The 107,644-nt window shown below is 57.9% G+C and carries 86 protein-coding genes and 1 pseudogene (1 of these 87 only partly in view); 47 read left to right on the top strand and 40 right to left on the bottom strand.

The features are described from left to right. Positions 1 to 451 precede the first annotated feature (451 nt). Positions 452 to 664, top strand: coding sequence for a transcription antiterminator/RNA stability regulator CspE (gene cspE, locus DW56_RS18005; protein WP_024555278.1), 213 nt, complete (start codon positions 452 to 454; stop codon positions 662 to 664). Between the two features lie 271 nt (positions 665 to 935). Further along, entirely contained in the window at positions 936 to 1,091 is a 156-nt protein-coding gene (locus tag DW56_RS22640) for a hypothetical protein (RefSeq protein ID WP_159102109.1), read from the top strand. Positions 1,092 to 1,127: 36 nt separating this feature from the next. On the opposite strand, the gene DW56_RS17995 is transcribed toward DW56_RS22640, so the two are convergent. From DW56_RS17995 to DW56_RS17980, 4 genes are all read right to left on the bottom strand, one after another. After that, positions 1,128 to 2,522, bottom strand: coding sequence for a glycoside hydrolase family 1 protein (locus tag DW56_RS17995; RefSeq protein ID WP_024555279.1), 1,395 nt, complete (start codon positions 2,520 to 2,522; stop codon positions 1,128 to 1,130). A gap of 17 nt (positions 2,523 to 2,539) precedes the next feature. After that, complete coding sequence (gene bglF / locus DW56_RS17990) at positions 2,540 to 4,393, bottom strand: PTS beta-glucoside transporter subunit IIABC (RefSeq protein WP_024562333.1); 1,854 nt, start codon at positions 4,391 to 4,393, stop codon at positions 2,540 to 2,542. A gap of 143 nt (positions 4,394 to 4,536) precedes the next feature. Continuing rightward, positions 4,537 to 5,382, bottom strand: coding sequence for a BglG family transcription antiterminator LicT (licT, locus tag DW56_RS17985; RefSeq protein WP_024555293.1), 846 nt, complete (start codon positions 5,380 to 5,382; stop codon positions 4,537 to 4,539). A gap of 158 nt (positions 5,383 to 5,540) precedes the next feature. Further along, positions 5,541 to 6,503 carry a chemotaxis protein gene (locus DW56_RS17980; RefSeq protein ID WP_024555294.1) on the bottom strand — a complete coding sequence of 321 codons (963 nt, stop codon included), beginning with the start codon at positions 6,501 to 6,503 and terminating at the stop codon, positions 5,541 to 5,543. A gap of 276 nt (positions 6,504 to 6,779) precedes the next feature. Between DW56_RS17980 and DW56_RS22635 the strand changes: the two genes are divergently transcribed. The 8 genes from DW56_RS22635 to DW56_RS17940 all read left to right on the top strand — a co-directional run bounded on the left by DW56_RS22635 (position 6,780) and on the right by DW56_RS17940 (position 17,413). Further along, on the top strand, positions 6,780 to 6,935 hold the full coding sequence (locus DW56_RS22635; protein ID WP_159102110.1) for a hypothetical protein: 156 nt from the start codon (positions 6,780 to 6,782) through the stop codon (positions 6,933 to 6,935). A gap of 192 nt (positions 6,936 to 7,127) precedes the next feature. After that, on the top strand, positions 7,128 to 10,175 hold the full coding sequence (gene fdnG / locus DW56_RS17970; protein ID WP_152525483.1) for a formate dehydrogenase-N subunit alpha: 3,048 nt from the start codon (positions 7,128 to 7,130) through the stop codon (positions 10,173 to 10,175). A gap of 11 nt (positions 10,176 to 10,186) precedes the next feature. Then, positions 10,187 to 11,068, top strand: a complete 882-nt coding sequence (gene fdxH, locus DW56_RS17965) for a formate dehydrogenase subunit beta (RefSeq protein WP_024553682.1) — start codon at positions 10,187 to 10,189, stop codon at positions 11,066 to 11,068. Continuing rightward, positions 11,061 to 11,708, top strand: a complete 648-nt coding sequence (gene fdnI, locus DW56_RS17960) for a formate dehydrogenase-N subunit gamma (protein ID WP_024553683.1) — start codon at positions 11,061 to 11,063, stop codon at positions 11,706 to 11,708. Before fdxH ends, fdnI begins: the two co-directional genes overlap by 8 nt. A gap of 688 nt (positions 11,709 to 12,396) precedes the next feature. Further along, positions 12,397 to 14,568: a TonB-dependent siderophore receptor gene (locus tag DW56_RS17955; protein ID WP_024553684.1), complete on the top strand. Its 2,172-nt coding sequence runs from the start codon at positions 12,397 to 12,399 to the stop codon at positions 14,566 to 14,568. Between the two features lie 11 nt (positions 14,569 to 14,579). Next, positions 14,580 to 15,569 (top strand): ABC transporter substrate-binding protein, encoded by a 990-nt coding sequence (locus DW56_RS17950; protein WP_024553685.1) that lies wholly within the window; start codon positions 14,580 to 14,582, stop codon positions 15,567 to 15,569. Positions 15,570 to 15,572: 3 nt separating this feature from the next. Continuing rightward, positions 15,573 to 16,631, top strand: coding sequence for a FecCD family ABC transporter permease (locus tag DW56_RS17945; protein WP_024562331.1), 1,059 nt, complete (start codon positions 15,573 to 15,575; stop codon positions 16,629 to 16,631). Further along, positions 16,628 to 17,413, top strand: a complete 786-nt coding sequence (locus tag DW56_RS17940) for an ABC transporter ATP-binding protein (protein ID WP_024562330.1) — start codon at positions 16,628 to 16,630, stop codon at positions 17,411 to 17,413. Before DW56_RS17945 ends, DW56_RS17940 begins: the two co-directional genes overlap by 4 nt. 101 nt (positions 17,414 to 17,514) lie before the next feature. Here DW56_RS17940 and DW56_RS17935 read toward each other — a convergent pair whose 3' ends face one another. The 7 genes from DW56_RS17935 to DW56_RS17905 form a co-directional block, all read right to left on the bottom strand. After that, positions 17,515 to 17,679, bottom strand: coding sequence for a type I toxin-antitoxin system Hok family toxin (locus DW56_RS17935; protein ID WP_075207060.1), 165 nt, complete (start codon positions 17,677 to 17,679; stop codon positions 17,515 to 17,517). Between the two features lie 606 nt (positions 17,680 to 18,285). Continuing rightward, a complete protein-coding gene (locus tag DW56_RS17930) occupies positions 18,286 to 18,450 on the bottom strand; it encodes a type I toxin-antitoxin system Hok family toxin (RefSeq protein WP_075207060.1) in 165 nt (54 codons plus the stop codon). Between the two features lie 309 nt (positions 18,451 to 18,759). Next, the gene (gene fhuE / locus DW56_RS17925) at positions 18,760 to 20,952 is read right to left on the bottom strand and encodes a ferric-rhodotorulic acid/ferric-coprogen receptor FhuE (protein ID WP_024555114.1); all 2,193 of its coding nucleotides are present in this window, start codon (positions 20,950 to 20,952) and stop codon (positions 18,760 to 18,762) included. Positions 20,953 to 21,206: 254 nt separating this feature from the next. Continuing rightward, positions 21,207 to 21,614 (bottom strand): DUF2000 domain-containing protein, encoded by a 408-nt coding sequence (locus DW56_RS17920; protein WP_024555115.1) that lies wholly within the window; start codon positions 21,612 to 21,614, stop codon positions 21,207 to 21,209. A 60-nt stretch (positions 21,615 to 21,674) separates the two neighbouring features. Continuing rightward, entirely contained in the window at positions 21,675 to 22,541 is an 867-nt protein-coding gene (locus tag DW56_RS17915) for an AraC family transcriptional regulator (protein WP_024555116.1), read from the bottom strand. 120 nt (positions 22,542 to 22,661) lie between these two features. Next, positions 22,662 to 23,897 (bottom strand): bifunctional glucose-1-phosphatase/inositol phosphatase, encoded by a 1,236-nt coding sequence (gene agp, locus DW56_RS17910; RefSeq protein ID WP_024555117.1) that lies wholly within the window; start codon positions 23,895 to 23,897, stop codon positions 22,662 to 22,664. Positions 23,898 to 24,001: 104 nt separating this feature from the next. After that, complete coding sequence (locus tag DW56_RS17905) at positions 24,002 to 24,604, bottom strand: helix-turn-helix domain-containing protein (RefSeq protein WP_024555118.1); 603 nt, start codon at positions 24,602 to 24,604, stop codon at positions 24,002 to 24,004. 43 nt (positions 24,605 to 24,647) lie between these two features. Between DW56_RS17905 and DW56_RS17900 the strand changes: the two genes are divergently transcribed. Next, complete coding sequence (locus DW56_RS17900; RefSeq protein WP_024562197.1) at positions 24,648 to 25,334, top strand: B3/B4 domain-containing protein; 687 nt, start codon at positions 24,648 to 24,650, stop codon at positions 25,332 to 25,334. A gap of 78 nt (positions 25,335 to 25,412) precedes the next feature. Then, a complete protein-coding gene (gene bla, locus DW56_RS17895; RefSeq protein WP_024553175.1) occupies positions 25,413 to 26,276 on the top strand; it encodes a class A beta-lactamase in 864 nt (287 codons plus the stop codon). Positions 26,277 to 26,373: 97 nt separating this feature from the next. Here bla and DW56_RS17890 read toward each other — a convergent pair whose 3' ends face one another. Genes DW56_RS17890 through opgC form a run of 5 tightly spaced genes read right to left on the bottom strand, consistent with a single transcriptional unit; the run spans position 26,374 to position 30,481 of the window. Beyond that, positions 26,374 to 26,793, bottom strand: coding sequence for an ATP-binding protein (locus tag DW56_RS17890; protein WP_024553174.1), 420 nt, complete (start codon positions 26,791 to 26,793; stop codon positions 26,374 to 26,376). A gap of 3 nt (positions 26,794 to 26,796) precedes the next feature. Further along, the gene (locus DW56_RS17885) at positions 26,797 to 27,135 is read right to left on the bottom strand and encodes an STAS domain-containing protein (protein WP_024553173.1); all 339 of its coding nucleotides are present in this window, start codon (positions 27,133 to 27,135) and stop codon (positions 26,797 to 26,799) included. Then, positions 27,132 to 28,337 (bottom strand): PP2C family protein-serine/threonine phosphatase, encoded by a 1,206-nt coding sequence (locus DW56_RS17880; protein ID WP_024553172.1) that lies wholly within the window; start codon positions 28,335 to 28,337, stop codon positions 27,132 to 27,134. Before DW56_RS17880 ends, DW56_RS17885 begins: the two co-directional genes overlap by 4 nt. Before the next feature lie 9 nt (positions 28,338 to 28,346). Next, positions 28,347 to 29,252 carry a hypothetical protein gene (locus DW56_RS17875; RefSeq protein WP_024553171.1) on the bottom strand — a complete coding sequence of 302 codons (906 nt, stop codon included), beginning with the start codon at positions 29,250 to 29,252 and terminating at the stop codon, positions 28,347 to 28,349. Positions 29,253 to 29,263: 11 nt separating this feature from the next. Beyond that, positions 29,264 to 30,481, bottom strand: a complete 1,218-nt coding sequence (gene opgC / locus DW56_RS17870) for an OpgC domain-containing protein (protein ID WP_024553170.1) — start codon at positions 30,479 to 30,481, stop codon at positions 29,264 to 29,266. 282 nt (positions 30,482 to 30,763) lie between these two features. Between opgC and DW56_RS17865 the strand changes: the two genes are divergently transcribed. Genes DW56_RS17865 through DW56_RS17835 form a run of 7 tightly spaced genes read left to right on the top strand, consistent with a single transcriptional unit; the run spans position 30,764 to position 42,151 of the window. Further along, positions 30,764 to 32,578: a glycosyltransferase gene (locus DW56_RS17865; RefSeq protein ID WP_024553169.1), complete on the top strand. Its 1,815-nt coding sequence runs from the start codon at positions 30,764 to 30,766 to the stop codon at positions 32,576 to 32,578. Continuing rightward, complete coding sequence (locus DW56_RS17860; RefSeq protein WP_024562196.1) at positions 32,575 to 33,906, top strand: DUF3131 domain-containing protein; 1,332 nt, start codon at positions 32,575 to 32,577, stop codon at positions 33,904 to 33,906. The genes DW56_RS17865 and DW56_RS17860 overlap by 4 nt, the downstream gene beginning before the upstream one ends. Further along, positions 33,903 to 35,450 carry a DUF3131 domain-containing protein gene (locus tag DW56_RS17855; RefSeq protein WP_024553120.1) on the top strand — a complete coding sequence of 516 codons (1,548 nt, stop codon included), beginning with the start codon at positions 33,903 to 33,905 and terminating at the stop codon, positions 35,448 to 35,450. The genes DW56_RS17860 and DW56_RS17855 overlap by 4 nt, the downstream gene beginning before the upstream one ends. After that, positions 35,435 to 36,829, top strand: coding sequence for a DUF3131 domain-containing protein (locus DW56_RS17850; protein WP_024553121.1), 1,395 nt, complete (start codon positions 35,435 to 35,437; stop codon positions 36,827 to 36,829). The genes DW56_RS17855 and DW56_RS17850 overlap by 16 nt, the downstream gene beginning before the upstream one ends. After that, positions 36,826 to 37,263 (top strand): globin, encoded by a 438-nt coding sequence (locus tag DW56_RS17845; RefSeq protein WP_024553122.1) that lies wholly within the window; start codon positions 36,826 to 36,828, stop codon positions 37,261 to 37,263. The genes DW56_RS17850 and DW56_RS17845 overlap by 4 nt, the downstream gene beginning before the upstream one ends. Continuing rightward, positions 37,260 to 39,962, top strand: coding sequence for a hybrid sensor histidine kinase/response regulator (locus DW56_RS17840; protein ID WP_024553123.1), 2,703 nt, complete (start codon positions 37,260 to 37,262; stop codon positions 39,960 to 39,962). The genes DW56_RS17845 and DW56_RS17840 overlap by 4 nt, the downstream gene beginning before the upstream one ends. Beyond that, positions 39,959 to 42,151, top strand: coding sequence for a glycoside hydrolase family 2 protein (locus tag DW56_RS17835; RefSeq protein ID WP_024562223.1), 2,193 nt, complete (start codon positions 39,959 to 39,961; stop codon positions 42,149 to 42,151). The genes DW56_RS17840 and DW56_RS17835 overlap by 4 nt, the downstream gene beginning before the upstream one ends. A gap of 57 nt (positions 42,152 to 42,208) precedes the next feature. Here the strand turns inward: DW56_RS17835 and DW56_RS17830 are convergent, their stop codons facing one another. From DW56_RS17830 to DW56_RS17820, 3 genes are all read right to left on the bottom strand, one after another. Beyond that, a complete protein-coding gene (locus tag DW56_RS17830; protein ID WP_234409229.1) occupies positions 42,209 to 43,483 on the bottom strand; it encodes a globin domain-containing protein in 1,275 nt (424 codons plus the stop codon). 144 nt (positions 43,484 to 43,627) lie between these two features. After that, entirely contained in the window at positions 43,628 to 44,590 is a 963-nt protein-coding gene (locus tag DW56_RS17825) for a UV damage endonuclease UvsE (protein WP_024554396.1), read from the bottom strand. 108 nt (positions 44,591 to 44,698) lie between these two features. Further along, positions 44,699 to 46,678 (bottom strand): ligand-gated channel protein, encoded by a 1,980-nt coding sequence (locus tag DW56_RS17820; protein ID WP_024554395.1) that lies wholly within the window; start codon positions 46,676 to 46,678, stop codon positions 44,699 to 44,701. Positions 46,679 to 47,166: 488 nt separating this feature from the next. Here DW56_RS17820 and DW56_RS17815 point away from each other — a divergent pair, with 488 nt between their 5' ends. Both DW56_RS17815 and DW56_RS17810 read left to right on the top strand, forming a co-directional pair. Next, complete coding sequence (locus DW56_RS17815) at positions 47,167 to 47,787, top strand: response regulator transcription factor (RefSeq protein ID WP_024554394.1); 621 nt, start codon at positions 47,167 to 47,169, stop codon at positions 47,785 to 47,787. A gap of 55 nt (positions 47,788 to 47,842) precedes the next feature. Next, positions 47,843 to 48,244 (top strand): hypothetical protein, encoded by a 402-nt coding sequence (locus DW56_RS17810; protein WP_024554393.1) that lies wholly within the window; start codon positions 47,843 to 47,845, stop codon positions 48,242 to 48,244. Between the two features lie 34 nt (positions 48,245 to 48,278). Here the strand turns inward: DW56_RS17810 and DW56_RS17805 are convergent, their stop codons facing one another. Genes DW56_RS17805 through DW56_RS17785 form a run of 5 tightly spaced genes read right to left on the bottom strand, consistent with a single transcriptional unit; the run spans position 48,279 to position 55,519 of the window. Continuing rightward, positions 48,279 to 53,864: a trifunctional serine/threonine-protein kinase/ATP-binding protein/sensor histidine kinase gene (locus DW56_RS17805; protein ID WP_029590112.1), complete on the bottom strand. Its 5,586-nt coding sequence runs from the start codon at positions 53,862 to 53,864 to the stop codon at positions 48,279 to 48,281. A gap of 9 nt (positions 53,865 to 53,873) precedes the next feature. Further along, positions 53,874 to 54,245 carry a response regulator transcription factor gene (locus DW56_RS17800; protein WP_024555321.1) on the bottom strand — a complete coding sequence of 124 codons (372 nt, stop codon included), beginning with the start codon at positions 54,243 to 54,245 and terminating at the stop codon, positions 53,874 to 53,876. Between the two features lie 46 nt (positions 54,246 to 54,291). After that, positions 54,292 to 54,546 (bottom strand): XapX domain-containing protein, encoded by a 255-nt coding sequence (locus DW56_RS17795; protein WP_024555322.1) that lies wholly within the window; start codon positions 54,544 to 54,546, stop codon positions 54,292 to 54,294. Between the two features lie 2 nt (positions 54,547 to 54,548). Further along, a complete protein-coding gene (locus DW56_RS17790; RefSeq protein ID WP_024555323.1) occupies positions 54,549 to 54,779 on the bottom strand; it encodes a DUF1427 family protein in 231 nt (76 codons plus the stop codon). A gap of 50 nt (positions 54,780 to 54,829) precedes the next feature. Then, positions 54,830 to 55,519 carry a hydrolase gene (locus DW56_RS17785; RefSeq protein ID WP_024555324.1) on the bottom strand — a complete coding sequence of 230 codons (690 nt, stop codon included), beginning with the start codon at positions 55,517 to 55,519 and terminating at the stop codon, positions 54,830 to 54,832. A gap of 337 nt (positions 55,520 to 55,856) precedes the next feature. Here DW56_RS17785 and DW56_RS17780 point away from each other — a divergent pair, with 337 nt between their 5' ends. Genes DW56_RS17780 through DW56_RS17765 form a run of 4 tightly spaced genes read left to right on the top strand, consistent with a single transcriptional unit; the run spans position 55,857 to position 60,618 of the window. Further along, positions 55,857 to 57,728 carry an amidohydrolase gene (locus DW56_RS17780; protein WP_024562225.1) on the top strand — a complete coding sequence of 624 codons (1,872 nt, stop codon included), beginning with the start codon at positions 55,857 to 55,859 and terminating at the stop codon, positions 57,726 to 57,728. Between the two features lie 5 nt (positions 57,729 to 57,733). Beyond that, a complete protein-coding gene (locus tag DW56_RS17775; RefSeq protein WP_024554455.1) occupies positions 57,734 to 58,159 on the top strand; it encodes a DoxX family protein in 426 nt (141 codons plus the stop codon). After that, positions 58,143 to 59,756, top strand: coding sequence for an MFS transporter (locus DW56_RS17770; protein ID WP_024554456.1), 1,614 nt, complete (start codon positions 58,143 to 58,145; stop codon positions 59,754 to 59,756). The genes DW56_RS17775 and DW56_RS17770 overlap by 17 nt, the downstream gene beginning before the upstream one ends. 40 nt (positions 59,757 to 59,796) lie before the next feature. Further along, complete coding sequence (locus DW56_RS17765; RefSeq protein ID WP_024554457.1) at positions 59,797 to 60,618, top strand: alpha/beta fold hydrolase; 822 nt, start codon at positions 59,797 to 59,799, stop codon at positions 60,616 to 60,618. A gap of 150 nt (positions 60,619 to 60,768) precedes the next feature. Here the strand turns inward: DW56_RS17765 and DW56_RS17760 are convergent, their stop codons facing one another. Beyond that, positions 60,769 to 61,281: a GNAT family N-acetyltransferase gene (locus DW56_RS17760; protein WP_024554458.1), complete on the bottom strand. Its 513-nt coding sequence runs from the start codon at positions 61,279 to 61,281 to the stop codon at positions 60,769 to 60,771. A gap of 157 nt (positions 61,282 to 61,438) precedes the next feature. Between DW56_RS17760 and DW56_RS17755 the strand changes: the two genes are divergently transcribed. Further along, positions 61,439 to 61,855, top strand: coding sequence for a CopD family protein (locus tag DW56_RS17755; protein ID WP_024554459.1), 417 nt, complete (start codon positions 61,439 to 61,441; stop codon positions 61,853 to 61,855). A 51-nt stretch (positions 61,856 to 61,906) separates the two neighbouring features. Here the strand turns inward: DW56_RS17755 and eitC are convergent, their stop codons facing one another. Genes eitC through eitA form a run of 3 tightly spaced genes read right to left on the bottom strand, consistent with a single transcriptional unit; the run spans position 61,907 to position 64,703 of the window. Further along, positions 61,907 to 62,665 (bottom strand): siderophore ABC transporter ATP-binding protein EitC, encoded by a 759-nt coding sequence (eitC, locus tag DW56_RS17750; protein WP_024554460.1) that lies wholly within the window; start codon positions 62,663 to 62,665, stop codon positions 61,907 to 61,909. Beyond that, positions 62,662 to 63,657 (bottom strand): FecCD family ABC transporter permease, encoded by a 996-nt coding sequence (locus DW56_RS17745; RefSeq protein ID WP_234409231.1) that lies wholly within the window; start codon positions 63,655 to 63,657, stop codon positions 62,662 to 62,664. The genes eitC and DW56_RS17745 overlap by 4 nt, the downstream gene beginning before the upstream one ends. A gap of 44 nt (positions 63,658 to 63,701) precedes the next feature. Beyond that, complete coding sequence (gene eitA, locus DW56_RS17740) at positions 63,702 to 64,703, bottom strand: siderophore ABC transporter substrate-binding protein EitA (protein ID WP_035890235.1); 1,002 nt, start codon at positions 64,701 to 64,703, stop codon at positions 63,702 to 63,704. Between the two features lie 315 nt (positions 64,704 to 65,018). Between eitA and DW56_RS17735 the strand changes: the two genes are divergently transcribed. Next, complete coding sequence (locus DW56_RS17735; protein WP_024562227.1) at positions 65,019 to 66,278, top strand: MDR family MFS transporter; 1,260 nt, start codon at positions 65,019 to 65,021, stop codon at positions 66,276 to 66,278. Here DW56_RS17735 and DW56_RS17730 read toward each other — a convergent pair. Next, positions 66,247 to 67,134 (bottom strand): LysR family transcriptional regulator, encoded by an 888-nt coding sequence (locus DW56_RS17730; RefSeq protein ID WP_029590110.1) that lies wholly within the window; start codon positions 67,132 to 67,134, stop codon positions 66,247 to 66,249. The genes DW56_RS17735 and DW56_RS17730 overlap by 32 nt on opposite strands. 106 nt (positions 67,135 to 67,240) lie before the next feature. On the opposite strand from DW56_RS17730, the gene DW56_RS17725 reads away from it, so the two are divergent. The 4 genes from DW56_RS17725 to DW56_RS17710 all read left to right on the top strand — a co-directional run bounded on the left by DW56_RS17725 (position 67,241) and on the right by DW56_RS17710 (position 70,583). Further along, on the top strand, positions 67,241 to 68,623 hold the full coding sequence (locus DW56_RS17725) for an MFS transporter (protein WP_024562229.1): 1,383 nt from the start codon (positions 67,241 to 67,243) through the stop codon (positions 68,621 to 68,623). Next, positions 68,620 to 68,997 (top strand): hypothetical protein, encoded by a 378-nt coding sequence (locus DW56_RS17720; protein ID WP_024552637.1) that lies wholly within the window; start codon positions 68,620 to 68,622, stop codon positions 68,995 to 68,997. Before DW56_RS17725 ends, DW56_RS17720 begins: the two co-directional genes overlap by 4 nt. Positions 68,998 to 69,077: 80 nt before the next feature. Next, positions 69,078 to 69,815, top strand: coding sequence for an SDR family oxidoreductase (locus tag DW56_RS17715; protein ID WP_029697495.1), 738 nt, complete (start codon positions 69,078 to 69,080; stop codon positions 69,813 to 69,815). Between the two features lie 39 nt (positions 69,816 to 69,854). Beyond that, positions 69,855 to 70,583, top strand: coding sequence for a metallophosphoesterase (locus tag DW56_RS17710; RefSeq protein WP_024552635.1), 729 nt, complete (start codon positions 69,855 to 69,857; stop codon positions 70,581 to 70,583). 19 nt (positions 70,584 to 70,602) lie between these two features. Here DW56_RS17710 and DW56_RS17705 read toward each other — a convergent pair whose 3' ends face one another. Continuing rightward, entirely contained in the window at positions 70,603 to 71,499 is an 897-nt protein-coding gene (locus DW56_RS17705; RefSeq protein WP_024552634.1) for a LysR substrate-binding domain-containing protein, read from the bottom strand. A gap of 117 nt (positions 71,500 to 71,616) precedes the next feature. On the opposite strand from DW56_RS17705, the gene DW56_RS17700 reads away from it, so the two are divergent. Together DW56_RS17700 and DW56_RS17695 are read left to right on the top strand one after the other, a co-directional pair. Further along, entirely contained in the window at positions 71,617 to 73,113 is a 1,497-nt protein-coding gene (locus tag DW56_RS17700; RefSeq protein WP_024552633.1) for a UbiD family decarboxylase, read from the top strand. Positions 73,114 to 73,193: 80 nt separating this feature from the next. Further along, complete coding sequence (locus tag DW56_RS17695) at positions 73,194 to 73,580, top strand: acyl-CoA thioesterase (RefSeq protein WP_024562230.1); 387 nt, start codon at positions 73,194 to 73,196, stop codon at positions 73,578 to 73,580. A 51-nt stretch (positions 73,581 to 73,631) separates the two neighbouring features. Here the strand turns inward: DW56_RS17695 and DW56_RS17690 are convergent, their stop codons facing one another. Next, positions 73,632 to 75,227 carry an ABC transporter substrate-binding protein gene (locus DW56_RS17690; RefSeq protein ID WP_029590108.1) on the bottom strand — a complete coding sequence of 532 codons (1,596 nt, stop codon included), beginning with the start codon at positions 75,225 to 75,227 and terminating at the stop codon, positions 73,632 to 73,634. Positions 75,228 to 75,344: 117 nt separating this feature from the next. On the opposite strand from DW56_RS17690, the gene pepT reads away from it, so the two are divergent. Continuing rightward, positions 75,345 to 76,574, top strand: coding sequence for a peptidase T (pepT, locus tag DW56_RS17685; RefSeq protein WP_024554005.1), 1,230 nt, complete (start codon positions 75,345 to 75,347; stop codon positions 76,572 to 76,574). A 71-nt stretch (positions 76,575 to 76,645) separates the two neighbouring features. On the opposite strand, the gene DW56_RS17680 is transcribed toward pepT, so the two are convergent. Next, entirely contained in the window at positions 76,646 to 78,010 is a 1,365-nt protein-coding gene (locus tag DW56_RS17680; protein ID WP_024554004.1) for an MFS transporter, read from the bottom strand. A 485-nt stretch (positions 78,011 to 78,495) separates the two neighbouring features. Between DW56_RS17680 and DW56_RS17675 the strand changes: the two genes are divergently transcribed. From DW56_RS17675 to DW56_RS17645, 7 genes are all read left to right on the top strand, one after another. Beyond that, positions 78,496 to 80,100, top strand: coding sequence for an FGGY-family carbohydrate kinase (locus DW56_RS17675; RefSeq protein WP_029590105.1), 1,605 nt, complete (start codon positions 78,496 to 78,498; stop codon positions 80,098 to 80,100). A gap of 30 nt (positions 80,101 to 80,130) precedes the next feature. Next, the gene (locus tag DW56_RS17670) at positions 80,131 to 81,780 is read left to right on the top strand and encodes a signal transduction protein (RefSeq protein ID WP_024562093.1); all 1,650 of its coding nucleotides are present in this window, start codon (positions 80,131 to 80,133) and stop codon (positions 81,778 to 81,780) included. Positions 81,781 to 81,931: 151 nt separating this feature from the next. Next, entirely contained in the window at positions 81,932 to 83,389 is a 1,458-nt protein-coding gene (locus DW56_RS17665) for an MFS transporter (protein WP_024553872.1), read from the top strand. Positions 83,390 to 83,444: 55 nt separating this feature from the next. Then, complete coding sequence (locus tag DW56_RS17660) at positions 83,445 to 84,548, top strand: mandelate racemase/muconate lactonizing enzyme family protein (protein WP_024553873.1); 1,104 nt, start codon at positions 83,445 to 83,447, stop codon at positions 84,546 to 84,548. Between the two features lie 24 nt (positions 84,549 to 84,572). Beyond that, complete coding sequence (locus DW56_RS17655; RefSeq protein WP_024553874.1) at positions 84,573 to 85,400, top strand: SDR family oxidoreductase; 828 nt, start codon at positions 84,573 to 84,575, stop codon at positions 85,398 to 85,400. Then, positions 85,394 to 86,302: a dihydrodipicolinate synthase family protein gene (locus DW56_RS17650; protein WP_024553875.1), complete on the top strand. Its 909-nt coding sequence runs from the start codon at positions 85,394 to 85,396 to the stop codon at positions 86,300 to 86,302. Before DW56_RS17655 ends, DW56_RS17650 begins: the two co-directional genes overlap by 7 nt. Next, entirely contained in the window at positions 86,292 to 86,720 is a 429-nt protein-coding gene (locus DW56_RS17645; protein WP_024553876.1) for a GlcG/HbpS family heme-binding protein, read from the top strand. The genes DW56_RS17650 and DW56_RS17645 overlap by 11 nt, the downstream gene beginning before the upstream one ends. Positions 86,721 to 86,760: 40 nt before the next feature. Here the strand turns inward: DW56_RS17645 and DW56_RS17640 are convergent, their stop codons facing one another. The 3 genes from DW56_RS17640 to DW56_RS17630 all read right to left on the bottom strand — a co-directional run bounded on the left by DW56_RS17640 (position 86,761) and on the right by DW56_RS17630 (position 89,911). Beyond that, complete coding sequence (locus DW56_RS17640) at positions 86,761 to 87,771, bottom strand: LacI family DNA-binding transcriptional regulator (protein WP_024553877.1); 1,011 nt, start codon at positions 87,769 to 87,771, stop codon at positions 86,761 to 86,763. 281 nt (positions 87,772 to 88,052) lie between these two features. Further along, positions 88,053 to 88,814 (bottom strand): glucose 1-dehydrogenase, encoded by a 762-nt coding sequence (locus DW56_RS17635; protein WP_024553878.1) that lies wholly within the window; start codon positions 88,812 to 88,814, stop codon positions 88,053 to 88,055. A gap of 74 nt (positions 88,815 to 88,888) precedes the next feature. Then, entirely contained in the window at positions 88,889 to 89,911 is a 1,023-nt protein-coding gene (locus DW56_RS17630; protein WP_024553879.1) for an alpha/beta hydrolase, read from the bottom strand. A 200-nt stretch (positions 89,912 to 90,111) separates the two neighbouring features. On the opposite strand from DW56_RS17630, the gene DW56_RS17625 reads away from it, so the two are divergent. Together DW56_RS17625 and DW56_RS17620 are read left to right on the top strand one after the other, a co-directional pair. Then, the gene (locus tag DW56_RS17625; protein ID WP_024553880.1) at positions 90,112 to 91,011 is read left to right on the top strand and encodes a LysR family transcriptional regulator; all 900 of its coding nucleotides are present in this window, start codon (positions 90,112 to 90,114) and stop codon (positions 91,009 to 91,011) included. Positions 91,012 to 91,029: 18 nt separating this feature from the next. After that, complete coding sequence (locus DW56_RS17620; RefSeq protein ID WP_024553881.1) at positions 91,030 to 91,908, top strand: LysR family transcriptional regulator; 879 nt, start codon at positions 91,030 to 91,032, stop codon at positions 91,906 to 91,908. 46 nt (positions 91,909 to 91,954) lie between these two features. Here DW56_RS17620 and DW56_RS22945 read toward each other — a convergent pair whose 3' ends face one another. The 5 genes and pseudogenes from DW56_RS22945 to DW56_RS17595 all read right to left on the bottom strand — a co-directional run bounded on the left by DW56_RS22945 (position 91,955) and on the right by DW56_RS17595 (position 101,964). Continuing rightward, positions 91,955 to 92,383: a putative T6SS immunity periplasmic lipoprotein gene (locus tag DW56_RS22945; protein WP_234409217.1), complete on the bottom strand. Its 429-nt coding sequence runs from the start codon at positions 92,381 to 92,383 to the stop codon at positions 91,955 to 91,957. 116 nt (positions 92,384 to 92,499) lie between these two features. Beyond that, positions 92,500 to 95,532 (bottom strand): UvrD-helicase domain-containing protein, encoded by a 3,033-nt coding sequence (locus DW56_RS17610; RefSeq protein WP_024553883.1) that lies wholly within the window; start codon positions 95,530 to 95,532, stop codon positions 92,500 to 92,502. 174 nt (positions 95,533 to 95,706) lie between these two features. Next, the gene (locus tag DW56_RS17605; protein ID WP_024553884.1) at positions 95,707 to 98,838 is read right to left on the bottom strand and encodes a type I restriction endonuclease subunit R; all 3,132 of its coding nucleotides are present in this window, start codon (positions 98,836 to 98,838) and stop codon (positions 95,707 to 95,709) included. Next, positions 98,838 to 100,265 (bottom strand): restriction endonuclease subunit S, encoded by a 1,428-nt coding sequence (locus DW56_RS17600; protein ID WP_024553885.1) that lies wholly within the window; start codon positions 100,263 to 100,265, stop codon positions 98,838 to 98,840. Before DW56_RS17600 ends, DW56_RS17605 begins: the two co-directional genes overlap by 1 nt. Then, positions 100,255 to 101,964 (bottom strand): annotated as a pseudogene (locus DW56_RS17595) (class I SAM-dependent DNA methyltransferase). Before DW56_RS17595 ends, DW56_RS17600 begins: the two are co-directional and overlap by 11 nt. Positions 101,965 to 102,328: 364 nt before the next feature. Between DW56_RS17595 and zorA1 the strand changes: the two are divergent. The 4 genes in view from zorA1 to zorD are tightly spaced (at most 13 nt apart) and all read left to right on the top strand, a layout consistent with a single transcriptional unit that may run on beyond the window. Beyond that, complete coding sequence (zorA1, locus tag DW56_RS17590) at positions 102,329 to 104,518, top strand: type I Zorya anti-phage system protein ZorA1 (protein ID WP_024553886.1); 2,190 nt, start codon at positions 102,329 to 102,331, stop codon at positions 104,516 to 104,518. 13 nt (positions 104,519 to 104,531) lie between these two features. Continuing rightward, the gene (zorB1, locus tag DW56_RS17585) at positions 104,532 to 105,272 is read left to right on the top strand and encodes a type I Zorya anti-phage system protein ZorB1 (RefSeq protein WP_024553887.1); all 741 of its coding nucleotides are present in this window, start codon (positions 104,532 to 104,534) and stop codon (positions 105,270 to 105,272) included. Then, complete coding sequence (gene zorC / locus DW56_RS17580) at positions 105,269 to 106,951, top strand: type I Zorya anti-phage system protein ZorC (protein WP_024553888.1); 1,683 nt, start codon at positions 105,269 to 105,271, stop codon at positions 106,949 to 106,951. The genes zorB1 and zorC overlap by 4 nt, the downstream gene beginning before the upstream one ends. Beyond that, positions 106,951 to 107,644: the 5' portion of a type I Zorya anti-phage system protein ZorD gene (gene zorD, locus DW56_RS17575; protein ID WP_024553889.1), read on the top strand. It continues 2,549 nt past the right edge of the window; 694 of the gene's 3,243 nt are visible here — the first part of the coding sequence; it begins with the start codon at positions 106,951 to 106,953; the stop codon falls past the right edge of the window. The genes zorC and zorD overlap by 1 nt, the downstream gene beginning before the upstream one ends.

The raw sequence follows: 107,644 nt of genomic DNA, 5'->3' as shown, positions 1-107,644 counted from the left end.
GATAGAAACAGAAGCCACCGGAGCACCTCAAAAACACCATCATACACTAAATCAGTAAGTTGGCAGCATCACCTAAAAAAGCGTCGCTGCGCTTTTTAGTTGCGCTTTCAGCCTAAAAACTGACGTTAAATGAACTGGCTATTTATCAATTTTATACATAGCGCCCACTCAGACGGCCTCTTCTCAGGCAAGCAGGCGAACAGCCATACAGCCATCCGGGTGTTTATGCGTTTAAAATAAACGTTGCTTAATAAGTTAATCCATGACTTAATGGCGTCCTCGGTTTGGAAAACAGACCTTATGAAAGCAGTTTTAGTAAAGCAGTCCTCAGTTCAAGTGTTATCCCAGATACTCTTCTTCGTGAGCCTCCTCCTAAGCGCCTAATAAGTAATTCTCTGCATGACAGGCCATCTTCGCCGCACTGTGTGGCTCATTAATTAAGGAAGTATCTATGTCTACCAAAATGACTGGTTTAGTAAAATGGTTTAATTCAGATAAAGGTTTTGGCTTTATTACGCCGAATGACGGCAGCAAAGATGTATTCGTACACTTTTCTGCTATTCAGAGCGATAGCTACAAAACCCTGGATGAAGGCCAACAGGTCTCCTTCACCATCGAAAACGGCGCAAAAGGCCCGGCAGCGGCAAACGTCACTGCACTGTAATACGCGCTGATTATCGCAGGCGTTTACGATAGCGATGAAGGCAACAGCCTGAGCAGTTAAACGCTGCGACAGAAAAAACCCGCCCTCTGCGGGTTTTTTGTTATCTGCTGTCCCGCCCATTTTTCATACTTGCCCTGTTAACATTTGAAAGCGTCGTACGATCTCTTTCAGAGATAACCTACCCATACAGGTAGGGTAAAAAAGTATGTTGTAACTAAGAAATGAAAAAGCGGTTATGCTGGCTTTTTGTTTTGCCGGAGCAGGCGCGCTTATGTCTACCTTTTCACTTATCGCCATTCCGCTTTTTATCTGCGGAATGATTATGCTGTTGCTGGCCGCCACGCTGAAAATACACGTTTTTCTGAGCCCAGGCATTGCCCTGACCTCGTCCTCCGTGGTCTTCGCCATACTGGGAATGACGCTGTAAGCGTGCAGAAAAAAGCCCCTCGCGGGGCCTTGTGCATCAGGGTTTGAGGCTGGCGCCGCGGGTGGCAATGACCTCTTTATACCAGTTGAAACTCGCCTTGCGGCGACGCTCCAGCGTGCCGTTGCCGTCGTCGTCGCGGTCAACGTAAATAAAGCCGTAGCGCTTGGACATTTCCGCTTTCGAGGCGCTGACAAGATCGATCGGCCCCCAGCAGGTATAACCCAGCACCTGCACGCCGTCTTCAATCGCTTCGCCTACCTGTACTAAGTGATCGTTCAGATAACTGATGCGATAAGTGTCGTTAATGCTGCCATCAGCTTCGATTTTATCTTTCGCTCCCAGGCCGTTTTCAACAATGAACAGCGGTTTCTGATAGCGATCCCACAGCAGGTTAAGCAGAATGCGCAACCCCACCGGGTCAATCTGCCAGCCCCATTCCGAGCTTTTCAGGTGCGGGTTCGGCACCATACTGAGAATATTGCCGCGCGCCTTCTGGTTCTCTTCTTCGTCGGTGGTGACGCAGCCGGTCATGTAATAGCTAAAGGAGATAAAGTCGATGGTCTCTTTCAGCGCGGCGCGGTCTTCTTCGGTAATGTTCAGTTGGATGTGGTTATCGCGAAAATAGCGCAGCATATAGCCCGGGTACTCGCCGCGGCATTGAATATCGCCAAAGAAGAGCCAGGTCCGGTTCTGCTGCATCGTCTCCAGCACATCGTCCGGCTTGCAGGTAAGCGGATACATCAGGCCGCCCAGCAGCATGTTGCCGATGCGCGCGTCGGGGATGATGTCGTGGCACGCCTTCACCGCCAGCGCGCTCGCCACCAGCTGGTGATGAATAGCCTGATAAATCTCCGCCTCGCTGCCCGGCGCTTTAAGCCCCACGCCAGTCAGCGGCGCGTGCAGCGACATGTTGATTTCGTTAAAGGTTAGCCATAACTTCACTTTTTCTTTATAGCGGGTGAAAACCGTGCGGGCGTAACGTTCGAAAAAGCCAATTACGCGCCGGTCGCCCCAGCCGCCGTAGTTGTTCACCAGCCCCCAGGGCATTTCATAGTGCGACAGGGTCACCATGGGTTGAATATTGTGGCTTGCCAGTTCGTCGAATAACTTGTCGTAAAAGGCAAGACCCGCCTCGTTCGGCTGGGTTTCATCGCCCTGCGGGAAGATACGCGTCCAGGCAACAGAGACGCGCAGGCAGGTGAACCCCATCTCGTTAAACAGCGCGATGTCTTCAGGGTAGCGGTGGTAGAAGTCGATGGCGATATCCTTGATGCCGCTGTCGCCCGGCACGCGCTCCACCACGTCGCCAAAAATGCCTTTCGGCTGGACGTCGGAGGTGGAAAGCCCTTTCCCTCCCTCCTGATACGCACCTTCAACCTGGTTGGCGGCAATCGCGCCGCCCCAGAGAAATGCCTGCGGAAATGGTTTCATCAAACTCTCCTTTTAGCTTAATGGCTTATAGTAAGAAATGGCGCGCCGGCGCGAATATCGCGGCTTGTAGCCACGGTCTGCACCGAAGCGTAGTCGTCGCTGTTGCTGATAATGACCGGCGTGACGAGATCGTAGCCTTCATTCAGGATCGCCTGCCGATCGAAGCTCAACAGCAGGTCGCCCGGTTGAATTTTGTTGCCCGCTTTAACATGGGCGGTAAAGTGGCGCCCGTCCAGTTTGACGGTATCGATGCCGACATGGATCAACAGTTCGATACCGCTGTCGCTCTGCAACCCAATGGCGTGGCGGGTGGCGAACAGCGAAGCGACTTCGCCTGTAAAAGGCGCTCTCACCTCCCCCGCGAGCGGAATAATGGCTGCGCCTTGTCCCAGCAGGCCGCCTGCGAAAGTGCTGTCCGGCACCGCCTCAAGCGCAATCTGCGTGCCGCTTAGCGGGGCCACTACCTCATTTTCCGCCACGTTTTCCGGCACGATCGGCACGATGTTCGCCGTCTGCGGCACAGGTTTCGGCATGCCGGCAAACCAGGTCAGCAGACAGGCGATAACCGGCGCGACCGCGGTGCCTGCCACCGCCCCCCAGACGGAGCCGTCCATGCCGCCCGGCGGGATAGTTTGCGCAAGCGTGAAAATGCTGGCGAAGCCGAACGAGTAGACGCTTGTGTGCATCCAGCCAATCAGCGCGCCGCCGATGGCGCCCGCCACGCAGCCAAAAATAAACGGGCGGCGGGTGGGCAGCGTAACGCCGTAAACCGCAGGCTCGGTAATGCCGAAGACGCCCGCCATGGCCGCGGAGCCCGCCAGCGTTTTCCTCCGCGCATCGCGGGTGCGCAGCAGCACGCCGATGCAGGCGCCCACCTGCCCCATAATGGCGGGCAGGAGCATCGGCAGCAGGGTGTCGTGGCCCAGCACGCTAAGGTTATTGAGCATCAGCGGCACCATGCCCCAGTGCAGCCCGAAAATAACGCACACCTGCCACATGGCGCCCATCACGCCGCCCGCCAGCCACGGCGCCAGCGCGTAAATCGCCTGGTAGCCGTGCGCCAGCAGTTGGCTAAGCCAGGTCGCCGCCGGGCCAATCAGCAAAAAGGTCAGCGGCACCGTCACCGCAAGGCAAATCAGCGGCGTAAAGAAGTTGCGCACGGCGGCATGCAGCAGCGGCGCGCAGCGCCTTTCCAGCCAACAGCTTACCCAGGCGGCGAAGATGATCGGGATAACGGACGAGCCATAATTGATAAAGGTAACGGGAATACCGAAAAACGTTTCGCTTTGCCCCGTTTCAAACGCTTTCACCATCAGCGGATGGGTCAGCGCGCCGCCGATAGCCAGGGTGACAAACGGGCTGCCGCCGAACTTTTTACCGGCGGTGTAGCCCAGCACCAGCGGGAAAAAGTAAAACAGCGCGTCGCTTGCGGCAAACCAGATCTGGTAAGTACCGCTTTGCGGGCTTAGCCAGCCGCAGACCACGCTTAGCGCCAGCAGCCCTTTAAGAATGCCCGAGGCGGCCATGACGCCAAGAAACGGGGTGAAAATCGCGGAAACCACGTCGATAAGGCGGCTTAGCGCCCCGCTTTTCGCTTCGTCCGGCGCAGGCGGGGCGTCGTCATTCAACCCCGCCTGGGCGCAGACCGCTTTATACACATCCGCCACGTGATTGCCGATCACCACCTGAAACTGGCCGCCGCTCTCTACCACCATAATGACGCCGGGATGTTGCTTCAGCGCTTCGGGGTTCGCTTTCGCGTGCGCGTTCAGCCGAAAACGCAGGCGGGTGGCGCAGTGCGTCAGGCTGGCGATATTTTCGCGTCCGCCGACGTGCGTCAGTATGTCGTTTGCAAGTTCCTGCCAGGCCATAGCTTTGTCCTTCTGCATGCTGGCCCGCAGGCCAGGTGTACTGAGTAAAAATAAAAAAACCTGAGGCGGACCTGCCCTTTCGGGAAGCCCACGCTCAGGTTTTGCCTGCCGAAGCAGTCACAATCCGTTTTTATGCCGCGCGGTTAATGGCCCGCTTTGCGGCTCTCTTTACGCACCCGCTCAATATGAATGGCGAGAAACATAATCTCTTCGTTCGTCAGCCCGCGCTGATAATGGGTCTGCAAATGGCGGCTAATTTTCTCCGCGCAGCGCCAGGCGTACGGGTAGTTCTCTTTTACCGCCGCGTGCAGCGTGACATCGTCGTCCGGCACCGTACTGCGCGTGAGCATACGCCGGGCGAAAAACTTCAGGTGGGTGACGAAGCGCTCATAGCTTAGCGTCTCTTCGTCATACTCCAGCTGAAGCTGGTATTTCACGATATGCAGAATTTCCTGCATTACCTGCGTAACGTGCATTACTTCCGGCATTTCGCTGTTGAGCTGCGCGGTGACCAGATGCAACGCGATAAACCCCGCTTCATCTTCGGCAAGCCGCACCCCCAGACGCTTATCGATAATCGACAGCGCCTCCACGCCCAGCGCGTACTCTTTAGGGTAAAGCCTGCGGATCTCCCACAGCAGCACGTTGCGCACAGGCATGCCCTTTTTCTGCCGCTCAATGGCGAAATGGCAATGGTCGGTGAGCGTGATGTAAAGGCTCTCCTGCAATGCCCCTAAGCGCTGGCGCGACATGTCGATAATCCGGTCGCAGGTGGTCATCACCTCAAGCGGGATCTGGCTTAACAGTTCGCCGAGGCGTGAAACCAGTTCATCGCTTTGCAGGGCGAACACCTTTTCGATCTTCGCCTCGTCGAGCCGGTCGCCGGTCTGTTTCTGAAAACCAAGCCCGCGTCCCATCACCACCTGTTCGCGCTGCTGGCTGTCCACAATCACCACGACATTATTATTTAAAACCTTCGCAATTCTCATGCAGACCCCGGAAACAAAAAAACCTGATCTCCGACGAGTGCCGGATAATCAGGTTTTGCCTGCAAATGCAGTAACAATCTGTCTGGACTTTAGCAGCTTTGCCCGGCTGCTCAACGCAGCGCGGGCCAAAACGTGACGCAGATCGCGTCGCGTCGGCGTTACGCGCTTTTCAGCACCTTTTCGATAGCCGAGGAAAGCTCGTTGATTTCAAACTTCGCCACATAAGCGTTCGCGCCCACTTTGCGCACATGCTCTTCGTTGGCGCTGCCGGAAAGCGACGAGTGAATAACCACCGGAATATGCTGCAACCGCGCGTCGCGCTTGATGTTGCGCGTTAGCGTAAAGCCGTCCATTTCGGGCATTTCAAGGTCGGTGAGCACCAGCGCGATTTTGTCGTCGACGGATTTGCCTTCCGCCTGCGCCTCGTCGGCCATGATTTTAATTTTCTCCCACGCCTCTTTGCCGGTGGTGTGCAGCAGCGCCGGAATGCCCATCTGCTTAAGCCCCTGCTCAAGCATGGTGCGCGCCACTCTGGAATCTTCCGCAACGATGGCGACCGCGCCGGGCTTGATGTTAAAGCTGTTAATACGCGCCTCTTCCGCCTGCGGGCCGCGCGATGCCGGAATGATGTCGTACAGGATCTGCTCAACGTCCAGCACCAGCGCCAGGTTGTTGCCCTGCTGGTCGCCGTCGATGCAGGCGATGCTGGTGATATTGCTGCGGCTGCTCACGCCCGCTTCCGCCGTGTGCACCTGGCTCCAGTCCAGACGTACGATATTGTCGACAGACTCCACGGCGAACGCCTGGGTGCTGCGGGCGTATTCGGTAATAAGCAGCAGGTTAAGGCCGGTTTCCGGCTTGCAGCCTGCGATAGCCGGCAGGTCGATGACCGGGATTATCTGGTCGCGGATGTTCGCAACGCCAAGCAGCGGCGATTTCATGCCTGCCGCTTTCGTGACCGCAGGCATAGGGATAATTTCGCGGAGCTTGAAGACGTTAATGCCAAACAGCTCGGTTTTGTCTTCCTGCGCGTCTTTCCCCAGACGGAACAGTAAAAGCTCAAACTTGTTCGATAAGGCGAGGTTCGCCCTCTCATCAATCTCTTTTTGAAAATTGTCCATCTTTCGCCTCTAAGCCATGACAGGGAAGTACGCTCGCACCGCAAGGCGCTCGTCAGGGTTATCGGCAGAAAGCGAAAAAAGCACAGGGGGATTTTTCATCAGCTAACCATTTAGCCAGATTTTTTAAGCGAAGCAGCAAAAGCAACGCTATTCTTAAAGCAGCGAAAGCGTAAAAAAATAAAACAGCGGCGCATTGCCATCGCAATAACAGAATGGCGATAAGCGAACAGACGCTTTTATTAACCGTCGGCCAAAAATAGCGCGAAGGTGCCGGAAATGATAAAACGCATGGTGCTGATAACAGCGCTGATGCTGGCGGGCTGCACGACCACCACAACGATCCTGCCCGTGCCGCACAGCAAAGCCGATTGCGAAACCACCGGTATTGGCGGCGACGCCTGCTATCCTCTGGCGACCCCTGACGCCGAATAAAATAAAGCTAACCTGAACAGGTTAAGCGAGCCGATAATTCCCTGACCCGGTAGCGTTATCTTTCTGATTTTGCCGTACTTATTAATGGGTAATTTCCATAAAACCCCCCGCCGCTTTGATTTCACGCAATACCCCCCTGCTCCGGGTTGTTATTTTCCCCCGCCGTAAAACGTCATAAAAAACGGGGATAAAATGAACGTCAGTCGCAGAAAGTTTTTTAAAATCTGCGCCGGCGGAATGGCAGGCACAACGGCGGCGGTTCTGGGCTTTGCTCCACAACCGGCGCTGGCGGAAGTGCGCACTTATAAATTGCTGCGCGCGAAAGAGACCCGCAACACCTGTACTTACTGTTCCGTAGGGTGTGGTTTGTTGATGTACAGCCTGGGCGACGGCGCGAAAAACGCCGCTTCCAGCATTTTTCATATTGAAGGGGACCCGGACCATCCGGTAAGCCGCGGCGCGCTCTGCCCCAAAGGCGCGGGCCTGCTCGACTACATTCACAGCGAAAGCCGCCTGCGCTATCCCGAATACCGCGCGCCAGGCTCCGACAAATGGCAGCGCATCAGCTGGAACGAAGCGTTTGAGCGCATCGCCCGCCTGATGAAAGCCGACCGCGACGCCAACTTTATTGAGAAAAACGCCGCGGGCGCGACCGTCAACCGCTGGCTTTCCACCGGCATGCTCTGCGCTTCGGCGGCCAGCAACGAAACCGGCATGCTCACCCAGAAATTTGTCCGCTCGCTTGGCATGCTGGCGGTGGATAACCAGGCGCGCGTCTGACACGGACCAACGGTAGCAAGTCTTGCTCCAACATTTGGTCGCGGTGCGATGACCAACCACTGGGTTGATATCAAAAACGCCAACGTGGTGATGGTGATGGGCGGCAACGCCGCTGAAGCCCACCCGGTCGGTTTCCGTTGGGCGATGGAAGCCAAAAACAACAACGACGCCACGCTGATTGTGGTGGACCCGCGCTTTACCCGCACCGCCTCGGTAGCGGATATCTATGCGCCTATTCGCTCCGGCACGGACATTACGTTCCTCTCCGGCGTGCTACTGTACCTGATAACGCACAACAAAATTAACGCCGAGTACGTTAAGCACTACACCAACGCGCCGTTGCTGGTGCGCGACGATTTTAGCTTCGAGGATGGCCTGTTCAGCGGCTACGACGAGGCTAAGCGCCAGTACGACAAATCGTCATGGAACTATCAGTTCGACGAAAACGGCTTTGCCAGACGCGACGATACATTAAGCGACCCGCGCTGCGTCTGGAACCTGTTGAAAGCGCACGTCTCGCGCTACACGCCAGAGGTGGTGGAAGAGATTTGCGGCACGCCGCAGGCGGACTTCCTGAAAGTGTGTGAAGCGCTCGCCTCCACCAGCGCCGCCAACCGCACCGCCACGTTCCTTTACGCGCTCGGCTGGACGCAACACACCGTCGGCGCGCAGAACATCCGCACCATGGCGATGATCCAGCTGCTGCTTGGCAACATGGGGATGGCGGGCGGCGGCGTGAACGCGCTGCGCGGCCACTCCAACATACAGGGGCTGACCGATCTGGGCCTGCTTTCCACCAGTCTGCCGGGCTACCTGACGCTGCCTTCCGACAAGCAGACCACGCTTGAAAGCTACCTTGCAGCCAACACGCCGAAAGCGACGCTGCCAGGCCAGGTGAACTACTGGAGCAACTATCCGAAGTTTTTCGTCAGCCTGATGAAAGCGTTCTATGGCGACGCCGCGCAGCAAGAGAACAACTGGGGCTTTGACTGGCTGCCGAAGTGGGACGCCGCTTACGACGTGCTGAAGTATTTCGACATGATGGACAGAGGCCTGGTCAACGGCTACGTCTGCCAGGGCTTTAACCCGGTGGCGTCGTTCCCGGACAAAAACAAGGTGGTGGCGAGCTTAAGCAAGCTGAAATACCTGGTGATTATCGACCCGCTGGTGACCGAGACCTCCAACTTCTGGCAGAACCACGGCGAGATGAACGACGTTGACCCGTCCGCCATTCAGACCGAGGTGTTCCGCCTTCCCTCCACCTGCTTTGCCGAAGAGGATGGCTCGATCGCCAACTCGGGGCGCTGGTTGCAGTGGCACTGGAAAGGGGCGGATGCGCCGGGCGAAGCGTTAAACGACGGCGAGATCCTGGCCGGGCTGTATCACCGCCTGCGCGAGCTTTACCGCACCGAAGGGGGCAAAGGCGCCGAGCCGCTGCTGAAGATGCGCTGGGATTATAAACAGCCGGACAAACCGGAATCGGAAGAGGTGGCGAAAGAGAACAACGGCTACGCGCTGGCGGATCTCTACGACCAGAACGGCGCGCTGCTGGCGAAAAAAGGCGAGCTGCTTAATTCCTTCGCCCTGCTTCGCGATGATGGCAGCACCGCCTCGGCCTGCTGGATCTACGCCGGAAGCTGGACAAGCCAGGGCAACCAGATGGCGAACCGCGACAACAGCGACCCGTCCGGCCTTGGCAACACCCTGGGCTGGGCCTGGGCGTGGCCGCTCAACCGCCGCGTTATCTACAACCGCGCCTCGGCGGACCCGCAGGGCAAGCCCTGGGACCCGAAACGGGTGCTTATCGAGTGGAACGGCGCGAAGTGGGTCGGCAACGATGTGCCGGACTTTAACACCTCCGCTCCTGGCAGCGGCGCCGGGCCGTTCATTATGCAGCCGGAGGGCCTGGGCCGCCTGTTCGCTCTCGACAAACTCGCGGAAGGGCCGTTCCCGGAACACTACGAGCCGTTCGAGACGCCGCTTGGCACCAACCCGCTGCACCCGAACGTGGTTTCAAGCCCGGTGGCGCGCCTCTTTGAAGCAGACGCAAAACGCATGGGCAACCACAAGGCGTTCCCGTATGTCGGCACCACTTATCGCCTGACCGAGCATTTCCATACCTGGACCAAACATTCGCGCCTCAACGCGATTGCCCAGCCGGAGCAGTTTGTGGAAATCAGCGAGCAGCTGGCGAAAGCGAAAGGCATCAGGAGCGGCGACAGCGTGAAGGTGAGCAGCAAGCGCGGTTTTATTCGCGCGAAGGCGGTGGTGACGCCGCGCCTGCAAACGCTGAAGGTGGCGGGCCGCGAGGTCGAGACCATCGGCATTCCGCTGCACTGGGGCTTTGAGGGGACGGCGCGCAAGGGCTATCTCGCCAATACCCTGACGCCGTCCGTGGGCGACGCTAACTCACAAACGCCGGAGTACAAGGCGTTTCTGGTCAACATTGAGAAGGCGTAGGGAGCGAACTTATGTCCATGCAATCTCAGGATATTATCAAACGTTCGGCGACTAACGGCTTTACGCCGCCGCCGCGGGCGCGCGATGACAAACAGGAAGTCGCCAAGCTTATCGACGTGACCAGCTGCATCGGCTGCAAGGCGTGCCAGGTCGCCTGTTCCGAGTGGAACGACATTCGCGACGAGGTGGGGCACTGCGTCGGGGTGTATGACAACCCCGCCGATCTCAGCGCCAAATCCTGGACGCTGATGCGCTTTAGCGAGACGCGCCAGAACGGCAAACTGGAGTGGCTTATCCGCAAGGATGGCTGCATGCACTGCGAAGACCCCGGCTGCCTGAAGGCCTGCCCTTCCGCCGGGGCCATCATCCAGTACGCCAACGGCATCGTCGATTTTCAGTCAGAGCACTGCATCGGCTGCGGTTATTGCATCGCCGGCTGCCCGTTCCACATTCCTCGCCTTAACAAAGAGGATAACCGTGTCTACAAATGCACGCTGTGCGTGGACCGGGTAACCGTGGGCCAGGAGCCCGCCTGCGTCAAAACCTGCCCGACCGGCGCCATTCACTTCGGCACCAAAAAAACGATGCTGGAGAAGGCCGGGGAGCGCGTTGAAAAGCTAAAAGCGCGCGGCTACCCGAACGCCGGGCTTTACAACCCGCAGGGCGTTGGCGGTACGCACGTGATGTATGTGTTGCACCATGCCGACCAGCCGGAGCTGTACCACGGCTTGCCGAAAGATCCGCAGATTGATACGCCCATCAGCCTGTGGAAGGGAATACTCAAACCGCTGTCGGCGGCGGGCTTTATCGCCACCTTCGCCGGGCTGATTTTCCACTATGTCGGCGTGGGGCCGAACGAAGAGACGGACGAGGAGGAAGACGATCATGAGTAAGATGATTGTAAGAACCACCTTTATTGACCGCGCCTGCCACTGGACGGTGGTGATTTGCTTCTTTCTCGTGGCGCTCTCCGGCATCGCGCTCTTTTTCCCGACGCTGCAATGGCTGACGGAGACCTTCGGCACGCCGCAGATGGGGCGCATTCTGCATCCGTTCTTCGGCGTGGTGATTTTCTTCGCGCTGATGTTTATGTTTGTGCGCTTCGTGCATCACAACATCCCGGACAAGCACGATTTGCCGTGGCTGAAAGGGATTGTCGAGGTGCTGAAGGGCAACGAGCATAAGGTGGCGGACGTCGGCAAATATAACGCCGGGCAGAAGATGATGTTCTGGAGCATCATGAGCATGATTTTTGTGCTGCTGGTGACCGGCGTGATTATCTGGCGGCCTTACTTCGCTGACTTTTTCCCGATAAAAGTGGTGCGCTACAGCCTGCTTATCCACGCTACTGCCGCCATCGTGCTGATCCACGCCATTCTGATCCACATGTATATGGCGTTCTGGGTGAAAGGCTCCATCAAGGGAATGATTGCCGGCAAGGTCAGCCGCCGCTGGGCGCAGAAGCACCACCCGCGCTGGTATCGCGCCATTCTGGCGAAAGAGGCGAAAAAAGAGAGCACCGAGGGGCTGTAGGGCGCCGGTGCGCTGAAATGAAAAAAGCCGGGGAAACCCGGCTTTTTTATGGGAGTAAACCGGCTGGCCAGTCTTAACGTGGCGGATCGGTATGGCGCTGCGTTTAATACACGATGCGCTGTATGTTATTAAAATCATTATCCATAAAGCCATTTCCCCGGCCCTTTTATTGTTAACTTAAAACCACGTCCTGTGGACGTGGTCATCGGCCTGGTTTTAGCTCTGACAATCAGCTGTCGTTACAGGAAGTGTGAAGAGAGGGCTCTATGAGTCCGAACTGAGAGCGCCCTTCTGGGGCGAAATCAAAGCCGCCTTCTATGAAGGCGGCTTTTTATTTTACCCGGCAAACAAGCGGCCCGGCGTCATCTTTAACGCCTGAAGAGCCGTTGGGTAGTGAATCCAGGGGGATTCGTTCTGCGTTTACCTACGGTTAAGTGGCCAGATAAACGCGTCATTAATATGGCGTAATGCCAGTAAAAACCGCCTGCTCCCGCCCGCTAATATCCCAAAACGCCTCCCGAGCGAACGCGGGAGCCTGTTTCGGATTTGCTGCCCTTATGCCAGCACACAAAGGCGTAGTACCCACCAAGGGTTAAACCCATTCATATCCTGAATGACTGTGATCCACATCAACTTTGCTCTATCATGCCAACCGTAATATAAAACTTTACATAACGATGATGGATTAATGAACAATTCTGGCAAGCTGGCGGTGTTGTTACCGCTAATCACCCCTTTTCTTTCCCAGGCCGCAGAGTCAACGGCAGCGTCTTCTGACCATGAAGAGAAGATAGTCGTGACGGCTAACGCCGACGCCAAACCGGATGCCGCCGCGGGCGCCGGTTTTAAAACCACCGATATTGATATCGGCCCGCTCGGCAATAAAAGCTGGGTGGAGACGCCCTATTCCTCCACTACCGTCACCCATGACATGGTGGACAACCAGCAGGCGAAAAGCGTCAGCGAGCTGCTGAAATATTCGCCGAGCACCCAGATGCAGGCGCGCGGCGGCATGGACGTGGGCCGCCCGCAAAGCCGCGGCATGCAGGGCAGCGTGGTGGCGAACAGCCGCCTCGACGGACTGAATATCGTCTCCACTACCGCCTTCCCGGTAGAGATGCTGGAGCGCCTGGACGTGCTGAACAGCCTCACCGGCGCGCTCTACGGCCCGGCAAGCCCGGCGGGCCAGTTTAACTTTGTCGCCAAACGGCCAACGGAAGAGACGCTCAGGCGCGTGACGCTCGGCTACCAGAGCCGCAGCGCCTTCAACGGCCACGTCGATTTAGGCGGGCATATTGATGATGAGAAAAAATTCGGCTATCGCATCAACCTGCTTAATGAAGAAGGCGAAGGCAACGTGGCCGACAGCACGCTGCGCCGCAAGCTGCTCTCCGTCGCCTTCGACTGGAATATCCAGCCCGGCACGCAGCTCCAGCTCGACGCCAGCCACTATGAATTTCTGCAAAAAGGCTACCCTGGCGGCTTCAGCTACGGGCCGAACGTGAAGCTGCCTTCCGCTCCGGATGCGAAAAACAAAAACCTCGCGCTTAACACCGCCGGCAACGACCTGACCACCGATACCATCAGCACGCGACTTATTCATTACATCAATGATGGCTGGTCAGTAACGGCGGGCGTGGGCTGGCAGCAGGCGGACCGCGCCATGCGCTCTGTTTCCAGCACCATCCTGAACAACAGCGGCGACATCAAACGCTCCCTGAGCGACGCCAGCGCCGCGGGCCGTTTTCGCGTGCTTAGCAACACGGTGACGCTCAACGGCCATGTGGATACTGGCACCGTTGGGCACGACCTCGCGCTCTCCACCACCGGCTATGTCTGGACGCTCTATGGCAGCAAAGGAGCCAGCCAGCGCTACGATTTAGGCACCACTAACATGTACGCCCCTGCGGCCATGCGAGAGCCGGGCAACGGGCGCATCAACAAAGACGGCGCGCGCTACAAGTCGAGCGAAAACACGCAGCAAAGCATCACGATTGGCGATACCGTGACCTTCACGCCGAAATGGTCCGCCATGTTCTACTTAAGCCAGAGCTGGCTCCAGACGCAGAACTTCAACAACCAGGCGAAGAAAACCAGTGAAGTGAATGAAGATGGCTTAAGCCCGAACGCCGCGCTGATGTACAAAATCACCCCGTCGGTGATGGCGTACGTGAGCTATGCCGATTCGCTGGAACAGGGCGGCACCGCGCCCACCGGCGAAGGGGTGAAAAACGAAGGCCAGACGCTGGACCCTTACCGCAGCCAGCAGTATGAAGCCGGGCTGAAGGCGGACGTGGGCGGCATGAACCTCGGCGCGGCGGTGTTCCGCCTTAAACGTCCCTTCGCCTACGTTGACGCGGACGACGTTTACCGGGAACAGGGCGACCAGGTGAACAACGGGCTGGAGCTGACCGCCGCCGGCCACGCCTGGCAGGGGCTGAATATCTATAGCGGCGTGACATTCCTCGACCCGAAACTGAAAGACACCGTCTCTGCGAGCACCAGCAACAAGCGCGTGGTCGGCGTGCCGAAAGTGCAGGCCAACCTGCTCGCCGAGTACAGCTTCCCTTCCCTGCCGCAGTGGGTCTACAGCGCCAACCTGCACTACACCGGCAAGCGCGCGGCGAATGACACCAACACCTCGTGGGCGGACAGCTACACCACGCTCGATCTTGGTACACGTTACACCACGCGCCTCAGCAACATCCCCACCACGCTGCGTGTGGCGGTTAACAACGTGACCAACAAGCACTACTGGGCCTCTATTTTCCCGTCGGGCACCGATGGCGACGGCGGCTCACCGAGCGCATTCCTGGGCGGCGGCCGCGAAGTGCGCGCTTCCGTAACCTTCGATTTTTAACGGGACCGCAAATGAAACTCACCCGGCTTCTTGCAGCGCTGGCGCTTATCGCCAGCACCGCTGGCGCGCAGCCCGCGCCGCCCCACAAGGAGTGGCGCATCGCCTCGCCCTGGCCCGCGCAAAACACCATTATCGCCATGCTGGGCTATGGCGATAACATCGTGGGCACCTCGAAAGTCGCGCAGCGGATCCCGCTGTTTCGCCAGAGCCTGCCGCACATTGCCGACGTGCCGGCGGTCAGCATGACCAGCAGCCACGAGGTCAATCCCGAGCAGATTATCGCGCTCAACACGCAACTGCTGTTTGTGGCGAAAAACATGCGCGTGCCGCAGACAGAGATGCTGGAACAGGCGGGCGTGCGCGTGCTGGCGTATGACGCCAATTCTATGCAGGCGCTGACGGCCCGCGTGCAGCAAACCGCCGCCGCGCTGGGGCCGGACGCCCGGGAAAAAGCGCAGCGCTATCAGCGCTATTTTGACCGTAACGTGGCGCTGGTGCGCGAGCGGCTGAAAGACCTGCCGGAAAGCGAGCGGGTGACGGTCTATCACAGCATGGGCAACCCGCTCACCACCACTGGCCGCCCGTCGCTCAACCAGGACTGGATGGATCTCGCTGGCGCGAAAAACGTGGCGGAACGCTGGTTTGGCGTGAAGAAAAACAGCGCGGGCGAGGTATCGCCTGAACGCATCGTGACGGCGGACCCGGCGGTTATCGTGGCGATGAACAAGCGTGACGCCGATGTCATTCGCACATCGCCCCAGTGGGCGGGCGTCAGCGCCGTGGCGCACCATCGCGTTTACGTTAACCCCCAGGGCATGTTCTGGTGGTGCCGGGAAACCAGCGAAGAGGCGTTGCAGTTCCTGTGGCTCGCCAAAACGGTTTACCCGGCACGTTTCGCCGATATCGACATGGCGCAGGAGACGCGGAATTTCTACCGCGATTTCTTCAACCTTAAGCTTAGCGATGCGCAAATTGCCGCCATCCTTAACCCGCCGGAATAACCGATGACCGTTGTTGACGCTACTGAACAGGCCATTACGCGCCGCTACCGCCAGCTGCTGCGCCGTCGACTGCTGCTGGCGGCGGTTATCCTGCTGGCTATCCTTGTCGCGCTGCTGGGCGACGTGACGCTTGGCCCCTCCGGCATGACGCTTCATCAGTTCTGGCTGGCGCTGACCGAGCCAAACCTGGTCAGCCCCGGCGTGCGGGTTATCGTGCGTGAAATCCGCCTGCCTTACGCGCTGATGGCGCTACTGGTGGGCATGTCGCTCGGGTTAGCGGGCGCGGAGATGCAGACCATCCTCAACAACCCGCTCGCCAGCCCGTTTACCCTTGGCGTCTCTTCCGCCGCGGCGTTTGGCGCGGCGCTCGCCATCGTGCTTAACGTTGGCATTCCCGGCGTTGACGATGCCTGGTTTATCTCCACCAACGCGTTTGTTTTCGCCCTGCTCTCCGCCCTGTTGCTGGACGGCGTGACGCGCTGGACGCGGATGGGCCAGTCCGGCGTAGTGCTGTTCGGCATTGCGCTGGTTTTCACCTTTAATTCGCTGGTGTCGATGATGCAGTTTGTCGCCACGGAGGAGACGTTGCAGGGGCTGGTGTTCTGGACCATGGGCAGCCTGGCCCGCGCCTCCTGGCCGACGCTCGGCATACTGGCGCTGGCGTTTGCGGCAGTGTTGCCGCTTTCGCTGCGCAGCAGCTGGCAGTTGACCGCGCTGCGCCTGGGCGAAGAGCGCGCCGCCAGCTTCGGCATCGACGTGCGCCGCCTGCGCCTCGCCTCGCTGCTGCGCATCAGCCTGCTGTCGGCGCTGTCGGTGGCCTTTGTCGGCCCCATCGGGTTTATCGGCCTCGTGGCGCCGCATATCGCCCGCATGCTATTTGGCGAAGATCACCGCTTTTACCTGCCGGGCAGCGTGCTGCTGGGCGGGTTGATCCTGTCGCTGGCGTCGGTGGCGTCAAAAAACATTCTACCCGGCGTTATCGTTCCGCCTGGCATTGTGACATCGCTGGTGGGCGTACCCTTTTTCCTGAGCATTATTTTGCGCCACAGGGGGAACCTGTGACGGACGGCCTGAAAATAACCAACCTGAGCGCGGGTTATGGAAAGCATCGGGTGATTACGCGCTTTACCGCGCCGCCCCTGCCGCGCGGACGAATAACGATGCTCACCGGGCCGAACGGCTGCGGCAAGTCCACGCTGCTGCGCGGCCTTGCCGGGCTGAATCAGGCAAGCGGCGAGGTGCTGCTGGATGGCCAGCCGCTGCTGGCTTTGCCCTTCGCAAAGCGTGCAGAAAAAGTGGTGCTGCTGCCGCAATCGCTGCCGCAGGGGGTGCATCTGCATGTGCTGGAATCCGTGCTGGCGGCTCGTCGCGCGTCGGGAGGACGCAGCGATCGTGAAGAAGAAGCGCAGGCGCTGGCGCTGCTGCAACAGCTCGGCATCGCGCACCTGGCGCTGCATTATCTTGACCAACTCTCCTCCGGCGGGCAAAAACAGCTTGTCGGGCTTGCCCAGTCGCTGATCCGCCAGCCCGCCCTGCTGCTGCTCGATGAGCCGCTCAGCGCGCTGGATCTCAACCACCAGTTCCAGGTCATGGCGGTGGTGGCGCGGGAGACGCGGCGACGCAATATGGTGACAGTAGTGGTGGTTCACGATCTTAACATCGCGCTGCGCCACGGCGAGCAGATGCTGATGCTAAAAGCAGGGGAGCTTATCGCCAGCGGCGAGCCGCAGGCCGTGGTCACGCCGGAAAACCTGGCGCGGGTTTATGGCGTGCGCGGGCGCGTCGAGCCCTGCTCGCAAGGCAAGCCGCAGCTGATTGTCGATGGTGTAATAAACGACAAATAAAAAGGGCCGCCAGCCGAAACTGGCAGCCCTTTTAAAAGGCGCTCGCGGTATGCCTGACCTCATCCGCCCTGAAAAGGCGGGGTTGCCCCCGCCCCAGGTTGCTACTTACCGGATTCGTAAGCCATAAGCGCAACAACCTCCCGTAGCTCATCCTTATAGCGCACACCGCAGAGCGGGTTTCGCAGCAGGAAAACGAGCAGTAACAGCGTTACGCACACCATTAATACGCGCCAGATCCGGGGGTTATGCGGCATTTTCATCGCCATCTTCTCCTTGCCTCACGGCAGGTAAGAGGCTACTCTGGATGGGTCGAGCATGCAGAGTAGGCCTCGTTGGTTAATATAAATTGACCTTCGGGGCTTTCTTCTTTCTGCCTCAACACACTCCGCATTTCTGCCGACCGCCTGAAGCAAAAAGCCTCAAGCGCCGCCGCTATCATACGCTTCCGGCTTGCCGAACCTTACTCAAAACCGCCCTGTTCACCTGTGCTTTTTTCTTAAAATTCCTTGCGTTAGCGCTTCCTGCAACGAACAGAAAAAACCACCTCCAGAGGAACTGGTTTAAAGCTTTTTTATTTTAATGTGCAGGACGAACAAGCTGCCCGGTGCAATCTTCATAACCGCGTTCGGTCAGTACAAAGCACGGCGTTTTGCAATTCCTTCAACGCTGTATTCAAAAAATAACGTGCTATTTATGCTTTGCCTGAACCCTTCACATCATTCCCCGTACCACTTTCCCCCACTGACGAAACCTGCACCGTTAAACCAAAAAAAAGGGCCGCCAGCCGAAACTGGCAACCCTTTTAAAAGGCGCTCGCGGTATGCCTGACCTCATCCGCCCTGAAAAGGCGGGGTTGCCCCCGCCCCAGGTTGCTACTTACCGGATTCGTAAGCCATAAGCGCAACAACCTCCCGTAGCTCATCCTTATAGCGCACACCGCAGAGCGGGTTTCGCAGCAGGAAAACGAGCAGTAACAGCGTTACGCACACCATTAATACGCGCCAGATCCGGGGGTTATGCGGCATTTTCATCGCCATCTTCTCCTTGCCTCACGGCAGGTAAGAGGCTACTCTGGATGGGTCGAGCATTCAGAGTGGGCCTCGTTGGTTAATGTAAATTGACCTTCGGGGCTTTCTTCTTTCTGCCTCAACACACTCCGCATTTCTGCCGACCGCCTGAAGCAAAAATCCTCAAGCGCCGCCGCTATCATACGCTTCCGGTTTGCCGAACCTTACTCAAAACCGCCCTGTTCACCTGTGCTCTTTTCTTAAAATTCCGTGGGTTAGCGCTTCCTGTAATACAAAAAAAGGAGGCCGCAGCCTCCTTTTTTGTTTTAACCCGCTACATCAGAAGCTATAAGTGCCGCTGACAGAGAAGTTACGCGGCGCGCCGTATACGCCATAGGTGCCCAGGTAGTTGTAATACTCTTTGTCGAACAGGTTATTCAGGTTTGCCTGCACAGCAAAGTTTTTGGTGACCTGGTAACGGCTGAAGAGATCGACCACCGCGTAGCTGCCCTGGGTGATACGCTGGTCGCCGTTCGGACCGGCGACGTCACGCCAGGTTTTATTCTGCCAGTTAACACCGCCGCCCACCGCCAGCTCCGGCAGCATCGGCAGTTGATAACGGGTGAAGAGCTTAAGCGTGGTGCGCGGCTGGTCCGGGTTGACCGCCGTGCCGTTGTTCTCTTCCGCCACGTAGCGGGTGGCGCCAAAGGTGAGCTGCCAGTTGTCGGTGAGCGCGCCGTTCAGCTCGAACTCCACGCCGCGGCTGACCGCATCCACGGATTCATACGCTTCCTGGCCGCCGCTGTTGGGGATGTACTCGCCCGTGCCGACAGGCACGCCTTTCTGCTCGGTGCGGAACACCGCAAGCGTGGTGGTCAGCGCCGTGTTGTTCCAGTCCGCCTTCACGCCCGCTTCGTAGCTGCGGCCTTTGGTCGGGTCGAGAAACTCGCTGTTCATGTCGCGCTGTTCCGTCGGCTGGAAGATAGAGGTGTAGCTGGCGTAGGCCGACCAGGTATCGTTGATGTCATAAACCAGGCCCGCGTACGGCGTAACGTCGTCAAACTGGCTGTTGCGGATCTCATCCGGCTTGCGCTCAAGGTTGTACTGCGCGCTCCAGTCGGTATAACGCGCGCCGACGATCAGGTGCAGCGGGTCCGCCAGCGAGAAACGCGCGGAGGCGTAAAGCGATTTCTGGCGGATGGTATCGCGGCTGTAAAGCGCCCAGTCGGTCCACGCCGGGTCCGCCAGTTGGCTGCCGTCGTTATAAGCATTGCCGATGGGGATGATGCCCGCGCTCGGGTAGGAGTTGTCATACACATTGCGCTGACGGCTGTAGCTGCCGCCGAACATAATTTCATGCTGACGCTCGAACAGCTCGAAACCGCCGCGTACAAAGGCATCTACCGCGTCCTGCTTACGGTTGCCGCGGTTCCAGCCGCCCCATGCGCCCTGGTAAGCCGCCGGATCCATATAGCCGGTGCCGCGCTCCGGGTAACCGTCCCAGTACATCAGCTTGCTGTCGAATTTGGTTTCGGTGTGCATGGCGTTAACGCGCGCTTCCCAGCCGTCGCCGAAGCGCTGAACCAGGTTGGCGAACACCTTGCGGGAGTCATTGTCAGAGTAGGCCCAGTCCGCCGCCGGGTTGAACTCGCGGTCATAATGCGTGCGGCTGCCGTCGCTGTACCAGGTCGGCCAGCCGCCCCAGGTCGGGCTGTCTTCGCTGCTTTCCTGATAGTCATAACCGAGCGAAAGCGTGGTGGTGTCGGTCAGATCGGCATCGACAATGCCGTAGAGGAACTTTTTGCGGTAATGGTTACGGTCAAGCCAGGTGTCGTTGTCCTGATAACCCGCAATAACGCGCCCGCGCACATTGCCGGATTCGGTCAGCGGCGACTGCAAGTCCAGCACGTAACGCTGCTTATCCCAGCTGCCGTAAGTGGCGGAAGCCGAGCCTTTGAACTCGCGGCTGTCGGCGTGTTTGCGCACCAGGTTAATGTAAGCAGAAGGGTTGCCGGTGCCGCTCATCAGGCCCGCCGCGCCGCGCACCACTTCCACGCGATCGTAAATAGCGGAATCCAGCGCGGTGTCGCCGAAGTTCCAGCGGTCGCTGACCGTGGTCGGCAAATCTTCATATGCATAGTTATTAATAAAGAAGCCGCGCGCGTAAAAGGTGGTGCGGTTGCTGTCGATGGTGTTGGTGGTGATGCCGGTCGTATTGCTCAGCACCTCTCCCACCGAATCCAGATCCTGGTCCTTGATGCGCTGCTGGCTGATAACGCTGACGGACTGCGGAATATCGCGCGGCACCAGCAGCAGCTTAGTGCCGGTGGTGGTGGTTTTCACGCTGTAATCGGCTGCGCCGTCGGCGGCAAAATCCGGGGCGCTGCTTTCCACCACGACGGTGTCTTCGGTTTTAGTTTCAGCGGCCTGAACGGCGGCAGGCAACAGGGCGAAAGCGATGCTGGCGGCCAGTAACGAGGGCGCAGCAGCAGGCCGAGCCTGCACCTTCCTGGAGTGAATTGTGAAAGACATCATTAACCTTTTTTAATTTTAGCAAGAGCGACGCATCGCAGCGGCGATGGACCCGTGTGTTGTGTTTTTATGCAAAGCATGCGCATGAAAATAAGAATGAGAAATATACTCATTTGGTTTAATGATGTAAATGCATGAGACAGGATGTGTGCAGCGAAATGGAAACGTTTACAAACAGGCGGCAGAGCGGCATTCGCCAGGCAGGCGACAGCAAGCCTGAACGCCCGGCGGGAGGTTGCCGGGCACAGAGAAGATTACCGGTGCAGCGACAAACCTTTAACGGCTTTATCCACCGCTTTTTTCGGCCCGCGCAGCGCCAGCCCGACCAGGTTCAGGTTTTCCGCATCTTCCGCCATAAAGACTTCGCGGTTAGCCGCGTCGTGGCCGGTTGAGAACATAGCGAAGACATAAGGCACCAGCGTCAGTTCACGCTCAAGCCCTGTCCGGTGCGCCTTTTGCAGGCCCGCAAGGTCGCCTTCAAATACCAGCACGGGCTGGCCCAGCATGTTGCCGTACTGGCGGCCTTTGGCGTCAACATACGGTTCGCCCATCGCGTCGGGCGCAGCGGACGCCACGCCGGTCGCCAGAAACGCCACCACGTTCAGGCGCTGCCAGACCGCCAGGTCGTCGCGGACAATAATCGCTACTTTGGTATCAAACATCAGATTCTCCGGATGAGTGGACTGCAAAGGCCCATCATCCCCATTCCCACCGCGTGGGATCTAGAACGTTTGTGCAGAATGCACCGTCGCGCACTGGCGCTGATAGGCCGCTGGCGTCAGCCGGTAGGCGCGCTGAAACCAGCGCCCCAGGTGGCTCTGGTCGGCAAACCCCACCTGCGAGGCCACCAGCGCGGGCTTAAATCCCTGCGCCAGCAGCGTGCGCGCCGTGCGAAGCCGTAAACGCACCAGGTAGGTGTGAGGCGATAAGCCAAACGCTTTTTTAAATTCCCGCGTCAGACGAAAGCGGTCAACGCCCGCATAGCGGGAAAGCTCGTCCAGGCCGATATCCAGCGCCATGCCGTCATGCAGGTAATCGCGCACCCGCAGCATCTGGCTTGAAGAATCGCGGTAAAGCGACGCGGGCCGGGCGCAGAGATGCTGTGAAAGCTGCGACAGCAGATGATCCAGGCTCTGGTCGCGGGCAAGCCGCCCTTCGCCGTGATGAATGGCTGAAAAGGCCTGCACTATCGCGTTAGTAAGAAAGCGGTCGTCGGTAAGGGTATTCCTGAAGGCTGCCTGAAGGGTGGAAACATCGCCCAGCCCGCGCTGCGCAAGCTTGTCGGCGACCCACGCCTGCGGCAGATAAAGCATCAGGTAGGTAAAGCCCTCGGCTTGCGTGGCGTGGCCGTCATGCACCGCGCCAGGCTCAATCAGTATCGCCCTGCCTGGCGTGCTGGTGTGCAGCGAGCGGTTGCAGTTAAAGCGCTGCAACCCTTGCTGCGTCACGCCCACCAGGATTTCGTCGTGATCGTGCGGGTCATAGGCATGGCCGCAAAAATGCGCATGCACGCTCTCAATACCGGTTTCGCCGTCGCGCTCCAGTTGGATCCAGTCGCGGCTGTCGCCCCGTTTACCGCCAGCATTCATACGCAACGCCCTGCCCTTTAAGAGAAGCCCTGAACAGGAAGTATCCTTATTTGGACAGTTTGATGCAAAGCCGGATTGTAAGGATAAAGAATAAGCGCGGGAGGGACCCGCGCTCCGGGGTTACCGCTGCGCCTGCTTCATCACCGCTTCAAACTTCTCCCAGGGGCAGAAGCCATTCGCATCGGTCGGGCAGCCGTTCAGCTCCAGCGTCACGCGCTGAGGCGGGCTTGCCAGCGAAAGCGGCGCGGCGTTACGCAGCTGTTCCGTGCTCTGGTAGACATATTCCACCTTCATCAGGTTTTTGTTGGCCTTTTCGTCATGCCAGCGCTGGAACACAATCTTGCCGCCAATCGGCGTGCGCTCGTACTGGTCGTGCAGCTTATAAGGTTTGAAATCGAGCGCCGTCAGCAGCGAGGCGATGTTGGAATCATGCCCCACCAGCACCATCACTGGCGCGCGCGTTTTGTTCTCCACCAGCGCGCTGTTGATGTACTTCACCAGCGGCGCCGCCACGTTGCGCGCCACTTCCGGCGAAGTAAACAAGGTGTCCTGATAACCGTTTTTCAGCGCGGAAAGCTGCTGCCACTGCGCCGGCGTTTTAATTTCGCCCCAGGCGACCTGATCAAGCGGGAAGCCTTCGTAGTACTGAAGCGTAAAGGCGTCCGCCAGCGAATTGCCCACCTTCAGCGGCCCGGAAACGCCCGGCTCTTCGCCCGCGTTGGCTTTGAAGGTGTCTTTGCCCGTAGCCAGGTCGCACTGCTGCTTCTCTTTACAGGCGGCGGAATCTTTGTAACCGGTGACGCTCTCCAGAAGCTTATAGCTTTCGTCCAGCGCATAGTTTGCGCGTTGTTTTTCCATCGCCTGCACCGCCTGCTGGCTGAAGGCGCTGTTTTTATCGGTGATAACCGGGTTGAAGGTGGGGTCCATCTTGCCCATCGCCGCCTGATGGTGAACGGTGATGTCGCACCCCGGGAAAGCGCCGTTAGTGAAGAACTGCGCGGTGGCGACGGTGCGCTGAAGGCTGTTGGCGTAAACGTAGACACTTGCAGGCAGCGGGCACTCGTTCTCTTTAATCAGCCCCTGCTGCACCAGCCATTCGCGCATATAGTGGCCCATGTAGACTTCCAGCACACCGCCTTTGGTGGTGAGCTCGCCGCCCGGCACATCCCATTGCGGCCATTGCCGGGTGGTGGATTGCTCCAGCACGCTGCCGTTATTGGCAAGCGGCGCGCGCAGGTTATGGCGGCTCATCATCAAAACTTGTTTAAGCTGATACCCTTGTGGCGCATCCTGCGCCTGCGCCAGGCCACTGATGGTTAAAGCGCTGGCAAGCAAAGCGAGTGGTAAACGGGTCATGCAGGCTCCTTTTTCTTTATAAGTAAAGTCACCTGTGAGTATGACGTTTTTATGACACTCCGCCGTTACCGGGCTCCCATTTAGCCAGATGAAGAGCGTATGGCTTAACGTTGCAGCTCGGCCACCGTCATGGTGAAGCTCAGCGGCTCGCTGCTTTCATTGGCATATTCATGAGGCGCGTCCGTTCGCGCCACCGCCGCGCTCCCCTGCGCAAGCGTTGTGCGGGTTCCGTCGACAACCAGCGTCAGGGTTCCCTGCTCAACGTGAAAAAGCTCAAACGTGCCCTGCGGATGGCCGGGCGAAGCAAACCGCTCGCCGGGCTGCAAAAGCCAGCGCCAGAGCTCCACCATATCCGGCCCGCGGCTGCCTGCCAGCAGCCGCGCCGAACCGCCCTTCTCGCCCTGCCACAGCACCGGGATATTCGCTTCGTCGATAACATGCACGTTCGGCTTGCTCGCCACATCCACCATCTCGGCCACGGAAACGCCCATTGCCGCCGCCACTTTGCAGAGAATGGCAATGCTCGGGTTGGCCATGCCTTTTTCCAGCTCCACCAGCATCCCTTTGCTGACGCCAGCACGGTTTGAAAGCGCATCCAGGGTCAGTTTTTGCGCTTTGCGCCAGGCTTTAATGCGCAGGGCCACCGCCTCGCTGACCGATTGCACGTCGGCGCCCGTTTCAGTCAGTATATTGACTTTATTGGTCACTGGTCACTACCATGAAATAAATTAGTCATTACAGGATTATCAAATGGTCACCGTCACCCCGTCAATCGATCCCCGCATTGCCGACATCGCCCCTGGCTTTCGTGCGATAAGCCTTATTGTTGAAGCCGCGCCCCTGGTTAACCCGCAGGCGGGTGAAGCCGCGCTTGCTCGCGCCTGCCGGGAGCTGCTGGCTAACGACGCCGCGTGGGCGCACGCGCATCTTGACGCCTGGTCCCACGTGTTCCGCCAGTTCGGCGCCAGGCCTAACCGTACCCCCTGCTCCGCCGAAGCCCTGCGCAAGCGCGTGCTGAAAGAGGGATCGCTGCCCGCCATCGACCCGGTGGTGGATTTGTATAACGCCATAAGCCTTCGCTACGCCATTCCGGTCGGCGGAGAAAATTTCGCAGCCTACGTCGGGCAGCCGCGCCTGACCTTCGCCGATGGCAGCGAGCGCTTCGACACGATGAAAGCCGGCGAACCGGCGCTTGAATCGCCGGAGCCGGGCGAGGTTATCTGGCGTGATGACGAAGGGGTGACCTGCCGGCGCTGGAACTGGCGTCAGGGGGTGCGCACCCGCCTCGGCGCAGACGCGCAGCAGATGTGGTTTATCCTGGAAAGCCTGCCCGCCATGCCGCTGCACGCGCTGCATGAAGCAGGCGACGCGCTGCGCGACGGGCTGCTGCAAATGATGCCGGAGGCAAAAATAACAGCCGCATTGATTGAAGCCTGACGCCGCCGCGCGGTAGCGATACTCCGCTGGCTGCGGCTATACTCGCCCTTCCCCCTAAGCCCCTCGAAAGGATTGATAATGCTTACAAAAGGCGGAGTAAGGGCGCTGATCGCCGCGGTGTTAACCGCCAGCGCTCCCCTGAGCCATGCCGTTGACCTGGCGGCGTTAACCGCCGCCGCGCAGCAGGAAGAGAAAACGCTTAACGCCCGCATCGGCGTCACGGTGCTGGATACCGTCACCGGTAAAACCCTGAGCTACCGCGGCGATGAGCGCTTCCCCCTGAACAGCACGCATAAGCCGCTGCTGTGCGGCGCGCTGCTAAAACAGGCGCAGGAGAAGAAAATCAGGCTGACCGACAGCGTGCTGTTTGATAAATCCCAACTGGTGGATTATTCGCCGGTCACGGAAAAGCACGTTTCCCCGCAGTCCATGAACTGGTTGCAGCTTTGCAGCGCGGCGGTGAGTTACAGCGACAACACCGCCGCCAACCTGATCAGCCAGAAAGCGGGCGGGCCGCAGGCGATTACCGCGTTTGTGCGCGCCAGCGGCGATAACATCACGCGGCTTGACCGCTTCGAGCCTGAGCTGAACGAAGCCAGGCCCGGCGACGAGCGCGATACCACCACGCCCGACGCCATCAGCCATACATTGCAGAAGTTGCTGCTCGGCGACGTGCTGTCTGAAGCGTCGCGCCAACAGCTGACCCGGTGGATGGCGGAAGATAAAGTGGCCGACGCGCTGCTGCGCAAATCCCTGCCGAAGGGCTGGAAAATTGCCGATAAAACCGGCGCGGGCGGCTACGGCTCCCGCTCCATTATCAGCATGGTCTGGCCGGAGAAAGGCGCGCCGATGGTCGTCGCCATTTATATCACCCTGACCGAAGCTTCGCTCGCGCAAAGCAATGACGCCATCGCCCGCCTTGGCGGCGTTATCTTCCAGTAAGCGTAAGGCCCTTGCGGGCCTTTTTATCGTGTTAGCGCGCCGCAGAGCTGCCACATTGACGTGCAGACGACGCGGCGCGAGTTAATACCAACGCCCTTTAATAGCCGGTGCGCTTAACCAGGGTGGTGAAGTTTTTGTCATGGCGCCGCTCGACAATAAATTCATCGACGCTTAACAAAATAAGCATCACCCCCCTGCCGCTTTCCAGATCCATTTCGCTGTCGCTGCCGATTTTATTCCACGCTTTCTGAATCGCCCCTTCAGGCATCGGCGCGCCGCCGTCGGTAAAATGCACGCGCACTTCGCCGGGCTGACGTTCAAAGGCAGCGGTAAAAGCACAGTCGCCGTGCTCGTTAAGGGCGTGACAAATGATATTCGCCGCCGCTTCGCACACGGCGAGATCGAGCGCGTAGCGCCACTCTTCGTCCACCGCTAAAGAGGCCATCTGGCGCGCCAGCCACTGCGCGACGGCGGGCAGCGAGGTCAACGCCGCCGGGAAAGTAACGGGGCCGTCCATAGGTCAGGAAGCAAAACGGGACAGCGCGGCCGCGCGGTCGGGGCTGATGGTAAATATGCGGTCCATTCTCGTCAGCGAGAACATATTTTTAATACCGGGATTGAGCGCGCAAACCACCAGCTCCCCTTTGCCGTTCATCATTTTAAGCAGGGAAACCAGCGTGCCGAGGCAGCTACTGTCGATAAAGTCGACCCGGGAAAAATCGATAATCAGCGATTTCGGCTCCGCATTGATCTCCTGCGCAATCCCTTCCCGGAAAGCGGCGGAAACAGAGGCGTCGAGCCGCCTGACGGCAGGCGTCATCACGTTAACCGCGGGGTAGCGTTCAATCTCGATATTCATGGGGCAACTCCTCTGCGTTCAATAATCAGCAATGAGACATCATCGGCCATGGCGCCGCTGTGGCGGCCCGTGTCGCTGCGCCAGCCAACCAGCTGTTCGCCAAACTTCGGCAGCAGCGCTTCCACAGGCAAGGCGGCGTGCTGTTGCAGCCACTGCTGCATTCGCGCCTGGCCGAACTGCTCGCCCGCCGGGTTTTCGCACTCGGTTATGCCGTCGCTGAACAGGCACAGCCGCTCGCCTTCATGAAGGGTAAAGGCGGTATCTTCCCACGTTAGCCGCTCCAGCAGGCCGACCGGCGCGCCGCCGCCGCCGGTCTCTTTCACCTCGCCGTCGGCCGTGACGATAAACGGCGTCGGATGTCCCGCCTGGCACAACCGTCCCTCTCCGCTGCTCAGGTCGATAACGCCGTAGATCATCGTGAAATAGCTGACAATGTCCGGCTCTTCGCTACAAAACCGTTCGTTCAGCATGCGCACCACTTCCGCAGGCGACGTCACGCCGCCCTGGTCATCAAACAGAAAGCGCTCTACCACGCGCCCGTGCAAAAATTGCCGGGCCACGGCGAGCGACATCATCGCCGCGCCCACGCCATGCCCCGCCACGTCGACAAAGTAAAACCCCAGGTGGTTATCGAGCGGAAAGACGTTAAAGATATCGCCCGAAACCCAGGCGGAAGGCAAAAACAGCCAGTCGGCGAAATAGTCCTGATAGCGCAGCCGGTGAGACGGCAGTACCGAGTGCTGCAAGCGCGCGGCGGCCTGGAGATCCTGCTCTATCTGGCTTAGCGCTTCGCTTAGCCGCGTGTTGTGCGCCGCCAGGCTCGCCTCAAGGTCAAGAATGCGAATGCCCGCATGCAGCCGCGCCCGTAACTCGCTCTGGTTCACCGGCTTGCTGAGGAAATCATCCGCGCCCGCGTCAAACCCTTCGGTGAGATCGTCGGCGCTTTCCCGGGCGGTGAGCAAAATCACGTAGACATAGTGGCCGAACTGCCGCTCGCGAATGGCGCGGCATAGCGTCAGGCCGTCCATTACCGGCATCTCCCAGTCGCTGATCACCATATTGACGCTGCCGTCGGCAAGAATGCTTAACGCCGCTTCGCCATTTTCCGCCTCGCTCACCTGATACCCCCACTGCGCCAGCATTTTTGACAGCAGGCGGCGGTAGACCAGCGAATCATCCACAATCAACACATGTTGCGACATCGCGGCTCCTTAAAGCGGTAAATACCAGATAAGGCTGACCGTGCCTTCGCGAAATTTCGCGTTGCCGTTCCGGTGCCCCGGGAAGCGCGTTCCCGTGTAGTTTGCATACTGAACCGAGAACGAACCTGGCGTGTAGCCCGCATAGCCGAAGCTGTAGCTGTAATCGCCGTTCCAGGGCTGCTGCTGGCTGCTGTCGGGGTACCAGAACGCGGTCGCCCGAATAAAAAAGTGCTGCTTAAAGGTGTAGCCGCAGCCGCCAAGAAAGACATTCTTGTTCTTCTTCAGATCGTTGCTTTCAACATCATAGTAACGAGGCACCCAGCTGTAGCCCGCCTGGCAGATAATGGAGTCGCCTTCGTTAATCAGCAGGTGCTTCTCCACGGGCTTCGGCAGCGAAAATTTATAGGCGAGGGTCACCGCGCCCTGCTCGAAATAAGTGCGACGGTTATTGCCGGAGGGCCAGAAACGGTTTTCGCCATAGTTGCTGTAGACCAGGCTTACCGTGTTGGCGTGCCAGTCGTCATAGCCGAAGCTGTAGCGAAAATCGGTGGTGTAGCGGCTGGTATCCGTCACCGGCATACGGGTGGTTAAATTGGCGAACCAGTAGCTGTAAGGCGAATATTGCAGGCTCAGGTTAAGCGTCTGGTTAATCTTCTTTTTTTCCTGCGCCGTCTCAGAGCTGTTGGGAATGGTCATCCTTTGCTCTTTCAGCCCGGAGCTGAAACTCAACGCGCCGGAAAAAGGCTTATCGTTGCCGGAAAAAAGCCGTCCCCAGCGGCTGGTGAAAACCCCTGCCTGCACCGGTTCGCCCTGGCTGTCGCGCAGGTTTTCATCCTGGTTAGCCGGCGTTTGCGCCGCATACGCTGCGGGCATCGCGCTCAGCAAAACGCCTGCCAGCAAGACTCTTTCCCGCATACTCTCTTCCCTCAGTTGGGTATCCAGCGCGCGCCGACGTCATATTTCGCCATGAGCCACAGCACGCCCAGCGCCGCAGCATGCACCAGCGTATTGGTGAACCATGCTTCGCGCCATAAATCAAAAGTGACCACCTGGCTTACCGCCAGCACCACGTACACATGCAAAATGAAGGTATAAAGCGAATGCTGACCCAGCGGGATAAAAAACCAGCCGGTGGCGCGCGCGATGGGCTTCCAGCAATAAGTCAGCAGCAGATAGACCGCCACCATCAGGCTGATATCGTTGAGCACCCGCACCGGGCCAAGTCCGTTTTTCGCAGCCCAGGTGTGATAAAAAGCGTTGAAGTCCGCAGGCGAAATGACATGCATCAGCAACGCGGGCGGCATAAAAGGGTTGGTATGGTTTTGCGCCACAAACGCCAGCGCCAGCGCGATAACCACCAGCACGCCCACGGTGATTTTCCCGGGCGGCGTACGGGCAAGGGAAAGCAGCTCTTCTTTATACCAGCCGCAGGTCATGCCGATAACGTAGATAAACTGCCAGGCAAGCAGCGGAAAGGCGAACTCGAACTCCGAGACGGTCACCTTCACCGGCCAGCGCTGCCAGAGGCAGTAAACCGCGAGCGACCCGGCAAGCAGCCAGACTGCTTTGCGCCTGAGCAGCAGCCACAAAAAAAGCGGGCTAACCAGCAGCAGGCAGATATAAAGCCCCAAAATCTGCGTCTGATGCGGGCCTATTTGCAAATAGAGCACGATATTAAACCAGGTCTCTTTAATTTGCGGCGTACCAGGGAAAAGCGCCCATGAGGTTCCCGAATAGCGATCGGTAAAATGGGTGACCTCAAACGTATTAATAAAAGGCAGGTGCGAAAGCAGATAAATGGAAAGTATGATGATGATATTTACCTGATATATTTTCCAGGCGCGCTGCCATAACCCCCAGGAAATGGTTAATAGCCAGGCTTTTTGCAAACGCTGGCGGTTTAACATGCCCAGCATAAAACCCGAGAGAATAACAAACCCCTCCGCCCCGGTGGTTAAGCCAAAACGCTCCCAGGTAAAAATATTAAAAACCGACATCACTTCCGTATGCGCCACCACCATCATCACCAGCGCGATGCCGCGCATAAAATCAATACGCAAATCACGCCTGTCAGTCATGACATAGCGCCATGACACTGGTTTTAAAAGGCTTTGTTGACTGACCGCAGGCGCAGCCTGGCTTATTGACATGGCGGTTATCGGGCCTCAAAAAAACGATGCGGGATATAATTTAATAGCGTAGTTCACGCACAACAGCAAAATAAGCCCTCTTTTAATCAGCGCAGAATATATCCTTTAGCGCCGCTAACGATTAATTAAAGGCTGCCTGAATAAAGTTAGCCGCTGACATCTACACTCACTATTAGGTTTATTTTCATGAAGTTTATATAAACACGGACAGCCGGAATGTTTGCCTGTGCGAACTATTCCTCAGCGAATTATTAAAACATCAGGATACTGGTCGCTATGGGATTTTATTTCTCGCGCTTCGAATCACGCCTGCCGCCTGAACCGCTACAAACGCCGCGCTGGGTAAGAATCGCCTGGCAAATACTGGCTGTGGCCGGGCTTATTCTTGGCGCCAACTATATTCGCTGGCGCTGGATGTCCTCGCTGAATATGGATGCCCTCTGGTACGCCGTTCCGCTGGCGCTGGCGGAAACGCTCGCCTGGATTGGCACGCTGCTGTTCACCATCAACCTGTGGAAAGAGGTCGACCCGCCGCAGCGCACGCCGCCTGCCGATATCAACGACTGTCTGACGGAGCAGGACCAGACCGAGCCGCGGCCCGTAAAAGTGGATCTCTTCATCGCCACCTATTCCGAAGATGTGGAGCTGGTGCGTCTCTCCATTCGCGATGCGCTGAAAATGGCGTACCCCTTCCCGCTTGATTACCGCATCCATGTGCTGGACGACGGGCGGCGGCCGGAGATGAAAGCGGTCTGCGACGAAGAGGGGGTGAACTACATCACCCGGCAGACCAACATCGGCTACAAGGCGGGCAACCTGCGCAACGGCCTTGAGCAGACCGACGGCGATTTTTTAGTGATTTGCGACGCCGACACCCGCGTTTTCCCCACCCTGCTCAGCCATACGCTGGGTTACTTCCGCGACCCGGATGTCGCCTGGGTGCAGACGCCGCAGTGGTTTTTCGATCTGCCGGAAGGCGAGCGCCTGCCGCGCTGGCTCGCCCGCCGCACAGGGAAACCGGGCTACGCGCTGGGCTGGACGCTGGAGAAAATCGTCGGCCCGGTGACGCTTGGCCGCGACCCGTTTTTTAACGATCCGCGCATGTTTTACGACGTGATCCTGCGCCGTCGCAACTGGGCCAACGCCGCTTTCTGCTGCGGCGCGGCTTCCATTCACCGTCGCGAAGCGGTTATGCAGGCGGCGCTCAGAAGCTATGTGTGGAATGTGGAAGCGGAGATCGAGCGCCACACCCGGGATATTCAGGACCCGACGATGCGCGAAGCGTTGCAGGACGCCATGCGCCCGCACGTGGCCTTTGACACCGAGCTGACGCCTTATAAATTTCACGTCTCGGAAGATATTTATACTTCCATCGTGCTGCACGGCGACGACGCCCGCCGCTGGCGCTCGGTAATGCACCCGCGCATTGAATCGAAGATGCTGTCGCCGCAGGATATGCTCACCTGGATCATTCAACGCTTTAAATATGCTGCCGGCTCGCTGGACATTTTGTTTCACGACAATATTTTCAGCCGCCGCCGTTTTAAGCTTTCGCTGCCGCAGACGCTGATGTACGGCACCACCTTCTGGTCTTACCTCGCCTGCGTGTGGAATACCATTTTTCTGATCTCGCCGATCGTCTACCTTTTCACCGGGATCCCGCCGGTCTCCGCCTGGTCGGAGCCGTTTTACCTGCACTTTTTGCCCTTTTTTATCGTCTCTGAACTGGCCTTTATGTTCGGCACCTGGGGGATTTCCGCCTGGGATGGCCGCGCCTCGTATCTGGCATTTTTCTCCATGAACCTGCGGGCGCTGAATACGGTGCTGAAAGGCGAGCAGATCAAATTTCATGTCACGCCGAAAGAACGCCAGACCGGGCGGTTTCTCTACCTGGTTAAGCCGCAAATCGCCATTGTGGTGCTGACGCTCGCCGGGCTTATCTGGGGCGGCATACAGGTGGCGCGCGGCCAGGTGGATGATCCTTCAGGCTACGTGATTAATATTTTCTGGGGCGGCGTGAATATCGCCGCCATGCTGCCGCTCATTCTTGCCGCCATGTGGACGCCTGCCGAAGAGGAGGCGTCGTCATGAAAACCCGGGAAGCGCTGCTGAGCGCGCGCAGCTACATCACTATCCTGCTCGGCTTTTTGCTTGGCTTCGCGATTGTGGTCTGGGTGGAACGCCAGATGCCAACCCGCGTGGAAAGCAGCGCGGGCATGACGCTCAGCGAAGATTTTCCGCCGCTGCCGGCGCCGCGCGAGCTCACCTTCAACGAAGCGGTCTGGGCGCGCGTCGCGTGGCAATATTTCGTCAACAACACGCAGCCCAACGGCCTTGCCAACGCCCACGACGGCGAGCCATGGCTGAATCTCTGGAGCACCGGCAGCTACCTTTTCGCCACGCTCGCCGCCCGCCAGCTTGAGGTCATCACGCAAGCGGAATTTGACGAACGGATCACCGCCGCGTTGTTCGCGCTGGGTCAGTTGCCGCTGAACGAGCAGGGCCTGCCCGCGGCCTATTACCACGCCGATACGCTCACGGTTATCGGCAAGCCCGACAGTTCCGCCATCGGCATGGGCCGCCTGTTAATGGCGCTGGAAACGCTGCTCTGGCGCTATCCGGGCCATGCGGCGGAAGTGCGCGATCTCTTCAGCCAGTGGCAAACCGGCGCGCTTATCGCCACCGGGGCCGCCACCCGCGACTCTCTGCCGGTGCGCCACTGGACGCTGGCGACCGACGAGCCGCGCAACAGCTTCGGCTACCGGCTTTACGCCAGCTACACGCTGCGGCTTATCGACAGCGCGGCGGGGCTTGCCGTTACCAACTCGCCGCAGGGCCAGCAGATGATGGATATCGACGGCATTATGGTGCCCGATGAAGGGCTGCGCACGCCGTGGGGCCGCCAGCCTTCGCTGGTCAGCCTGCCCTATTTGCTTACCGGCCTTGAGCGCGGGTTCGACGCGCAGAGCGGCGAAATCGCCTGGCGCATTATGCAAATTCAGCAGCGCCGCCACAGCCTGCGGGTGCGTAAACCGCCCATCAGCACCGATTACGCCGAACCCGCGCCCGACTACGCCCGCGCCCAGCCGAATCAGCCGCCGGTAAACGAGCCGTTGCTAAGCGACATGCCGCCGGAGCAGCGCGCCATCACCTCAACCCGCTCCGCCTTCGCCTGGTATGCGCTGTTTCGCAACGACTGGAGCGAGGCGCTGCGCCAGCAGGTGCAGGGGTTGCAGGTGCCAGGCAAAGGCTGGCAGCGCGGGCTGAACCTGAATAACAGCACCAATAACGTCATAGATGCGGATACGAACGCGGTAGTGCTGGAGAGCCTCTCCTTTATCGCCCATGGCCAGATGCTGTGCCTGGCCTGCCTGAACGCCGCGCCCCGTCCCTCTTCTCTCCCAGGAGCTACGCCATGAAGCTGAACTGTTTGTCCCTGTTGCGCCGGTGGGTCGGCTTTGCGGCGCTCGCCCTGTTTTTAAGCAGCGCCCAGGCCGCGCCGGAATTGCCCGCCTCCGGCTACCCGGTGCGCAGCGGCGAGCTTACCGCGCAGGAGATGACGATGGCGAAAAACGCCTGGCAATATTTCGTCGCCAACTACCAGCCGACCACGGGGCTGGTGAACGCGGTAAACAAATACCCTTCCACCACCATGTGGGACAGCGCCTCTTATCTTGCCGCCATGACGGCGGCCCGCGAGCTGGGCATTATTGATAAAGCGGAGTTCGACCGCCGCATGCTGAAAATTCTCGCCACGCTCAACACCATTCAGCTTTATAACAACGAGATGCCGAACAAAGCCTATAACACCATCAACGGGCAGAAGGTGAACTACCTGAACAAACCCGGCGATATCGGCTTTTCGGCGCTGGATATCGGCCGCATGCTGCTGTGGCTGAAAATCATCAAAGAGCGCTACCCGGAGTACGGCAACAGCGTTGATAACATCGTGCTCGGCTGGGACTTCTCGCACGTGGTCGACCCGTGCGGCACGCTTTACGGCGCCGTGGTGGAGAACGGCAAGCCGAAGTATGTGCAGGAGGGGCGTCTGGGGTATGAAGAGTACGCCTCAGCGGGCTATCAGCTCTGGGGCTTCAACACCTGCCAGGCCAACCGCCCGGAGCCTTACGATCTGGCGGAAATTTACTGCGTAATGGTGCCCTACGACTCGCGCGATCCGCGCCAGACCTACCAGCACAACTATGTGGTTACCGAGTCTTATCTGCTGCACGGACTGGAGCTGGGGTTTGACAACCCTACCGATCGCGATGACAGCCCGCGCAACTTTACGCATCCGTGGATGAAAAACTTCGCCGATCGCGTTTATCAGGCCCAGGAGAACCGTTACGCCATTACCGGCATTTTAACCGCCCGTTCGGAGCACCAGCTCGATAAATCCCCCTACTTCGTGTACGACACGGTCTTTAGCGACGGTTTTAACTGGAACACCATTACCGATAAAGGCCAGTATGTGCCCAATTCCGCAGCCGTTTCGCTGAAAGCGGCGCTGGGCATGTGGGCGCTATGGGATTCGCCTTACACCGACCGCCTGCTCGCCACCATTGAAAACGCCAACCAGCCTGGCCTGGGTTATTACGAAGGGCTGTATGAGAACGGCGACGGCCCCATCAAAGAGTTCACCGCCAACAATAACGGCATCATGATGGAAGCGCTGCTCTACAAAAAAGAGGGCAAGCTGCTGCGCTTTAACACTGACAAGCCGAAAAACAAAGACTTCGCGCCTTCGCTGTGGGAGAAGAAGCTGGTTAACCTGTTTGAGGAAAACAACACCCGCCGCAACCGGCCTTTTATCGACCCGACGCCGGGCGTGAAGAACTGGTGCGAACAGACCGGCACCGCGCTGCGCACCGCGCCCTCCTGCCAGGCGTGCCAGTGCGCCTCCTGTAAGGACGACGCGCCTGTTAAATTGCCCCCGGTGACCGCCTCATGCTTAAAACAGTAAGCCGCCTGCTGCTGCTGGCGCTCGTGATAGCCCTGCTCGCTTTTGCGTTTGCCGCAAGAGACGGCGCGGGCTGGCGCTGGCTCACCAAAGGAGGCTGGCACACCACGGCGCGCATCAGCGAGCTAACGCCGCAGGAGCGCGAGTGGGCCGCTGTCGCCTGGCGTTATTTTGTCAACAATACGCAGCCGCAGACCGGGCTGGTGAACGGCAGCGACAAACAGCCGCGCGCCACCCTCTGGCAAATGGGCGATACGCTGATTGCGCTGCTCGCCGCCCGCGAACTGGGGCTGGTGAACGAGGCGGAGTTTGACGACCGGCTGACGCGGCTGCTTGGCACGCTAAACCGCCTGATGCTCTCAGAGAGCCGCACGCCGGGGCGGATCTACTCCACGCAGTCCGCCACCATGGTCGATTTCGCCGGCAAACCGGTGAAGAGCGGCTGGTCTGCCCGGGACATGGCTCGCCTGATGCTGGCGCTTCGCCTTACCGCCGAATGGGCGCCACAGTATCAGGAGTACCTTGACCGCATTGTGCTGCGCTGGAACTTCTGCCCGGTTGTCGATAAGCAAGGGGAGCTGTGGTCATCGATGCTGGTGGAAGGCGCGCCGACGCTTCGCGAAGAGCTGCGCCTTGGCGAAAGCGAATATGCCGCCAGCGCGTTTCGTCTCTGGGGCTTCGACCCGCAAAAGGCGCTTACGCCGCCTTCGCAAAACGCCATTATTTACCAGCGGGCGCTGGCCGTGGATGCCCGCGACCCGCGCACCACCTGGCAACCTTCGCTTATCTCTACCCTGCCTTACATGCTGCCGGGCCTGGAGTTCGGCTGGCTGCCGCCCGGCATTAATGACGAAACCCGCCAGTCGCTGCGCGAGCGGGCGAAACAGGTTTATCTCACGCAACAAACCCGCTGGGAAAAAGAAAAGGTGCTGACCGCCCGCGCCGACTATTTTGTCGGCGAAGCGCCCTGGCACGTGAACGACACCGTCTGGGGCAACGGCTTCGCCTGGAACACGCTCGGCGACGACGGCAAATATTACCCGCGCCGGGCGCAGGTCACCACCAAAGCGGTTTTCGCGCTCTGGGTGCTGTGGGAAACCCCTTATACCGACGCCCTGATGCGCGTCACGCAGCGGATGTTCGATGAAAAACGCGGCTGGTATGAAGGCCGGGTGGAAGCCACCGGCGACTACAACCGCATGGTAACGCTTTCCACGAACGCCACGGTGCTGGAGTCGCTTTTCTACAAAGCGCACGGCGGCCCGCTGCTGAAAAACGGGCTTATTGGCAGCGACAGTTATTTCAGCCTGCGCGCGCAGGACACCTTTAACTCGCCGGGCCTCTGCCTGCCAGGCGAGCGTCGTACGGAGGCCAGAAAATGAAATTCTACCGCGACCTGTTTGACGCCAGCCTGAGCCGGATCTTTCCGCAGGATGACAAAGCGCCTTTCTTTAACGCCTTTTACGAGAAATTTATCCATATGTCGCCGGAGACGGAGCGCCACTTTCAGTCGGTCAATGCCGACGAATTGCGCCGCCTCATCCACAAAACGCTTTTCGCCATGCTGGCGGTGGACGGCTCGCTGTTTGTGCCTGATTTCCTCGAAAGCCTGGCCCGTGACCAGGGCAGCCGCGGCATCCGCCTGCCGCCGGGGTTCTTCGCCCTCTGGCGTCTGGCGATGCTCAACACCGTGCGCGAGCGCGACCCGCAGTGCGACGAAGAGGTGTTGACCGCCTGGGCGATGTCTATTGCGCCGGGGCTTGAGTATCTGCGCCGCCAGGCGGAGCTGCACTACCAGGCGGGAGGCCGTCCATGAACGCGCCGTCGCTTTACGATCTCAACGCCCTGCCGGTGGCGGTCATGATTTATGACGCCGACGAACGGCTGGTGGCGTGGAACGACAACATTACGCACTTTTACCCGACAATCGCGCCGTATTTGCACATCGGCGCCACGCTTTCGGAACTGGCGGTCCGCTTTATCGACGCCGCTTACGATACCGAGCCGGGGCGGCGCCAGGCGCTGGCGGCGTCGATAGTCGCCAACTGTCGGCTGGATAACCATTGTGAAGTGCGCGAGTCGGGCGCGCGGCGCCTCTTTTCACAGCACCAGCGCCTGCCGGACGGCGGCATCGCCAGCCTGCACACCGACATTTCGCGGCTCGACACGGCGCAAAGCTCTCGTCAATTGCTGCACGACGACTTTCTGCTGGCGGCGGAATCTATCCATATCGGCACCTGGGACTGGCATGTGACGCCGGACATTTTGCAGGTAAACGACACGCTGCTGGCGCTGACCGGCCAGCCGCGCGGCGAATGGCACTACAGCGCCCGTTTCCTGATGGGCCTTGTGCATGAGGAGGATCGCGCTCTGCTGCGCGAAACGATGCAAAAGGCGAGCAAACACCATCGCCCGGTTTTTGAGTGCGAAATCCGCGTGCGTAACGCCGAAGGACAGTGGCGCTGGATGCTGCTTTCAGGCCAGGTCGTTACCCTCAGCATGGCGGGCGAAATGGAGCGCGTTATCGGCACGCTTCAGGATATTACCCGCCGTAAAGAAGCCGAGCTTATCGCCATTGACGCCGCCAAAGCCGCGCGCCTGGCGAACGAGGCGAAAAGCGCGTTTCTCGCCAACATGAGCCATGAGATCCGCACGCCGATGAACGGCATTCTGGGGATGACCCAGCTTTGCCTGGAGACGGATCTCAACACCGAACAGCGCGAATACCTGACGCTGGTGATGAGCTCCGCGCAGGCGCTGCTGCATATCATCAACGACATCCTCGATTTTTCGAAAATCGAAGCGGGCAAGATTGTGCTGGAGGAAGAAGCGCTGACCCTTCGCCCTTTCATCCAGACGCTGATCCGCCCGCATATGCCCGCCGCCAGCGAAAAAGGGGTAGAGCTGCTGGTGGATATTTCGCCGCAGGTGCCTGACGTGCTGCGGGTGGACAGCGGGCGGCTGCGCCAGATCCTCACCAATCTGCTCAGCAATGCGCTGAAGTTTACCCATGAAGGGGAAGTATTGCTGACGATAGAGCCGGACGCCCAGGCGGGACGCTGGCGTTTTCGCGTGCGCGACAGCGGCATCGGCATTCCCGCAGAAAAACAGCAGCTTATTTTTGAAGCTTTCAGCCAGGCGGACAGTTCCACCACCCGGCGCTACGGCGGCACCGGGCTGGGGCTGACCATTTCCGCGCGGCTGGTGGCCATGATGGGCGGCCTTTTGCAGGTAACCAGCACGCCCGGTCTCGGCAGCGAATTTTCTTTCTCGCTGGCGCTGGAAAGCGCCCTTGCTGCGGGCGATAACGACAACGCGCAGCGCTTTAGCGGCGAGCGCGTGCTGGTGGTGGATGATAACGCCACTAACCTGCGGCTGTTAAACGCCATGCTGACGACGATGGGCCTGACGCCCTGCTGCGTGGACAATCCGAAAGAGGCGCTGGCGCAGGTTTCACAGCAGCCGCCCTTCCCGGTGATTTTGCTCGACGCCCAGATGCCCGACATGGACGGCGTCTCGCTGGCGCTGGAGCTTTCGGTGCTGCCGCAGGCGCGCCAGAGCCGCATCATTATGCTCAGCTCCATGAACCGCCATTTCGACATGAGCATGCTTAAGCGCATCGGCATCGCCCATTACCTGCATAAACCTGTGGACCAGAGCGAACTGCATCAGGCTATCGGCTCATTGCTGCGCCCGGCCTCGCCCGCCCCGGCAAATAATGCGGCGCCCACGCCGCCTGCGCCAGCCGGGGCGCCGCAGCGCCCGCTGCGTATTTTGCTGGCGGAAGATAACCTGGTGAATCAGCGGCTGGCGAACCGGCTGCTGGAACAGCTGGGGCACCGTTGCGAAACGGTCGGCGACGGGGCAGAGGCGCTGCGGCTGTGGCGCGCCGAAAGCTGGGATGTGGTGCTGATGGATTTGCAAATGCCGCACATGGACGGCGAAACCGCCATCCAGCTGTTGCGCGAAGAGGAGCGTTTGCGCGCAGGGGCGCGTCAGCCTGTGGTCGCCATGACCGCCCATGCCATGCAGGGCGACAAAGAGCGCTGTCTGGCGATGGGCTTTGACGGTTATATCGCCAAGCCGGTCACCCGCGAGGCGCTGGTTGCGGAGCTAAACCGCGTGGCGGCGGAGCCGCAGCCCGCACCGCAGGCGGAAACGGCGGCGTCGGACGAAGGGCTGCCCGAAGAAAGCGCGCTGCTCGAACAGTGCGGCGGCGACCCGCAGCTGGTGGCCGAGCTGATGACGATTTTTCGCGACGAGATCGCCTCGCTGGTGGCGGAAATAGAACAGGCTGGCGCCGCCGGGGATCGTGAAGCGCTGCGCCGCGCCGCCCATAAACTGAGCGGCGAGGCCATCTCCCTCGATTTCACCCGCCTTGGCGAGCTGCTGCGCCAGCTGGAAACGGGCGCCAACACCCTGAGCGAGACGCACCTTGAACAGTTGCTCCAGGCGTTACGCCTTGAGCAGACGCGCGTCGTCGCCTGGCTGCAACGAAGAGAGGAAAAGCGATGATACGTTATGCGCTTGCGCTGTGGTGCGGGTTAACCGCTTTCGCTCAGGCGACCGCGCTGCCGGTCACCTGGTCTCTGGCCGGCGACTGGCGCGCCCATGACGCCAACGACCCGGCCTTTGACGGCGTACAGGCGCGTGACAGCGGCTGGTCGCCCCTGCGCGTGCCTGCCAACTGGTACGTCGCCGGGCGGGATCACCAGGGCGCGCTCTGGTATCGCCACGCGTTTACGCTGCCGGAACTGGATGACGATACGCTGGCGACGCTCACTTTTGACGGCGTGGATTACTTTGCCGATGTAACGCTAAACGGGCAACCGCTTGGCCGTCATGAAGGTTACTTCCAGCGTTTTTCGCTGGACGCGACCGACGCGCTGCGCCGCCATAACCGGCTGGCGGTGAAAGTGGACAGCCCGTTTGAAGATCCGAAAACCATCTGGCCGCTGCATAAAAATATGGTGAAGGGCATACTCAACCAGCACGACACGCGCCCCGGCGGCGCCTGGTCGCCGGAAGGCCAGGACGCCAACTCCGGCGGCATCTGGGCGCCGGTGCGGCTGCACTTAAGCCGCGGCGCGGCGATTGACGAAGTTATCGTTCGCCCGGACTGGCAAGAGGGCCTGGCGAAGCCCCGGCTGCGCGCAGAGATAGTTTACCGCGCCCGGGAAAGCCGCCAGGCCACGCTGCGCCTTACGGCGGCGCCCGCTAACTTTTCCGGCGAGCGCTTTCGCATTGAGCAGCCCGTTACCCTGAACGCCACGGGCAAAACAGCGCAGCGCCTGAGCATTACGCTGCCGATGGACGGCGCGAAGCTCTGGTGGCCCGCAGGCTACGGCAAGCCTCACCTCTACCATATCCGCGCCAGCCTGCATGATGAACAGGGGGTCATGGACGTGGCGAAAACCCGCACCGGGCTGCGTAAAGCGCAGGAGCTTGCGGGCGACCAGGGCTGGCAAATTAACGATAAGCGGTTATTTATCAAAGGCTCTAACTATATTGGCTCTCCCTGGCTTAGCGAAATGACGGCGGAAAAATACCGTCGCGATTTTCAACTGGTGCTGGCGATGAACGCTAACGCCATTCGCGTGCATGGCCACGTGGCAGGTCGTCCGCTTTATCAGGTGGCGGATGAAATGGGGCTGATGATCTGGCAGGACGTGCCGTTGCAGTGGGGCTATAACAACAGCGAGGCGTTCGCCGACAACGCGGCGCGCCAGACCCGCGAGATGGTGGCGCAGTTTGGCAATTCTCCGGCCATTATCGCCTGGGGCGGCCACAACGAACCGCCCTGGAACTCGCCGTGGATGGAAAAACGCTTCCCGGACTGGAATAAAGATCTTAACCGGACGCTGACGACGCGCGTGGCGGACGCGCTGGCGGAAGATACGTCGCGCATTGTGCACCGTTTCTCGGCCGTGGAAGAACACTACTGGCAAGGGTGGTATTTCGGCACGATACGCGACCTGCTCGCCCCGGCGAAAACCGGCATCATTACCGAATTTGGCGCGCAGGCGCTGCCGAACCTCCCGACGCTGAAAACCATTATCCCGCCGGAAAGCCGCTGGCCTGCCACTACGGCGGCGGATGATCCGGGCTGGACGCGCTGGAAATACCATAACTTTCAGCCCTTCCAGACCTTTAAGTTCGCCCATATCCCGCGCGGTAAAAATATGAATGAATTTATTCATAATACCCAGCAGTACCAGGCGAAGCTGGTGGCGACAGCGGCGGAAAGCTACCGTCGCCAGCGTTATCAGCCGGTCACCGCGCTGTTTCACTTTATGTTTGTGGAAACCTGGCCGTCGATAAACTGGGGGGTGGTCGACTACCTGCGCCAGCCCAAAGCGGGCTACTACGCGCTGCAACGCGCTTATCAGCCGCTGTTGCCCTCTATCGAGCCAGTAACCGCCGAATGGCGCAAAGGCAAACCCGGCAGCTTTGGGCTGTGGGCCGTTAATGACACCTTCTCTGAATGCAGATCGTGCACGTTAAAATGGTCAGTGACGCAGAATAACCGCACCCTGGTCGCCTCCCAAACCCGCCGGACGCTCGCCGCCGACAGCCTGAACAGAATCGAAACGCTGGATATCACGCCGCAGGAAGCGGGCGAATTGCTGGTGAGCTTTACTATCTTCGACGAAAAAGGAAAGGTCGTTGGGAAAAACCGCTATCGCGAAACGGTGCAAGAGTAAGTGGCTTGCCGGTAAGAAAAAGGCCGGGTTTGCCCGGCCCTGGAAAAATAGCGAGGGTTAAAAGGCGACGCCGCCGGTGCCAAAGGCCTCGCTGTGAATACGCTCCCCGGCGATGCCGCGCTCGCGCAGCGCGCGGTGTTGCGCCTGCATAAACGGCAGTGGCCCGCAGAGATAATAATCCGCCTCTTTCGGCAGAAAATCCGGCGGCACGGCGTTGAGATCGAGCCGCCCGTGCAGGTGATAATCTTTGCCCTGTACGTCGCTCTCTTTCACCGCTTCCCAGGCGATGAAAACGTGCAGGTTGCGGTTTTCTCTCTCAAGCGTGGCAATCTCTTCGCGCAGCGCCTGCGCTTCTGCGCTGCGGGCGGCATGCAAAAAGTAGATCTGCTTTTTATTTCTTTCCGCTGACTCGCCATCGCCGCCCTGCCCCGGATGGCTATTCGGGTCGGCGGTTTGCGCCAGCAGGTGGTTTAGCATTGAGATCATCGGCGTCAGCCCCACGCCTGCGCTTATCAGCACGTTGTCTTTATCGGGGTTGAGCAGGAAGAAGTTGCCCGTCGGCGCGCTCAGCTCCACCGTGTCGCCTTCATTAACCGATTTATGCAGCGTGGAGGAGACGTAGCCCGGGTCCTGCCCCGGCGCGCGAGGTTCCTCGCGTTTAACCGAAATGCGCAGATAGTTATCGCCAGGGCTGCTGGATAAACTGTACTGGCGCGGCTGCTTCAGCCCGAGCGCCGGCACATAAATGCGCAGCGTGACATATTGCCCGGGTTTGTAGTCCGGCAGCGCGTTGCCATCTTTGGGCACCAGGTAAAACGAGGTGATTTCCGCGCTCTCCTGCACTTTTTTGTCGACCACGAAATCGCGCCAGCCGAGCCAGCTTCCTTCCGCGTTCTGGTGCTGGTCGTAGATTTTCTTTTCGGTGGCGATAAAAATATCCGCCAGATCCTGGTAAGCCGCGCCCCATGCGCTAATCAGCGCGTGATCCATAGGGATAGTGAGCACTTCGCTGATGGAATGCAGCAGGTTTTCGCCAACGATATTGTAGTCCGGCGCTTTAATATTCAGGCTGACGTGCTTGTGGCAGATAAGTTCAATGACTGGCGCCAGCACGCCCGGGTCGTCAATATTTTCCGCATAAGCCAGCACGGCGCCCGCCAGCGCTTTCGCCTGCGCGCCGCTGCGCTGGTGGCCCATGTTAAACACTTCTTTTAGTTCAGGATTATTTCGCAGCATGCGTTTATAAAAATAGTCCGTTAACGCCACGCCGTTTTCTTTGAGCACCGGTACGGTATCTTTAACCAATTGTTTTTGCGTTTCCGTCAACATCATCGCCTCCTGGTGGAATTTGTCGTCTTCATGACGTTGTTATGAGAAAGATGGCCTTAACCGCTGTAGGGCTTTACTCAGTATAAGAAGAAACGCGAGGCTCTGCCGGGCAGGACGGGAGGCCGCCGCCTCCTTGCGGCGGCGTTTTTAGTGTTCCTGGCTTTTCGCGTAAGCGTAGAGCCTGTCGCGGGCGAGGTTTTTCATTTTCACTTCGCACATGATGTCGAAATCTTTAAACGACAGCGCCCAGTCGTTGAGCGTGGGGTTGAAGTAGTAATCGGAATGGGCGCGCAGCCTGGTTTTGGGTACGCCGAGCGCGCTTTGTTCCGGAAAGCCCTGCTGCGGGATAAGCCCCTCCTGCGAAATGGAGTAATGCATCACGGGCCGCACGCCGCGCCAGGAGTCTTTCACGCGCGCGATGCGCGGATCGTCAGGCTTGATAAACGCGTTCTCTTTCACCCAGTGATGATGAATATCCACCACCACCGGGCAGAGCGCCTGCGCCTGGAGAACATCATCCAGCGAACAGGAGATTTCGTCATTTTCAACGGTCAGCATTCGCCGCGCTTCCGGGCTGAGTTTGCCAAATGACGACGCAAACCCCGCAAACCCGGCTTTGCCGTTCATATGGATATTGATTTTGAAATCCTGGAACGTCTGGCCGTAGCCCATCAGCCGGGCGCAGAGGGCGTGGTATTCCACATCTTCAATCGCCCTTGCGACCACGTCCGGGTTATCAGAGGCTAAGACCGAATACTGGCCGGGGTGAAAAGAGAGCCGAATGCCGTTCGCCCGGGCAAACTCGCCGCAGTCGGTAAAAAGCGCGAAAAGATCCGGCAGAAACTCGTTATAGAGCCGCGTCGCTTCCGGCACCGTATATAAAGGCAATAAATCGCTGCCGATACGCATCATGCGTAAGTCGGCAGGCTCCAGCGCAAGCTCCTGAAAAATGAGCCGCAGATTGGTGAGATTGGCTCTGGCAAGCGTATAAAGCAGCGTGGCCCCGGTTTCGTTATCCAGGCTCAGGAATCGTGTGCGGGTGGTGGCTTTAAAGGGAAAAAGTTGTTTCTGTTCAGCGTTCAGGAATTTACAAGCGAAGCCTAATTTCATGATTCCTCCGGATTAGCACTCACTCAGTTTAGCAGTTGCTCACCGACGGCTTCGGCAGAGGTAAAAAAGCCCGGAACGGATCCGGGCTTAAAACGCGGCGCCAGAGGCTCAGAAATTATAGGTTAAGCCCAGGGTGTAACGGCGGCCGTCAAGGATGGTGTCGTAGGTGGCGTAATCAATTTGCTTATCGAAAAGGTTATAAACGCCTGCGGTCACCAGCAGATCTTTCGCGGCGTTGTAACGCAGCCCCACATCAACCTGCGTATAAGACGGCGTGCCCTGCGCCATCGACGTGCGGCTTAAGTATTCCGAGCTTTTGCCGCGAAAATTGAGCCGGCTCCAGAGGCCCACATCCGGCGTGGCCTGCCAGTCGAGGGTCGTATTGAACATATGCTTCGGCATTTTGTTCAGCGGCTTGCCGGAGAACTGCCCGCTTTTCTGTTCCGACTCGGTGTAGGTGTAGTTCGCCGTCAGGTTGAGATCCTGAACCAGCTCCCAGCCGAAGGTGGACTCCACGCCGCGCATCGTGGCTTTATCCACGTTGACGCGGTCGCTGATGAAGTCGTAGCGATGGTTGCCAATCTGGCAAGCCGGGTCGCTGCTGCTGTTGCAACGGCGCACCTCGGTGATTTTGTCTTTAAAATCGGTGTTGAAGAGCGTGACGCCCGCGTTCAGGTTGTCGCCGTTATCCCACAGCAGCGCAATCTCTTCGCTCAGGCTCTTTTCCGGCTTGAGGTCCGGGTTGCCGACGATAATGCCATCAAGACGGCCGCCGCCGGTCACCTGTCCCCAGCTTGCGGAAGACTGGCGCAGTTCTGGGGCTTTATAGCCTGCGGAAACGCCGCCTTTCAGCGTCCACTGGTCGTTGAGATGCCAGACGCCATAGCCGCGCGGCGTCCAGTTAGTGCCGTAGTTCTCGTCTTTGTCCATGCGCAGGCCCGCCGTCAGCGTAAAGCTGTCGGTCATCATCCATTCGTCTTCTGAGAAGAGCGCCCAGCTCCAGCGGGTGAGTTTGTTCAGCCCCTGCGCCGCTTCCAGCTGGTTGCCGTTGTCGCGCAGCTTTTCATAGCGATACTGGCCGCCGAGCGTCAGCGTGTGGTCGCCAAGGAAAACCTGGTTTTGCGTGTTGAAGGTGGTGTTGTACGCCTTCATCTCACGCTCCGGGTTGTTCGATTTTTCCTGCTCAATGTAGCTGGTGGAGTTGAAGTCTTCGTAATAACCGTGGTGGGTCAGCGCCCAGGTGGTGTGCTCGTAACGGGTTTCGCTTTTTTCATTCGGCGTGCAGGTCGCGCCGCGGCACGTTTGCGCCGCTGTCGACATGCCCGGCGTGCTGTTGCGGTCCTGCAATTCGCGGGCGACATCCAGGTCAAAATCGTTTTTCTCATCCGGCGTGAAGTTCAGCGTGACGGCGCCGTTGCGCATTCTCTGCTCGTTGTAGCCGTTCTCGATTTTATCTTCCTGGCGACGAGAGAAAAGCCCGGTGACTTTCGCCCCCAGCAGCCCTTCGATAAGCGGCCCGGAAGCGTAAGCGTTCGTCTGGTAAAGATCGCCGGAATCGCGGTTTTCCTGGAAGGTGGCGTCGCCATGTATTGAGCCGGTCCAGGCTTTGGTGTTCGACACCTTTTTCGTGATGACGTTAATGACGCCGCCCATGGCGTCGGAGCCGTAAAGCGAGGACATCGGGCCGCGGATAACTTCAATGCGCTCGATAGATTCCAGCGGCGGCAGCCAGCCCTGCTCAATGCCGGAATTGTCGCTGTTCGGGCGGGTGCTGCGGGTGCTGATGCGTTTGCCGTCCACCAGGAACAGCGTGTACTGGGAGGACATGCCGCGAATGCTGATATCGCTGCTGCTGCCCCCGCCGGTGACCACCACGCCCGGCACATCCCGCAGCGCGTCGGTCACGTCGCGATAGGCTTTATCTTCAATTTGTTGTTTTGAAATAACGGAGATAGAGGCGGGCGCGTTCTGGATTTTTTGCGCAAAACCTGTCGCGGTAACGACCATCTCGTCCTGTTCAGCACCAAAGAGGTAAGGCGAAGCCGTAGCGGCGCACAGCGCCGCCGTGATGAGTAAACTGCGGGACATAACGTGTTATCCATTCCATTTAATGAAAGAAACCCACCAAAAATAACCATTTTTATTCAATGGCTTTGTGCGGGGCGAAAGCCGTCTGGTGGGGAAATTGGCGACAGTGTGCAGAAAAAATGAATTTGTGTAAACAAAAATGATATTGATTATCATTTGTGTTAATGCGGTTATTGGCGCGTTCCGGCGGCTGCGCGCGTCGATAAATTCCGGCGGTTTTTTATCCCGGAAAGCGGCGGGCCGCCAGGGCTGCGGGCAAGCCCATCAGGCGCTTTTCAATCTGCCTTAAAACTTTTTAGCGCAATGGATTAATTGTCTTAACGCTTTCATCCTATTTTAAAGACGATAATGAGAATTATTGTGTTAATATCCGGTTATGTATTGGTAAAAAAAGAATGTATGTTGCTGTTAGTAAAGGAACTAAAGGCAGGGAGAATTTTTGCGGCCGACGCGCCTGACTGCATACATTCTGATGCCAGGAACGACTTATGGATCCAATTGTTTACGTGGTAGACGATGATAATTCGGTACGCCAGTCGCTGGTCCGTCTGCTGACGGCGGAAGAATACCGGGTTGCTGACTTTCCCTCTGCCGAAGCCTTTCTGGCGCACGGTTTCAGCCCGGATCCCGCCTGCCTGATCCTGGATATGAATATGCCGGAAGCGGACGGGTTTTCCGTCACCGAGGCGCTGGCGAAGCTCGGCTACCTGATTCCGACCATTTTTCTGACCGGCTATGGCACCATTCCGCTCACCGTGAAAGCGATGAAAGCGGGCGCCTACGAGTTTATGACCAAGCCCGCCGTGCCGAACCTGCTGCTAAAAGCGGTGGCCGACGCCCTGAAACTGGCAGAAACCAAAATGGGCGAATCGCGGGAAATGCAGACGCTGAAGGCGCACTACGCCTCTTTGACCCCGCGCGAACAGGAAGTCTTTTCGCTGGCCATCGGCGGCCTGTTGAACAAGCAGATCGCCACGGCGCTTGGCGTGAGTGAAATTACCGCCAAAGTGCATAAAAAACGGGTGATGGAGAAGATGCAGGTTCGCTCGCTGACGGATCTGGTCCGTGCGGCGGAGCGACTGAATATAGTCAAAACCCAAAGCCGCTAATTCGCCTGCCGCCGTTTCGCGACAGGCGCCAGGCATGACCATTCCAGGAGATCCCATGACCACCGTTCCCAGCACAGAGCCGCGCGCGCAGCTTAAAGCCCTCTCCTCCACCCTGAGAAAACTGCACAAAGCGCTGGTGGATTTTGAAACCGCGCGCTTTGGCGACCCGGGCAGCGCGTTTGAGCATCTGCAACTGCTCACCAGCCATCCGCAGTTTGCCTGGCTGCGCCAGATTTCTGAAATCCTGGTCGACATTGACGAACGGCTGGATAACAAAGAAGAACCGGTCGATGCCGCCGCGGTAGAGGCGGTGCGCAAAACGCTCGACAGCCAGCTGGCGCTGGGGCCGGAAAACAGCAGCGAGTTTCACCAGAAGTATCTGGACGCGTTGCAGGCATCGCCGCAGGTCGCCATGGCTCACGGCGATTTGCGCCACCAGCTCGCCGCCCGCTCCTGATAAAAAGGCCCGTATCGTCGGGCCTTTTACCCTGTTACGCTTCGCTGTCGGTGGGCAAAATAAAGCTGAAAATGCTGCCGTAAGGCTCGCGGGAGCGCGCCGTCAGTTTCCCTCTGTGCTTTTCAATAATGTCGTGGCTGATGCTAAGCCCCATGCCCATGCCGTGCGCTTTGGTGGTGTAGAACGAGTCAAAGAGCCGCGCTTTCACCTGCTCGCTCAGGCCGCAGCCGGTGTCGGCTATCTCAAGGCTTATCCTGCCCGGCTGCGGGTTCGCCGAACGCACCGTCAACACTCTCCCCCGGCTATGGATCTCCGCCATCGCGTCAATGGCGTTGACTATCAGGTTCAGCAGCACCTGCTGGATCTGCACGCTGTCGCCATAGATAAAGGCGTCCTCCGCCCTGAGCTCATATTCAGGCAGGATCCGGCGCCGCTCCAGCTCGCTGCGCGAGAGGGTCATGATGTGGTAGACGATGTGATGCAGGTTGACCCGCATACAGGTGGGCGTCTGGTTGCGCGTCAGCGCCTGTAGCCCGCGGATAATATTTCCGGCGCGCTCCCCTTCGCTGATTATCTCCTCAAGGCTTGCGCGGGCGTTATCCAGCCTTGCCGGCTCACGGTTAAGCCAGCGCAGGCTTGCGCCCGCATTGGCGACGATGGACATCAGCGGCTGGTTGATTTCATGGGCGATAGACGCCGTAAGCTGCCCGACCGTGGTGGCGCGAGAAACGCGGGCGAGGTCCGCCTGCGCCACGCGCACCGCGTCTTCCGACTGGCGGCGCGCCGTGATGTCGGTGATAACGCCGAAATATTCCGCCACGCTCGCTTCATCACCCACCGGGTTGCCGACGCCAAGAATATAGCGGCAGTCGCCGTCGGGGCGAAAAATGCGAAATTCCGCGCGCATCGGCACGCCGTTGCTGACGCTGTCCGTCACCAGCTTGCTGATGCGCGGGTAATCCTCCGGGTGGACGAGGGTTAAAAAATCCGCCATGGAGATAGTGCGCTGATGCTGCGGCAACCCCAGAATGCGGGCGTATTCGTCAGAGACGAACATCAAATCCTGCTCCAGCTCCCAACGCCAGGTGCCGGTATTGCTGATGCGCTCGCCCAGCATCAGCGAGGTCTGGCTGGCGCGCAGCTCTTTTTCCACTCTGCGGCGCTGAATGTTTTCCTCCAGCAGTTCGGCGTACAGGCGCGCCGTCTCCAGCGACACCGCCGCCTGCGCCGCCAGCATGCCGACGATGCGCGAATGCTCGGCGGTAAACATCTCCGGCATCACCCGGTTTTCCAGATAAAGCACGCCGACCATGCACGCCTGCTTAAACATCGGCACGCACATCACCGCCGCGCCGGAGGTCACCAGATAAGGATCCTGGCCGAAGGGGCTGAAAATTTCCGGCTTGCTGGTGCGGATCTCCTTACCGGTGCGCAACACGGCGGCCAGTATAGAGAGCGGCAGATCGGTAGCGCCGGGGATCGCTTTCACAATCTGTACTTTTACGCCCTCTGATGAGGTTTCAGCGCAGGCCTGGATTTCCGCCATATTGTTATGAGAAATGCGGATAAGCAGGCCGCGCTGCGCCCCGGCGCGCTCCAGCAGCAGGGTCATGAGCGTGTGGATAAGCCGGTCGAGGTTGATCTCTTCGGTCATGGCGCGGATGGCCCGCAGCGCGCTTTCGAGGTCGTTTATCGCCTCGTTCTGGGCGAAGGCGATGGTGTCGTAAGGGGTGCTCTGACCGGCCGGGACCAGGTGCGGGTAACGCCGCTCAAGCTGGCGCAGTTTCGCCATCGCGCCCCAGCGTCGCCAGGCGCCGAACGCGCGGTGAAAATAGGCGTCTGAGGCGATGTGCCAGCCGCACGCTTTGGCAAAGCGCCCGGCCAGTTCGCAGGCCAGGCCGTTAATATGGTGAAATTCCGCCCCGCCCGAAAGCTGGATAGCCTTCTCATAGCGCCCGGCGGCCTCGTCGTTTTTCTGCGCCACTCGCGCCAGCTCAGCGCCAATCAACATTTCTTTGTCAGCGAATGTCGCCGGGTTATCGTGCGCCCAGCGGGCGATTTGCTCGTAATGCGCCGTTGCTTTCGCCAGGTCTGCCGCCTCCACGCGCCCCGGCGTAAAAGAGAGCGTCAGCGACAGCGCGCTGTAGAAGTGGTAATCCATCAGGTGGATATAACCCGGCACCGCGCTGCTGAAAGGCTCCGCCTGGGCCAGACAGCGGCGGGCGTCGCTAAGCTCGCCCGCCATAAAATGCGCCATGCCCCGGTAGAGCCAGAACCAGAACTGCGTCAGCGGCATCGGCTGGCGCCCTTTTGTCCCGACTCTTATCAACAGCGAGTCAGGGAAGAGATCGGTGCCGGTAAAACTGTCGGCTGAGCCGTTGCGCAGCTGCGTTACATAAAGCCGTTGCAGCTGCAACAGGATCTCCACATCAGGAAAACGCAGCTTGCGGATAAACGTCAGGCCGCGCTCGATGGTGGTCATCACGCTGTCGAGATGGTCGCCGCGGGTGAGGAAATTCATGGTCTGATGGCGGATGATAAAGCAGGCGACGGTCAAATCGCCCTGCTCCACCGCCGTGGCGAAGCAGGTTTTCGCGCACTCAACGGCAAAGCTGAGCGGCTGCTTCCAGGCGCTGGCTAAGTCCACCGCCAGCAGCGTTCTGCTTTTGAAGGCGCTGAAGGGAGGCTGCATCGCCAGGTCGCGCCCCAGCAGGGCATACCGGAAGCCTTTTTTGTACTCGTCGTAACGGCGGCCGATAAGCACGCCATACCAGGCGAGCGCCGAGGTCGACGCTCCGCATAATCCCTGGTCCAGCGTCATGTGCATGATTTTGCACAACAGCAAAAAATGGAGCCGCGGGGTGGCGAACGCCGCGAACATGCTGGCGCCGAGCAACAGGCTCATGATCGCTTCAGCCTCGCGGTCAGTGCAGTGCGGCACGGCGTTAAAAACCGCAACCGGGTCGTCGCCCACCCGGGCGTCGATTAGCCGCCACGCTGTCTCGCAGTCGCTGTCTTCAGGGTAGCGCGTCAGGTGAATGCCGAAGGCGGCAAGCCAGGCAAGCGCGGTTTCCAGCGCCAGATGCATATCGGACTGGCGCATATGGATTTCCGCCATCATGCAGGCGGCCACCGCTTTTTGCTGCGGGCTGCCGGGCGTGCTCATCAGCTGATTGCAAAGCGCCAGCGCGGCGGAAAGGTTGCCCTGTAAAAACTCGCACTCCGCCTCCTCAAAACCGAGCAGGAAGGCCTCTTCAGGCGCGGCGGCCGGCGCCTCGTTATACAGGCTTTTCGCGGTACGCAGATAACGCACGGCGGAAGCATAATCGCCCGTACTGCGGGCGCGGCGGGCGGCAAGCTGGCAGACCGCGCGGTAGCGGTCGCGCTCCGGCGACAAGCGAATGGCGTCAAGAGCGCTGGTGATGTGGTGTACCGCCAGGAACAGCGGCTCGTTGCTGGCGTTCTGCTCCAGCGCTTCGGTAAAAAGCCGCGCGGCGATGGCGTTGAGCCGGTCTATCTCCTCCGGCTCGAGCAAAGCCTGCGCCGCCTTATGCACCCGGTCATGGGTAAACGCATATTCATCGCCGGAAAAGCTAATCAGGCGGGCCGCCACCGCAGGCTGAAGCTGCTCCTGCAAACACTCGGGCGCCAGCGCCTGCATCTGGCTGAGCAGCGCGAGCCTGCCGGTTCCCCCTACGCAGGCGAGGCAACCCAGCAGGCGCCGGGCGCTTTGCGGCATCTCTTCAAGCTGCTGCAACACCAGGCTCGCCACATTTTCGGTGTAGTTACGCGCTTTTATGGCCTGCACATCGTAGCGCCATTTGCCATGCTGCTTGTTATAGCTAATCAGGCCGTCTTTCACGATGCGCTGGAAAAACTCATGGGTGAAGAGCGGGTTGCCGCCGGTTTTTTCATGGATAAGCGTCGCCAGCTCGCTAAGCCCCGAGACGCGGGCCTGAAACAGCTCTGCAAGCCAGCGCGACACCGCCCTGACGCTAAGCGGCGCGGGGCGAATATCAATAAGCTGGCGCGCGCCGGCGCGCAGTTTCCTGAGAGCCTGCTCCGTGTCGCCAGCCGGGAAAGCCTCCGGCTCGCCGTGCGAGATAACCACCAGCAGCGGCAGCGATTCGCTGTCGTTCACTAACGACGTCAGCAATTGCAGGCTCGCCTGGTCCATCCATTGCGCATCCTCAATCACCAGCATAAGCGGCGACTCGCGGCTGGAGAGCGCCGCCGCCAGCCGGGCGATCATCTGGTTGCAGCGCGCCCGGGCGTCCGCCGCATGTACGTCGGCGGGCATAAATGTTTTGCTTTCAAGCAGCAAGCCCAGCTCCGGCACCAGGTTGACCGCAAGCCCGGCGTAGCTGCCAAGCGCGTGCGCAAGCCGTCGCTTCCACAGCGCCGCCTCCTGTGCGCCAAGCCCTAAAAGGTGCAGCGCCAGCGAACGAAACGCCCCGGCGATGACCGAATAAGGCAATACCGAAGAGTACTGGTCCGCTTTGCTGACGGCCAGCAACGCGGGCCGGCCGGTGATTTTTCGAAGCGCCGAGGCGATAAGCGAAGATTTGCCGATGCCGAGCGGCCCGCTGACCACCGCGAGCGTCAGCGTTCCGCTGGCGGCCACCCTGTCGAAAGCCTCCAGCAGCGCGTGATCCTGCGGATGCGCCAGAAACAGATTGTCGGGCCGCAAACGCGCGGGCACCACATCCTGCAAACCCGGGGTAAAAAGCGCGATATTGCCGCTTGCCGAAAGCTGCGCCTGGCAGCGGCGCAGATCGGCGATAAGTCCCTCCACCGTCTGGTAACGCCGCTCCGGCGACTTCTCCAGCAGGCGCAGGATAATAGTGGAAAGCATCAATGGCGCGGCGGGGCGCGCCTCATGCGGCGGACGGGGCGCGGAGGCGAGATGGTGATGCGCCCACTCCGCCTGCCCGCCTTCGCTGAGATCAAAAGGCAGCGCGCCGGTGAGCAGTTCGTAAAGCACAATGCCGAGGCTGTATAAATCGCTGCGGCTGTCCACGGCGTCCCGCGTGCGGGCAGTGTGTTCCGGCGACATATAAGCCAGCGTGCCGCCCGGTACGGTAAGCCGCGTTTGCGTGGCGATATCCGCCGCGCCGCTGGCAAGGCCGAACCCGGCCAGCCGGTAACTGCCGCCCGGGTCGAGAAAAAAATTGCCGGGCTTGATGTCGCTGTGGATAAGCCCCAGCGCGTGCATCTGGCGCAGCGGCGCGCACAGGCGAATGGCGAGGGAGAGAAACTCCGCCGTGCCGCTCATTTTTAAATGGCTACACTGCGCAAGCGTGCGAAAAGGAAACGGCGCGTAAACCAGCGCGTAGCGGCCATGATGGCTGGTTGAGCTGATGGGCTTGATCGCCCACGCGCCGGAAAGCTGGTTACGCAGCGCGAATTCGTTTTTAAGCAGCTGGGTGGTTTGAAACGCCGCCTCTTCGCTGGCGACGGCGGCGCTTGCAAGGATAAAGCTGTCGACAGCGTGCAGCGGCTGGCACAGCGTCCAGGCGATACCGCCTTCCTGCGCCAGAGGGGTGAAGAGAATATCGTCAGTCAGGGTGAAAACCTCACCCTCCATCTCTCTGGCGACGGCAGACAGTTTTTCACTCATTAACGATCCTCACGCAGCGAGCAGTCGGCGGATATGTTCCAGCAGCGTATCAATATTTATTGGCTTATGTAAAAACGCGACGGCGCCGCGGCTAAGGGCGTATTGCTGCATCTGTTCATCGCCATGGCCGGAGATAAAAATCACGGGCGGCGGGCTGGAATGCAGAATAACGTTGCGGTAAAGCTCAAGGCCGCTCATCCCCTTGAGCTTTACGTCGAGAATGAGCAGGCAGGCCTGCGCCAGCGCCGCCTCGTCATTGAGAAACGCCTCCGCGGAATCGAAAACGCAGGTGCTGTATCCCTCCGACAGCAGGAGATTGCTCAGTCCGCTGCGAACGGAACGTTCATCGTCAACAATGACAATGCGTGCTGACAGCGTCATGCTGTGGTCCTCGGTCTGGGCTCACGCAAGGGTGAGAGGCGCTCCTTCAGGGTACGTTTTTGTCTTGCGCAGGCGGAGTGCCGCTGATTTTGGGCACGCATTCATGACGAAACCATGCCAGTGTGACCGGTTGACGGTTAAGCAGCCGTCGGCCTACCGGAATAAGCTGTTCACCCACCAGCATGCCGAACAGCCCCAGCAGCGCAATAACCGGGGGCGCGGGCGAATGAACCTGCATTGCGCCATAGATGACACCCGCCAGCAGGCCGGCCATCAGGGAAACAAGATACGATTTCAACATAATCAGCCTGCCCGTGTATAGCCTGGCGCCTGCGTCGTTGCCTGCGCGGGCGCGGCCTGCGAAGTGCGAACCTCGTCATGCGAGAGAAAGGCGGAGATGATTTGCTCGCCCGCCAGCATGCCCAACAGCCCAACCAGCGCCACCGCGGGCGGCGCGGGCGAGCGAACTTTCAGCAGCGCGTAGATAAGGCCGATCAGGACACCGGCGCCAAGCGAGATAAGCCCTGTGCTCATGGTGCTTCTCCGTCATCAGAAAAAAGCTGGCGCGCGGCCAGCCTTTTGCCTTATTTGTTAGCCGGAACCGGCGCGAGGGTGTTATGCGAGCCTTTAGCGCGGGCTGGCGCTTTGTGCACCATGGTGTAGGCGTAATCCACGCCCATGCCGTAAGCGCCGGAGTGCTCTTTCACGATATCCATCACCGCGTTGTACGTCTCTTTGTGCGCCCAGTCGCGCTGCCACTCCAGCATCACCTGCTGCCAGGTCACCGGGATCACGCCCGCCTGGATCATGCGCTGCATGGCGAAGTCGTGCGCCTCTTTTGAGGTGCCGCCGGAAGCGTCCGCCACCATGTAAATCTCATAATCGCCTTCCAGCATGGCGCACAGGGCGAAGGTGTTGTTGCACACTTCAGTCCACAGGCCGGAAACCACCACTTTTTTCTTGCCGTTTTTCGCCAGCGCGTCACGCACTTTCTGGTCGTCCCAGGAGTTCATGGAAGTGCGCTCAAGAATGTCATTCTCGGGGAACACATCCAGCAATTCAGGGAAGGTGTTGCCAGAGAAGCTGGTGGTTTCAACGGTGGTGATGGTGGTGGGAATGTTGAAGACTTTAGCCGCTTTCGCCAGGCCAACCACGTTGTTTTTCAGCACCTGACGGTCGATAGACTGCACGCCAAAGGCCATTTGCGGCTGCTGGTCGATGAAAATCATCTGGCAATTCTGGGGAGTCAGTACTTCAAGCTTAGCGTTGGTCATGAGGATACCCATTAGTCGTTAAGTAACAGTAAACCGCGAAAGAGAAAGCGGAAGGAAAACTGACAGTGACCGGGGTATCGCCTGCATGGCGTGGGGCGCGCTCACCCAACCGGCCTGGACGTCGCTGTCGGGAGGGATAGTAAAAGGAGTTGCGGGGGCGTAACCATTATCTCTGTGTATAACTATACGTTTGTATACCTATACCATCGTATAACTAGACGCCGTTTTCACCTGCTGAACATAATCCCGCCAGCTTCCCTGCTCTGCTGCGCCAGAGCACACCATTTTATAGTCCGGCGGCGCGCCCGCCTTTTGGACGTCCCAGACAGGAGGAATTATGGTTTCGCTCGGTAAAGCAGAGCTGATTTTACTCAACGGCGTATTCCACACCGTGGACCGCGAAAACCCGATCGCCGACGCCGTGGCTATCCGCGACGGCAAGTTTCTGCAAGTAGGTACAGAAGCGGAAGTGATGCAGTACCAGGCCGAAGGCACCAAAATTATCGACCTGAAAGGCGCCACCGCTATCCCCGGCCTTAACGACTCGCACCTGCACCTCATCCGCGGCGGCCTGAACTACAACCTGGAGCTGCGCTGGGAAGGGGTGCCTTCGCTTGCCGACGCCCTGCGCATGCTGAAAGAACAGGCGATGCGCACGCCTTCGCCGCAGTGGGTGCGCGTGGTGGGCGGCTGGAGCGAATTTCAGTTCGCCGAGCGCCGCATGCCGACGCTGGATGAAATCAACGACGCGGCGCCCGATACGCCGGTGTTTATCCTTCATCTTTACGACCGCGCCCTGCTCAACCGCGCCGCGCTGAAGGTGGTGGGTTACACCAAAGAGACGCCGAACCCGCCGGGCGGCGAAATTCAGCGCGACAGCAACGGCAACCCGACCGGCATGCTAATAGCCCGTCCGAACGCCATGATCCTCTACTCAACGCTCGCCAAAGGGCCGAAGCTGCCGCTGGAGCAGCAGGTGAACTCCACCCGCCAGTTTATGCGCGAGCTGAACCGCCTGGGGCTGACCAGCGCCATCGACGCGGGCGGCGGCTTTCAGAACTACCCGGATGATTACGAAGTGATCAGCGAGCTGCACGCCAACAAGCAGATGACCGTGCGCATCGCCTATAACCTCTTTACCCAGCGCCCCGGCCACGAGCTGGAGGATTTTGAAAAATGGACCGACCTGCTGACCCCAGGCCAGGGCACCGATTTCTTCCGCCACAACGGCGCGGGCGAAATGCTGGTTTTCTCCGCCGCCGACTTTGAAGATTTCCTTGAGCCGCGCCCCGATCTGGCGCCGGGCATGGAAGAGGAACTGGAGCGCGTGGTGCGCCACCTGGTGGAACACCGCTGGCCGTTCCGCCTGCACGCCACCTATAACGAATCGATAAGCCGCATGCTGGACGTGTTCGAGAAAGTGAACCGCGACATTCCGTTCAACGGCCTGCACTGGTTCTTCGACCACGCCGAAACGGTTACCCAGCACAATATCGACCGCATTAAAGCGCTGGGCGGCGGCATTGCCGTACAGCACCGCATGGCCTTCCAGGGCGAGTACTTCGCCGAGCGCTACGGGATGGAGGCGGTGCGCCACACCCCGCCGGTGGCGAAAATGCTGGAAACCGGCGTGCCGGTGGGCCTTGGCACCGACGCCACGCGCGTGGCGAGCTACAACCCGTGGACAGCGCTTTACTGGCTGGTTTCCGGGCGCACCGTGGGCGGCATGCAGATGTATGACGTCAACGCCCGCCTCGACCGCGACACCGCGCTGATGCTCTGGACCCAGGGCAGCGCCTGGTTCTCCAGCGAGCAGGGCAAAAAAGGGCAGATCAAAGCGGGCCAGCTTGCGGATCTCGCCGTACTGAGCAAAGACTATTTCCGCGTGCAGGAAGAAGAGATCAAGGGCATCGAGTCGGTACTGACGGTGGTGGGCGGCGAAGTGGTTTACGCCGCAGGCGCGTTCAGTTCAGAAGCGCCCCCTTCCCTGCCGGTGTTGCCGGAGTGGTCGCCAGTGGTTAACGTGCCGGGCCATTACCGCAGCGCGCCGCCGCAAAGCCGCGTGGGGCTGATGCCCGCCGCGCACCATTGCAGCGGCCCGTGCGGCGTTCACAGCCACCAGCACGACGTGGCGCGCCGCTCCTCCGTGCCGGTTTCAGACGATAGCGCCTTCTGGGGCGCGCTCGGCTGTAGCTGCTTTGCCTTCTGACGCCCATGAAACGTTCATCGGCTATGCCGCCCCGCGTGGATGCGGGGCTGTTCTTCCTGCGCCTCACCGGCAGCCTGCTTTTGCTTTACGTACACGGGCTGCCGAAGGTGATGCACTTTAGCGAAGAGCTGACAAAAATCGACGATCCGTTCGGCCTCGGCCCCTGGACGAGCCTGCTGCCCGCCATTTTCGCGGAGGTGATCTGCCCGATCTTTATTCTCCTCGGCGTTGGCGCGCGGCTCGCCTGCCTGCCGATCATCGGCGTGCTGCTGGTGGCGATGCTGGTGGTGCATCCGGACTGGAGCATCGCCGAAGGGCAGTTCGGCTGGCTGCTGCTGATCGTTTTCACTACGCTGGCGCTGACCGGCCCGGGAAGATGGCGGCCAGGCTTTAACGAAACACGGGAGCTGCGGTATGGCGCAGGTAAATGATATCCACGAGGCGCCAGCGCCTTCCGCGCCAGCCTCCTCCTGGCAACCGCTGCAAAACCGCGTGTTCCGCATGCTGTGGATTGCGACGGTCGTTTCCAACATCGGCTCCTGGATGAACGACGTGGGGGTGAACTGGACGATGCTGACGCTCAGCGCCGACCCGCTCTCCGTGGCGCTGGTGCAGGCGGCAAGCAGCCTGCCGATGTTTTTGTTCGCCCTTCCCTCGGGGGTGATGGCGGATATCGTCGACCGGCGCAAGTATCTGCTCTTTTCCCAGGTATGGGTGTTTATCGCCGCCGCCGGGCTGACGATCCTCTCTTTTACCGGCCACGTGACGCCAGAGGTGCTGCTGGTGGCAGCCTTCCTGCTGAGCGCTGGCGCGGCCATGAGCTCGCCGCCGTTTCAGGCCATCGTGCCGGACCTGGTGGAGAAAAACGAACTGGCGCCTGCGGTGGCCCTTAACTCGCTTGGCATTAACATCAGCCGCGCCATCGGCCCGGCGCTGGGCGGGTTTATTTTGTCGCTCGCCGGGCCGTGGGTGGTGTTTGCGCTGAACGCCTTCTCCGTGCTGGGAGTGGCGTGGGTGCTGTACCGCTGGAAAGCGGAGCCGAACATTCAGCGCCTGCCGCCGGAGCACTTCTTCCCCGCAGTGCGCGCCGGGCTGCGCTACGTTCACGCCGCTCCCGTGCTGCGCAACGTGCTGGTGCGCACCGTGGCGTTTTTTATCTTCGGCAGCGCCAGCTGGGCGATGCTCCCGCTGGTGGCGCGCCGCGAGCTGGGCCTCGGGCCGGGCGGCTACGGCATTCTGCTGGCGTTTATCGGCTTAGGGGCGATTTGCGGCGCGATCGTGCTGCCGCGCCTGCGCAAGCGCTTCGACCCCGACAGGCTGATGGTGCTGACCAGCCTGCTGTTTGCGGCGTGCACGCTGGCGCTCGCTTTCGTGCGCCACTTCTGGCTGCTGAACGCGTTTATGTTCCTGACCGGCTTCGCCTGGATTGCCGTGCTTTCCACTCTCAACATGGGCGCGCAGCGCAGCGCGGCGAAATGGGTAAAAGCGCGGGCGCTGGCGGTGTATCTCACCGTGTTCTTCGGCTCGATGACCGTCGGCAGCGCCATGTGGGGCCAGCTCGCCTCGCACTTTTCCATTCCGCTTTCGCTCTGCGTGGCGACAGCGGGCATGGTGCTGGCGAGCGCCACGGCGCTGCGCTGGCGGCTGAATGAAAACCCGGATTTAAACCTCGACCTGCGCGAAGTGGACAACCTTGCCCGCGAGCTTGACGTGTCGCATGACCGAGGCCCGGTGATGGTTAATTATGAGTACCAACTCGATGCGCAGGATGTGTATGACTTCGTGGTCGCCATTCAGGAGATGCGCCGCGTGCGCCAGCGCGGCGGCGCGCTAAGCTGGTCGGTGTATGAAGACATCCAGCGTCCAGGCATGTTTATGGAGACTTTCGTGGTCGGCTCGTGGATTGAGCATTTACGACAGCAGGAGCGTCATACGGTGAACGATCTGCTGATTATCGGCAAGGTGCAGGCGTTTCACCGGGGCGGGGAACCGCCGGCAGTGCGTTATCTGATAGCGCCCATTAAATAAACATCACTCCCTTAAGCCTTAACTCACATTGAGGATTCGTATGAGCACAATTAAGACGCAGGATGGTACTCAGATTTATTACAAAGACTGGGGTTCGGGCAAGCCGGTTCTCTTCAGCCACGGCTGGCCGCTGGACGCAGACATGTGGGACAGCCAGCTGAACTACCTGGCCGAGCGCGGCTATCGCGTTATCGCCTTTGACCGTCGCGGTTTCGGTCGCTCCGACCAGCCGTGGGAAGGCTACAACTACGACACCTTCGCCTCGGACATTAACGATCTGATCAACCACCTCGATCTGCGCGACGTCACGCTGGTGGGCTTCTCCATGGGCGGCGGCGACGTTTCGCGCTACATCGGCCGCTACGGCACCGGGCGCGTGAAAGCGCTGGTGCTGCTGGGCGCCGTCACGCCGATTTTCGGCAAAGCGACAGATTACCCGCAGGGCGTGGATCAGAGCGTGTTCGAAGGCATCCGCGACGGGCTGCGTAAAGATCGTGCGCAGTTTATCAGCGACTTCTCCACGCCGTTCTACGGCACCAATGCCGGGCAAACCGTTTCTCAGGGCGTGCTGACCCAGACGCTGAACATTGCGCTGCTGGCCTCGCTTAAAGGCACCATCGACTGCGTGAGCGCCTTCGGCGAAACCGACTTCCGCCAGGACATCGCGAAGGTGGACGTGCCGACGCTGGTTATTCACGGCAGCAATGACCAGGTCGTGCCGTTTGACTCCACCGGCAAAGTGGCGGCGGAGATGATCCCGGGCGCGCAGCTGAAAGTCTACGACAACGCGCCGCACGGCTTTGCGGTTACGCATCAGGATCAGCTGAACGAAGATCTGCTGGCCTTCCTGCAATCGCTGTAATGACGCGGGGAAGGCGTTCCCCGCCGGGATCTTCATCATTTTCGCTGTGTTAGCAGCGCTGGCTTTCTGTCCCACCCGCATAACGCGGAGAAAAGCCTGTTGCCGGTCATCCTTTTCCGTGCGGATGGCCGGCTTTTTTATGGCTGGCGTTTAGCGCAGCACAAGGCGCATCGCGCAGCGCGTTTCATAAGCGAAACCGTGCTCTGCCTCTGCCGCCAGCAGCGCTTTCAGGCGCGTATCCAGCTCCGTCTCCGCCAGCGTGCTGAACCCGGCGCGCGCGTAAAACGGCTGGTTCCAGGGGACGTTTCTGAAGGTGGTCAGCGTCAGCGCCGTTATGCCCCCGGTTGTCGCATCCGCAATCGCCCGTTGCAGCAGCGCCCGGCCCACGCCGCGCCCTTGCCAGGCGCGCGCCACCGCCAGCCCCTGAATATGGCGTACCGTCTCCTGCTGTTGGGCGATGAGAAACCCCACGGGAGCGTTTTGCGCCTCCACGGCGACCACAGAGTAGCCTGCGTTTACCCGCCTACGGTGTTCTTCTTCCGGCCAGCCGCCGTCATGGGCGACCCAGGCGAGTTCCGGCAACGCCAGAAACGCCTCGTCCGCCGCGCTTTCAATGGCGGGCAGCAGCGGCACATCAGCAAGCGTTGTTTTTCTTATCCGCATCGTCTCCCTCTGCGCCAGGAAGCGCGCTATCATTTCGCGCTCTGTGTTAAAACTATAAACAGAATGAATGGGCGAAAACGGTAGCCTGTGAATACCGTTCGCCGCACCGCTTTTTACTCGCTTGTGACGCAACTGTCCTCTTTTTAAGGAGCAATGTATGAGTTTACACACGTGGCTGAACGCCCTGCACATTATCGCCGGCATGTTGTGGGTTTTCGGCATGCTGCTGATGGCGTTTACTTATACGGTGACGGCGCCGAATCCGCAGGGCAACGCCGCGATGCTGGCGGGGGTGCGCCGCTGGAGCGCCCGCGTCACCAGCCCGTCGATGATTGTGCTGTGGGCGGCGGGCATTACCATGATGGTGACATACGGCCAGTTTCCGCATGCCTGGCTGGTGCTGAAGATAGTGGTGGTGGTGGCGCTGTCAGCGCTGCACGGCCTGCTTTCCGGCGCGCTGCGCCGTCTCGCCAGCGGCGAAGGGGCGCGTTTTCCCTGGCTTCGCCGCACGCCCGCGCTGCTGATTGCGGCGGTGATTGTGATTATCGTGCTGGCGATCATCCGCCCGTTTTAAGCGCTGTCGGTTAACCGCGTCCGCGCAAGCCCGCAGCCCGGACGCCCGCCGCTACAAAAAGTGGATGTGCTTTTTGCCGTGGTAAGGCGATATCTCAATGCGGGTCTCGACATGAAACACCTCTCTTAGCATCGCCTCCGTCAGCACGTCATCCGGCGTGCCGCTGGCCACCACCTCCCCTTTCAGCATAACGATCAGCGCGTCGCAGAACATCGCGGCGTGGTTAAGGTCGTGCAGCGCCACGATGCTGGTGACCGGCAGCTCGCTTATCAGGCGCATCAGCTGCATCTGGTGATGAACATCCAGGTGGTTGGTCGGCTCATCAAGCAATATTTCCGCAGGCGACTGGGCCAGCGCCCGGGCAATATGCACCCGCTGGCGTTCCCCGCCCGAAAGACTCTGCCACCCCTGCTCGCTGCGATCGCGCATCTCTACCCGCTCAAGCGCGGCGTTGACGATAGCCTCATCCTGCTGAGTCCATGAAGATAGCGGCGAATGATGCGGAATGCGCCCGAGCTTCACCACATCGCGCACGCGAATGTTCGCCTCCGTCATGGTGTGCTGCTCTACAAAAGCGACCCTGCGCGCCACGCTTTTTTTCGCCATACCGGCCATGTCGTGCTCATCCAGCAGCACCCGGCCCGCCTGGGGGCGGCGTAACCCCGCAAGAATACGCAGCAGCGACGATTTGCCCGAGCCGTTTGGCCCCAGCAGGCCCAGCGTCTGCCCGCTTTTTACATCGAGGGAGACGTTATTAACGATAAGTTTTTTCCCGGCGCGCCAGGAGAGATTTTCTGCGCGAATGCTCATGCGGCAGTCCTTGAGCGATACAAAATCACGGCGAAAAACGGCACGCCGACCAGCGCGGTGACCACCCCGACAGGCAGGCTCTGCGGCGCAATCGCGATGCGGGAGACAATATCCGCCAGCACCATGAAAATGGCGCCAGCCATGGCGCACGCCACCAGCAGGGTGCGATGCAGCGGGCCGAAGAAGTAGCGCATCATATGCGGCACCACCAGCCCGACAAAGCCTATCGAGCCCGCCATGCTGACGATGGTCGCGGTCATCAGCGCCGTCACGGCGAAGAGCGCCAGGCGCACATAGCCCACCGGTATGCCGAGCGAGGCCGCGGCGTCGTCGCCAAAAATAAAGGCATCCAGCGCTTTGGCGTAGTACAGGCAGACGGCAAGCCCGAGCAGAACGACCGCCAGCGCCAGCTGAAACTCTGGCCAGCGCACGCCGCTAAAGCTGCCGAGCAGCCAGAACATGACGTCGCGCGCCTGCTGGGCGCTGGCGGAGGTGCTGATGGTGTAAGCGGTAATGGCGTTAAACAGCTGCGAAGCGGCGACGCCTGCAAGGATCGTCCGCTCATTGCCGCCCCGCGCGCCGTTGGTTAACACCGCCACGAACAGAAAGGCAAGGAACGCGCCGGCAAACGCGCCCGCAGAAAGCGAAACCGCTCCGGCGCCCGCGCCCAGCACCACCACGGAGACCGCGCCGGTGGACGCGCCTGCGGATACGCCCAGCACGTAAGGTTCAGCGAGCGCGTTCTTCAGCAGGCTTTGCAGCACCGCGCCGCAAATGGCAAGCCCCGCGCCGCTACAGGCCGCCACCAGCGCGCGGCTTAAGCGAAAATCCCAGATCACGGTTTCGTGAATGCGGTTAAGCGGGACATCGGTCAGCCCGAGCCGGTTAGTGATGGCCTGGAGCGTGGTTTTCAACGGAATGGAAAGCTCGCCCACCCCGACGCCAAAGGCGATAACCAGCCCGAGCAGCGCCGCCGAAGCGATAAATAACATCAGGCGCTGCGCCGTTTTCAGCGCCGGGCGCAAAGCTGCGGCCATTATTTCAGCCCCATATTCTCAAGCTGCTCGCCCACCTGCTCGGCGCCGTAAAGCGTGCGGATGGTGGGGTTCATCGCCTGGCCATCCATCACCACGATATGACCTTTTTTTACCGCCTCAAGCTGGCTGACCGCCGGGTCGCTTTTCAGGAAGCGGATCTTCTCCTGCGCGTTATCCAGCGCCCAGCGGTTGCGATCGAGGTTCGACACCACAATCACATCGGGGTTGGCGGCGATAATGCTCTCCCAGCTTACCGTTGGCCATTCGCTGTCGGACTGAATGGCGTTCTTGCCGCCAAGCAGGCTGGCGATAAAACCGGAGGCGCTGTTTTTGCCGCCGACGTAGGCGTCGGACGAAGGCGACGCGCTGGAGAACCAGAAGAGGTAAGTGGTCTCTTTGCCGGGTTGGCTGAATTTCTCGCGAAGCTTGCTTTCACGGGCTTTAAAGTCCGCTATCAGCGCGTTGCCCCGCGCCTCGACGTTGAAGATAGCCGCCAGCTCGTCAATTTCCTGATAGAGCAAGGCCATATTCCACAGTTCGCTGCGGCTGCCGTAAATGTCGCCGGTGTTCTTTTTCGTCACGCACACGCCAGGCGACAAATAGCTGTTGATGCCCACCGAGGCGAAATCTTCGCGTTTCGCCACTTTGCTGTCCGGCCCCAGCAGCAGCGGAAGCTGCGCGGCGACGAAATCGGGCGACTGGGCAAGGATCGACTCAAGCGTTGGGATCTCCACCGTCAGTACTTTTACCTTCTCGTTCTGTTTCGCAAGCGATGGCAATACTTTTGTCGGCCAGAAGGCGCTGGCGGCCATTTTGTCTTCAAGCCCCAGCAGCAGCATGATCTCAGCGGTATTCTGCCCCAGCGCCACCATGCGCGCCGGCGGCTGCGTGAACGTGACTTTCACGCCGCAGTTTTCAAGCGTAAGCGGGTAGACGGTCGCAAGCGATACGCCGCTGCCCGTCGCCAGAAGCCCAGCCGCCAACAGCAGCGTTTTAACCATTCTCATCATTAACCTTTCTTTTTTATAAGCTATCCTGGCGCGAGCCAGGCGTTAACGGCCAGTCTGCGCTCGTTGCGGCGCTTTTATGCGACGGGCCTGCTCGCCTTAAGATGCAAATGAAACGCATTCTTAGCGATGAGCGGTTATACCGGGCCGTCTGGGGCTTGTCAATTCAGGCCCGCAGGCCGCTTCAGCCGGGCTAAATAATTTTCTTTTCAATTATTTGCCGGGTAATTAATTTATTTTCCCGGGCGGCGCGGCGCGGTAATTCCTGCTACGCTCTTGCGCCGACCCTGACCACGCGACGGATGAAGCATGCCTGCCTTTTTTGATCGTTTTTATCGCGCCCCTTCGCGCCTCTGGCCACCGCTGCTGCCGGGTAGCCAGCTGGTGTTTAATATCGGCTTTTATGCCGTGGTGCCTTTTCTGGCGATTTTTTTACGCGACGATATGCGCCTTTCCGGCTGGGCCATTGGCCTGGTGATCGGCCTTCGCACCTTCTCGCAGCAGGGCATGTTTTTGTTGGGCGGCGCGCTGGCGGACCGCTTCGGCGCCCGCGTGGTGATCCTGTGCGGCTGTCTGGTGCGCATTTGCGGCTACCTGCTGCTGGCCCTTGGCGAAACGCTCTGGCCGATTGTGCTGGGGGCCTGCTTAACCGGCATCGGCGGCGCGCTCTTTTCACCCTCTATCGAGGCGCTGCTGGCGAAGGCGGGCACGCAGAGCGAGGCGGCAGGCAAACGCAGCCGCGCCGAGTGGTTCGCGCTGTTTGCCGTCTGCGGCGAGCTTGGCGCCGTGCTCGGCCCGGTGCTGGGATCGCTGCTGGCGGGCTTTGGCTTCCAGCAGGTGGCGCTGGCGGGGGCGGGCGTGTTTGTCGTGGCGCTGCTGGTGCTTTTTTTCAGCCTGCCGCGCGACGCGCGCAGGCAGGAGACGCTGCATATCGCGCCCTGGTGGCAGACTTTTCGCAACCGGCGCTTTGTGGCGTTTATCGTCGCTTACAGCGGCTATCTCTTCAGCTATAACCAGCTTTACCTGGCGCTGCCGGTGGAGTTGCGCCGCTCCGGCAGCAGCGAAAGCGATCTCGGCCCGCTTTTCATGCTCGCCTCGCTGCTGGTTATCGTGCTGCAACTGCCGCTGGCGCGCGTGGCGCGGCGTGCAGGAGCGGCGCGCATGCTGCCGCTTGGTTTTTCGCTGCTGGCCGCCGCGTTTGCAAGCGTGGCGCTGTTCGCCGCCGCCACGCCGCCAGAAGGCTGGCTGCGCCTGCTGCCCGCCACTGGCATGGTAACGCTGCTGACGCTTGGGCAGATGCTGATTGTGCCGGTGGGGATGGATCTCATTCCCCGCTTCGCCAATGAGCAGAACCTGGGGGCGCATTACGGCGCGCTGGCGTCGATGGGCGGGCTGGCCGTACTGGTGGGCAACTTTGCCCTGGGCGCCCAACTCGACCATGCGCTGGTTCCTTCGCCGCAGGCGGTGCGGCCCTGGCTGTGGCTTGCCGCCGTGCCGCTGTGCAGCGCGCTGGCGATGATCGTTATCTGCCGCCCGTTCAGGCGAGCCGCCCGCGCAGGAAGTCGATAAAGGCGCGAACCTTTTCCGACACGTGCCCGGTGTCCGGGTAGACCGCGTAAACGCCCTGCGCCGGAAAGCGGTAGTCCGGCAACAGATGGCATAAGTCGCCCGCTGCCAGCGAGGGTCGCACCAGCCAGTCGGGCAGCAACGCCACCCCGCCGCCCTGTTGGGCGAACGCCAGCAATGCCGAGGCGCTGTCCGCCGACAGCACAGCGGGCCGGGTGATGGCAAAATCCAGCGTCTGGCGCTGCGGGCCGGTGAGTTGCCAGCGCAGAGGCGAAGGCAGACGGTTGTGGATTATCCATTCTGCTTGCGCCAGCGCTTCGGGCGAGGCAACCGGGTTTTCTTTCAGCCATTGCGGCGAGGCGACGGGCAACACCTCAAAACGGGTGAGCAGCGCCGCGCGGTAGGTGGAGTCCGCCAGCGTGCCAAGACGTATCGCCACATCAAAGCGTTCGGCAATCAGATCGGCATGCTGCGACGACGAGACGTGGCGGATGCGCAGCGCCGGATGCGCCCGCCGAAACGCCGCCAGCGCCGGAATGACAACCTGCGCGCCATACTCGCTGGTGCTGGTGATGCGCAACTCGCCGCGCAGCCCGCCGTGATGACGCTGCGCCTCTTCCCGCATCGCCTGCGCCTCCTGCAACAGCGCGGCGGCGCGCCGGTAAAAGGTTTCTCCCGCCTCTGTCAGCGCCAGCCGCCGCGTGGTGCGCAGCAAAAGCGACACGCCTAACTCCTTTTCCAGTTGCCGGACGTTAAAACTCACCACCGCTTTGGTCATCCCAAGCGCGGCCGCCGCGGCCGTAAAGCTGCCCGCCTCCGCCACCGCCACAAAGGCCGCCACCCGCTGCAAATTCAGCATACCCGCCCTGCCGATTGTCAAAATAAGTTTGACAGTGTATCAGGCCGCGCCCCGTTTATCCGCCCTGTGCCGCCGCTTACAGTAGGCGTCTACCGGAGGAAGCGTTATGTCTTATCGCAGCAAAGTGGCCGTGGTTTACCTGCTCGGCTTTTTCATCGACCTGATTACTATGTTTATTGCCAATGTCGCTTACCCGGCGATAGCGCATAGCCTGGGGGCGTCCGTCGCCGGGCTTGCCTGGGTCAGCAACGGCTACATTATGGGGCTGACGCTGGCCATTCCCCTGAGCGCCTGGCTTACGCAGCGGGCCGGGGCGCGCCGGGTTTTTCTGCTCTCGCTGGCGCTGTTTACCCTTGCCTGCGCCGCCGCTGGCTTCGCGGGTTCCCTCACCGCCCTGGTGTTCTGGCGCGTGGTGCAGGGCGCGGGCGGCGGGCTGCTTATCCCGGTGGGCCAGGCGCTGGCCTGGCGGCTGTATGCGCCGCATGAGCGGGCGAAAATCGCCTCGGCGGTCATGCTGGTGGGCCTGCTGGCGCCGGCGCTTTCGCCCGCTGCGGGCGGCCTGTTGATAACGGCGCTCGGCTGGCGCGGGGTCTTTTTCGCCAGCCTGCCGCTGGCGCTGGCCACCCTTGCGCTGGCCTGGCGCTGGCTGCGCCGCGAAGCGCCTGCCGACCGTTCGGCCCCGCCTGACGCCGCCGGGTTAGCCCTGGGCTGCGGCGCGCTGTTTCTGCTGCTGTTCGGCCTTACGCGCCTTAGCGACTCGCACGCAACGGGGCTGGCGGCGCTGCTGCTGTTGGCGGGCGGAACCCTGCTTGCGCTGTTTGCGCGCCGCTGTCGTAAACGCGCCGCCCCTGCGCTCAACCTGAACCTGCTGGCCGACCCGCTGCTGCGCTTTTCTATGGCGGTATACCAGGCTGTGCCGGGCGTGTTTATCGGTATCAACCTGGTCGCCATGCTCTGGCTGCAAAACTCGCTCGGCCTGACGCCCGGCGCCGCTGGCATGCTGATGATGCCTTGGTCGCTCGGCTCGTTTCTGGCGATTTGCCTGACCGGCAAAACCTTTAACGCGTTGGGGCCAGGGCCGCTGATTATGGCGGGCTGCCTGTTGCAGGCGTTGGGGATCGCATTGCTCACGCAGATTGAGCGCGGCGAGCAGCAGCTTGCGCTCGCTGGCGCCTTCGCGCTGATGGGCGTGGGCGGCAGTCTGTGCAGCAGCGCGGCCCAGAGCAGCGCCTTTCTTAACACGCCGAACGCCGCCCTGCCGGATGCCGCCGCGCTGTGGAACATTAACCGTCAGCTCAGCTTTTGCTTCGGCGTGGCGCTTTTTACGCTGCTGCTTGACCAGTTCTGCGCGCACGTTGCGCCAGCGCAGGCTTACCGCTGGACATTCTGGTGCGCCGCGCTGGCGACGCTGCTGCCGCTGCCGCTCTGCTTTCGTCTTGATAACCGCGCGGTTAAGCTGCGCCTTGTACCTGAACAGGAGACCCCATGAACCCTTATTTCACCGAAGTGCTGCAAGCGCATGTCGCCATTGAGGCCTGGCTTGGCAAAGGCGATGGCGATATTAACGCCCTGCTCGCCCGCTTTAGCCCAGACTATTCAATGATTACGCTGACCGGCGCGGCGCTTAACCATGCGCAACTAAGCGAGTTTTTCCTTGCGCAGCGCGGCGCGCGGCCGGGTCTGGAGATTATCGTTGATGAGATGCGCCTGCTGGCTGAATGGCCCGAAGGGGCCGTGATGCGCTACCGCGAGCGCCAGCGCCTGCCGGGGCTTACGCAAACCACCCGCTGGTCCACCGCGCTTTTCACGCTACAGGCAGGCCTGCCGCTATGGCGGCATCTGCACGAAACGCTGCAAAGTTAATCTTCCCCGTTGAGCAACCGCCGCGGTTTGCAGCCATACTCAAACGCTGTGCGGTTTTTGCTTCAGCAGAGGATAAGGTGATGAATAATATCAGCGGCAAGGTGGTGGTGATTACAGGCGCCAGCAGCGGCATCGGCGAGGCGACGGCGCGGTTGCTTTGCGCAGAAGGCGCCTGCGTCGTGCTGGGCGCGCGGCGGCTGGAAAAGCTTGAAGCTCTGAAGCAGGCATTGACCCGGGCGGGCGGCAAAGCGGAAGTGGCGCAAACGGATGTGTCGAAGCGCGAAGAGGTGCAGGCGCTGGTGCAGAAGGCGCTCGACGCTTTCGGCCGCGTTGACGTGCTGATTAACAACGCGGGCATTATGCCGAACTCCCGCCTCGACCAGTTGCGGGTAGACGACTGGGAGCGCGCCATCGACATTAACCTGAAGGGCACGCTTTACGGCATCGCGGCGGTATTGCCCACCATGCAGGCGCAGAAAAGCGGGCATATCATTAACCTGTCGTCCCTTTCCGGGCACCGGGTACGCCCTACCAGCGCGGTTTATTCGGCGACGAAGTTTGCCGTGCGGGCGATTTCCGAAGGGCTGCGCATGGAGATGACGCCGTGGAATATCCGTAGCACGATTATCTCCCCCGGCCCGGTGGATACAGACCTGCCCGGCAGCGTCACGGATGAAGCTGTCGCCGAACAGGTGCGCAAAGTGCACGAGATGGCGATTTCCGCCGACACGCTCGCCCACACCATCGCTTTCGCCATCAGCCAGCCGGAAACAGTAGATATTAACGAGATCCTGCTGCGCCCGACGGCGATGGAATAAGCGCCAGTTAATCTGAAAGCGCGGCAGCGGAGAAACACGATGCGGATAGCCCAGATAACCGATATTCACGCCACGCCGGATAACGGCAACCTGGCGCGCCTGGGCCGCGCAACGGCGTGGCTGGCGGCGCTGGCGCCCGATCTGCTGGTTGTTACGGGCGACCTGGTGGATGACGGGTGGCATGAAGGGTATAAGGCTGTCGAAGCGGAACTGTTGCGCGCCCGCTGCCGCATTCTGCTGCTGCCTGGCAACGCGGACGACCGCGAAGCGATGCGCCGGGGCTTTCAGGAAACGATGCGCTGGCCGCACGCAGGCGCGCTGCACTTCAGCGAGGTCATTAACGGCCTTCCCGTTATCGGCGTCGATACCACCCTGCCCGGCGAAACGCGTGGAGATATCGCTCCGCATCTGGGCTGGCTTGCCGGCAGGCTGGCGGAATGTACGCAGCCTGCGCTTATCTTCACGCATCATCATCTTTTTCGCTGCGGCATCGCGCCGATAGACAACGTTATGTGCGCCGGTGAACAGGCGTTCTGGAAGGTGATAGCGCAAAACCCCGTTGCGCCGCACGCCGTTTGCAGCGGCCACGTCCATCGCAGCATGTCTGCCGTGGTAAGCGGCGTGCCGACCTATATTTGCGGCTCGGTCTGCCCTGCTAACCCGCTGTTACTGGATGAAAACCGCATGCCGCCTGTAACCGACCCGGCGGCGCTGATGGTTTATGACCTGAGAAACGGCTGTTTAGTGGCAAGCCAGGTGGGGGTTTAGCGAGCGTTCGCGCGCAGCATTACGCATTCACGGCGGCATTACGCAACAGCGCAATCGACTTTTTAACCACTTCCGAGCGAATCAGCGGATGGTAGACCATACACAGCTCGCTCTCTTCAAGGCGGTCCAGCACATCAAGATAGACCACGTTTTCGAGGCGCATCGCGTCAGCGGAAGCGGGCACCAGCGCCACCCCTAAGCCTGCTGCCACCAGGCTTACCAGCGTTGAGACATCGCTTGCGTATTGCGCTATCTGCGGGGTGAATCCCGCCTGTTTGCAGGCATGCTGGAAATGGTGCTCAAGGCCCACGCCGCCCGGATCGCGAAGCGAAATCCAGCTTTCATTTTTTAACGACGCGAGGTTAAGCGAAGCGGCGTTCGCCAGCGGATGCTGGCTATAGAGCGCAAGCCGGGTCTTTTCACGCAGCAAGGGGTGGACGGCCAGCGCATCCGCAAGCGTGGCCAGCGGCGCGCGCAAAATGGCGACGTCGATCCGGTAGCTCTGCACGGCGTCACAGAGCGTTTGCACATCGCCGGAGGTCAACGAAACCTGAATGTCCGGCCAGCGGGCGCGCAACTGGCGCAGCATGGCGGGCAGCCTGTCGTTGAACATGGCGCTGGAGACATACCCCAGGTTCAGCACGCCCTGCTCCCCTCTGGCGGTACGCTGCGCCTCCAGCACCGCCTGGTCTATCATCGCCAGCGCCACGCGCGTTTTTTGCAAAAAAGCGTCGCCCGCCGCCGTGAGCGTTAGCCTGCGGTTGGCGCGGGAAAACAAGGTGACGCCGAGCCGCTCCTCCAGGCTTTTTATCTGCTGACTCAGCGCGGGTTGCGCCATGTTCAGCCGCTCTGCGGCCCGGTGCATATGCAGCTCCTGCGCCACCACCACGAAATTGCTCAACTGACGTAAGTGCATCGGCGTTACCTGTCTCTTATTGATAATAAAAAACTTATCAACATCGCGTTAATGATGCAATTGATGCGTTTTCCAGCCGGAAGGATACTGAATGCATAGCATTAAGAGAGGTATGTTATGGACAATCAGGTTTACGATTTACGCAGCGCTATCGCCCTGCTGCAACAGCATGAAGGCCAGTACATAGAGACAAATCACCCTGTCGACCCTAACGCGGAGCTGGCTGGCGTTTATCGCCACATTGGCGCGGGCGGCACGGTAAAGCGCCCCACCCGCACTGGCCCGGCGATGATGTTTAACAATGTGAAAGGCTACCCCGGCTCGCGTATCCTGGTGGGAATGCACGCCAGCCGCGAACGCGCCGCGCTGCTGCTTGGCTGTAAAGCCTCCGCGCTGGCGCTTCACGTTGGCGACGCGGTGAAAAACCCTGTAGCGCCGGTGGTGGTGCCGGCGTCTCAGGCGCCCTGCCAGGAGGTGGTTTACCGCGCCGACGACCCCAATTTCGACCTGCGCACGTTGCTGCCTGCCCCCACCAATACGCCAATAGATGCCGGCCCCTTTTTCTGCCTCGGTCTGGTGCTGGCAAGCGACCCGGAAGATGCTTCGCTCACCGACGTGACCATTCATCGCCTCTGCGTGCAGGGACGCGACGAGCTTTCCATGTTCCTCGCCGCGGGCCGCCACATCGAAGTGTTTCGCCAAAAAGCCGAAGCGGCGGGCAAACCGCTGCCGGTGACGGTCAACATGGGTCTCGACCCGGCGATTTACATCGGCGCCTGTTTTGAGGCTCCCACCACGCCGTTCGGCTATAACGAACTGGGGGTGGCAGGCGCGCTGAGATCGAAACCCGTTGAGCTGGTGCAGGGCGTTTGCGTAGCGCAAAAAGCGATTGCGCGGGCGGAAATTGTGATTGAGGGCGAGCTGCTGCCGGGGGTGCGCGTAAGGGAAGACCAGCACACCGACACGGGCCACGCCATGCCGGAGTTTCCCGGCTATTGCGGCGAGGCTAACCCGTCGCTGCCGGTTATCAAGGTGAAAGCGGTGACGCTGCGCCATCAGGCGATTTTGCAAACCCTGGTCGGCCCCGGCGAAGAGCACACCACCCTTGCGGGCCTGCCGACGGAAGCGAGCATTCGCAACGCGGTGGAAGCGGCTATTCCCGGCTTCTTACAGAACGTCTACGCCCACACGGCGGGCGGCGGGAAATTCCTCGGCGTATTGCAGGTGAAAAAACGCCAGCCTTCGGATGAGGGCCGTCAGGGACAGGCTGCGCTGATTGCGCTCGCCACCTACCCGGAGCTGAAAAACATCATTCTGGTGGATGAAGATGTTGATATTTTCGACAGCGACGACATTCTCTGGGCGATGACCACCCGCATGCAGGGCGACGTGAGCATTACCAACATTCCCGGCGTTCGGGGCCACCAGCTTGACCCGTCGCAGATGCCGGATTACAGCCCGTCGATTCGCGGCCAGGGCATCACCTGCAAAACGATCTTCGACTGCACCGTGCCCTGGGCGCTGAAGTCGCGCTTTGAGCGCGCGCCGTTCGCCGAGGTGGACCCGCGACCCTTCGCCCCGGAATACTTTGCAAAACAGGCGAAAAATCAGTAGCGCCTCTGCAACCGGGTTTATTCATCTGCTGAATTATGATCTTATGTGCGTGATGACTTAACAGTGACAAAGGATCAGAGATGTTCACGAAACGCTATACGGTGGATGAAAAGCACATTGATTTTCAGGGCGTGGTAGATGGTCTTTATTACCCGTTTTACATGGAGTGGGCCCGCCACGCCTGTATGCGCGAAGGGCTGGGCATTGATATTGAAGAGGAGTTCAAATCAGGCCGCCTTTATATGGTGCTGGAATACACGCTGCGCTTTCGCAAAAGCCTGCAAAAAGGGGATGAAATGGAAGTCACCTGCCAGCTTGTGAAAAACGAGAAGCGCAACCGCGTAAACTTCGAGCAGCAGATTCGGGTGGATGGCAAGGTTTACGCGGAGGCGACATTTGTCGCGACCTGCCTTGAGAACGGCCGCCCCTGCATGCCTGCCGCCATTGCGGATTATCTGGCTGACTAAAACAGCCGGGCGGCTAAAACGGCGGGGTTGTCCGCCCGCCGTTTTGTCTGCTTACTTTTTAATATCGACCTGATAAAAAATGTGTTTGCCGAACGGGTCGATTTCATAACCCGTCACCTCTTTGCGCACCGGCTCGAAAATGGTCGAGTGGGCTATCATCACCGCGGGCATTTGCTCGTGCATCATCTGCTGGGCCTGCACATAAAGCGCCTCGCGCTTCGGCTGGTCGGTGATGGCTTTGGCTTCGCTGATAAGCTTATCGAACGGCGCATAGCACCACTTCGCCGAGTTGGAGCCGCCATTGGCGGACTGGCAGGTAAAGAGCGGGCCGAAGAAGTTATCCGGGTCGCCCGTCGCGGTGGTCCAGCCCATCAGCGCCGCCTGGTGTTCGCCGCCCTTCACGCGCTTGAGGTATTCGCCCCACTCGTAGCTGACAATTTTCGCCTTCACACCGATTTTCGCCCAGTCCGCCTGAATGATTTCCGACATGCGGCGGGCGTTCGGGTTGTACGGACGTTGTACCGGCATCGCCCACAGATCGAGGGTGAAGCCATCCGGCAGCCCCGCCTCTTTCAGCAACGCTTTCGCCTGCTCCGGCGAGTAGTCGTAATCTTTCAGGCTCGCATCCGCGCTCCAGACGCCCGGCGGCAGCAGGTTTTTCGCTGCGGTGCCGGTGCCCTGGAAAACCGCTTCGATGATGGCCGGCTTGTTGATGGCCATCGCCAGCGCCTGGCGCACTTTGGGGTTATCCAGCGGCGGCTTTTGGGTGTTAAGCGCGAGGAAGCCGGTGTTCAGCCCCGATTTGCTCATCAGGTTGATATCCGGGTTCGCCTTCATGCGCGGCAGGTCCGCCGGGTTTGGGAAGGCCATGACCTGGCACTCGTTTTTCTCAAGCTTGGCGTAGCGCACGGAAGCGTCCGGCGTGATGCTAAAGACCAGCCGGTCGAGCTTCGCCTTGCCCTGCCAGTAGTCATCAAACGCGGTAAACAGAATGCGCGAGTCTTTCTGGTACTGGGTAAGCTTAAACGGCCCGGTGCCGACCGGGTCCATATCTACCCGCTCCGGCGTGCCCGCTTTGAGCATCGCGTCGGCATATTCGGCGGACAAAATCGAGGCAAAGTACCAGGCGAGATCGGGCACGAACGGCGCTTCCGGATGAGCCAGCGTAAAGCGCACGGTGTGGTCGTCGACTTTATCAATAGCGGTGATCAGCTTGCCGAACTCCAGGCTTTCAAAGTTAGAGTAGTTGCCGTTCGAGACATTGTGATACGGGTGTTTCGGGTCTTTCTGGCGCATAAACGAGAAGATCACGTCGTCGGCGTTAAAATCCCGTGTCGGTTTGAAATATTTGTTGCTCTGGAATTTCACCCCTTTGCGCAGATGGAAGGTGTAAACCTTGCCGTCTTCGCTGACCTCCCAGCGTTCCGCCAGGCTCGGCACCAGCTCCGTAGTGCCGGTTTTAAAATCCACCAGCCGGTTGTAAACCGGCACGGCGCTGGCGTCGACGCTGGTGCCGGAGGTATAAAGCTGCGGGTTAAAGTTTTCCGGAGAACCTTCAGAGCAGTAAACCAACGTCTTTGCGCCCGCCGCCGAACTGACCGCCAGCGCGGCGAACGTTAATGCCTGAATTGTGTGCTTGCTAATCATCGTAATTCCTTTATGTTTTTTTACTGCGTGCCAAAGGATTCTGATTCTTCGTCACTCATCAATAACATTAAAAACAGAACGCAAACACCTGATAACTCAAATAGAGAAGGATCAACCATGCCATCCACGCTCAGCAGTCAATTAACCCAACGCTTTTTTCGCTATCTGGCAATCACCAGCCAGAGTGATGCATCCGCCACGACGCTCCCTACCACGCCGGGCCAGCACGACATGGCGCGCGCGCTGGCGGAAGAGTTGAAAACGCTGGGCCTGGAGCAGATTGAGATTGACGACCACGCCACCGTCACCGCGGTGAAAAAAGGCAACGTGGCGGGCGCGCCGCGCATCGGTTTTATCACCCATATCGACACCGTGGACGTCGGCCTCTCGCCAGAGATTCATCCGCAAATCCTTACCTTTACCGGAGAAGATCTCTGCCTGAACGCGAAAGAGGCTATCTGGCTGCGGGTCAACGAGCGCCCGGAGATTAAGGCCTACCTGAACGAAGAGATTATTTTCAGCGACGGCACCAGCGTGCTGGGGGCGGACAACAAAGCGGCGGTGACGGTAGTGATGACGCTGCTGGAGAACCTGACGCCGGAGATGCGCCACGGCGACATCGTGGTGGCGTTCGTGCCCGATGAAGAAGTGGGGCTGCGCGGCGCGAAGGCGCTGGATTTAAAACGCTTCGACGTGGATTTTGCTTATACCATCGACTGCTGCGAACTGGGCGAAGTGGTTTATGAAAACTTCAACGCGGCGCAGGCGGAGATCCGCTTTACCGGCGTGACGGCGCACCCAATGGCCTCTAAGGGCGTGCTGGTGAACCCGCTGCTGATGGCCACTGACTTTATCAACCACTTCGACCGTAAAGCGACGCCGGAGCATACCGCCGGGCGCGAAGGCTATATCTGGTTTAACGGCATGCAGGCGAGCCAGAACAGCGCGGTGCTGAACGCCAGCGTGCGCGATTTTGACCTTGCCGCTTTTGAGCGCCGCAAACAGCAGCTTCATGAGGTGGCGCAGAAGATTGCCGCCGAACACCCAACCGCGAAGGTGGAAATCAGCATCAGCGATGTGTACAGCAACATCAGCAACGCCATTGGCGAAGACCGCAGGCCGATTGATTTGATTTACCAGGCGCTGGACGCGCTTAATATCGAGCCGAAAACCATCCCGATGCGCGGCGGCACCGACGGCGCGGCGCTTTCCGCGAAGGGGTTATTAACGCCAAACTTTTTCACCGGCGCGCATAACTTCCATTCACGCTTTGAATTCCTGCCGGTTAAATCCTTTGAAGCGTCATATAACGTGGCGCTGCAAGTCTGTTTGCTGGCGGCGAAGTAAGGCCGTAAGGGCAGGAAACCAGCCGTTCCCTACCCCAAACTCCGCAACGCCCCCGAGGCCGGGGGCAACGCTCAGCTATTCACCTCATTTAACTCATCGTTATAACTTTCGCGCGTTACGCAGACACAAAGAATGGTGATTAACGCCATACAGGCCAGGAACAGCGAAATAGGCCACGAGGCGCCGCCGGACCAGGCAATCAGCAACGTGCCGATCATCGGCGTCAACCCACCCACAATATTCGCCAGCTGAAAACCAAGTGACACGCCGGTATAACGCACGCTGGTATCAAACAGCTCTGAGAAAAAGGCGGGCTGCACGCTGAACATCATTCCCAGCCCGACGGAATAACAAAAGGTTGTGGCGAACATAAACATTTTCACCGAACCGGAATCGATCATCCAGAACAGCGGGAAGGCAAAAATCAGCGTGATGGCGGCCCCGGCCAGATAGACCGGACGGCGGCCAATTTTATCGGAAAGCCAGCCGAAGAAAGGAAAGGTGAAGATGCCGACAAAGCTTGCCAGCAGCAGGCCGTTAAGCGCCGTTTCGCGGGTAAAATTAAGCTCGCGCGTGACGTAAGACATAAAAAACGCCACCGTCAGCCAGCCCAGCACAATCTCCCCCATGCGCATGCCCATCGCCAGAAAAACCGCTTTTCGATGGTGCTTCAGCACGGTCAGGATGGGATACTTTTGCTCGGCGGCTTTGGGCGCGTTCTGGCGTTGCTTCTGGTTTTGCTGGAACACCGGCGTCTCTTCAATGCGCGAGCGGATGAACATTCCCACAAACAGCAGGGCAATGCTCAGCAGGAACGGCACACGCCAGCCCCAGGACATTAAATCTTCTTCCGGCAGCATGACCACCAGTGCGAAAACGGCGGTGGCGATAAACAGCCCCAGCACGTTCCCCAACTGGACGAAGGTGCCGAAAAAACCGCGGCGGTTACGCGGAGCATATTCGGTAATCAGCGTTGTCGCGCCGCCCCACTCGCCGCCAATGGCGAAGCCCTGGCACAAGCGCAAAAAAATAAGGATCAGCGGCGCCGCGTTGCCGATGGTGTCGTAAGAGGGGATCAGGCCAATCAGAAACGTCGAGATCCCCATGATCATCAACGATAAAACCAGCGATTTTTTACGTCCGATCTTATCGCCATAGTGACCAAACACGATGGCGCCGATCGGGCGGCTGACAAAGGTAATCGACAGCGTCAGGAACGACACAAGCAGCGCCATCAGCGGTGAAAGGTTGGGGAAAAACAGCGACGGGAAGACCAGCGCGGCGGCAGTGCCGTAAATAAAGAAATCGTAGAATTCGATCGTCGTTCCCGACAGCCCGGAGCCGAGCACGGTTAGTAATTTTTTTCTTTCCCGTACTGATGGCGAGAGCTGCTCCTCTTTCGCTGCGGGTAACGTAGGCGAGGTAATCGTGGTCATCATTAAATCCTCTGTCGGGAAGCGTTATTGTGTTGTGGGTCTGCGCCTGGCTGACGGTGGCGACGAGAGAAACCGCCCGCAAGCTAACTCGAATTAGCTAATTATAGTAATCCATGAATATTCACAACGTGAAAGCATAAAGAGTGTGAGCGGGATCGGCTTAATATTTGTTCACCGCAGTGCAAAGCGGCGTTCAGCGCCCTACCGTTTCGGTAAATAACCTTTTAATTTCATCAGAATAGCAACACGTCCTTTCTCGTATGAGCAGAACGGCGCGCTTTCGCTTTTTGCCGTCTGCCCGCATCACTATTAGCGTCAACAACAACCCCCGCCCGGCGCCGTTTCACAGCAGCAAAAAATATTTTTTATTTATCAAGTAATTAAAAAATGGATTTTGAAGACCATCACAAAACCCCGGCAAAGGAATTGAGGCTGCTTTTTTTTTGGCCTAGTTTGCTAATTCGAATTAGCTAAGAGGATTAGCCATGAACGAAGAGGCTTACATCGGCATTGATGTGGGGTCGGGAAGCGTGCGGGCCGGGATTTTTACCGCCACGGGCGACAGACTGGCCTTCGCGGTTCACCCCATCAGCCAGTTTCAGGGCGAGGGCGATTGCGTTGAGCAATCTTCCGCTGAGATCTGGCAGGCGACAGGCGCGGCGGTTCGCGAAAGCCTGCGCGCCGCCGGGATCGACCCGGCGCGGATCCGCGGCATCGGCTTTGATGCGACCTGTTCGCTGGTCGCCGTGGCCGCCGATGGCGCAGGCGTATCGGTTTCGCCGCAGGGCCAGGCGGAACGGGACATCATCATGTGGCGGGATCATCGCGCTCAGGAAGAGGCGCGGGAAATCAACCGTACCGGTGACGAAGCGTTGCGCTATGTGGGCGGCGAAGTGAGCGTAGAGATGCAATTGCCAAAGATCCTCTGGCTTAAACGCCATTTGCCCGATCGCTATCAGCAGATCTGGCGGCTGTTCGATCTGGCCGATTATCTGGTGTGGCGCGCCTGCGGGCAGGATGTCGCCAGCACATGCACCCTGACCTGCAAATGGAATTATCTGGCCCACGAGCAGCGCTTCAGCGCTTCTTTGCTGCGCGCGATTGGGCTTGAGGCGCTGGGGGAGAAAATTCCCGCCACGGTGCGCGACCCCGGCGAGAAAGCCGGTACGCTGCGCCCGGACATCGCCCGGGAATGGGGGTTGAGCGAGAGCGTTGTGGTGGCGACCGGCATTATTGACGCTCACGCTGGCGGTTTGTCGCTCAGCGGCAGCCAGCCGCAGGGGAGCCTCGCCATCATCAGCGGCACCTCCAACTGCCATATGATCCTCAGCAAACAGCCTGTGTTGATCCCCGGCGTCTGGGGCCCTTACTGGGGCGCGATGCTGCCGCGATGGTGGCTGAACGAAGGCGGCCAGAGCGCGGCGGGGGCGCTGGTGGAGTGGACGCTTAGCCAGCATGCCTGCTGGGCCACTCTGCGGCAGGCGGCGAAAGCGCAAGGCGAATCGGCGTACCACTTGCTAAACCAGCGGGTGCAACAGCTGGAAGCCGCGGAACGCTGGCCAACGCGCCATCTGCATGTGCTTGACGATCACCACGGCAACCGCTCGCCCCGGGCTAACCCGCAGGCCCGCGGCGCCATTTACGGGCTGACGCTTGAAGAAGGCGAGGCCGGGCTGGCGCGCCTTTATCTCGCCACGTTGCAGGCTATCGCCTACGGCACCCGCCATATTATCGACGCCATGCGCGCCGCCGGACATGACATTTCGCGGATCGTTATCTGCGGCGGCGCGACGAAAAACCCGCTGTGGCTTCGCGAATACGCCAACGCTACGGGCTGCGATATCCACCTCGCGCGTGAAGAAGATGCCGTTACTCTCGGCGCCGCGCTGCTTGGCGCCGTGGCCTGCGGCGGCTACCCCTCGCTTACCGACGCCGTCGCCGCCATGAGTCATCACGGCAAAACCGTCGCGGCCGACCGCTCGGCGCAAACACACGCCTTTCACCAGGCGAAATACCAGGTCTACCTGCAAATGTATGACGACCAGCAGCGGGCGCAGCAGCGCTACAACGCGATCATGAACAACGCCTGAAAACCTCCCTACCCTACAGGAGCCATACCGATGTTGAATTTGACCCTACCTGAGGAAGACGCGCTCATCACGCCGCAAGCGGGCGAAGTGCTTATGGTGACGAATGCGGACTTACGCGAACCGGCTAACGTCACCTGCTGGCCGACGCAAAAACTGTTTGAACAGCGGCTTGAAGCGGCGCTGGAAAAACTGGGCTATCGCCTGCGCCGCGCTCACCCGGTAAGTGAAAGCCGCGGCCACGGTTTTATCAGCAGCCAGCAAGAAGGAAGCCGTCTGTTCGCGCGCATCGACCCGGACGCGCCGGTGATTGTGCTGCTCACCGCCTGGCAGTACTCCCACCATATCGCGCCGTCGCTGGCGCACCATCGCGGGCCGATTTTGCTGCTCGCCAACTTCGACGGCACCTGGCCTGGGCTTGTGGGCATGCTCTGTATGGCGGGCAGCCTTACCAGCCTTGAGCGCAGCTACTCCCGCCTGTGGTCGGAAACGTTTGATGACGAGACGTTTATGCGTGGCCTGGAGACCTGGCTGCGCGACGGCCACCTCAGCCACAAGCTCGGTTATCTGCATCCGGTGGCGGCCAGCGCGCCGCTGCTGGCAACCCCTGCCGGGCAGATCGGCATGAAAGTAGGCCGGTCGATCCTCAAACATAAAGCGATCGTCGGGCTGTTCGACACTTTCTGCATGGGGATGATCAACGGCGTTTTTCCGCAGAAGGCGATGATTGATGTCGGCATGCCGGTGGAATCGCTGTCGCAGTCGGCGCTGCTGGTGGAGATGAATAAGGTGCCGCAGCCGCTGCGCGAAGCCTGTCTCGACTGGTATGAAAGCCGGGGCATGCGCTTTAACTTCGGTCACGACGGCGCGCGGGAGCTCACCCGCGAACAGGTGCTGGAGCAGTGCGCGATGATGATCGCCATGGCGCGTTTCGTGAAGCGCTTCGGGCTGTCGGCGGTGGGCGTGCAGTATCAGCAAGGGCTGAAAGAGAGCTGCGCCGCGTCCGATTTCGCCGAAGGGGCGATTGGCAACGCCGAGCGCTTTCCTATCCCGGACGAACAGGGCGAGATAATTTGTCCCGATGCGCCCATTACCTGCATTAACGAAGTGGACATGGGCAGCGCCATCCCCCAGGTCATGCTCGCCAGACTGCTGAACGCGCTGGGCATGGCGAGTGAAACCACCCTGCATGACATCCGCTGGGGCAGCGACTACAACGGCACCTTTTACTGGGATCTGGAGATTTCCGGCGCGGTGCCGTTCGCCCATCTGAAAGGCGGCATTGCGGGCGCGACCGGCTACCGCCAGCCGCCGATGTTTTTCCCTTACGGCGGTTCCACTATCGCAGGCCAGGGCAAAGCCGGACGCTTTATCTGGGCCCGCGCCCACTATGAAGGCACGCAGGTGATCCTGCATGTCGGCACCGGTACGGCGGTTGAACTGCCGGAAGCGGAGTTTGAGCGCCGCCGCAAAGCCACCAACTATGAGTGGCCGCTGCTGAACGCCGTGCTCGACGGCGTGACCCGCGACGACTTAATGGCGGGACACCAGAGCAATCACCTGAGCCTGGCGTATGTCGACGAGGCGCAGCTTGCGCAGGTGCTGACTGCGTTTGTCGCCCAGGCGCTGACGCAGAACATGCGGGTTTATCTCGCCGGGAGCGCCTCGCAGCTCGTGCAGTAACACTCACTCGCTTATGTCATTTGTACGTTGTTAGCGATCCTGACAAACATCCGGTTAATCCAACGCCTTAACCATGAAGGCGCGGGTCAACGCATATCTGCCCGGGCGCGCAGGGGCCTGCTCCCCTGCCGCCTGAGCAAGAGAGGATTTTATGTATCAGCAGCAACATATTGAATTTATTGTTCAGAAAGCCAAAAAACGGCTCGACGCGCAGGAGGCCCCCGGCTGCACCAAAGCGGGCTGGCTGATGATAACCGCGTTGTTAATTGAGTCGTGGGATATCTATTCCATGGCTTTTATCCTGTTCGCCCTGAAAGATATTTATGAGCCGAGCGCCTGGCTGCTCGGTTTTACCGCCGCAGGCACCCAGCTTGGCGCGGTGATCGGCGCCCTGCTCGGCGGCTGGCTGACGGATAAACTAGGCCGCCGCAAAATCTTCCTCTGGTCGATGATTTTGTTTGCGATTTTCGCCGTGTTGCAGGGGCTGGCGCCGGATATGTACTGGCTGGCGATTATTCGCTGTCTTGCCGGGATCCCGGTAGGCGCCGACGTCGCCAACGGGTTTACCTACATCATGGAAGTGATGCCGAAAGGCAAACGCGAAGTGATGGCCAACCGCTGGCAGTTTATGTTTGCGCTGGGGATCATCGCCGCGATCCTGCTGGTGACAAGCCTGGTGGCGCTGAATGTCGATCCGGACATGATCTGGCGTATTGTGCTGGCGGTGCCCGCTATTCCCGCCTGTCTGCTGCTGTTTATGCGCCGCGAACTGCCGGAAACCCCCGCCTGGTTTGTTGAACGCGGTCGCTTTATTGAAGCGAAACAGGCTTCCCGCGAGTACTACGGCGAACAGGAAGGCAAACTGCTCGACGACATTTTACCCAATGAGAACGTCCACATTGCCGACCCGACGCTGAAAGAGACCCTGCACGACCTCTTCCGCCGTCCGTTTACCCGCCGCACAACCCTGTTCGGCTGGTTTTCCTGCGCGGTGCAATCTTTTGAAAACTATGCTTTTTCGTTCTACCTGCCGCTTATCCTCGTCACCATCGGCATCTCGGGGCAGATCCAGAACAACCTCGCCCTGCTGGCGGTGAACTGCATCGCCGCGCTGTCGGCGTTCGTCGGCCCGCTGCTGCTGCCGAAGCTTGGTCATAAAGGGTTAAGTAAATATGGCTTCCTGCTGGTGACTATCGGCATTTCCATTTCGTCCTGGGGCGTTTACTCCAGCAGCTTCGGGTTTATTACCCTTGGCGCGGCGCTGATGCTGTGGGGCCACTACTGGGACTCTGAAAGCGGCATGACGGTCATTTCGCTGGTGGCGAAGCCCCGCTATCGCGGCGTCGCTTCCGGCATCGGCTACACCATTGTGAAAGTGACCGCGTTCATCACCACGCTGGTCTTTCCGCCGCTGTTTGAAAAGCTCGGCGTTCCTGTCGCCTCGCTGATCATCGCTATCGCGCCGTTCTGTGCCTTTCTCGCCTCGATTTTCCTGTTGCCGGAAGTGTTCGGCCACGCGGTAGGCGATGAACACGATCAGGCGCCGGCGGAAAACCCGGAGATGGCCTTGCAGGGGCATCAATCCCCGGCGGCGCCGCCCAAAAACTGACATTTCCCGTGCCTGCGCCGCGTGGGGCGGCCAGGCGAAAGAGAAGGACACCATAATGAACAGCACCAAAATGCCCGTCATTGAAAATATTGAACTGATGACCGCCCGCGTTCCGCTGCCGGAAGGCCCATGGGGCGATCAAATCCACCACGTCACCGATATTGAAGTGGCGATTGTCGACGTTTACGGCTCTAACGGCCACGTCGGCACCGGCTTTAGCCACACCTCCGGCTGGTGCGGCAAAACCATCTCGGCGCTGATTGCCGAAATCATCCCGGACGTTATCGGCCAGCCGCTGTCGCCGCGCGGCCTGTGGCACCGTTCGTATAAATACATTCACGATGTCGGCGGCGCGGGGGTCACCACCCATGCGCTTGCCGCGCTGGATATCGCCTACTGGGATCTGCTCGGCAAAACCCTTAACGCGCCGATTGTCGACATTATTGGCAAAGTGCGCGACCGCGTGCCGCTGTATGGCAGCGGCATTAACCTGCATCTCTCCATTGAAGAGGTGATAGACCAGGTGAAACGCTGGAAAAGCACCGGTTATCTTGCGGCCAAAGTAAAGGTCGGCAAACCGACGCTGGAAGAGGACGTGGAGCGGCTGCGCAAAATTCAGGAGGCGGTGCCGGGCTTCCCGCTGGCGGTGGACGCCAACCAGGGCTGGAACTTCCCGCAGGCGTTACGGGCTTTCAAGCTGTTTGAACCGCTGAACCTGTTGTGGATCGAAGAGCCGCTGCCTTCCGACGACATTACCGGCCACCTGAAGCTGCGCGAGCGTACCACCACGCCTGTCGCGCTTGGCGAAAATGTCTATAACCTCAATCAGTTTACGCAGTATATCGAGAGCGGCTGCGCCGACTATGTTCAGGCGGATCTGGGCCGGGTGGGCGGCATTACGGGCTATCTGGATATCGCCGCCGTCGCCCGCGCCCATAATTTGCCAATGACGCCGCACTTTGTCATGGAACTGAGCGCCAGCTTGCTGGCAACCGTGCCCAATATCTCATACGCCGAAATGACCGATGGCGGTCGCTGGAAGGATCTGCGCATCATCGCCGAAGCGGGGGTTGAGAAGGACGGCTACTACACGCCGAGCGACCGTCCCGGCCACGGCATTATTCTCGATCGTGACTACCTCGCCACACACAAAATCTAACGCGGTATTAATGAGGGTATGAAAATGGAAGACAGCTTATTCTCGGTTAAAGACAAGGTCATCATTGTTACCGGCGGCCTCGGGCAACTGGGCGCGCAGTACGTAAAAACCCTGCACGAGCGCGGCGCGAAAGTGGCGGCGCTGGCGACCCACGTTGACGCGGCGCGCGTTGACCGGGTGCTGGGGGCGATTAAAGATTCCGATCGTCTGCTGTGCGCCAGGGTCAACATTACTGACAAGGCCAGCATCAATCAGGTACTGGATCAGATTGAAGCCAAATGGGGCGTGCCGGACGGGCTGGTGAACAACGCAGGCGTTGATACCCAGCCGAGCGCGCCGCCGGAAGTCTCCGGCCCGTTTGAGGATTTCCCGGAAGAGGTTTTTCGCGAGGTGGTGGAGGTGAACCTGGTCGGCACCTTCCTGATGACCCAGCAGGTGGGCAAGCGGATGCGCCAGGCGGGAAAAGGCGGGTCGATTATTAACGTCGGTTCAATCTATGGCGTGGTCTCGCCGGTGCAGGATATCTACAGCTATAAAAAAGAGGACACCGGCATTCCGTTTGTTAAGCCGGTAGCCTACTCGGCGGCGAAATCCGGGCTCTATAACTTCACCCGCTACTGCGCGACTTACTGGGGCCGCGACGGCATTCGCGTTAACACGCTGACGCTCTCCGGCGTGGCGCGCAGCGACCAGGATCCGCGTTTTCAGAAAAACTATACCAACCGCATTCCCATTGGCCGCATGGCGCAACCGCATGAATATAACGGCGCGGTGGTGTTTCTGCTCTCCGACGCGTCTGTCTATATGACCGGCTCCAACGTGACGGTGGATGGGGGCTGGACGGCATGGTAAGCGAAAAATGGCAGGCGTTTCGCGGCATTATTTCGGCGGTGGTTACGCCGATGCATGCGGATGAATCGGTTAATTACGCGGCGCTGGAGACCCTCGCCCACGCCCAGCTCGCGCGCGGCGTGGAAGGCTTTTACTGCTGCGGCTCCTCTGGCGAGGGGCCATTGTTGCGCTTTGAAGAGCGCAAGCAGGTGCTGGCGACGCTGGTGAACGCCGCGGCGGGCAAGGTGCCGGTGATCGCTCACGTTGGCACGCCGCGCACCCGCGATGCCGTAGAGCTGGCGAAAAGCGCCGAACAGAGCGGAGCCAGCGCGGTATCGCTGGTGCCGCCTTATTACTATAAATATAGCCGTGAAGAGATTATCGCCTACTACCGCCGGGTGCTGGAGGCGATTTCCATTCCGGTTATTCTCTATAACATTCCGCAGTTTACCGGCGTCGAGCTGGACAGCCTGACCGCCGACGCGCTGCTTGGCGATGAGCAGGTGCTGGGGGTTAAGCACACTTCCCATAACCTCTATTCGCTGGAGCGCATGATCGCCCGTTATCCTGAAAAGGTGTTCTTTAATGGGTTTGACGAGATCTTTCTCTCAAGCCTTGCCGCCGGGGCGACCGCCACCGTTGGCACCACGGTAAACCTGCAACCGGAGCTGTTTCTCGCCCTGCGCGGCGCGTTTCAACAGGGCGATATGGCCAAAGCGCAGCGCCTGCAACAGCAGATTAACGAGGTCGTGGAGCACCTGGTGGCCCGCGGCGTGTTTCAGTCCGCGAAATATCTGGCAGGGAAAGAGGTGGTGGATACCGGGCCAACCCGCGAGCCGTTTGTGGCGCTTACCGCGACGCAGCGGGAAGAGCTGGACGCGCTGTATGTGCGCTTACGGGGGTATATTGCCGATGCCCGGTAATGTGCTCTGCTCGCCGCCACGGCTCAACGACAGCATGGTCTGCCTGTATCTGGCGCGCTTTTTACAGGAGACGGAAGCAGACCCGCAAAGCGCCGGGCTGGCGATTGCGGTGGTGGGCGACGACGGCGAGCTGATCGCCTTCGGCGCCCATGCCGGTTGCCCCGCTCTGCCCCGCCAGCTGGCGCAGCGAAAAGCCTGGAGCGCGTTGCGTTTTCGGCGCGCTACGGCGCAGCTTGCACAGGAGGTTGCCGCGGGAACGCTGAAGCTTGAGATATTTCACGATCCTCGCCTGCTGGCGATGCCCGGCGGCGCGCCTGTTGTGGCGCAAGGCAGGGCGATAGCGGGCGTGGGGATCAGCGGCCTGCCGCCGGAGCAGGACGCCGCGCTGGCGGAGCGCTTCGTGAAATGGCTTATCTGAGCAGGCTCCGGGCGACCGGCGTTGCTGTACGGTCGCCCGCTTAACCTTTGCGCTGTTCCACCGACAGCGGCCGATGAATAAGCGTCATCGGCACCGTAATTTTCACATCGGTATTTTCACCCTGTAGCTTTTGCTGCATCAGATGAAACGCATGCTGCGCCCAGGCATCTTCATCCTGACGCATCGACCAGACCGCGTTAGGCAGGAACCCCAGCATTTGATGTTCATCGAAGGTGCCGATAGAGATATCAGACGGGATAAAACCGTAGGTTTCCCGCAGCGCGCTCAGCGTCCCCTCCAGTATGGGCAATGACGAGGCGATGAACGCTCGCGGCGGCTCCCGGTGCTGCTTCAGGAAATCCAGCATCAGTTGTTTACCCTCTTGCTGACGGTTATGGCTGGCGGAAAGCACCCAGTCTTTACCGGCGGGCAGCTCGCTAAGATACCCCTGCAAACGCCGCTGAATGGAAGGCTGCTGAATATCGCCGGCGATAAAAAAAATGGGCGATACGTCCAGCGCCAGGGTCATGGCCTGCACCAGCTTTTTACTGCCGTTGTAGTTGTCGCTGACCACCAGCGACGTCTCGCTTTCGCCAAAATCGCGGTCGAGGATCACCAGCGGGCGTTTGCGCGCCACTTTCTGATGATGCAGTTGCGTTTCCCGCGTGGAGGGCACCACAAACATCCCATCGACATTGCGCGCCAGCAGCCCTTCCACAAGGCTATTTTCATGCACGCTGTCGCTGTAGGTGCAGGCGATCATCAGTTGATACCCGGCCTGACGGCAGCAGGATTCCAGCTTTTCCGCCAGGGTGGAAAAAAACAGGTTCGATAAGCGCGGAATAACCAGCCCTAACGTTTCGGTTTTATTCAGCTTCAGGCTGCGGGCGATATGGTTAACGACCAGACCATTCTCAGCGATGTAATCGTTTATACGCTGCTGCGTTTTCGCGCTGATACGGTACTGCTCCGCTTTGCCGCCCAGAACCAGGCGCACGGTGGTAACCGAGATATCCAGCGCCCTGGCGACTTGCTCAACGGTTTTGGCCATAACCTCACTTTCCATAGGGAACACTATCGCATAATCATAAACTAATTCGAGTTAGCATGAAATTCACCGCAGGCAGTTTTGCGCCTGAGAACGTAATTTATCGCCAGGTTAAGCACGGCGGCCGGGTGCGGCCCGCAGCGGTAAATTTTCCGGGATCGCGCCGCCAAACCGTCACGCCAGCGCGCCGGGATGCCGACAACGTGCCTCACTCTTCACATGACGCAACCTGAAGCCATAAAAAAGCCCCGTGACGGGGGCTTTTTATGGCTTTGTCTTCAGCATTAACGCACCGTGTAACCGCCGTCTACCGGCAGGGCGTGGCCCACGATAAAGCTTGAACCGGGGCTGCACAACCACAGCACTGCGTCGGCAATCTCTTGCGCACGGCCTAAACGCGCCATTGGCACCTCTTTCATTAGCTCGGCCATCGCTTCCGGCTGGCTTTCCAGCATCCCCGCGACCATTGGCGTTTCAATAATGCCAGGGCAGACGGCGTTAATACGGATGCCCTTCGGGGCATATTCAAGCCCGGCGCTTTTGGTCAGCCCCACCACGCCATGCTTGGAAGCGTGGTAGATGCCGCGTTCGGCAATTCCCACCAGCCCGCCCAGCGAAGAGTTGTTGACAATGGCGCCGCTGCCCTGCCTGCGCATCTGCAAAAGCTCGAACTTCATGCAGTTCCAGATGCCGCGCAGGTTTACACCCATCACGAAGTCGTAATCTTCCGGCGTGGCGTCGGCGGTTTCCGCCACCGGGCTTTGCACGCCCGCATTGTTAAAGGCGAAATCCAGCCTGCCGAAGGTGGCAACCGTTTCATTCACCATCGCCTCCACCTGCGCCATATCCGATACATCACAGCGAATACCGATGGCTTTATGGCCTGCGGCCACCAGCGCGTCGGCCTGCGCCTTTACGGCTTCGCCGTTAACATCCGCCAGCGCGACGGCGGCTCCGGCTTCGGCAAAGGCTTTAGCGGTAGCGAGGCCCATGCCTGAAGCTCCGCCAGTAATAAGGGCAACCTGATTTTCAAAATTAAATTTCATCGTCGTTATCCTCTGTTCGTTAATTTTCAAATAGCGTTAACGCGCTATTTATGACGAAGACGTTAAGGAGAGGCTTATAAGTGAAGCCCATAGAAGCTGGCTAACTTCTCGACTGCCGGTTTCACGTATTGCGGCTTGTCGTAAAGGTCAAAATGCGACGCGCCGGGGATCACCATGAGTTCTTTTGGCTGTTGCGCGTTTTGCCAGGCCTGCTCGCTAAACTTCCGCGTTTCGGCTTTCTCACCGGCAATCAGCAACACCGGGCGCGGGGCAATCAGCGCCATATGATCGAGCGGGTAATACGCCATATGCAGACCGGGGCTTGTCACCACGTAGCGGTTTTTGGCATTCGGATGCGCGCCGCGCGGCGTCAGGTAATAATCCGTGGCTTCGCGAACGAAATTCGGCGTGTCGGCATTCAACTGATCGCGCGAAGGCAGTAACTGCTGCGTTAGCAATGGCGCGCCTGCGGCTTCTTTATTCAGCTGTTCATCCACGCTTTCTAACAGGTTCTGGCGATCATCCGATGAGACCGGCGAGCCCTGAATGCCGGTGCGGGTGGCGTCGCCGATGTCATAAGCAACCACGCTCGCCACCGCCTTCACGCGCAGGTCGGTTTGCGCTTCATGAAGGGTGTAACCGCCGCCGGCGCAGATCCCCAGCGTGCCGATACGGGCGGCATCCACCTGCGGGAGGCTGCTCAGGTAGCTGACGGCACTGCGAATATCCTGTACGCGGTCCGCCGGGTTCTCGAGATCCCGCGGTTCGCCGCCGCTCTCGCCGTAATGCGAGGCGTCGTAAGCAAGCGTAATAAAGCCACGCTGTGCGAGCTGCTGCGCATAAAGCCCGGAGGTTTGCTCTTTCACGCCGCCCCACGGATGCGAAACAACAATAGCGGGATATTTTTTAGCGGCGTCGTAGTGAGCGGGAAAATAGAGATTCCCGGCCATTTTGATGCCCTGATTGTTAAACGTGACTTTCTCAGAGCCGACCACGTTAACTCCTTGCGCCACGGTGGCAGGCGCAGTGGCGTCGGCAAAAGCGGACTGCGATAACACGAACGTAGCCGACAGCAATACGTTTCTGAAAAGAGACATATTTGTACCCTCATAATGAAATGACTAGTGGGATGAAGCCAGTGCCGGGCCAGGTCTGACGGGACGTTCACAACGTGATGCGTAATGTAAATCCTGCACTCAGCAATCACCAGACTGCTAAATTCACATGCCGCTATAAGTACATTTTATGAATCCCAGGTGGTACGCTGAGCGACAGAAGAGAAACAGGAGGCTTTCCATTGATACGTGACGACTACAGTGCGCTGTTCGCTTTTATCGCTGTGGCGCAGGAGGGAAGTTTTACCCGCGCGGCGGCCCGCTTAAGGGTTTCGCAGCCAGCGCTCAGCTACACAGTTCGCGATCTGGAAGCGAAGCTCGGCGCCCGCCTTTTACAGCGCAGCACGCGCGGCGTGACGCTGACGGAGGCGGGGCAGCGTTTGCTGGAGCGCGTTGCGCCGGAGTTTGCTGAGATCGACGCGGAGATTCAGGCGTTAAGCGAGTTGCGCGACGAACCTACCGGCACTATCCGCATCACGGCGATTGATTACGCCATCCGAAGCGTGCTGTGGCCGAAGCTCGCCGCCTTTCTGCCGCGCTACCCGGATATTAAAGTCGAGCTGAATAACGAGTATCAGAGCGTGGATATTGTGGCGCGTGGCTACGATGCCGGCGTGCGCTTTGGCCAGGAGCTGGCGCAGGACATGATCTCGGTGCGGATTGGGCCGGATATCCGTAATACGGTGGTCTGCTCCGCGGCCTGGTTAGCAGGTCGTAAAGCGCCGAAAACGCCGGACGACCTGACCGGGCACCCTTGTATTAATTTACGCACCTCAACGTACGAAGGCCTTTATGAATGGGAGTTCGTGAAAGGCAAACGCACCGTCAACGCCCGCGTGGACGGCTCGGTTACCTTTAATAACGCTTACGACATCCTGGAGGCGGCAAAGGCGGGGTTTGGGTTCGCCTACTTACCGCAAGATATGGTGCGTCCTTATCTCGACGACGGGCGGCTCGTTTCCGTGCTGGAGGAATGGTGCCCCGTCTGGCCTGGGCTGCATCTTTATTATCCGAACCGGCGCTATCCTTCGCGGGCGATGACCTTACTGGTGGAAGCCCTGCGCTACCGCGATGAAAACTGACTACGTATTGAGGATATTATGGCTGGCACAGTTTACCGGGATATCAGCGCCTTTCTGACGGTGGCGCAGGAGCGAAGCTTTACGCGGGCCGCAGCAAAGCTTGGCGTTTCGCAACCAGCGCTGAGCCACACTATTCGCACGCTTGAAACGCGCCTCGGCATCCGCCTGTTAACACGCACCACCCGCAGCGTCTCTCCCACGGAAGCGGGACAGCGCTTAATTCAGCGCGTCGCGCCCCGCTTAAGGATGATTGATGATGAGCTGGCCGCCTTTAATGAACGTGGGGATACAGGCGGCACCGTCCATCTTTCTACGCCGGATTACGCGATGAAGGCGCTGCTGTGGCCGAAGCTTGCTGAACTGCGCTCGGCATCTCCCGACATCCGGCTTGAGATTACCGTTGAGCCTGAACCTGTCGGTGAACATTATGATGCAGCGATCCGTTTCGGCGTGAACGTGGCCAGAAACCTGGCAGCGGTTCGCATTGCGCCGGATATAAAAATGGCGATGGTCGCCGCCCCGGCTTACCTTGCAACGCGCCCTGCCCCGCTGGCCCCTTCAGACCTGACGCAACACGAATGTATTCTTCTGCGCATTGCGCCGCAGAATAAAGCGCATATCTGGGAGCTTCGCAATAAAGACGAAACGGTGCTGGTACATGTGAACGGGCCGTGGGAATTTAATTGTATCGATCCCGTGGTAAATGCCGCGCTGGCGGGCGCGGGTCTGGCTTACCTTCCTGAAGATAGCGCTCGACCCTATCTTGCCAGCGGCGCCCTTCAGCCAGTGCTAAAAGGGTGGTGGATAACGCTTCCGGGCCTGCATCTCGTTTATGACAACCGCGCTCAGTTATCTTCTGCGTTGATGAGAGTGGTTGAAGCGCTGCGCTATAGGTAGCGGGCAACACCGAGGGGCTTTAATTAGGTGGCAAGGCAGAAAGCGTTTACCGTGCCCCCTTCCCTGTTTCAAAGCGGGCCTCGTACTGACGGGCTTCTTTTTCATTCACAACTGTTGTTACCAGCACCGCGTAGGATTTCCCTGCGACAAAACGAAAGTCACTTGTTGGCAAACATTGCATTGGGAATACCCATACCGGATGCGTTACATCGTAATGCAGGATAGCGCTGGAGGGCTGGTCGCTTCGCATGATCTCCAGCCAGTCCAGTCTTTCGCCACTTTGCGCTGGCACGCGAATACAAACACCATTATTCATCATCGTCACCGTGGCAGCTTGTCTGGGTGCAAGCGTAACGCAGGCTGAAAGAGGTAATAAGGCGCAGATGACAGAAGCATTTTCCGGTTCATTACCGCTTTCTTCCATAAATGATTTTTTCGTATAAACCAGTAAGATCTTCAGGGCTATCCAGTCCACGATACTTACAAACCCGCCCCGGAAAAGGATACTGGAACGCCGCAGTTTACAGGCTTTAATAAGGAAATTGTGCAGATATGCCTGTGCTTTGCGCACCTACGCAAATTTCGACATCATCATTTCTGCTGTATGATTGCTTTACATTGTCTTGCGGCATTTACTCTCCGCTCGTACTCTTCACTGGTAATGTTTTCATAGCAGCAGTCACCTTCATTACGACGATAGCGATTACAGCCATAAAAAATGCTGCCATCTTTGTTCTTACGTTCCACCATGGTGCCCAGTCCACAACGGCGGCAGACAATTTCTGTCTCCTGACACTCTGGATTCAAACATATCCTTTGTATGCCATTAATCATTACCATAGGAGAACTGCATTGTTTGCAGGCACCGGCTATACAATCGCAGGCAGGAGAATGCGAGCAGACATAGAACTTTCTGTCATGATGTGTCACTTTGCTCGTTAGCCAGCCTGACTGACAATCAGGACAGCGCCACTGACCGATTTCAAGTGCATCACTTTTCGTGATGAGTTGCCGGCCCATGCTTGCGATTTCTTCAACAAAAGCTGAGGTATTTTGGCTATCAAAGATCATAAATACATAATGCCGGGCACGAGTAATGGCAACATAAAACAACCGACGCTCTTCGGCAAATAAATAGGGTTCTTGCTCCGGGAGAAGGAGATCTATCAGCTCATCATTCTCTTTTGCAGAAGGGAAATTCCCTTTTTCGAGGCCAAGGAGGAGCACGTAATTAGCTTCCAGACCTTTACTGGCATGCGCTGTCTGATAGTGAATATCTAATAGCGGAAATTCCGTCCTTAGTACTTTAATATCGATATCCTTCAGCTCTCGCATATTTTCCAGACGATAGCGACCAATAAGCATTACAGGTGCCCGGCGGGTGCTGTTAAGTCTTAACTCCCGGCTATGACAACGAGCAAGCGCTCTCTTAATATGCTGACGGTAAGCCTCTGCTTTTCTTTGGTTGCGATCGGCAAGGTTAATACTTGGTGTTTTCTCCTGAATATCAAGCAGTTGCACTGCCGCATGTTCCACTTGCACGTGTGTGGTAATATCTTTCTTCAACTGTGCTGGATTACGGGTAATAAAAGTGGAGCTGAGCTCATGTATACGATTGTTAAAACGATAACTTTTATCTAGGGGTAACATTTTTGCCGGCAAAAACTGATGATCGAAACGGGTAAAAAAACGCAGATCGGAACCATTAAAACGGTAAATCGCCTGCCAGTCATCCCCTACCGCAAATAGCCGCATATTATCTCGAGTTGCCAGTAATGCTTTTAACAACTTACCTCGCCCACCTGACAGATCCTGAAATTCATCAACCAGAACATACTCATAGCGATGGTGAAACTTTCCTTCTTCAAGCACGTTTGTCGCTTCTGCAATCATATCGCTAAAATCCATCTCTTGTTGCTCCTTAAGATAAGCTTCATAAGCATCAAAGATGGGTTTAAATAAAGCGATAAAGGCCTGCGTGCGTCCCATATCGATACGTTGCGGTGATGTCAAAAGATCTGAGAAGGAAAATTGCCCCTCCTTAAAAAGACTAAGAAAGCGAAGCATAAGGTCGATAAATCCTTGCCATGGTGATGAACTGGACTTTTTAAGTTCATCCAGAAGCGTATCGGTATCACGTAACTGTTGAGGCTCACCCACCCGAGTAAGTATATCGAGTATATTATTTTCAAGCGTTCCTTCGGTTAGCTGATAGCTATATAACTCTTCCAGCCGGGTGTTATGTTGTAGATGCAACTTCCGCTTCCAGGCTACTCCCTCAAGATATGCAGCCTGATTAACAAAGGGGGCTGTGTTCATTTTCCGATCCACACCCAAATATTCAATGTAGGTTTTGCTATGCGGTAAGAAAAAATCAGGTTTATATTGCCGCCGCTCAATCGTTGCGGTATTGAACTCATAATTTGCTTCATATTTGTATGGGACAGAATACAAATATAAATAATTAGCAATCCTCAACTCTCCTACACTTTTAACCCAGTCTCCCGTCAGGGTAATGAGGCGACAGCTTTGTAGAAATTCGTGATACTCTTCGATAGCATTAAAATCATATTCGCAACGTCCTGGCGTGCTATAGCAAACAAAGTATTTAACTAATTGCGTTTTGTAGTTATCGTTGGCGTTGATTGCCGATTCTAATTTTTTTTCTATAAATTGCCGTAATTCATCCCCTTGCTCAGCAAAACGTGTCAGAGAACGTTTTACGCCAACGCTTTCAGCAACAATACGATTCCCAAAAGCATGAAACGTTGTTGCCTTAAGCTTATCGCCACTCTCTGGCAATCGCTTAGTAATACGTTCAGCCATTTCCCGCGCTGCTTTATTACCAAAAGCCAGCATCAGTATATTTTCAGGCTTAGCCAGACCGGCCTGCAATAAGTACCCAGCTTTGCCAATTAACGTTGATGTTTTCCCCGTTCCGGCACCTGCAACGACCAGCGTATGATCTTCATTGGTAACACAGGCTTTACGCTGAGCAACGCTAAGCGGTTGTGATTCGATATGTTCAAAAAAGGTTTGATAAGTTGTTAACAGACGAGGAATAACTTGTTCATTGAAATGATTTCTGCCCGATTCTGAAACATCTTCTAAAGACAGTTTTAGTGCCAGTTGCGCTATGGGATTATTGCCTTCATGCGCAATAAAGTCTGCATTGATATTAAGGTCATGCAGGCTTTGCTTTACCAAAACTAACTGTGATAGGGAGCGCCATTCCCACGAAGAAAAATAATGTTCCCCTTTTTCATATCGCTTAACTATGCTCATGAGTGCCTGCCACTCATTACTGTGCTGAAAAATATCCAGGGCTGTACGTTGAATTTTTTGGATAATCATTTCCAGTTGCTTCAAACTGAAACCATTTAACCGGTATGCTTTGTTTTCAACACCAATGACAAGCTCAGCATAAAGCCATTTATGATTGATTTTAATGCTTTTAATATCGCCAATGGGCAGTTGCACATTTGCCCCTTGGTATTTAAATGTCAGTTGACCTGGCGAGAGCAATAGTGTGTTTGAACGGCGACGCCAGACTCCCCACAAATCGTAAAGCGGATGCGTGCTGAGGGTATGTTCACTTTGCAAGTGTGGAATTAATGTATTCATTCTTTATGGAAAGCCACAAATATAGAAATTAAATCAGCAAAATTGAAAAAACGAAACGCCATATATTGCCATCACACTCTGCGTATCATGTATTTGTCCCTTATTACCTTTACTTTTTCAGCATCAGCAGAGGGCAAAATGTTGCCCTCTTAACCAAGGTGATGAGTAAAGGCGCTACACCGTCCAGCTGTTCGACACTACTTCCGCCTGCTTCAAAATCAGCTCTACCGCACCCGCCGTTTTGTCCGGTGGATATTTGTATTTACGCAGCGTCTGGCGCACTAAAATACGTAACCGCGCACGCACGCTTTCACGTATTTGCCAGTCTACGGTCGTTGATTTCCGCAACTGTCGCGTCACTTCAATGGCGAGTTTTCTGAGCGTTTCATCGCCCAGCTCACGTACTGCGCTTTCGTTTTCCGCCAGCGCATCGTAGAAGGCGATTTCATCCGGATTTAAGCCCAGCGCATCATCACGCGCCATTGCTTCCTGGAACGCCTTCGCCATCTGGATCAGCTCTTCAATCACCTGTGCGGTTTCAATCGCCCGGTTATTGTATTTGAGCAGTACGGCTTTCAGGCGGTCAGAATATTTCTTCTGCTGCACTACGTTATTACCGGAACGTGCATGAATCCCGTCATTGAGCAGTTTTTCCAGCAACTCAACCGCGAGGTTGCGCTGCGGCATCTCCCTTACTTCTTCCAGGAACTCATCCGACAGCAAACCTATGTTCGGCTTATCCAATCCAGCCAAAGCAAACACATCTTCAACGCCGGTCGCGACGACCGCATTATCAAGAATTTTACTCAGCAGCGAATTTTTTTCTGACTGACTAAATTTGGCCTTCGGATCGAGTTTGATAAGCCCCACCCGGATCGCCGAAAGAAACGCGAACTCTTCCTGCAAAGGTTCGGCCTCATCCAGCGTGTTACATAGTGACCAGGCTTTGCTCATCGCCAGCGAGACATCGAGGTAACGTTTTTTGCCATCATCAAGGCCGAGGAGATAGTTCACGGCGTCACGTAAAAAAGCCAACGGGTCACGGGAGAATCCAGCGTAATCAAAGCCAGGTTTGCCTGCAAAGGGCGCGAACATGCCGTGAATGACATCTATTTTTTCCAGCAAAATAGCAAAGGCTTCCCGGGCATCGACCGTAGTCTGCCCCTTTCCTTTTGAATCAGTGTAGGTTTTCAGCGCCTGCTTGAGCTCATTCGCAATGCCGATATAGTCCACCACTAGTCCGCCGGGCTTATCGCGGAACACGCGGTTAACACGCGCAATCGCCTGCATCAGGTTATGGCCGCGCATCGGTTTGTCGATATACATGGTGTGGCAGCATGGGGCATCAAACCCGGTCAGCCACATATCCCGCACAATCACCAATTTCAGCGGATCGTTCAGATCTTTAAAGCGGGCTTCCAGGCGTTTTTTGGTCTGTTTGTTGTAGATATGCGATTGAAGATGGTCTTTATCTGACGCCGATCCGGTCATGATGACTTTGATCGCCCCTTGTTCAACGTCTTCACTGTGCCATTCAGGGCGTATTGCCACGATGGCATCGTACAGTTTCACGCAGATCTCGCGGCTCATGGCGACAATCATCGCTTTACCGTTCATGGCGGTATTGCGCGTTTCAAAATGCTGAACCAGATCGGCGGCGACCTGCTGAATACGAGGCTCTGAACCGACCAGCTTTTCCAGACGGCTCCAGTCACCTTTGGTTTTCTCCTGCTGGCCTGTCTCTTCATCTTCCACCAGCTCATCTACCTGGTCCGAGAGCGTTTCCAGCTCCTCATGGTTCAGGTCGAGTTTTGCCAGCCGGGATTCGTAGTAGATCGGCACGGTCGCGCCGTCATCGACCGCATCCTGAATGTCGTAGATAGAGACATAATCACCGAACACGGCACGGGTATCTTTATCTTCCGAGGCAATTGGCGTACCGGTAAAGCCCATAAACGATGCATTCGGCAGCGCATCGCGCATATGTTTGGCGTAGCCGTATTTATAGACACCAGTTTGTCTGTCCAGCGTGGCACTCAGGCCATACTGGCTACGGTGCGCTTCATCAGAAATCACCACGATATTGCTGCGTTGGTTGAGCGCCGGATGACTCTGCTCACCATCCAGCGGCGCAAACTTCTGCACGGTGGTAAAGATGATATCGCCGGATTCACGAGCATTAAGCAACTCGCGCAGTTCGTCGCGATCGTTGGCCTGTAATGGCGTCTGCTTCAGTAAATCCTGTGCCTGGCAGAAGGTGGCGTATAATTGCCCGTCGAGATCGTTACGATCCGTCACCACCACAATCGTCGGGTTGTTCATCTCCGCCTGTTGCAACAATTTCCCGGCATAGCAGCACATGGAGATACTTTTGCCGGAGCCCTGGGTATGCCAGACCACGCCTGCTTTTTTACTGCCGGGCTGAACATTGCTGTGCAGCGGCAGGTGTTTCCCGGTCGAGGCCACAATCGTTGCCGCGACCGCTTCACGCACTGCATGGAACTGATGATAGGCGGCAATCTTCTTAATCAGCCGTTTGCCGTCGTTCTCAAACAGGACAAAATAGCGGATGTAATCGAGCAATAATTCACGGTTAAAGAAGCCCTGCACGACGGTTTTAAGCTGCCAGTCAAACTGCGGTTTGTCGTTTTCGTTCGCCACCGTTTTCCACGGCAGAAAACGCTCTTCATCTGCGGTCAGCGAGCCAATGCGCGCATTTTGACCATCACTCACCACAAGCGCTTCGTTGCAAATAAACAGGTCGCTCAGTTCGTTTTTATAGGTCTGTAGCTGGTTAAACGCAGCCCAGATATCGACGTTAGCATCAATGGGGCTTTTTAGTTCGATCACCGCCACTGGCAGACCGTTGATATAGCCAATGACATCCGGGCGACGCACTTGTTTTGTTCCCTGAATGGCGACCTGGTTCACTACCATAAAGCGGTTGTTGTCTGGATGGTTGAAATCCATTAACAGCGCGTTGTCGTGAATCACCTTATCTTCATGCTTATATTCAACGGGCACGCCATTGAGCAACAGGTGATGAAAGGCTTTATTGCTGACGACCAGATCCGGGCTTTGGGCATGGGCGATACGCTGTATCACTTCTTCCAGCACGGCAACAGGGAGATGGGGATTAATGGTTTGCAACTGTTCCAGCATCACCGGGCGCAGAAACACATCATGAAATGAGGCACGTAGCGGGTTATCGCCATCCGGTGCGATATCTGGCCCGTGTAGCACATCCCAGTCCTGTTCAGCAAACCATTGCAGGCATTGCTGTTCTAAATCGTCTTCGCTTAGCATCAGGCTTCCTCGCTGATTATTTGTTCTGCTTCCGGCAGGGTAATTTCACCCGAGAGAAGTTTGGGGAGAAGGGTGTCTCGGAGTTCGGTTAAGCCATTTATTTCCTCTGAGTTTAATTGTTGTAATTTCATTATAGATGAAACTTTTTTTGTGAATTTTTTTGCAATTATCACATTCGGGAAAATAAGTTTCATTTCTTTAATGGTTTTTGAGTTTACAGCCGTTGCAATAGATGACGTGCTCCCTAATTTATTAAAATCAAAGGACTTGAGAGCATGATACAACCAATGGCTTTCGTATTTATTTTCTTTAGGCGTAAAATGGGCGATAGCCTCATTTGAGCACATTTCTTCCGTCGTAATACAAACTCTTCCGACAGTCAGTTTGAAGCTTAGGAATACCGTATTTGCAGGCATTACTTTAATGTTGAATTTTTTAACAGCCTCATGGGTTAACCTTTCACTTGTTTCAGATATATAGGTTGAAGCAATACCCATATCCTTTATTGAAACCCATTTTAAATCTTCACTATTTATTGAGAACCATTGAGCTTCTTTTCTTGGTGGAGTTTTACCAATAGAAATACTGTAGTGTTCAGAGGTTGAATTAACCATCCATCCCACCGGAATTTCCCCTAGCTCACTCTCCTGCATCGCCGACGGAAAAAGTTCTGCCATGGCTTTTAACTCGGCATACTGCTCAGGATGTTCACGCCCAAAAAACGCCAGTGCATCCGCATCTTTCCCTGAAATGGCGGTCATGGCGGCAAGCGTCGCGTCTGCCTGCGAACCGCCCGCTTCCAGCACTACAATTTTGGCTTTTACCGGTTCAAAATCGACAAACCAGCTTTTGAACAGGGCTTGCGCCATTTGCTCCAAAGTTTGGTTAGTTATTTTATTTAACCTTATTTTTTTATCTAGGTTATCCAATATAGCCACAATAAAATTTTGTTCTAATAATTTAATGTTGGGAATGGGTATTTTATTAATATTGTACAGTGGTAGCTTACCCTGAGCAGAGCCTACCTTTCTAGACACAATTTCATGTTGTCCTTCAACTGAATTTAGATAGTAATATATAAACTTAGGGTTAAATCGGCTGTCAAAATTTGTAAGCCTTGCGGCATTTTCCGTCAAATTACAGCCATCCCATTCTTTTTCAACAAAAAAGACAACTCCAATAGTATGCCCGACAATAGCCAAACACACATCATCCTTCTCAACAATATATTTTTTTATTTTAGCTTTAGTGCTTTCTTCAATAAATTGAACACTCCCCCGAGAGATACGACCTGCGTCTATATCAACTAACCTGATATAAGGATTCGGTGTCGGGTTGCTTGTTAATGTATGACCTTTAGGCAGCCGTTTGCCGCTTTTAATTTCACATATAGAACCAAGCTCAATGAAATCACATTCAAAACTCATAACCCAACCCTCCCAGATTCGCCTTAATCTGCGCTTCCAGCTTCGCGCTCTCTTCCAATTGATCTTTCAGTTGCGCGGTCAGTCGTGCCATCTTCTCGGCAAACGGTTCATCGTCTTCGTCTTGCTCGGCGGCACCAACGTAGCGTCCAGGGGTCAGCACAAAGTCGTTTTTCTGGATATCTTCCAGCGTTGCCGAGAAACAGAATCCAGCTTCGTCTTCATAGCCTTTATCCGTCTGCCAAGCATGGAAGGTATCGGCAATTCTGGCGATATCCTCACGGGTAAAGTCTCGCAGCACGCGGTCTTTCATATAGCCAATCTGTCGGGCATCAATAAACAGCACTTCACCTTTACGGTGTGCTTTGCCGTTGCCACCAGATTTGTCTTTGGTCAGGAACCAGATACAGGCCGGGATTTGGGTGTTGGTAAAGAGCTGGCCCGGCAGCGCCACCATGCACTCCACCAGATCAGCTTCGATCAGGTTGCGGCGGATTTCGCCTTCATTGTTGGTGTTGGAACTCATCGAACCGTTCGCCAGCAGCAGCGCCATCGAACCTTTTGGCGCGAGGTGGTGGATCATGTGCTGCATCCACGCAAAGTTGGCGTTGCCCTGCGGCGGCGTGCCGTATTTCCAGCGCACGTCGTTTTCCAGCTTCGCGTTCCACCACTCCTTCATGTTGAACGGCGGGTTTGCCATCACGAAGTCGGCACGCAGATCCGGGTGCTGGTCGTCCAGCAGGGTGTCGGCGTTTTTGTTACCGAAGTTAAAGTCGATACCCCGGATCGCCATATTCATTGCCGCCAGCTTCCAGGTGGTCGGGTTCGACTCCTGGCCGTAAACGGAGATATTGCGCTTCTGCTCGGCGGCGTTGTACTGCTTCTCGCTCGCGTGCTCTTCGATAAAACGGTCGCTGGAAACAAAGAACCCGCCGGAACCCATCGCCGGGTCATACACGCGGCCGTTATACGGTTGCAGCATTTCAACAATCAGGGTGACGATACTTTTTGGCGTGTAATACTGGCCGCCCTGCTTACCTTCCGCCAGCGCGAACTGACCGAGGAAATATTCGTATACGTGGCCAAGAATATCTTTGCTCTTTAAGCTCAGTTTCTCACCGTTATATTCCGGGTTGCTGAAGTTGGCGTCAGAGAAGGTGTTAATCAGCCCGGTCAGTACCTCGTTGCCCAACTGGTACTGGCTGATGCGGTTCAGAATGCCTTTCAGTTTCGGGTTGGTTTTTTCGATTTCATCCAGCGCGTTGTCCACCAGCCAGGAGACGGAGCGCAGCTTCACATCTTGCCCGGTGGTTTCATCCACTCACAGCACCGTACCGGTCGGCAGAATCGCTTTCGTTTTCAGCGTGTCCCAGCGAGCAGCTTTAGGGACCCAGAAGATGTTCTTTTCGGTGTAGTAATCCTCGACTTCCAACTCATCAACAATCGCCTGTGCGTAATCTTCGTCGGAGTCGTAATCATCGCGCGACATGGCGTAGATGTTGTCCGGGTTGCCAACATCGCGGAACAGCGTGATCAGCTCCTGCTGACGGGCTTCAAAAGCATCGGAGACATACTTCAGGAAGATCAGCCCCAGCACGACATGCTTGTAGTTGGCTGCATCCATATTGGCACGCAGCTTGTCGGCGGCCTTCCAGAATTTGTTATCCAGCTCATTCAGGAACTGTTGTTCAGTGTTGTTCATGGAAATCCTTTGCATTGATCGCAGCGCTAGCGCAAATCTGCCCTGGCGCACATTCGGTTTTGGAACCTATCTCGCAAAATGATACCCGGAAGAAACACGATTACAAACGACGCGGCACAAAGAAATTTGCAATTGAGCGGTAAATAATAGGAAACTAAACCTCCGTTCCGTTTACAAACTCAGCCCTTTCGTTTTCATACAATGCTTATCCTTTGAGCATTAAGGTCTGTCTTAAGCATCGAAACGAAAAGTTTGATGAATGTTAAAAAATGAATAGCCGCGCCGGAGTTTTGGTTAAAGACGACCAAAATAGTGCCGATAGTTATTCTGTCATGTCATTCTTGAATATATAACAGGGAAAATTATGTCCTGGCTCAATTCTGTTTTATTGGCGCTGACTTCTGTGCAACCTTATATGGTGCCAGCTACCGTTATCGGCCTCGTCAGTTTTGCATTTCTCTGTTTCATTCTCTTTTATCTCTACAGATCGGTTAAAATTGTTAACCGCCTGAAAAAATATACACAAACAATTAATAGTATCGAAAACAATGAGCCTGAAGAGCAGCTTCAGTATTTGAAAAATTTGTTTGTGCAGCCTGAGCTAAGCCATGCCTGGAGTGAATTTTCTGAATCCCTGCACCTTCAGCATGAACGGGTCGGCAGTGAAGAAAAAGTGGTTAAAATTCGCGCTACCGCGCCCAGCGCCAGCTTCTTCTCAGAACAGCAGTTAGTGGATATCCCACTCAACACCGAATTCTTCAAACATCTGCCCGGTATTCTCACTGGCGTGGGGATCATCGGTACCTTCTACGGGCTAATGATTGGGCTGAATCACTTTGACCCCAGCACGCCGGAGCAGGTCACCAGCAGCGTAGACCGTCTGTTACATGATGTTTTATATGCCTTTCTTGGTTCTGCGTTCGCCATTGCAGCCTCGATCCTCATCACCTGGCTTGAGAAGTTCTCACTGGCGAAGTGTTATAAATACCTGGAAAAGTTTACTGCCGCTATCGACAAGCTCTACGTTAGCGGCGTGGGTGAGGAGTATCTCGCCTCACTGGTGAAGTCCAGTAACGAAAGCGCGACCCAGGCGCGCCATCTGAAAGAGAGCCTTGTCACCGATCTGCGCGATATGCTGTTGCATCTTGCTGAGAGCCAAAAAGTTGAAAATGAACGCCTGGCCACTACGTTAAGCGCCACTTATCGCGAATCAGGTTCACAGTTTGCCGACCAGGTGAGCGGCGCGATTGAAAATAGCCTGAAGTCGCCGCTGGATAAAATTGCCGGCGCGGTACAGACCGCCAGCGGCGATCAAAGCGGCATGGTGCAAAATATGCTGCAGGATGTGTTAACAGCGTTTATGGCGAAGCTCGACACCACGTTTGGTCAGCAATTTAATAACCTCAATGAAATGATGGGACAAACCGTCGGCGCGATCCAGACAATGCAGAGCGGCTTCTCTGTCCTGCTACAGGATATGCGTCAGGTCAGTGATGATTCTCGCCAGGGGAGCGCGCAATTAATTGAACAACTGCTGTCTGAAATGAAATCTGGCCAGCAGGCCATGCAGGCAGGCATGAATGACATGCTCACCAGCTTACAGTCTTCCGTTGCCAAAATTGGCGCTGAAGGTGAAGGTGCTGGTGAACGCATGGCCCGCCAACTTGAAAAAATGTTTGCCGACAGCGAAGCACGTGAAAAAGCGCAGGCAGAACATATGGCTACTTTTATTGAAGCCATCCAGAATTCAGTTCAGCAGGGCCAAAATGCCACAATGGAAAAAATGGCCGCCTCTGTGGAAGCGCTCGGCGAGCAGTTAAGTGGCCTGTTTGGGCAGATTGATAAAGGCCAGCAACAACTATCCGCGAGCCAGCAAGCTAATCAGCAGTCTTTGCACGAACAGACGCAACGAGTGATGAGTGAAGTAGACGATCAGATCAAACAGCTGATTGAAACTGTTGCCAGCCAGCATCAGGGAACGACTGAAACCCTTAATAAACTTGCAGAACAAACCAACCGACAGATTCAGGATATGCAAAACGGCGCAGATAAAATGCGTGTTGCCGCCGAGCGCTTTGAACATGCAGGCGATAAGGTGACGGAAGCGAATCACCTCGCGGCTGACGTCCTGAATAAAGCACAATCAGCAGGTTCATCACTCTCGCTTGCCACCAGCGAACTCAACTCTGTGGTGGCTGATTATCGTAATAATCGGGAAGCCGTCAGCAAATCTATTGCCATGCTGGAGTTACTTGCAGCAAATACCCAGTCTGAACAAACCACCCGCAGCCAGTTTATCGCCGATCTTAAGCAACACGGTGAACGCCTGCAGAGCTATAACCGTGAAGCGCAAACCTTCGTGGAAAATGTCAGTGACGTGCTCGGAAAAGGCTTTGAAGACTTCTCCGAAGGCGTTTCTCGCAGCCTGGATAAAACGCTGGGCAAACTGGACGTCGAAATGGCCAAAGCCGCTAACTTACTTGCAGGCGCTGTCGAACAGATCGGTGAAAGCGTCAGCGAGCTTGATGATGTCCTGTCACGCGTTCGCGCTTAAGGAGTGACGGCTGATGTCTGGAAATGCATTTGGCGTTAAAAAGCGCCGTGGTGATGAGGCTGAGAAACCCTTCTGGATCTCCTATGCCGACCTGATGACTGCCATGATGGTGTTATTTCTTGTGGTCATGGTGGCATCGCTGAGTTCAGTTACACAGCGCATTCAACGTGCGGAGCAAGGTGAAAAAGCCAGGGGACAAGATATTTCCCGATTGTGTGAGCGCCTGGAGTTGCATGCCCGCAGCGTAAACAAAACTATCGTGGTGGACTGTCATGATAACCGCATCAGCTTTGGTGAGGCCGGGCGTTTCGATCACAACCAATTTTTCCTGAATGCTGAGGGGCAAAAAGCATTGCAGGATGTCGTTCCTCTTGTGCTGGAGGCCTCTGACAGTGAAGAAGGCAAAAAGTGGTTTAAACAAATCGTTATTGAAGGGTTTACCGATACTGACGGGTCATACCTTTATAACCTGCATCTTTCCCTACAACGTTCTGAATGGGTAATGTGCAGCTTGCTGGATAGCCGCAGCCCGCTGCAAAAAAGCATTTCTGCAGAACAACAGCTTCAGATTCGTAAACTTTTTCTTGCTGGAGGCGTTTCGTTTAATAACGCGAAAGAAAGCAAGGAAGCCAGCCGTCGCGTTGAGTTACGCATGCAATTCTTCGGGCTTAAGGATAAGCGAGACAGGGCGGACGAAGTGGATTTTCCGCCAGTCATTAATAAAGAAATTTGCCAGCTGGTAATGCCGCAATGACACCAGCACTCCATTCTCTTTCGCAACGCATTGCGGCTAAGCGCTCATCCAGCCAGCAGGGTGATCATTCTCTGCCTCATGATTTTCGTGCATTGACCGCTGCCGGCCTGGAGATGGAAAAGCGGTTTGATAAAGCCGAGAAAATCCCTCAACCACCTCAGGAGATGCGGCTGGCGGCTTTACGTCGTTTTCGTCTTGCGGAGGAACTCAACGAGCGAGAGTGGCGAATGGTATTTTATAGCCTCGCCGATGCTGATCCGCTCTACCCCGAACAACCAGTATTACTGGAGGATGATACATACTTCCCCCATGTCGACAGCGCTATCAAAAAACAGATTGAATCTAAAACACTGAAGCGCAAGGACTGGGCAGCACTCTGTTCAAGTTATTTTGCCTACAAACACGAATCGCCAGAAATAAACCCGCACTGGTGTGTGCTGCGTGGTCATATCGCCAGGGGGTACCCCGTAGTAAAAGCGGCTATCCGCAGAGAGAAGTCGTGGATGAAAACCATTGAGTTTTACCACGACATTTTTACCCCACAGGCGGGCGGCGTGATATCCAGGCAACTACTATCCGGTGAGAGTAATTCCTTATCATCATTAGAAAAAATAGCGCAAATTCCCGATAGCAGTTGGTTGTGGAAACGTATTTTCACGGTGCTGCTCGCGCAGCTTGATACTCTGGACGATCCTCAATATCTGGACAAAATCAGTTGGCTATTAGGCCTGGCGGCGCAGTGGGTCCGTTTTCGTGATGACATTATGACGGCGACGCTGACCCGCTATTACCATTCTACCTATCGCGATCAAGCGCATTCCGCCCTGAAACAGGCCGCCCTGCAATACTGGGATAACCCGCAGCTGAAAAGCCAACAGAACAAATGGCATCAGTATGTTTCTGAACCCGTCGCAGCGATGGTGCGGGGCTGGCTGGCAAAACAAGATTTGATGCACTTCTTTGAACTGCTCCGCGGCAATGGCGATGTCGATCAGGCCAGGCTGCATTATTGGCTACGTTTTGCGAATCAGATGGGGTTCACCCGTATCGTCATGGGTCCGGATGCCTGGACCAATCGTGACAGCGATTTTGTGAAATTTCGCGAGGAAAATCGTGGTCGTCTGAGCCATTTGCGCGGTGGGCGTAGCTTTGATAACGCCATGATTATGCAGATTAACGATTACCTCTTCGTTGAATTTTCCGGCACGGGGAATGCGATGTACGCCTATCGCATCGGTGAAGCTCCGTTTAATCCTGAGTCTGGGGCTCTGGAAATCAACGTTCACTTAAAAAGCCAGGGACGCTGTATTTTGAGACTACCACATACTCCTCGAGCCGAAGGTTATAACAAGGTCAGAATCACCGGTTGGATGCTGAAATACGATGATGAACTGCGCAAGCTAGGTATCCGATGGATGGCTGAAGAGCCTGTCAAATTTATAGATAAAAAAGCGCTCTCACCCGCCTCGGTATCTGACATCAAAATCATCAATCCCTTGCGAGATACAGCAATACAACACCTGGTTGAAAACACCTCATGCATCGTCAGCGATAACCGACAAAAAGGTGGGGTGCTGTCCGTTCAGCTCAAATCCCCGAACGACACAACAGAAAGAGAGTTGCTTCGACTCGGTTTCACCCCTGTGACTAAAGAACCGCATCGCTACTGGATCAAATAATGCTGAAACGTCTGTTAAGTAAACTGGTGGGAAACCGTCAGCAGGTAGAACGTCATCTGAAAAATCAGTACAAGATTGAGGAAAATGGGCTCAGTTTTGCGCAATCTTTGGTTGATGACTCAGAGCTTTGGGCTCTGGCATCCTGGCTTGAACAACTGGCCGAAGAAGACTATCTGATATCACTAACAGACCGATGGCTACTGAGCTGGGAAGCGCTGTATCGCTTGCTCGACGATGAAGAACATGCCAGCAGCCTGCCTCTGATTGGCGTCCCTGCAGTGTTGCCATTGCGTGCGAGCTTAAGTTCACGAGGAGCATTAAGCGACAGTGATTTTCGCGTCTGGATTGCTGAATGGTCCATCCTGCCGTCCCGACAATCTATTCGTCTCAGCCGTACCGGCGCCATTTTTACCCATGATAATCAGCCGTACTTGTTATCCCGGGAAAACTGGGCGCTTTTGCAGGCAACAGAGCAGCTCAGCGCGCAGCAAACGCAGACTCCAGGCGAAACCACTAACCAACTGGGATGGGCAGCTATTCGTAAATGTGCGAAACGAGCCGCCGCAAAATTTGATGATTATCTGGAAAAAACGCACGTAATCAAACCCACTTCGTTGTCATTACGCCTGCGCAAAGCAACGGTTGCTGATACAGCCGTTATTGAAATTGAACCCTATTTCGAGGACCAACCAG

The organism is Franconibacter helveticus LMG 23732, from assembly GCF_000463115.2.
Classification (GTDB): Bacteria; Pseudomonadota; Gammaproteobacteria; order Enterobacterales; family Enterobacteriaceae; genus Franconibacter; species Franconibacter helveticus.
The sequence above is the reverse complement of the archived record's forward strand: the minus strand, read 5'-3'. Positions and strand labels throughout refer to the sequence as shown.

Excerpts from the sequence above, each read along its gene's own strand:
- cspE (WP_024555278.1), top strand. The coding sequence starts at position 452 with ATGTCTACCAAAATGACTGGTTTAGTAAAATGGTTTAATTCAGATAAA.
- DW56_RS22640 (WP_159102109.1), top strand. The coding sequence starts at position 936 with ATGTCTACCTTTTCACTTATCGCCATTCCGCTTTTTATCTGCGGAATG.
- DW56_RS17995 (WP_024555279.1), bottom strand. The coding sequence starts at position 2,522 with ATGAAACCATTTCCGCAGGCATTTCTCTGGGGCGGCGCGATTGCCGCC.
- bglF (WP_024562333.1), bottom strand. The coding sequence starts at position 4,393 with ATGGCCTGGCAGGAACTTGCAAACGACATACTGACGCACGTCGGCGGA.
- licT (WP_024555293.1), bottom strand. The coding sequence starts at position 5,382 with ATGAGAATTGCGAAGGTTTTAAATAATAATGTCGTGGTGATTGTGGAC.
- DW56_RS17980 (WP_024555294.1), bottom strand. The coding sequence starts at position 6,503 with ATGGACAATTTTCAAAAAGAGATTGATGAGAGGGCGAACCTCGCCTTA.
- DW56_RS22635 (WP_159102110.1), top strand. The coding sequence starts at position 6,780 with ATGATAAAACGCATGGTGCTGATAACAGCGCTGATGCTGGCGGGCTGC.
- fdxH (WP_024553682.1), top strand. The coding sequence starts at position 10,187 with ATGTCCATGCAATCTCAGGATATTATCAAACGTTCGGCGACTAACGGC.
- fdnI (WP_024553683.1), top strand. The coding sequence starts at position 11,061 with ATGAGTAAGATGATTGTAAGAACCACCTTTATTGACCGCGCCTGCCAC.
- DW56_RS17955 (WP_024553684.1), top strand. The coding sequence starts at position 12,397 with ATGAACAATTCTGGCAAGCTGGCGGTGTTGTTACCGCTAATCACCCCT.
- DW56_RS17950 (WP_024553685.1), top strand. The coding sequence starts at position 14,580 with ATGAAACTCACCCGGCTTCTTGCAGCGCTGGCGCTTATCGCCAGCACC.
- DW56_RS17945 (WP_024562331.1), top strand. The coding sequence starts at position 15,573 with ATGACCGTTGTTGACGCTACTGAACAGGCCATTACGCGCCGCTACCGC.
- DW56_RS17935 (WP_075207060.1), bottom strand. The coding sequence starts at position 17,679 with ATGGCGATGAAAATGCCGCATAACCCCCGGATCTGGCGCGTATTAATG.
- DW56_RS17930 (WP_075207060.1), bottom strand. The coding sequence starts at position 18,450 with ATGGCGATGAAAATGCCGCATAACCCCCGGATCTGGCGCGTATTAATG.
- fhuE (WP_024555114.1), bottom strand. The coding sequence starts at position 20,952 with ATGTCTTTCACAATTCACTCCAGGAAGGTGCAGGCTCGGCCTGCTGCT.
- DW56_RS17920 (WP_024555115.1), bottom strand. The coding sequence starts at position 21,614 with ATGTTTGATACCAAAGTAGCGATTATTGTCCGCGACGACCTGGCGGTC.
- DW56_RS17915 (WP_024555116.1), bottom strand. The coding sequence starts at position 22,541 with ATGAATGCTGGCGGTAAACGGGGCGACAGCCGCGACTGGATCCAACTG.
- agp (WP_024555117.1), bottom strand. The coding sequence starts at position 23,897 with ATGACCCGTTTACCACTCGCTTTGCTTGCCAGCGCTTTAACCATCAGT.
- DW56_RS17900 (WP_024562197.1), top strand. The coding sequence starts at position 24,648 with ATGGTCACCGTCACCCCGTCAATCGATCCCCGCATTGCCGACATCGCC.
- bla (WP_024553175.1), top strand. The coding sequence starts at position 25,413 with ATGCTTACAAAAGGCGGAGTAAGGGCGCTGATCGCCGCGGTGTTAACC.
- DW56_RS17890 (WP_024553174.1), bottom strand. The coding sequence starts at position 26,793 with ATGGACGGCCCCGTTACTTTCCCGGCGGCGTTGACCTCGCTGCCCGCC.
- DW56_RS17885 (WP_024553173.1), bottom strand. The coding sequence starts at position 27,135 with ATGAATATCGAGATTGAACGCTACCCCGCGGTTAACGTGATGACGCCT.
- DW56_RS17880 (WP_024553172.1), bottom strand. The coding sequence starts at position 28,337 with ATGTCGCAACATGTGTTGATTGTGGATGATTCGCTGGTCTACCGCCGC.
- DW56_RS17875 (WP_024553171.1), bottom strand. The coding sequence starts at position 29,252 with ATGCGGGAAAGAGTCTTGCTGGCAGGCGTTTTGCTGAGCGCGATGCCC.
- DW56_RS17865 (WP_024553169.1), top strand. The coding sequence starts at position 30,764 with ATGGGATTTTATTTCTCGCGCTTCGAATCACGCCTGCCGCCTGAACCG.
- DW56_RS17860 (WP_024562196.1), top strand. The coding sequence starts at position 32,575 with ATGAAAACCCGGGAAGCGCTGCTGAGCGCGCGCAGCTACATCACTATC.
- DW56_RS17855 (WP_024553120.1), top strand. The coding sequence starts at position 33,903 with ATGAAGCTGAACTGTTTGTCCCTGTTGCGCCGGTGGGTCGGCTTTGCG.
- DW56_RS17850 (WP_024553121.1), top strand. The coding sequence starts at position 35,435 with ATGCTTAAAACAGTAAGCCGCCTGCTGCTGCTGGCGCTCGTGATAGCC.
- DW56_RS17845 (WP_024553122.1), top strand. The coding sequence starts at position 36,826 with ATGAAATTCTACCGCGACCTGTTTGACGCCAGCCTGAGCCGGATCTTT.
- DW56_RS17840 (WP_024553123.1), top strand. The coding sequence starts at position 37,260 with ATGAACGCGCCGTCGCTTTACGATCTCAACGCCCTGCCGGTGGCGGTC.
- DW56_RS17835 (WP_024562223.1), top strand. The coding sequence starts at position 39,959 with ATGATACGTTATGCGCTTGCGCTGTGGTGCGGGTTAACCGCTTTCGCT.
- DW56_RS17830 (WP_234409229.1), bottom strand. The coding sequence starts at position 43,483 with ATGATGTTGACGGAAACGCAAAAACAATTGGTTAAAGATACCGTACCG.
- DW56_RS17825 (WP_024554396.1), bottom strand. The coding sequence starts at position 44,590 with ATGAAATTAGGCTTCGCTTGTAAATTCCTGAACGCTGAACAGAAACAA.
- DW56_RS17820 (WP_024554395.1), bottom strand. The coding sequence starts at position 46,678 with ATGTCCCGCAGTTTACTCATCACGGCGGCGCTGTGCGCCGCTACGGCT.
- DW56_RS17815 (WP_024554394.1), top strand. The coding sequence starts at position 47,167 with ATGGATCCAATTGTTTACGTGGTAGACGATGATAATTCGGTACGCCAG.
- DW56_RS17810 (WP_024554393.1), top strand. The coding sequence starts at position 47,843 with ATGACCACCGTTCCCAGCACAGAGCCGCGCGCGCAGCTTAAAGCCCTC.
- DW56_RS17805 (WP_029590112.1), bottom strand. The coding sequence starts at position 53,864 with ATGAGTGAAAAACTGTCTGCCGTCGCCAGAGAGATGGAGGGTGAGGTT.
- DW56_RS17800 (WP_024555321.1), bottom strand. The coding sequence starts at position 54,245 with ATGACGCTGTCAGCACGCATTGTCATTGTTGACGATGAACGTTCCGTT.
- DW56_RS17795 (WP_024555322.1), bottom strand. The coding sequence starts at position 54,546 with ATGTTGAAATCGTATCTTGTTTCCCTGATGGCCGGCCTGCTGGCGGGT.
- DW56_RS17790 (WP_024555323.1), bottom strand. The coding sequence starts at position 54,779 with ATGAGCACAGGGCTTATCTCGCTTGGCGCCGGTGTCCTGATCGGCCTT.
- DW56_RS17785 (WP_024555324.1), bottom strand. The coding sequence starts at position 55,519 with ATGACCAACGCTAAGCTTGAAGTACTGACTCCCCAGAATTGCCAGATG.
- DW56_RS17780 (WP_024562225.1), top strand. The coding sequence starts at position 55,857 with ATGGTTTCGCTCGGTAAAGCAGAGCTGATTTTACTCAACGGCGTATTC.
- DW56_RS17775 (WP_024554455.1), top strand. The coding sequence starts at position 57,734 with ATGAAACGTTCATCGGCTATGCCGCCCCGCGTGGATGCGGGGCTGTTC.
- DW56_RS17770 (WP_024554456.1), top strand. The coding sequence starts at position 58,143 with ATGGCGCAGGTAAATGATATCCACGAGGCGCCAGCGCCTTCCGCGCCA.
- DW56_RS17765 (WP_024554457.1), top strand. The coding sequence starts at position 59,797 with ATGAGCACAATTAAGACGCAGGATGGTACTCAGATTTATTACAAAGAC.
- DW56_RS17760 (WP_024554458.1), bottom strand. The coding sequence starts at position 61,281 with ATGCGGATAAGAAAAACAACGCTTGCTGATGTGCCGCTGCTGCCCGCC.
- DW56_RS17755 (WP_024554459.1), top strand. The coding sequence starts at position 61,439 with ATGAGTTTACACACGTGGCTGAACGCCCTGCACATTATCGCCGGCATG.
- eitC (WP_024554460.1), bottom strand. The coding sequence starts at position 62,665 with ATGAGCATTCGCGCAGAAAATCTCTCCTGGCGCGCCGGGAAAAAACTT.
- DW56_RS17745 (WP_234409231.1), bottom strand. The coding sequence starts at position 63,657 with ATGTTATTTATCGCTTCGGCGGCGCTGCTCGGGCTGGTTATCGCCTTT.
- eitA (WP_035890235.1), bottom strand. The coding sequence starts at position 64,703 with ATGGTTAAAACGCTGCTGTTGGCGGCTGGGCTTCTGGCGACGGGCAGC.
- DW56_RS17735 (WP_024562227.1), top strand. The coding sequence starts at position 65,019 with ATGCCTGCCTTTTTTGATCGTTTTTATCGCGCCCCTTCGCGCCTCTGG.
- DW56_RS17730 (WP_029590110.1), bottom strand. The coding sequence starts at position 67,134 with ATGCTGAATTTGCAGCGGGTGGCGGCCTTTGTGGCGGTGGCGGAGGCG.
- DW56_RS17725 (WP_024562229.1), top strand. The coding sequence starts at position 67,241 with ATGTCTTATCGCAGCAAAGTGGCCGTGGTTTACCTGCTCGGCTTTTTC.
- DW56_RS17720 (WP_024552637.1), top strand. The coding sequence starts at position 68,620 with ATGAACCCTTATTTCACCGAAGTGCTGCAAGCGCATGTCGCCATTGAG.
- DW56_RS17715 (WP_029697495.1), top strand. The coding sequence starts at position 69,078 with ATGAATAATATCAGCGGCAAGGTGGTGGTGATTACAGGCGCCAGCAGC.
- DW56_RS17710 (WP_024552635.1), top strand. The coding sequence starts at position 69,855 with ATGCGGATAGCCCAGATAACCGATATTCACGCCACGCCGGATAACGGC.
- DW56_RS17705 (WP_024552634.1), bottom strand. The coding sequence starts at position 71,499 with ATGCACTTACGTCAGTTGAGCAATTTCGTGGTGGTGGCGCAGGAGCTG.
- DW56_RS17700 (WP_024552633.1), top strand. The coding sequence starts at position 71,617 with ATGGACAATCAGGTTTACGATTTACGCAGCGCTATCGCCCTGCTGCAA.
- DW56_RS17695 (WP_024562230.1), top strand. The coding sequence starts at position 73,194 with ATGTTCACGAAACGCTATACGGTGGATGAAAAGCACATTGATTTTCAG.
- DW56_RS17690 (WP_029590108.1), bottom strand. The coding sequence starts at position 75,227 with ATGATTAGCAAGCACACAATTCAGGCATTAACGTTCGCCGCGCTGGCG.
- pepT (WP_024554005.1), top strand. The coding sequence starts at position 75,345 with ATGCCATCCACGCTCAGCAGTCAATTAACCCAACGCTTTTTTCGCTAT.
- DW56_RS17680 (WP_024554004.1), bottom strand. The coding sequence starts at position 78,010 with ATGACCACGATTACCTCGCCTACGTTACCCGCAGCGAAAGAGGAGCAG.
- DW56_RS17675 (WP_029590105.1), top strand. The coding sequence starts at position 78,496 with ATGAACGAAGAGGCTTACATCGGCATTGATGTGGGGTCGGGAAGCGTG.
- DW56_RS17670 (WP_024562093.1), top strand. The coding sequence starts at position 80,131 with ATGTTGAATTTGACCCTACCTGAGGAAGACGCGCTCATCACGCCGCAA.
- DW56_RS17665 (WP_024553872.1), top strand. The coding sequence starts at position 81,932 with ATGTATCAGCAGCAACATATTGAATTTATTGTTCAGAAAGCCAAAAAA.
- DW56_RS17660 (WP_024553873.1), top strand. The coding sequence starts at position 83,445 with ATGAACAGCACCAAAATGCCCGTCATTGAAAATATTGAACTGATGACC.
- DW56_RS17655 (WP_024553874.1), top strand. The coding sequence starts at position 84,573 with ATGGAAGACAGCTTATTCTCGGTTAAAGACAAGGTCATCATTGTTACC.
- DW56_RS17650 (WP_024553875.1), top strand. The coding sequence starts at position 85,394 with ATGGTAAGCGAAAAATGGCAGGCGTTTCGCGGCATTATTTCGGCGGTG.
- DW56_RS17645 (WP_024553876.1), top strand. The coding sequence starts at position 86,292 with ATGCCCGGTAATGTGCTCTGCTCGCCGCCACGGCTCAACGACAGCATG.
- DW56_RS17640 (WP_024553877.1), bottom strand. The coding sequence starts at position 87,771 with ATGGCCAAAACCGTTGAGCAAGTCGCCAGGGCGCTGGATATCTCGGTT.
- DW56_RS17635 (WP_024553878.1), bottom strand. The coding sequence starts at position 88,814 with ATGAAATTTAATTTTGAAAATCAGGTTGCCCTTATTACTGGCGGAGCT.
- DW56_RS17630 (WP_024553879.1), bottom strand. The coding sequence starts at position 89,911 with ATGTCTCTTTTCAGAAACGTATTGCTGTCGGCTACGTTCGTGTTATCG.
- DW56_RS17620 (WP_024553881.1), top strand. The coding sequence starts at position 91,030 with ATGGCTGGCACAGTTTACCGGGATATCAGCGCCTTTCTGACGGTGGCG.
- DW56_RS17610 (WP_024553883.1), bottom strand. The coding sequence starts at position 95,532 with ATGAATACATTAATTCCACACTTGCAAAGTGAACATACCCTCAGCACG.
- DW56_RS17605 (WP_024553884.1), bottom strand. The coding sequence starts at position 98,838 with ATGCTAAGCGAAGACGATTTAGAACAGCAATGCCTGCAATGGTTTGCT.
- DW56_RS17600 (WP_024553885.1), bottom strand. The coding sequence starts at position 100,265 with ATGAGTTTTGAATGTGATTTCATTGAGCTTGGTTCTATATGTGAAATT.
- zorA1 (WP_024553886.1), top strand. The coding sequence starts at position 102,329 with ATGTCCTGGCTCAATTCTGTTTTATTGGCGCTGACTTCTGTGCAACCT.
- zorB1 (WP_024553887.1), top strand. The coding sequence starts at position 104,532 with ATGTCTGGAAATGCATTTGGCGTTAAAAAGCGCCGTGGTGATGAGGCT.
- zorC (WP_024553888.1), top strand. The coding sequence starts at position 105,269 with ATGACACCAGCACTCCATTCTCTTTCGCAACGCATTGCGGCTAAGCGC.